Source organism: Brevundimonas sediminis (genome assembly GCF_048799765.1).
Classification (GTDB): Bacteria; Pseudomonadota; Alphaproteobacteria; order Caulobacterales; family Caulobacteraceae; genus Brevundimonas.
Genome location: NZ_JBLYQK010000004.1, coordinates 1 through 101,439, shown reverse-complemented (window position 1 = coordinate 101,439; position 101,439 = coordinate 1). Strand labels below are relative to the sequence as shown.

The following is a 101,439-nucleotide window of genomic DNA, read 5'->3' as shown; positions in this document are numbered from 1 at the left end:
GCCTCGCAGCCGCCCTGCCGGATCCGCTCCTCGTCGCCCTTCATGGCGAAGGCCGTGACGGCCACCACCGGGATATGGTTCAGCTCTTCGTCGTCCTTGAGCCACTTCGTGACTTCCAGTCCGGAGATTTCCGGCAGCTGGATGTCCATCAGGATCAGGTCCGGCCTGTGCTGGCGCGCCAGGGCGAGCGCCTGCAGCCCTTCGCGGGTCTGCAGGGTCTCGTACCCCTGGGAATCGAGCAGATCATGAAAAAGCTTCATGTTCAGCTCGTTATCCTCGACGATGAGGACCTTCTTCGACATCACCACCCGGCCTGTTCACCCCTCTCAAAACGCGTCCGCGCCGGGGGCTTGTGCTCTTCCCTGACACTCTCACCACGCTTCTCTTAAGTTGACGTGAAGCGGTGGTTTTTCGGGGGTTAACAGATGACCCGTCCCGGGATGGCGATAGCTTGCGGCCCGGCCGTCAGGCACACTCTCCCGGCATGAAGTCCATCTGCCGCGATTGCCTGGCCACCGACGAGCGCAAGCTAGAGCGTTGCGGCGCGTGCGGGTCGCGGCGGGTGGTCAGCCATGACGAGCTGGCGAACCTGACCCTCGCCCATCTGGACTGCGACGCCTTCTACGCCTCGGTGGAGAAGCGCGACCGGCCCGAGCTGAGGGATGTCCCGGTCATCGTCGGGGGCGGCAAGCGGGGCGTGGTCTCCACCTGCTGCTACATCGCGCGGATGTACGGGGTGCATTCGGCCATGCCGATGTTCAAGGCGTTGAAGGCCTGCCCCGAGGCGGTCGTGCTGAAGCCGGACTTCCGCAAATACGTCACCGAGAGCGAGCGCATCTTCGGCGCGGTGCGGGCGCTGACTCCGCTGGTGCAGACCCTGTCGCTGGACGAGGCGTGGATCGATCTGAAGGGCACCGAGCGGCTGAACGGCGGCCCGCCCGCCTTCCAGCTGATCCGGCTGCAGAAATGGATCGAGGAGGAGATCGGGCTGACCGTCTCCATTGGCCTGGCCCCCAACCGCTTCCTGGCCAAGATCGCGTCGGAGCTGGACAAGCCGCGCGGGTTCTCGGTGATCGGCGCCGAGTCCGTGGCCCTGCTGGCCCCGAAGTCGGTGCGTATCCTGCCGGGCGTGGGGCCGGTGTTCGGCAAGACGCTTCAGAGCGACGGCTATGCGACCGTGGGCGATCTGGCGCGGGCGGACCTGCGCGATCTGGTGAAGCGGTACGGCGAGACGGGGCTGCGCCTGCACGATCTGGCGCATGGTCGCGATGCGCGGGCGGTGAAGCCCGAGCATGACCGCAAGGGGATGAGCGCCGAGACGACGTTCAACGAGGACCTGACGTCGGTCGCGGACCTCGAAAACGAACTCTGGCCCCTGTGCGAGAAGCTGGCGTCCAAGGCGCGAGCGGACGGGGTGGCCAGCCGGGTGATCGTGCTGAAACTGCGCAAGACGGACTTCAAGATCGTGACCCGCCGGATCAGCCTGCCCGAACCGGTGCAGACGGCGCGGGCCTTGTTCGCCGCCGGGCGCGAGCTGCTGGCGCCCGAACTGGGCGTGCCCTACCGCCTGATCGGCATCGGCATGGGCGAGGTGGTGGATGCGGTGGAGGCGCCGGCGGCGCTGTTCGAGAGCCCCGAGGCGCGGACGCTGAAGACTGAAAAGGCGATTGATGCGCTGCGGCTGAAGTTCGGCAAGGCGGCCGTGGTGGCGGGGCGGGCGTTGAAGTGAGGGCGTGGGGCATCGGGTGTCGGGTATGACCGCTTCCGAACGTCACTTCGGCGCACAATTCCAGCCCCCATACCCCACGCCCGACACCCCACTCCCGATGCCCGACACTCTCGACCCTCGCCCCCGCTCCCGCTAAACCGCCCTCAAATCCTTTCGGAGAATCCCATGACCGTCGCCGCCCGTCTCGCCGAACTCGGCATCGAACTGCCTGAGCCGGCCAAGGCCGTCGCCAACTATGTGCCCTACGTCCAGACCGGGAACCTGCTGCACATTTCCGGCCAGCTGTCGAACGACGCCTCGGGCGGTCTGAAGGGCACCGTCGGCGCGGACGTGTCGCAGGACGACGCCGTGAAGGGCGCCCGCATGTGCGGCGTGAACCTGCTGGCCCAGATCTCGGCCGCGCTGGACGGCGATCTGGAGCGCGTGGTGCGCGTGGTGAAGCTGGGCGGGTTCGTTCAGGCCGCGGGCGACTTCGAAGCCATCCCCGCCGTGATCAACGGCTGCTCGGACCTGATGGTCGAGGTGTTCGGCGACAAGGGCCGCCACGCCCGCTCGGCCGTCGGCGTCTACAAGCTGCCGCTGGGCTTCGCGGTCGAGGTGGATGCGATCGTGGAAGTCCGCTGATCTTACAAGCGGCCCTCACACCCCGCTCATTCCGGCGAAAGCCGGGACCCAGTCCTGTCCAGCCTGACGCGGGCGCTACAGGACGGGCGATAGCGCACACCCGGCAAGGACGGATCGCCCAAAGCACTGGGTCCCGGCTTTCGCCGGGATGAGCGGAATGGGGTTTCAAATCCGGGTTCATGAGCGCGTCGCCGGGATCGGGCGTGACGCGTGGGACGCCTGCGCCGGGCCGACCGGCGACCCCTTCGTCAGCTATGACTTTCTCGACGCCTGCGAGGCCTCGGGCAGCGCCGTCCCGCAACAGGGCTGGGCGGGACGCCATCTGGCGCTGGAGGACGAGGACGGCCGGGTGATCGGCGCGATGCCCCTCTGGCTGAAGGCCCACAGCCAGGGCGAATACGTCTTCGACCACAGCTGGGCCGATGCTTATGAGCGGGCGGGCGGACGGTACTATCCCAAGCTGCTGGACGCGGTGCCGTTCACGCCGGCGACCGGGCCGCGCTTCCTGAGCCATCCGGACGCCGATGTGGCGACGGTGCGCGAGACCCTGATCCAGGGAGCGTTGACCCTGACCGAACGACTGGGCGCGTCGTCCCTGCACGTGAACTTCCCCGTCCGCGAGGAATGGGAGGCGATGGGCGAGGCCGGACTGCTGCGGCGGCAGGACATCCAGTACATCTGGCGCAACGACGGCTATGCGACCTTCGACGACTTCCTGTCGGCCCTCTCGTCCAGCCGCCGCAAGACGGTGCGGCGCGAGCGGCGCGACGCCAATGTCGGACTGGATATCCGGGTGCTGACCGAAACGGAGATAACGGAGGCGCACTGGGACGCCTTCTTCCGCTTCTACATGGACACCGGTTCGCGCAAATGGGGTCGCCCCTATCTGACGCGGGACTTCTTCAGCCGGATCGGCGCGACCATGGCCGACCGGATCGCGCTGGTGATGGCGTTCCGGGATGGGGAGCCGCTGGCGGGGGCGCTGAACTTCATCGGCCGCGACGCCCTGTATGGCCGCCAGTGGGGGGCGCTGGACGAGGTCCCCTTCCTGCATTTCGAATTGTGCTACTACCGGGCCATCGACTTCGCCATTGAACGCGGCCTGTCGCGGGTCGAGGCGGGGGCGCAGGGCGACCACAAGATCGCGCGGGGCTACCTGCCCTCGCCGGTCTATTCGGCGCACTTCATCGCCGATCCGGCCCTGCGCGGGCCGGTCGCGGACTATCTGGAGCGGGAGCGCCCGGCCGTCGAGGCCGAGATGCACGCCATGGCGGAGGAACTGTCGCCCTTCCGCAAGGACGCGGGTTAGCGCGCGGGCTCGGGCCCGATGAACCAGCCGGCGATCCAGCTGACGATGCCGGTGACGATGGCCGCGCCGATGCCGGCGCCGAGGCCCGCGACCGTGAAGCCGCCCAGCAACCAGGCGACCAGACCGATCACCGCCGCGTTCACCACCAGCAGGAACAGACCGAAGGTCACCACCGTCAGCGGGAAGGTGATCACCGTCAGGATCGGCCGCACGACAACGTTGGCGACGCCCAGCAGGACCGCGGCGAAGGCCAGGGAGCCGTTGTTGCTGAACGACACCCCCGGCACCAGCCGGGCGGCCAGCCACAGGGCCAGACAGGTGACGAGGAACTGGACGATCAGGCGGATCATGGCGAACTCCATCAGGGAACCTTGACCATAACACCTCACGGACGCGAGGGCTCCCCTCCCCGCGCGGAGATTGCTAGCCTGCCCCCTCACGGAGCCCGACATGACCCTTCACGCCGCCTACGACCCGGACAACATCTTCGCGAAGATCCTGCGGGGCGAAATCCCGTCGGTGAAGGTGTGGGAAGACGCGGACGTGCTGGTCTTCATGGACGTCTTCCCCCAATCGGAAGGCCACGCCCTGATCATCTCGAAGACCTCGACCGCGCGGAACCTGCTGGAGATCGAGCCGGAGGCGCTGGCGAAGGTGATCGCGGCGACCCGGCGCACCGCGAAAGCGATCGAAAAGGCGCTGCAGCCCGAGGGCTTCCAGATCGTCCAGTACAATGGCGAGGCGGGCGGCCAGACGGTCTTCCACCTGCATTTCCACGTCATCCCCCGGTGGGCCGACCGGCCAATGAAGGGTCATGGCCATGCGCCGATGGCGGATGCGGCGGTGTTGCGCGGACTGGCCGACAGGATCGCCGCCGCGCTGGACTAGAAGCCCGCTTGCGTCCGCCCCCGGGCGCCAGCATAAGAACGCCTCCTCAGGGCGGGCCGGCTTAGCACAGCGGTAGTGCAGCGGTTTTGTAAACCGAAGGTCGGGGGTTCGATCCCCTCAGCCGGCACCATTCCTTTCAGGCCCCACGGGCCTTTCGGGACTTTCCCGCCTTCCCGGCAATTGGGAACTAAGGGGAAACTTCGGGGGCCTCCGGTGCAGGGAGTCCCGGAGTAGTCCCGGAGCCCCGGACCGGCTTTGTTCTGCCCTCGATGGCGTTCCGGAGGTCGTCGGTCAGGACGTGGGCGTAGCGCTGGCTGCTGGTGATGCTGGCGTGGCCCAAGAGGGTCTGCACAGCCTTGATGTTCTGGGTGTCCCGGAGGATGGCCGTCGCGGCATGGTGGCGGGCGCCGTGGATGCGTCGGCCGCCAGCGATCCCCGCAAGGTCCGCCGCCTTGCTGAGCCGGTACTCCATCATCGCGTAGGTCATCGGGACCAGGCGCTCAGAGCCGTTCCTGTTCTTGCCCTGCTGGAGATACCAGACGGTGTCCAGCTTGGCCTTCCGCGCCCGGGCGGCGCGGGCCATGAGAGCGCGGCCGTGTTCCTGGGTCAGAGGCACTTCCAGCCGGACATCGCGCTTGCGCCCCTTCTGGAGCGTCAGGACGGGCCGTTCCGGATCGCCGCCGATCTGGTCCAGTTCGAACATCAGCTCGCCCAGCCGGAGCCCGTAGGCCAGCATGACCTCAAGGGCCAGGTCGACGTCCAGCTTCTCGGCATGGTCCAGCCATGCGCCCTGTTCCTGAGCGCTGTAGGTCCGGCTCAGGCCCCGCGGTTCCGACATGCGCAGCGACCGCCAGTCGATCTCCGGCAGCCCGTGGGCGCTTTCCTTGGAGGTCCAGTGGGTCCGGGCCCGGCGAAGGATCGGGCGCAGTGTCTCGATCACGTCCCGGTTCACGGTGGCGGCCGACGGATAGTAGACCTTGGCGTCCTTGGCGGCCCCGCGCTTGCAGCCGATGCCCTTGCGCTTCTGAATCGCCGCCGAGACCGTGGCCTGATTGATCCCGGCCAGGGTCTGGCCGTTGCCGATCAGCTTCAGCAGCGCGGTCAACCTGCGCTCGACGTCGGCCCGGTCGCCCCTATGGATCCCGACCTCGGCCCACCATCGCCCGGAGGCCTCGTCCAGCGTCATGGTCGCGACCGCGCCGAACTGGCCGGTCCCGGCCTCTAGGCGGCGTTGCCTCTCGACGGCTTCGGCTGCACGACGCGAAGTCTGGCCGGTCGAGCCGTAAAAGCGCTGCCCGCGAATCTGGAAGTCGAAGTGCCAGAGACGGCTGTTTTTCGGCCTGTAGACTGACACGGGGCTAGCTCCGTCTCCCGGTTGAGGTAGGCCCGCAGATCGGCCTCGGTGTAGCGCTGGCTGTTCTGTCCGGTCGGAACGGACTTGATGGCGCCGCCAGCAACGAGCGCCCGGAAGGTCTTGGCGTCAAGGCCCAGGACGGCCTGAGCCGCCGAAGCGGTGGCAAGGGCGCACTTCCCGAAGGCCTCGGCAAACCGCCCTTCCGTGACCGCGCCCAGATAGGGGAAACGGTCGTTGGCCGGCGCTCTCCCTTCACTCATGGTCTTTGTCCTGACGGCTTGCGGTCTGCGTGTTTGAGCATGGCCGCGAAGATGTTGTTACGCTGACGGGCGGACGGCTCGAGGATGTGCGAGACGATCAGGGCGTATTGGCGCACCCACCAGAAAAAGAGGCGCAGCTGGGTCACGACCGTCCCTCCTTCAGGCTGTCGAGGAAGGCGACGGTCCGGCGCTTCAGTCCGTTGGAGAGCCATGCCGCGCGGTCCACGTCGTCCGGCTCATCGGGGTAGGTTTCGAGTTCAGGCACTGCTTCCCGCAGCAGCCCGACCGCCTCATCCCTCTGCGCTTCCAGAGAGCGGATGCGGGCGGCGGCTTCGAGGCCGTCAGGGTTGCGGCGAACAAGCTTTCCGCCTCCGTGTCCGTTGTCCACCAGATCGGTCGCTTTTAGCCTCTCCACCAGATCATCAGCGGGTGCGTCGGTCACCACAGGTCCTCCGAGAAAAGTGTGTGCGGCGCGGGCGTCTTCCAGACCTTGACCTGACTGGCGGCAACTGCGACGTCGAAAGCGCGCTTCCGATCAGCGAACGATCCGTCCGACAGGATGAAGCCACTCTCGTCTGGCTTGAGGCCCTCGACCAGGGCGAACAGATTGTGGTGGCGCGCAGGCGCCGGCGCGGCGATCATCACCGGCACGGCGCGCGGGTCTTCGTGGCCTTCCAGGCGATACAGGTGCGCTACGCCGACCACGCGCAAGGGGGCGTCGGTAGGGGTGGTCATTGCGTGTTCGCCTTCATGTGCGCCGACAAGTTCGCTTGACCGGCGGGACTGATTAGGATTTGCCCGCGCGTGGTCTCGCCGTAATCAGCAAGTGTGAGCCAGACGATTTCCGCCTCTCCGACGATGGAGACGAACTCGGCCATTAGGTCCTTCGTCATGCGCGGCAGGTCTCGATAGACGTATCCATCGGCCATGTAGGTTTTGCCGCTGATCGGCTCTCCCTTCGGAAGCGGCCACGTATCGAGGGCGCGCTGTGCCGGAGACAGGTCGATGAGTTTGTTAGTCAGGTCGTCCATCATCACCCCTCCCCTTCCGCGACGATATGTTTCCGACTGTCCGACCCGGCGCGGAGGATGGCGATGCAGAGGGCGAGGGCGAACGAATGTGCCTCGCCTTCGATCTCTCCGTCTTCGGTTCGTGTCCATGCGGAAAACGGGCGGACGGTCGGATAGGCCGGGTCGATGCGGTTCTCCTGAAATCCCCACATGACCCCCGGCAGCACCCGCTCCGCCAGAGCAATGGCGGCGTCGAGAGACGTGGTGACCTTGGCGGAATTGACGTAAAGCCGAGTCTTGCCACCGTCCATCGAATACCACGATGAACCGAAGTCCATGTGCCAGATGTGACCCGTCGCCTTCAGGACAAGATCATCGAGCTGTCCAGACCCCGCCTCAGCCTCCTCAAGCCGTTCGATCAGTTCCTGGGTCACTGTTTGCCTCCTGTGCGGGCGGAAAAAGCGGATGAGGCTTTGGCCCACGAGAAGTCGGGACCGGCGTAAACGTCGAGGCCGAGTTCGCTGGCGGTGACGGAGGCGCGTGTGGTGATGGCGGAGTCAAAGGCCAAGACCCGGACCTCATCTGCCGAGAGGCGGACGCCAGCACCACGTTCGTGAGCGGCCATGATCGCAATGTGGGGGTCGCGCATCACCCTTCTCCTTCACGTTGGGCGGGGGAGATAAGGGCGAGGAGGTCGGACACAGCTTCGGAAACGGCTGCATCTCGCTCGCTAATCCGCCATTCGACATTGTATGAGCGCAACGGGTCTGTTTCCGAGCGTCGGGCTCGGGCTACGGCGATCATTACGATCTTCTTCACCGCCTCCCTCGTCACCCCTCCCCCTTGTAGGGGTTGGGTGGCGGCGTAATCGCAGCGGCACCCCATGACCTTCAGACGGTCACAGGTCTCGCACGCCTCCACCGCCCCTGATGCGGGGGTGCGGGTGTTCCAGGCGGTCGAGGCGCGCTCGTCTGCGGAGGGCTGGTCGGCGCGCCCGTGAAATGCGGCCCCAGATCGAGCGCCGCAGTCAGGGCACCCGGCTTGCCGGCCGTCCCGAACATAGATGGTGTGAGCCCGAACGCTGCCACAGAACGGGCAGGGCTTGAGCGCTACTCCTGCGGTGGGTTGGTCGGTCATTTCGGATGCCTCTTGAAGCCCGCCGGTAGCGGCCACGACGATGGCGGTCGCTGCTGACGAGCGCTGTCAGGAACCATGACGTTGAAGCCTTCAGCTGAGGCCAAGTTGTTGTTCATCCACGCCCGAAGGGGGCTAAGGTCGCAGGCGGCGCGGTAGGTGTGGGCGTACAGACCCGCTACACCCACCTCCCGTTTCAGCACACCCGCCTCTACTGCTTCGTTGAGCGCGGCGGTGGCGCGAGGCGACACATTCCACGGCGTCTGAAAGGTCAGGGTCGTCTTTGAGCCCATGCTGAAATGTGCCGCGCACATCATCTTGGCGTCGTCGCTCAGAGCGTTGAAAGCCTCCATCGCTCACGCCTCCCCAAGAGCGGCGTCGATGGCTACGATCGCGACGTTTGCCCGTGCGAGAACTTGATTACCCCCGAGTCGATAGACGATCTCGGCTCGCGCCGTTTCCAGCGCCGCCCGCATCCTCTCCGTATCGGAGGAGGCGGGGTGGGTGTAGAGGGGCACGATGGTCCTCCCCATCTGTTCGACGTATTCCCGTTCGCGCTTAGTCGGTGGCCACAGCTTCGGGTCGCCGGGGTATCTGGTGCCGTCATTCCACACTTGGAACCACGCCACCGCTTCCCCCTCTCCAACAGAGACAGGGGCGGAAAGGGCGAACCGCAGCCGAGCAATCGACGGGGCGACGTGGCCGTGCCATTCGGCAGCGCCTTCTTCGGTCAGCGCGTCGCCAGAGAGTTCGTCCAGTCGGGCAATCAGGAAGGCGGCTTCCTGCCGGACATCCCCACCCATTCCCCCGGTGTCGGGAGAGGGGGCGGCGGAACCCGTGGGGAGCCAGCCAACGAACCATTCATCAGGGAAGCCGCCGTGGCCGACCGGAGCGGATAGACTCCAGCCCGTGTCGAAGCCGTCATCAGCGATGCCGGGGTGATGTATCACGATCTCTTGCCCGTTCCACCGCGCGAGATCATCCCGCGCGGGCTTAACACGCGGATACAGGTCATGGTGGATCAGCGCCCGGATCAGGGTTCGGTCCCTCGGCGCGCTCTCCATCGAACGCCAGCCAGAGGCGGACACCTTCCGTTCAGTCTCTTTGGTCATTGGTCAGGTCCTTGGAAAAGGTCGCGCTGGGCAGGCTGGCCACGGCGCTCGGCATTCGAGGCCCAGGTTTCGAGGGTTGGTGCGAATGCGCGCTGGGCCGGGAACGGGGAGTTGGCGAAGGCCTCCGCGGCGTAGCGGTGAGCGCCGGCGGTGAACGCGGCGGTGTCGGCGGGGGACGAGGTCATGCCGCCGCCTCCCGGTCTGCCTTCATCCGATGGGTGATGGCCCACGACAGGGCATCCATCTTCCGACGGGCGGCTTGCGAGTGCAGATAGACGCTCCGCCCGGCGGCGTGGTCCGGGTTGGCGTTGGCGGGGTCGCTGGAAAGCTCCTGCAGCCATGCGGTCAGCTCCGCCGTAGTGTAGGCGTCCGACAGCCGTGCCGGGCTCCAGCCGTAGGTGCGGCGCGCGCCCATCAGCCACCCTCCCCGCGATACTCAGCGTAGAGACGGTCAGCCACGGCGAAGGGGTCGATCCCGCGCTCAGACCAGAACCTGGCCTCCGACATCGAATGCTGAAGCTCATGGCAGCGGCGGTTCAGCGGGGTGGCGTACCGATCGCTCGGCTTGACCTGCATCCCCGTCGGAAGCTTGCCGCGCTCGGGGCTGGCCATCCGGATATGCGCCGCGTCACTGGGCGCCGCGGCGCCGCATCCGCAGGCGCACGGCTGGCGGCGGAGAAACGCCAAATACCTGGTGTCCCGCTCCCGGCCGCGATCAGCCTTGCCGCCCGGCTTGCGGGCCGCTGCGATCTTCATCCGGCGCTCGCGGTTCTTCTTCCGGGTGATCTGGGCGGCGGCGCGGAGGATCGCCTTTTCCTGAGCCGTCGTCATGCGACCGCCCTCCCCTGCACCTGATCGTCGTTGGCGGGGGTCATCAGCGATCCCCCGGGAAGTCGTCGCCAGCGGTCGCGCCACCCGCTTCGGTCTGCTCCTGATCGAAGGTTTCGGCCTCTCCACCGTCGACTTCGGGCTCACCATCGCCGTTGTTCGCCGTGAACCCCTCAGCCGGATGATCGGACGCCGGTCCCTCAAGGCGCGCCGCCAAGCTGGGGGCCTCGCGCGGGGTGACGTCTCGCACGGAGCCGAAGGCCTGGCCCTCGACCTCCTCAGCGGCGTACTCGTTGCCGATCTCCTCCGGGAAGGCCCGGCGCAGGGCTGCAGCCTCGGCGCACTTCTCCAGCTGGCCGCGCGGGCGCTTCTTCCACATCGCGTTCGGCGCGGAGGTGTCGCGCTTCGCCGATGCATAGGTCTCGATCCAGTAGACCTTCGGGCCGACGAACGGCACCCGCTGGCCGGCGATCAGGCGGTAGACAGTGCACTGCGCCCATTCGGGATAGCTGATCTTCGTGCCGGACAGATCGGCGTCGATCACCGGGCCGTACTGGGTGTCATCAAACCCGGCGAAAGATCCCGTCCGCATCGCGGTCGTGCGCAGCTCAGCGATGCCAGGCCACACGGTGTCGACCATGCCGCCGCGCTTCTTGTCGTAGATCGGGACGATCTGGACAGGCTTCTTGAAGATGTCGAGGTTCCGCGCCTTGCAGTAGGCGAGCGCCATGACGACGCTGTCGGGGGACTCGGCGGCCGGAAAGACGGCCTCGCAGAGAACCTTCCACCCGCTCCGGTTGATGCCGAAGCGCTCTTCGACAACGGGGTGATACGGCAGGCGCGGGGCCTGAAACTGGACGACGGCATTCATGGCTATGCGGCCTCGTGATGTTCGGTGTTGTCGTTGGCTTCGGCGGCGCGGATTTCGAGCTCACGGTCGATCCGGTTGGCCGCGTAGGCGGGGAGTTCGAGGTATTCAGCGTCCTTGCGACCGCCGCCGGGTCCGGGCCATTCACCCGACCTGACGCAGGCGGCGAACTGGTCGATGGACCGGCGCAGTTGCATCCGGCCGCGCTCGATGTCGGCGCCGGTCAGGACCGTGATGCGGACGCAGTGGGGCGGGCTCTTCTCGACCCAGACGAAGGCGAAATCCTCCATCTCGCGTCCGAGAACAGCTTCGGAGGCCATGGCCACCAGAGCGGCCTGCATGTGGTAGCCGAAGCTGGCCAGCGACCGACCAAGGCTTTCATCCGCGACGCTGTCCGTCGTCTTGAGGTCGGCGAACAGGCCCGAGCCCTTGGGGATGTTGTCAGGCCGGCTCTTGAGCCAGACGCCCGACTTGTCCTTCCAGATCAGCGAACGCTCGACCGCGCCGTCCAGAATGCCCGCTTTCACGAGCGGGTGGGCGCCGAGCGACCGGGCCATGCCGGTGATCTTCTCCAACTCACCGTCGGTGATGATGGTCAGGCCAGCCTTGATCCTTTCGTCACGCCATTCGCGTGCGGCAGCGGTCCGCCAGTCCTTCCACTCCGAAGGGCGGACTGCGAACTCCTCATCGAAGCCCTTGCGGCCCAGGTACAGCAGATGGTGGGCCGCCCTTCCGATGGAGAAGTGCGGACGGTCCTCCGGTTCCGGGGGGAACGGGTTGTAGGGGCTGGAGTAGAAGTAATGCGCCGGGCTCTGCGCCCAGATGGTCCGCAGCCCGGACGACGAGATGGACGGCGCATCGCAGCAGTCGCCGTGATAGATCGCCATAGGCAGGTCGTAGACACCGGCCTCGGTGATCTTGCCGCTTTTCGGCGCGGCGCGCGGGTTCAGCAGACCGCTCACGACTGGATCGACCCGATGGCAGCGAAGCCGACGGCGACCACAAAGATCAGGGCCAGGGCGACCCAGAACCGGGAAGGCTCACGCTCGGAGCGGTCGTCCTCGTTGTCGTTGGCGGCGGTCACGGGGCGGCGAGGGCCGAACTGCTGGATGTGCTGGTCCCAAAAGGCCTGCCAGTCGGTCCCGTCGTCGTTGGCGTGGGTGCGTTGGGGCGTCATGCGAGAACCCTTTCCAGATCAGAGACGGCCTTCTCAGCCGCGCGCTTGGCGGCGATGGCCTGTTCAGGGGTGTCGAACTCGCCCAAGGCCTCCCAGAGGGTGCCAGGGCCGACGAGGGCGAGGCGGTAGAGGCGGTTGATGCCGGGGCAGATCAGGAGCGTGGCCATCAGTTGGCCCCTTCGCGCACGGCCCACTCGGCGGCGGATGTCAGGGCGGTAGCGATCTCGGACTTGCCCGCCGGGTCGCCAGCGATGGCAACGGCCTCGGCAGGCGCCGGGCAACCTTCCACCCAGACGACCAGCGCAAAGCGAGCGTTCGTTCCCTCGAACAGAACATCGGCGAACCCGCAGACCTGCCCCATCATCGCCGCGATGAGTTCGGACTTCTCAGCGCCGGTCATGCCGCCCTCGCAATCGCAGCGGGAGGCGTCGGGTCATTCCGTTCCGCCTGTCGAATGGCCCGGATCAGGTCCGCAGCCATGAGGATGTCGCACTCGGACAGGTCCTCATCGTTCACCGACAGGGCGGACTCGATCAGGAAGCCGAGGGCTTGGCGGGCGAGCGGAGGGGTCTGGCGGCGCTTGGTGTGCACCGAGATGATCATCCGGCCGTCGGCGATGTAGCGGGGGCAGCGGACGCCCTCCTCTCCCCGTTGCTGGATGATGCGGGACAGGACGGTTTCCACTGCTCCGCCGACCGGGCGGGGTCCTTCGACAACGGCGCCCATCACGCGGCCTCCGACGCGGCGCGCTCGGCGTCCGTCATCCACGGGTGGATGGGCTGGGCGCCGGTGGCCGCCTCAGCTTGAGAGGCAGCAGTGCGGAGGGCGGCGACGACTTCGGCCTGAGTGCGCTCAGGAGCGTCGTTCCACTTCGGGACTTCGTAGCGGTCGCCGGAGCCGATGGCGGCTGCCAGCGCCTCGCAGGCCGCAACCTTTTCCGGAGTCGAGATGGGCTGGCACCAGATCGCGCCCGCGGCGCACCAGCAGACCGGCGTCAGGTCGGCGGGGAGGTCATCGGCGTCATCATCGAAGTCGGAGATGTCTTCGCCCGCCTCATTTCGATACTCGGCGCCCTGCGTCCAAGCGCCCGGCGTCTCCAGCAGGTCGGCGGCCTTGGTCAGGATTTCGGAAACGGTGGCCATCAGGCGGCTTCCTTCATTTCAGGGGTCGGAACAGCGAAGGCTCGGGCGCGCTGGGCCTTGGCCTCGTCGGTGCGAGCCTGCATCTGCGCCGCGATCCACGACCGGGCGTCTTCAGCCTCGACCAGAACCGCGCCGTCGTGGGGACGGTTTCCGTAGGTCATCCGACCCCAGATGACCTTGTGCAGGTCTTCCGACATGACGGCGGCGATCTGGGTCTTGCCGTCCCAGCTCAGGAAGTAGCTGACGGCGTCAGCGGCGGCGGTTTTCGTGGCGGTGGGCGACATGGCGTCCCTCATCGGTTGATGAGAGGACGATAAGTCGGAGATTTCCGACTGTCAAACGGAAAGTCGGATATTTCCCACTAGTAGCCGCTCAGATACACTCCGACCATGACCTCCGCCCCTTCCCCCGCTACGCTCCCCGACTGGGGAGGGCTGTTAGATGATCGCTTCAGCGAGACGCCGGTGTTGACGCCACCGGATAGAGCGTCCGTAGTCGCGGCTGGTGACCGGCTGCGAGAGGTCATTCCCGCCGACGCCTACGACAACCACGCCGAGGCCTTCCGTATCGCCCATGACTGGCGAGAAGCCCATCTGGTCCCGATGCACCGGATGCTGGTTGGGCTGAGCGCTCGGGCCAGGTCCGTCGCTCCGGACGCCATAGTCGCCGGTCGGATCAAACGCCTGTCGTCAGTCCGCAAGAAGCTAAGGCGGTCGCGCATCAACCTCTGGGATATCCAGGACATCGCCGGGGTCCGCGCAATCGTTCCCGACATGGACGCCGTGCAGGAAATCGTTCGCCGCTACGAGAGCGGGCAGAGCCGGCACCGCTGGGCCAAGTCGGACAATCACATCGCAGAGCCCAAGGCGAGCGGGTATCGCAGCCACCACCTCATGATGCGCTTTGTCGGTGACGGAGAGCTCGCAGCGCTGAACCGGCGCTCGGTTGAAATCCAGGTCCGCACCCGACTGCAGCATAGCTGGGCGACCGCGTTGGAAGCCGTCGGACTAATGCGAGGCGAGGATCTCAAGGCCGGGGAAGGAAACGCCGATTGGCTGCGATTCTTCGCACTAATCTCCGGCCAGTTCGCGGAGGAAGAGCGCCAGCCCATGGTCCCCGGCCTTCCGGAGGAGCGTGCACACCGGCTCGAGGAAATCCGCCACATTGAGGACCAGCTCGGCGCCATCGCCACGCTCGAGAGCTACAATGCGGCAATCCGCCGGATCGGAACGGTGCATGGAGCCCGCGGCGGCCGGTTCACCATCCGGTTCGACCGGCATGCTCAGTCTGTGACCGTCACCCCGTTTTATGCGGGCCGGATGGGCGACGGAGCAGAGGCTGAGGGCCAAGATGTCGTCGTCGTTGAAGTCGACCGTATCGACGCCCTGGCAGAGGCCTATCCTAACTATTTTGCCGACGTGACGGCGCTGTCGGCGCACCTGCGAAAGATGATCCAGCCCGAGGAGGCCGCGCAGGAAGGCATTCGGGCGCCTGGCAACCACAAGCTCTCGTGGCTGCACGATTATCTGAACCGGCTTCGGAAATGATCGTCAGCTTCGGCGCCGTCCCTTCTATGGAAGAGGCGGCCTAGACTCCCGCCCCGGTTGCTGGCTAGCTGCAACCGTCTCTGGGGAGGGCACATGGCAGATCCACAAGTGATCAAAATCAGCGGCGAGGATGAGGCATTCGCCTACCTGGACCGCGCCCTGAAATCCGAGTTCTCGCCCGAGAGCTTCCCTATAGTCGTCTTTGACGGCTGGCCGGTCTTGGACGTCTATCTTCCCAAGACACCTGATGCATCCATAACGCCGACCATGATGGCGGCGTTCATTGAGATGCAGGACGCGGTGTACCGGACCCACAAGCTAATCAATGCGGACACGGGCAACCTGCGCACTTTGAGCAAGGCTGAACGCGAGGCATACGAGTTTCGAGTTCGCGTTCGCTCTGGAAGCAGCGGATATGCTATAAATCTGGGCGAAACCCTCACAAAGCTGGCTACGGAAGCCATCGGAAGAATGACACCAGAACAACTCGTGATCACCGTTCTGGGAAGCGCAGCAATCCTTGGTGCAGGCTACGCATGGGGCGCGTGGCTAAAAACTCGTGCTGAAGTTCGGAAGGCAGAAATCGAGGCCGATGCGGACACTACAAAGGCGGGTCTCGACCAAGTTGAGCGGATGAGATTCTATGAGGTGATCGAGCGCCAAACCGCAGCCGACGAACGCAAGATGACGATCTTGGCGCAAGCGTTGCAGCGGCAGCCAGTTCTTGGCGATATCGAAGTCGCGGCCGATCAAGCCAAGCAGAAGGTTGTCCGGGCCGTTGCGGAGGAAGACGGAGGCGGTTCTGTAAATGGGATCGAACTAGACGCGTCGACAGCAGGAGAACTGACGAGCACACGCCGACAGGAATCCGTCGAGGTATCAATCACCGACAATTTCCGGGTAGCCAAGGTCGATACGACTGTGCCCGACGGTTTCAGGGTTACATTGACGCGGGAGACGGGGGAGGATGTCGTCGCTTCAGTGTTGGACATCCTGAAATCAGCGAACCAGCGGGCCCTCTTGAAGGATGCTGAATGGAACAAGACGGCAGTGACCGTTGACCTCACCGCTCGCCGTCTTCGCAGCCGGATCGTTGACGCCGTGATTGTCGATGTGCGGCCTGTCCAAGATAACGACGAGTCAGCGGCTTAACGCGCCCTCCACTCCCAAGGCCTCTGCGCTACCTTGACTGAGGCACGCCCGCTCCCAAATCGATCGCCCGAAGGACGAGGGGTCCTTCGTCGATGAGAGGGAGAACCATGCAGAAGGTCATCGTTGAGCCCGTTGACGGGGGTTGGACGGTGAACGTCGAAGACGTCGACAACCCGATGATGTTTGCGAGCGGACGGGCAGCGGAGGATGCAGCCCGAGACCTGGCGCTGAAGCTGGCGGCGGGGGGAACTGACGTTGAGCTGGAGCTGCGCCTCCGCGGCGGAGAGCGAGCGGCTCGCTTCGTGGTCCTGGCGCCAGTGGAGCATGAGGACCGGCCGCTGATGCTCAACACGACCCGGGAGGTCGCATTGGTTTAGGCCAAGCCGGTGGAGTGGCCGGCTATCTGGCCCTCCACTCCCAAGGTCTGTGGAGCCCCGATGAGCCGGCTATCCGATCAGTCCCACAAACAAGGCCAGTGCATAGGCGCCGACGAGAGCGCCGAACGGAATAGAGATTAGTGACGTCCAAACCGATCCAAGGGCTTGGCGAACTAGTATCAGCAAAACGGTCACGACGCCGACCAGTGCGAAGACCGAGAAAGTGCCGAAAACTCCTGCGCCGACGGCATCAAAATGCCGCTTCAGGAAACCAGCAGTCCAGATCGCGCCTCCCAAACCGGCCACCACGCCAAGGGTGACCGCGCTGAAGAACGGCCCGAACTGCCTCCCGCGACGCCGCTTTGCCGCGTAGCGGAGCTCAGCCTCGGATGGGGCTTCCAGCTTACGAACCCATGGCGGCGTCATCTCATCGCCAAGCTTGGGCCTCGTCGCTCCTGAGCGCCCGGTCTGATCGCTCATCGCGCTCGCCACTCCCAAGGCCTCTGGAACTCGCCAGCCCGACCAAGCCGATGGGCGTGGATCACTTCTTCGGCGGCAGGCGCTCAGCCAGCATCGTCTCAATGCGAACTTGCCCCTCACGCAGCGCAGTGAGTTGGGCGTCAGCCTTGTCGGAGGCCGCGTTGACGTGGGTCAGCAGAAAGAAGAACCCGCCCGCGAGCGCCAGCAGAACAAAGCCGATCCCACCTGCAAGCCAGTTACGCAGCTCTCGCACATCGTCGCGCAAACCGCCCAAGCGGTCTTCGACAGATGCTTTCCAATCGTCCATGCCGCCAGACGTGCCCCCTCCACCCCCAGTATGCAAGGCCCCCTTCTCGGCAAACTGCCTCTCAATCTCGTCGAGCCTCTGGTTCATAGACTTGAGCGGCGGAAAATCATGTAGCTGAGCCATCATTCTGACTCCTCTAGAGCCGCGCGCATCTCGGCTTCGGCCTCCGGGTCCATGCGAGGAATGGCGTTTTGCATTCCTTGAAGTTGGGCGTAGGCATCGCGAAGAGATTCAAGAGCAGCCTGATTGTTGCCCGCAATCAGCTCCGCGATCGCGTTTCCGAAGCTGGCCTCCAGCACCACTAGCCTGGTCATGAATTGGTAGAACTCACCGCGACGCACCGGCTGGGTAAAGAACTCTACCACTTCATCGGCGTTCTTGCCCGCCAAGGGGTTCGCCAGCTTAAGGTCGTCTGCTTCATCAGACATTACAGGTACCTTCCGAGAAACTCGGCATCCGCCTTAGCGAACGCTTCGCGGCGCCATTGCTCGATAGCGCCCGCGGTCGCGGCCGCACGCTGGCTGTCTGTGGTCAGGGTGCCGACAAAGCGGGTAGAATGCCGCAGGATATAGGACCGCTCGACCCGGCCGTTCTGCTCGACTTCGAACAGGATAACGCCAGATGCGACGAAGGTGCGACCGCGAACGGTTGAGGCGACCCCGCCGACGAGCGGCAGGTAATCGACCCCGCCGCGCTCCACGGTAACGTCACCAGATTGGACGACGGCGCGCACTTTGATGTCGCCCTGGCCCGTCAGTCGGGAGGACAGATGAACGCGGAGGGCCTGTGACACGGCCTCTGTGAAGCGCGGGGCGTAGAGCTCTGAGACATCCGCCGAGATGACTGTCGAGGATCGGCGCGGCGTCAGAGCGCCTTCGTCCACCACTTCAAACCGTCCGGCGACCTTCTGCGCTGGCGGCGCGACGTACGGCGGCAGGGGAAGTTGGCGTGGTCCCGAAGCGCACGCGGACACCAGCAAGACCGACACAATGAGCGCAGCCGATCGCATCAGATCCTCCTCGCGAACCAGACGACCCGGCCGATGACCGTGACCAGCTCGGCCGGCACGCGGTACTGGTTGTGGTTCTTGTTGTCGGATATCAGCACGACTTCGACCGGGTCGGATGCGGGAACCTTCTCGATGCGCTTCACGACAGTCGCGTCGGAATCGAAGATCGCATAGACGCCGGGCTTCGCCGGATTCGTCTCTGACAGGTCCACCATCACGCGGTCGCCGGACCAGAGCGTGGGGTACATGCTGTCACCATCCACGGTCACGACACCCAGGCTCGACGGTGAAACCCTCAGCTCGCTCTCGAGATACCGGCGAGAGAACTGCCAGTAGTCGATGATCTTCTCCTGATCGACCAGCGAGCCGCCACCGGCGGACAGGCGCACGTCGTACTCTGGGATTGCGACCATCGTCCCGGCTTCGACATTCAGGTCGACGTCCGGCGTCGTCTGCTCGCCGCCGTCGCCAAACTGGCCCGAAAGCACTTCAGCCGATGTGGCGTTCAAGCCCTTGGCCAGCTTGGCGAGATTGTCACCCCGGACCGACTGCTTCTTGCCGTTGATGATGTCGTTGACGAAATTCCGCTCAAGCCCACCATCCCGGGCGGCCTCGAACGGGTTCTTGCCGATCTGCGCGAGGCGTTTTTCGACGACTGTCTTGAGCGATGCCATGTCGGATTTCTCCGACGTGCGCAGAGTCGATGCCAGACGGAAGTTTCCGATTGACGTAGTAGGAAATCTCCGACTATCTTCCTCTTCATGGAAGACACGCTCCGACACCACCTCACCACTTGCGCCGATGAGTTCGCCCGGCTGACGAAGCGGGAGCCCTCCACCGTGGCCCGCCTCGCGACGGGCGATTGGCGGTTCTATGAGCGGATCGAGGCCGGGGCGTCCTTCACGGCGCGCAAGTACGACGCCGTCATGGCGTGGTTCTCGGGGAACTGGCCCGCAGACGCTGAGTGGCCCGTCGGGGTCCCGCGTCCGACCTTCCAACCCGCCAACGACACCCTCCCTCATTCGAAGGCCGCCTGACCGATGGCGTCCCTCCCCCAGACACAGCACCGCCCTTCCCCTTGCACGGTGCTGTCGGCCCTGACCGGTCCTTCCCCCCGACCGCCGGTCAGGGCCACCCCTTCCGGAGCCCGGCAATGAAGATGCTCGCCCACGATGCCCTGACCCATGCCGTCCGGGTCTTCGAACTGGTCAAGCTGGCGGCCCTGAACAGCCGTTCCGGCAACGACGCGCAGGTCCGGGCGCTGCTTCACCGGGCGGACGCTCTGGTCGCGGCTGAACTGCCGGTCCTCCGGGGCGTCCTCGCCGCCCAGGGTCAGGCCGCAAAGGAACTGCACCTCTCGCAGCGCCCAGCCGTCGGCCTCGGGGTCGAGCCCCATGAACATCCTCACCCCGCCAACGACCACAACGCCACTCCTGAACTGCCCGCCCCGACTGTCGCCTGACCGGCCAAGCCGGTCATCCGGAAAACCTCTCGGAACGTCCGTAGAACGATGCACAAGCTCAGCCACCGGGAACACGCCCGTCTCGCCCGCGAACTCGTCGACGCCTGCGGGGGCCTTGAGGAAGCGGCGAACGCCTGTCGGGTCCGGAAGTCCGCCTTGTCGGGCTACCAGAACCCTGAAGACCCCTCGACCATGCCCGCCGACGTTATGGACGCGCTGGAGGAATACGCCGGTCAGGGGCCGACCTACTCCGGCGCCATCGCGGAACGCAGGATGTTCCCGGTGAAGGTGACGGGCTGTCTCAAGGAGCTGGCCTTCGACCTCGCTCAGGAGAGCATGGACGTCGTCACTGCCGTTCGCGAGGCGCTGGCCGACGGCAACCTCTCCGCCAATGACCTCGACCGCATCGCCTCTGCCGAACGCGAGGCTGAAGAGGCGCTGGAGCGGGTCCGCGCCGTCCGTCGATCCGCTGAAAACCAAGACCGGAGGGCTGCGTGATGTGCGAAATCCGCATTGGCGATGAAGTCGAGCGGTTCCGGATGGGCCGAGACGGACCCCATCCGGAGGCCACGACCCCGGACCCGCCGGTGGGCCATGTCGGGCGCGTCATCGACATGGGCGAAGATGAGCATGGCGGGTTCTGGATCGATCTCGACAACTGGCCGGTTGATCCGATCTGCGGGCTTCCCGCCGGACACTTCCGCAAGGTGAACCGCCACGACCTGCAATCCTGGCTCTCCACCTCAGTCCCCAACACCGACCGTTGGGACAAGCCCCTTCCGGCGAAGAAGAGGGAGCGGGCGGAATGACCCGCCTCCACTGTCCGAAGTGCGGCTCGTTCACCTCCCCCATGCCGGAGCAGCGCGCACTGTTCCAGACGCGCGGCGGCCTCCCCCTGCCCGCGAATGACAACGGCTTCCACAGCTTCCACGCCGCCTCCCAGCGCCGGGAAGACGAAGCCCGCCGCAAGGGCGTGTGCCGGGCCGTGGGCGCCGAGCGCCGCGCCCGCCGAGATTTCACCACAGCGGCGCTGATGCCGCTCCTGAAGAAGGAAGCCTGACCGTGACTGATGCCGCTTTTGACGCCTCGCCCGACGTTCTGACCTCGACCTCCGCCGGGCGCCTCCGCACCATCATCGAGCGCCTTGAGCGCTTGGACGAGGACAAGGAGGCCATCGCCGCCGACATGAAGGAGGTCTTCGCCGAGGCCAAGGGCGAGGGCTACGACGTCAAGACGCTGCGCAAGGTCCTGCGCATCCGCAAGCAGGACAAGGCCAAGCGCCAGGAAGAAGAAGCCGTCCTTGACCTGTATCTCTCCGCGCTGGGGGAGGTCTGATGTCCAGCTGGAATGAAGACCGCATCGCCACCGCGAAGAAGCGCTGGCTGGAAGGCCGTTCCGCCTCCGAGATCGCGAACGAGATCGGTGGCGGCCTGTCCCGCAATGCTGTGATCGGCAAAATCCATCGCCTCGGTCTGGCAGGCCGTCAGCCCGCGAGCAGGCCGACGAACGTGCGATTCGGCCAGCGCCCGCTGTCCGCCCCGGCCGTCAAACGCGCCCCGAACACCGGCAATGGCCACAGCTTCAGCAAGGGCCAGACCCTCAAGGCCCGGGCTGCGGATGTGGCGAACGCTCGCCCTGGCGCCGTCATCGGCTCGGTGTCGATCACCACCCCGGAGACGGCAGAGAAACGCCGGCAGGCCCGTCTGGCCGAGAGCCTGGCCGCAATCGAAGCCGTCGAGGCCGCCAACGACACCGCGATCCTTCTGGTCAATCGGGGGCGCTTCCAGTGCTCGTTCCCGGTCGGCGAACCGGCGCGGCCGTCCGAGCAGATGTGCTGCGGCAGGCCTGTGGTTTCGGACCCGAACCGGGCGGTCCCGACCTACTGCCATGGCCACGGGCTCAAGGCCATGACCAAGGCCGCCCTCACCGCTCCGCGCGACGCCAAGACCTATGAGCGCTCCCTGCGCAGGTTCGTCGCATGACCGCCGCCGCCCCCGACATCCGCACCGCCGCTCTCAAGGCCGACGTGATCACGACCGAGACGATCCGGATCGAAGGCTCCTTGCGCGCGATCCGTGACGTCGGGGGCATGAACGCGGTCGAGGCCGCCCTGAACACCGCCAAGCGTCGCGTGATCTTGGCCAGCAACGACAATGAGGACTGGGTCGCGTGAGCAAGACCTTCCATCGCCCCAAGGGCCACATCGCCTTCGTCGGCATCAAGGGCTGCGCCATCGTGGAGAGCATCGCTCGCGCGCACGGTCTGACCGCCCGAGGCCTGCAGGAGGACACCCGGCGGGCTCCTGTGGTCCGGGCCCGTCAGCATGCCATGAGCGCCCTGCGAGATGCTGGGTTCACTGCCCGAGCAGTCGGCGAGTACTTCGGCCGGGACCACAGCACGGTCAGCCATGCGGATGTCACCCATCTCCGCCGCGCCGCCCTTTCGCTGGCGGTGGCCGCATGAACAGCGCCGAGAACATCGCCATCGAACGTCTTGACCGGAAGCGCGAGGTGCCCGCCGCCAAAGCCGCTCGCACCGCCCGCCAGCGGGAACTGCAGGCCCAGGCCGATGCGCTCGTTGCTCTGGGCATGGGCAAGATCGCCAACGACGACCACGGCGACTTCACCGAATGCCTCGCCAGGGCCGTCCGTGCCGCTCTGGTCCGGGCTCATGGTGAGCCCTCCGCCGCCTCGATCCTGTCCAAGCAAGCCTATGAGGCCGGGCGAAACATCCTGCCCCGGAAGTTGGCGCTGGCTAGGGCGGAGCAGGTGTTCGCTCGGGCTGCCAACGATGGGGGCGCCTGATGATCCCCACCGACAAGCCCCAGTCCCTGCCCTGCAATACCAATCCGAACGAGACGGCCCGATGATGATTCCGATTGACCAGATCACGACCTTCGACCGCGTCCGGCAGGCATCGCGGCCCCAGGTCGAGGCCCTCGTCGCGAGCATCCGCGAAGTCGGCCTGATCAACCCGATCACGGTGACGCCGACCGACAGCGGCTTCGCCCTCGTGGCAGGCATGCACCGACTGGAGGCCTGCCGTGCGCTGGGCATGACCGCCGTCCCGGCGATCACGCTGGACCTCGACGCCAACCAGCGGATCATCGCCGAGTGCGACGAAAACCTGTGCGCGCCGTCGCTCACCGCTGCCGAAAGGGCCGAGTTCACACGGCGGCGGAAGGAGGCCTACGAGGCCCTCCACCCGGAAACTGTGCATGGGAGCAACCAGCACACCAGCAGTCGCCAAGTTGGCGACTCCTCCGAAGCCCCCCGCTTCACCGCCGACACGGCCTCTAAGACCGGCCAGTCCGAACGAGTCGTCCAGCGGGACGCCGAGCGCGGCGAAAAGGTCGCCGATGAGGCCCTAGCCCTCATCAAAGGATCCCGTCTCGACACCGGCCGATACCTCGACAGCATCAAGAACCTGACGCCGCAAGAGCAGGTCCAGAAGGTTCAGGCCGACCTCGCACCATCGCCCGCGCCCGAGGGGAAGCAGGACGTGCCCCCTGCCCTGCCTGCCGATCCTGAGCGCCGCAAGCTGGCCAAGCTGACCACTGACGCCCTCATGGACGAGGTGATCGGCCTGCGCGCCGACCTGAACGACGAGAAGGCCAAGGTCGCCAGGCTGAAGAAGGAGCGCGAAGACCTGGCCGCCAAGTTGGCGGAGGCCTTGTCCGGCGAACAGGGCAAGGTGATCGGCAACCTCCAGCGCCAGCTTCATCAACTCAAGGGGCGGATCGCAGAGCACCAGACCGCCGCCAAGCGCTGGGAGCGCAAGGCCGTGAAGGCCGAGGCTCGGGTCAAAGAGCTTGAGAACATGGAGGTCGTGATCGCATGACCTCGATCCTCTCCCGCATCCGCGCAAACGGCGGCGACGTGGGGCGTCAGGAATGGCGTTTCACCCTTCGTCGTGGCCGCCTGACCGAGGACGCGATCCGCTGGGTCCGCGCCCGTTGGCCCGAGGTCTGCCTTGAGGTCTGGCCGGCGTTCGACCTGTGGTCAGAGCGGGCCGCGATCATGGAGTTCTGTGGCGGCATGTCCCGCGTCGAGGCCGAGCGCGCCGCTTATGCGGAGGTGTCGGCATGCTGAACCTGCGAGACACCAAGGACATCGTTCTGCGCCCGTATCAGCTGGACGCCGTCGAAGGGCTGCGGGATGGCCTGAGGGAAGGCAAGAAACGCCTGATCCTGTGCGCCCCGACCGGTGCAGGTAAGACCGTGCTGGCGGCCCATCTGCTGCAGCAGGCCGACGACAAGGGGAACTACGCCCTGTTCCTCGTGGACCGCGTCGCTCTGGTGAACCAGACGAGCGAGACCCTGGACGACTACGGGGTCAACCACGGCACCGTGCAGGGCATCAACCGGCGCTGGGCGCCGCGCGAGAACGTGCAGGTCTGCTCCGTTCAGACGCTGGCTCGCCGCAAGCTGCCGCGCGCGCCCTCCCTCATCGTCTATGACGAGGCCCACTGCCAGTATGCGGCGACGCTGAAGTTCATCGCCGACCATCCCGAAGCCGTCGCCGTGGGCCTGACCGCCACCCCGTTCACCGCGGGCATGGCTGACCACTGGCAGGGGATGGTCAACGTCACGACGACCCGGAAGCTGATCGACGACGGGTTCCTGATGGAGCCGAAAATCTACATCGCCAAGTCCCCGGACGAGAGCGAGTTCGGCCGTAACAGCTTCGGTGAGTTCTCGGACGAGAGCGCAGCCTTGGCAGGCATCCAGATCGTCGGCGACGTCGTGGCGGAGTGGATCGCCAAGACGACGGAGCATTTCGGAGGTCCCGCCAAGACCATCGTGTTCAGCCCCACCGTAGAGCATGGCCGTGAGCTGTGCGCCGCCTTCTCGGCCGCAGGCTTCAACTTCCAGCAGATCAGCTACCTCGACCGCGACGACAACGAGCGCGCGGAGAAGATCGCCGAGTTCCGGCGCCCGGACAGCCTGATCCACGGCCTCGTTTCGTGCGGCGTCCTGACCAAGGGCTTCGACGTGCCGGACGTCTTGGTCGGCATCTCCTGCAAGCCGTACCGCAAGAGCCTGTCGAGCCACATCCAGGAAATCGGCCGCGTGATGCGGACGCATCCCGACAAGACGAAATGCCTGTGGCTGGATCACTGCGGGAACTTCGAGCGGTTCGCCGTCGACATGTACGACGTCTGGGATCACGGAGCCGGTGAGCTTTCGACCGCCGCCAAGCGCGACAGCGTCGCCCGCGAGCGCGAGGTCAAGACCCGCGAGCCGTTGAAGTGCGCCGAGTGCGGCGGCGGGATGCGGGGGAACACCTGCACGGCCTGCGGGTGGGAACGTCCCGCCCGATCCGACATCCAGTCCGTCGCCGGGGAGCTTCGCGAGTTCGACCCCACGGCCTTGGGAATGGAGCCTCGTGGAGGTCTTCGGGCGGACTGCCTGAAACGGCCCAAGGACATCTGGCTGGCCGCTCTCAACTACTGCGCCGCCAACTCCCGCAAGGGCGAGGACCACGCCCGGCGCTGGGCCTATGGCGTCTTCCGGGGCGTCTATCCGAACGCCAAGCTGCCGAGCGGTTGGTACAGCGCCCGCATCCCGGCCTCCGTTGATCAGGCCGCCCTCAGCCTGGTCGAGCGCGAGACGGCCCGCTTCCGCAAGAAGAACCCGATCCGCCGACCGATCGTGGCCAATGACAACGACCGGGCGAGGGCTGCATGAGCGCGAGCCTTCACGAACTGATGCGCGAGGCTTGCGCCGCCGTGGCCGTTGAGCCGCCCAAGCGCCGGCTGACGCCGGGCGTCTGGACCCGCACCGACAGCAAGGGAAAGAACGGCAAGAACGACGCCGCCGTGTTCCTAGACGACAACGGCAACAGCGGTGTCGCCCACAACTACCAGACCGGCAAGAGCCAGAGGTTCAGCTTGGAGGGTCTCCGGCAGGCCTCCAACGACAACAACCCCGAGCGGGACCGAGAGCGCGCCCGGCGCGACCGTGAGGAAGAATTGCAGAGGCAGGAGGTCGAGCGTGTCTGCGCCCGGATTGTCTCTGCCTGCCGTGAGGACCGCCACGCCTATTTCGACAAGAAGGGCTTCCCGGATGAGCTGGGGCTGGTCTGTGATGACCCGCGCCCGTTCTTCCCGGACAGCCGCCTTGGCGAGGCCCTGGCGCGCTCCCTGCCCGACGCCGAGGGGAAGCCGCTCCTGATCATCCCCGGACGCATCGGGTCCAAGTTGGTAACGGTTCAGTTCATCACCGTCAGCGGGGTCAAGAAGAACATCCTCAAAGGTCAGATGGGCGGCTCGTTCCACCGCATCGCCACCGGGCGCGATACCTGGGTCTGCGAGGGTATCGGTACGGCTCTGACCGTCCGGGCCGCCCTGCGCCTGTTGGGGGCCAATGCGACCGTCCTGAGCGCCTTCTCGGCCTCCAACGTGGGCCGCGTCGCCGAGAGCATCGCGGGCTCCCGCATCGCCGCCGATCACGACAAGCCTGTCGAGGGGCTGGAGAACCAAGGCGCCGGCGAGTTCTACGCCCGCCGCACCGGAAGGCGCTGGGTCATGCCGCCCGAGATGGGAGACTTCAACGACATGCACATGGCGCCCGGCGACCGGAAGGAAAACCTTCGCGCCGTCGCCCTCCGTCTCAGGGAGGTCATGGGATGAAATCGAGAACCCCCGCCTTCTCGAACGGCGGGGCCAGTCTGATGGACGGTTATGACGACAGACAGTGGCGTCAGACTTGGAAGGGCCAACCACGGGGCAGGAACCTGGGCCAGCGCAGTCCGAACGAGAGAAGCGCGGTTCCCGGCGCGTCGCAAAGGCGCCGACATAGTAGCTCTCAACGGTGTGGGGGAAGCGACCCGACCGCACCGGCCAAAGCGACGGCTCGGCTCCGGCCAGCAAGATCGTGGAGGCATAGGGCTAGCTCCGGCGCTGATGGCGTCGGGGCTAGTCGTCCTATGCCTTCTGCTCAGGCTCTCTCCATCCAGCAAACAGGTCTAAAAGGAGAACACTGTCGTGAATCAGCGCGAGATTTCCAGATGACCCCGGCGAACGACTGTACCCTCCGAGTTCTGGCCGATGGCCTGATCCACAGGGCCGAAACCCTGCCCCGCAAGCATCCGGCGGTTCACTGCCTGCGCGACGCCGCCGCAGCCCTGCTGGACGCCGACATGTACCTTTCCGCCGCCAACGATACCCCTCCCTCTCCCCAAGAGAACGCCGCATGAACACCCTCCGCGCCTCCGACACCGCCGCCGCCGCCCTCCGCAAGCGCAAGGTCCATGAACTCGCCGCCCTTGTCCGGGGACGGGTGGAGTGCTTCCCCGGCTCCGGCCTGCTGACCAAGGTCGCGACCGCCGAGAACCGGATCGCCCTGCTGCGCTACGATGAAGCCGAACGGATGCTCCGGGAGGTGGATGATTCACTGGCGGCCTATCAGGAGCGCCTGGACGAGGCGAACACCCGCGCCGAGGACGCCGAGCAGGACAAGCTGCTGGAGAAGCGGGGAATCGAGACCGACCGCGGGCCGGACGGCATCGGGGTTCGCCACGGCTTCATGTGGCTGGAGCGGAAGAAGCGGGTTCATGGTCACCGCCGGCAGGCCGGTCAGGCGTGGGGACGGGACTACAGCATCATCCGCACCGACGGCCTGAAGTCCTGCCTGAACGACAACGCGCCAGGCGGTGGATCGGACCCGAACGCGGATCAGGAGCGCAAGACCGAAGCCAAGGCTAATCTGGACCGGGCGTCGGCCCACATTCACTGGGCCACCGGATCCTATGAGCTGGTCGGCCTTCTGGACGCCGTCTGCGGTCGCGGGGAAACGCTGCGGGACCTCGCCGACGGGGACAAGCTGGGCGCCGCCGTCCGGGAGGCGCAGCTGATGATCGCCCTCGATCTGGCGGCCGTCGCCTACGACATTCGGGTGCCGCGCTGAAAGCTACGCACTAGGTGTTGCGTTTGGGCCCGAACCGGGGCATCAAAAGCCTATCGGCGCTTCGCGCGTCCAGCATCGGCCCCGCCTCTCTCGAGCGCGGGGCCGAATGCTTTCAGCCCTTCACCCCAACCGGATGGGCTCCAGTGATGAGCCGGGCGAGGTCCAGTGCGTCCCGACGGACGGCGGGAAGTGCGAGATTGATGTCTCCTCGCTCGACCGCCAGCTTTTCCGAGACCCGTTCCAGCGCCAGCAGGTGCCTGGGCTTGAACTTGGACTCCCCGGTTTCGATGTCCTGATAGCCAGCCCGGCCCAGGCCCATCCAACCGGCCATTTCTTCCTGCGTCAGCCCGGCGGCCTCTCGCAGCTCCTTCATGATTTTCGCGCTCATTGCGGCCTCCCACAAACCCGGGAGGGAAGCCCGGCCCCTTTCGGAACCGGACCCCCTCTGCTAGAAGCGGACCTTGATTTCCAGTCGAAGGCCGATCCAGCCGAGGACCAGTTTGAGTTTGGCTCTCATTCTGGTTCCTCCCGGTTGGCGTCAGCGGGATTGCTGACCCGCTCTTTATGCCGGTTTTCTGTGCGTAAGTAAAGCCATAAGACCGGAAAAATCGGCAAACCGGTCCATAAAGTTCCCGCTATGCCTCGGGATCGGGCTTTGTCGGCCGTACCCCGCCGGCGAGCGTGAGGACAAAAGCATCACTCGGGCAAGCCCGGGTGTCGCTACAAAACCCGCGCACCAGCTCGCATCGTCCCGAAAGGACGGCGGCCCAACCCCTCGGGGCGGTCGCTGTCGGGTAGGACAAACGCCAACCGTGTAGCCGCTGGCGACAAAGCCCCCGACGTACCAAGACACCGCGTCTCTAGCTCAATGGCAGAGCAACGGGCTTCCATCCCGTCGACGAGGGTTCGATCCTCTCGGGACGCTCCAGATCACTCCTCTGGTCCGATACCGCCGCCGACGGTTTGCTGGAAGCCGCCGCCCGGGAAGGCCGAGGAGGCGTTGACGTGCGTCGGGGTCCCCATGACCGCGGAGGCCATTTCGTCGGCGAGAGATTGAAGGGCCGGGAAGCCGCCCTCTGTCACAAGCAGGGACTTGAGCGGGTCGATAGTGACGGACAGGGCGTCTGCAACATCATCGAGCGCGCCACCGAGAGAGCCGTCGGAGCCCGGAACGAGCCAGGCGCCGTCCCAGACCTTCTGTCCGCCCAAAGGAGCGACGGCAGACTCAACGGCGGCGGAACAGGTGGCAGGCGCCACAACGAGAACGGTCATCACAGTCTCCCCATCGGTTGTGGCCGGACCTATCCCGACGCAGAAAAACAATCAAAGGAAATCAAACGATGGCCCGAGGAGGCGCACGACCCGGCGCCGGCCGTCGGAAGGGCACGCCGAACAAGGCGACGGCTGATGTGAAGGAGGCGGCGAGCGTCTACAGCGCGGACGCCGTCGAGACGCTCGCCCAGATCATGCGGTCGACCAGTCTTCCGGCGGCGGCACGCGTTGCAGCGGCCAACGCCCTGCTTGACCGGGCGCACGGCAAGCCGAAGCAGTCGGTCGATGTGGACGGCGCCATGACTGGCGCCCTCACAGTCACCTACGTCTCAGCCGCGAAAGGTCCCGCCCCCGCCCAGAGCGAGGAGGACTACGAGACGGGCGAATGATCTTCGACCCGATCCCGGCCTATCGGTTCCTGACCGAGAAGCCCTTGGGCTCCTATCGCTTCAGGGCCGCGCATGGAGGTCGGGGCGGTGCAAAGTCATGGGAGTTCGTGGACGCCGCGATCTTCCACACGGTGACCACGCCGAAGCTGCGCACGATCTTCCTTCGGGAGATCATGGCCAACCTGAAAGAGTCGTCGCTGGAGCTGGTCAGGAACCGGCTCGAGCATCACGGCCTGCTGAACACCTACTTCCGCGAGGTAGACGGGACCTTCCTCGGCCTCGGCGGGCAGAAGATCATGTTCATCGGCCTCTGGAAGGGGAACAAGCCGGACGGCATCAAGTCGCTGGAAGGCGCGGGCCTGACCATCCTTGAGGAGGCCCAGGAGGTCCGCCAGGCATCGCTGGACGTGCTGCTGCCGACGATCCTGCGGACGGCCATCTCCGAGCTTTGGGCGATCTGGAACCCCAGACTCGCCACAGACCCGATTGACGTCTTCTTCCGCGGCCCACTGAAACCCCGCCGGGCCATCGTTCGGCAGATCAACTACGACCAGAACCCGCACTTCCCGGATGCCCTACGCGAGCTGATGGCGCTCGACCGGGCGAAGGACCCGCTTCGGGCCGGATGGATCTGGGACGGGAAATACATGCCCTCGGTTCAGGGGGCGATCTGGAGCCGGGACGGGCTGGACCGGGCGTGGCAGGCCGGACGAATGGCGGGCGACGGGCCTTGGGGGCGCGTAGTTGTCGGCGTTGATCCCTCAGGCGGCGGGGACGACGTCGGGATCGTGGCGGTGGCCAAGTATGGCGACGGAGCCATTGTACTGGAAGACGCGACCTGTCCGGCGTCGTCACCGATGGCCTGGGCGACGGCTGTTGCGAAATGCGCCGAGCGATGGGGCGCGGACGCCATCGTGGCGGAAAAGAACTTCGGCGGCGACATGGTCGAAAGCACCCTGAGGGCGGCGAACGTCCCCGGGCGCGTGCTGATGGTCACCGCCAGTCGAGGAAAGTCCGTCCGGGCCGAGCCTGTGGCGGCGCTCTATGATCAGAACCGTGTCCGCCACCTCGGCCAGTTCGCAGCGATGGAGGCGGAAATGCTGATGACGACACCCGCCGGCTATCAGGGCGACGCATCCCCCAACCGCATGGACGCGCTGGTCTGGGCTCTGACCGAGCTGATGCTTGGCGAGACGTCGACGGTCGCCATGTTCCTGAAGAACCGGAAACGCTGATGAGCGCGCGGCACATGCTGGTGAACGCAGTGACGCGGACGCTGGCCGGGATGTTTCCAGGCTTCTTCACGCCGAAGCACAACCACTACGCCGACTTCGGTTATCCCGAGCAGGTCACCTTTGACCTCGCCTATCAGGCCTACACCCGTAACGGCATCGGGGCGGCGGGCGTCAACAAGACGGTCGAGAAGACTTGGCAGGACGCGCCGTGGCTTCAGGAGTTCGCCCGCGACGACGGCGACGACACGCCTGAGACCAAGCTGGAGAAGGAAATCAGGGACCGGTTCGCCGAGCTTCGGGTCTGGCAGCAGCTGGCCGAGGCAGAGCGCCGCGGGCTGGTGGGGGCCTACTCAGGGGTGATCCTGCGTCTCGCGGACGGAAAGCAGTTCCGGGAGCCGGTGAAACGCGTCCCCGGGGGGCTGAGCGGTCTCGTTGAGGTCATTCCGGCTTGGGAAGGTCAACTCAAGGTCTCGCAGTGGGACACGGACGAGCGCTCCGCCACCTACGGCCAGCCGAAGATGTTCTCGTTCAACGAGGCGGCGGTGGGCGATGCGGTCCAGCCGCGCACCCTTGAAATCCACCCCGACCGGATCGTGATCTGGTCCAAAGATGGCTCGGTCAACGGTCGGTCCCTGCTGGAGCCGGGCTACAACGACCTCCTGACCCTGGAGAAAATCAGTGGGGCCGGTGGCGAAGGCTTTTGGAAGAACGCCAAGTCCGGCCTGTCGCTGGAGATCGACAAGGACGCCAAGATTGAGGACATGGCCCGCGCCATGGGCGTCCAGCCTGAAGAAGTCGTCGATCGGATGGACGAGCAGGTCGAGAGCTTCAACAAGGGCTTCGACAAGTCGATCCTGCTGCAAGGCATCACCGCCAAGCCGATGCAGGTCACTCTGCCCTCGCCGGAGCATTTTTGGGCCGCTCCTCTCCAGTCCTTCGCCGCTTCCATCTCTATGCCGATGAAGATCCTTGTCGGATCGCAGTCGGGAGAGCGGGCCAGCACCGAGGACGCCGCGGAGTGGAACAAGACCGCCATGTCGCGGCGCACCGGGTTCACGATCCCCAACATCATGACATTCGTCCGCCGACTGGTGCGTTTCAGCATTCTGCCCGAGAGGGATTGGCACCTCGATTGGGCCGATCTGACTGAGACCTCGCAGGAGGCCAAGATCGCACTGGCCGACAAAATGGCCGACGTGAATCAGAAGATGAAGGACACCGGAGAGGTCGTCTTCACGCCCGAAGAGATGCGCGGCGTCACCGGGCGGGAGCCGTTGAGCGACGCCGAGAAGTACCGCGACGACGAGGAAGACGACGCAGACGCCCTGGGCGCCATCACCAAGCCTGAAGACGAGCCCGCCAAGGCCGCCTGACCCCCATTACAATCGGAAGGAGGCGCGCGTGCATCAGCATGACGTGAACGCCCGCACGTTCGTCGTGAACAAGGGCGTGACCCCCGGCGATCAGGTCCGGGTCAACATCCGCACCCTCGCCAACTCTGCCGCGATCCGGAAGGAAAAGCGGAACGGCCGGGACGTGATCATCGTCCCCTCGGCCACCCTGCCGGACGACGTCGTCATGAACGACATCCTCTATCCGGCCGCCGAGATCGCGAAGTCGTTCAGAACGCTGGAGCGCACCCCCGCGCCGCTGGGCCACCCGTCGGTCAACGGCAAGTTCCTGTCAGCCCGTGATCCTGAGGGCCTGAACCAAGGCTGGATCGGCGCTTGGAACGAGAACGTCCGGCAGGAGAAGGGCCGCGTCCTGCTGGACAAGGTCATCGACGTGGAGCGGGCGAACCAGTCCGATGGCGGCAAACGCGTCCTCGCGGCCATTGAGGCCGGAGACCCGGTCCACACCTCTACCGGGCTGCTGGCAATCATGGACGCTGCCAATGGCGATGTCCCCTACAAGTTCACCGCTCGCGACATCGAGTTCGACCACGACGCCATCCTGCTCGACGAGGACGGCGCTGCCACCCCCGAGCAGGGCGTCGGCATGATGGTCAACTCGGCGGGCAAAGAGATCGGCGTCATCAACAGCACCCTCACCGAGGATGCTGAGCGTGGCGTCGACTGGGCGCTGGATCACCTCGCCCAAGCTCTGGAGCGCCGCGAACGTGCGGGGATCCTTGAGCGCCTGAAGACCGCCCTCTTCGAGGTCCTTCGCGGCCAAGAGCGGGAACAACCCTCCACCAACAAACTGAAAGACGAGGACGACATGGACAAGGTCCAGTTCGACGCGCTTTCCCAGAAGGTTGACGCCCTCTCGGAGAGCACCAAGCCCGAAGCCATCGCTGCGGCGATCGGCAACGCGGTCACCGAAGCCCTGAAGCCGGTCACCGACCAGCTCACGGCCCTCCAGAACGACAGCAAGGCCAAAGACGAGGCTGAGCTGGCCGATCTGCGGGCAAAGATCGTCAAGGCTAACCTGCTCGACGAGGCCACGGCCGGCGAGCTGACCCTGAACGCCGCCCGCGCCCTGGCCCCTAAGGCTGAGCCGGGCCAGGCCGCGCCCATCGCCAACGGCGGCTTCAAGCTCCCGACCTCTGGCGGCAAGCCGGAGTTCAAACTCCCGAAGGCGGAGGCGAAGTAAGATGGCCCGCTACAACAAGATCTTCGCCGGCCCGGTCACCGAGCGCACGCCGCAGGTCCGTGAAGCCCCTGCCGCCGACGGCAACATCAAGCCCGGCAACCTGATCGTCCTGTCCTCGGGAGAGTTCACCCGCGCCGGCGCCTCGACCGTCGGCAAAGTCTGGATCGCCCAGGACAACTATCTGGCCGGCAAGGGCGTCGAAGACGCCTACGCCGCCGATGACGTCGTGATCGGCATGGAGCTGCTGGACGAGCAGTTCTTCAACGGCCGCGTGGCCACCGGCGTCAACATCTCGGCCGTCGGCACCGCCCTCACGCCGGGCGCCAATGGCACCTTGGCCATTGCTAGCACTTCGGACCTCGTCATCGGGTACGCCGAGGAAATCTACAACAACGCCTCGGGCTCTGATCAGCTCGTCCGGTTCCGCGCCGCGACGAATGGTCAGCTGACCGCCGCCTCGTAAGGGAGCACCGACGATGCGCTACTTCGACGAACAGCTCGTCGCCAACTCCCGTCCTCACCAGCAATGGTGGGGCGAGGTCAGCATGGCCCGCGAGCATTTCCACCGCACGGAAGACGCCCACGCCGAGCTTTACGGCAACGTCTCCGGCACCGCACTGAACGCCTCCATCCTGCCGCGCGACGCCTGGCTGGAAATGGACACCATCACCCGCCGCGTCATGCGTGATGACGGCGGCGAGGTGTTCATGGCCGACCTGATGCCGCTGGCCAAGGCGGTGAGCATCGGCAAGCTGGTCCACATGACCCGCGTGGCCTCGGACTCCAACAACCCGGTCGTCCGGTCGCTGTCGGGCCAAGTGCCGGTGCCGATGGACAAGGTGGTCTACGACTACCGCGGCGTGCCCGTTCCGATCTTCGCCGACGGCTACGGCCGCGAATGGCGGGAATGGAACACCCTGCAGTCGGAGAACTTCGACGCGCTGGCGGACGATCAGGAAGCCTCGCTGGACAAGCTCCGCCGTAACATGGCCGACTATGTCCTGGATGGTGACGCCTCGATCACGTTCCAAGGCTACGGCGCGAAGGGCATCCGCACCTCGACCTATTCCAAGGTCATCAACCTGGGCTCGGCCGGCGGCGGTGCCAACATCGACCTGACCTCGCCCGCGACCACCACGGACGCGATCATCTCGTTCTTCAGCAACACGTTCGGCGCCATGCTGGATGCGAACCTGATCACCGAGCGGGTCAACGTCTACGTCTCGCCGGAGATCGCTCGCAACCTCGACCGGGACCTGTCCACGTCGAGCGGCTTCAAGGACGGCTCGCTGTGGGAGCACCTGGAGAAGAACCGCCGCATCAACAAGATCGCGGTGACCTTCAAGCTGACCGGAAATGCGTTCTTCGGCTTCGTGCCGCGGCCGCAGGTCATCCGCCCGATCATCGGGATGGCCGTCAACACCACGGCGATGGCCCGCCTGAACCCGACCGACAACTATCAGTTCCTCAACATGGGGGCGATGGGTCTGGAGATCGGGGCCGACTACAACGGCAAGTCCGGCGTGTTCTACACGACTGACCTCGACTAACCCGGCTGGGCCTCGGCTTCGGTCGGGGCCCTTCCTCTTTTCAGGAAGGAGCGCGGCATGCGCATCAAAATCACCGGCTCGGGGATCTTCAACTCCGAGGGCCAGGAAATCGAGGTCGGCACCGAGCTCGATGTGAAGAATGAACCGACCGGCTGGGCGGGCCGCTACGAGATCATCTCGGGCGGCAACACCAAGGGCAAAAAGGGCGTCACCAACCCGAAGGACGGCGACACCAAGGGCCTGAAGGCCGAGCATCACGGCGGCGGGAAGTTCAAGATCACGCGGGGCGAGGAAACCCTGCTGTCGGACCTGTCGAAGGCTGATGCCGACGCCTTCAACGCCCTGTCCGAAGAGGACAAGGCCGCCTTCGTGGCCGACCAGAAGAAGTCCTGACCGATGGCCTACGGGAGCGACAGCGGGTTTTCGGACTGGATGGCCGCTCGCGGCCACACCCTGCCCGCTGGCGCTCCCACGCCTGCCGTTCTGCGGCAGCGCGCCACCGACTACATCGACGCCGTCTACGGCCCTCGCCTGATCGGGGACCAGACCGTCGATCCGCTGCTGACCGCGCTGGAAACAGCGACCTATGTCGCGGCTTGGCATGAAGCGAACAACCCGGGATCCCTGTCCTCCGCCGCCAGCGCCTCGGGCGCGGTGAAGCGTGAGAAGGTCGATGTCCTTGAGGTCGAGTATTTCGAGGGATCGGGGGACGCGGCGGCGGACGCCACGGTCCGGCTGACCCTGATCGAGGGCATCCTGGCCCCGTACCTGCGCCCGGTTTCGGTCGCGGGCTTCGGCCTTTGGGCGGTCGGATGACCTTCGACTACGCCCGGGCGGCCCAGACGGCGCAGCGCCTGCTGCAGACCTTCGGCGCCACCGGCGCGATCCGCCGCCAGTCTCCGGGCACGGGCCCGTCCTACGACCCGGGCGAGCCGACCCTGACCGACTATCCCTGCACCCTGGCCCTGACCAAGTTCTCCAACCGGGAAATCGACGGCGCGCGCATCCTCGCCACGGACCGGAAGGCGCTGGTCTCCCCGGCGGTTGAGGAGGAGCCCACGACCTCCGACTTGCTGGTGACCGCCAGTGGTGAGAAACTGACCATCGTGAACGTCATGGTGCTTCGGCCCGAGACGGCGACGGTTCTCTATCAGCTGCAGGTCAGAGCATGAGCAAGATCACCGTCCGTCGTCATTCCGATCTGGACCTTGGCCTTTCCAAGGCGCTCCGTGACGGCCACCGCGTCGTCGTGGCGGATAGCGGCGGCCCGGAACGTCTCAAGCTGACCGCGCGGCGATGGCTTCCGCAATCTAACCTGATCCGCTTCGAGGCCACCCCGTGACCGACCACAAGGCCGACATGGAGAAGGCGACCGCAACGCTCGTTGAGCTCACGGCTGTCGCTCGCTCCTATCAGGCCGCCGTCCTGCGCGGTGCGGATCAGGCTGAAACCGAGGCCGTCCGGGGCAAAGCCCACGACCTGCTGGACGCCTACCTCGACCGGCAGGCCGACGCGGCCCGCGCCGTGCTGAGCATCCTGAAGGGATAGACCCTTGGCCAGAACCCGTGCGCAACGGCAGCTCTATGCCGAGCTGCTGGAGCGCTATGGGCGACTGGTGGCGGACGCCTTCATGAAGGCCGTCGACGATCTGAAGCGGGGGGCTGAGCTCCAGCGGGTCATCGCCTACATTGAGGCCCGGGACATCGAGGCGGCGCTGGACGCGCTGCACATCGACCCGGAGGCCTTCAACGAGGTCGCGGATCGGATCAGGGAGGCCCACGCCGAGGCGGGCAAGATCACTGCCGCTGCCATGCCGCGCCGCCGCCCGGACGGGACGGCTCTGGTGATCCGGTTCGACGGCCGCCACCCGGAGGCGGAGGCCTGGCTCTCGCGCCAATCGTCCGACCTCATCACCCGGATCACGACGGAACAGCGCGATCTGGTCCGGACCAGCCTGACGGAGAGCCTGTCCCGGGGCGTGAACCCGCGTCAGGCCGCTCTGGACGTGGTCGGGCGGGTGAACCGGGCGACGGGACGACGTGAGGGCGGTGTGCTGGGCCTGTCAGGCCCGCAGGAGCAGTACGTCCGGAACGCCCGGGACCAACTGGCCTCCAGCGACCCGGCGGACCTCAGGGCCTATCTGACGCGGGCACGAAGGGACCGTCGGTTCGACCGATCGGTCACGAAGGCGATCCGCGAAGGCCGACCGGTGGACCCGGAGATCGCGGCCAAGGCCATCACCGCCTATGAGCGCCGGCTCCTGAAGCTGCGCGGCGACCTGATTGGCCTGAACGAGACCTTTTCAGCTCTGGAGGCGGCCAAGCTGCAGACCTACGAACAGGCCATCGCCTCCGGGAAGCTCCAAGAGGGCACGGTCACCAAGGTCTGGCGCCACCTCGGGGCCCTGCACCCCCGGGTCCAGCACCTCGCCATGAATGGTCGCAGCGTCGGGCTCCGGGAAGACTTCGTCATGCCGGACGGGACGCGGATGCGCCACGCCCACGACCCGGAAGCGCCGATCCGCCACAACGCGGGCTGTCACTGCCAAACTGACTACCGCGTCGACTGGTTCGCCGGGCTCCGCTGATGGCCCAAGGATCCTTCTCCGCCCAGATCAGTGCATGGGGGACGAAGGCCAAGGCCATGCTGCACGCCGTCCGAGCCGACGCCGTTCAGGACATGGTCGCCGTCATGCAGACCCCCGGGCCAAGCGTGGCCAATCCGGGCGGTGGCGCTGGCGGCAACATGCCGGTCGCGTCGGGCTTCTTGCGGGCCTCTCTGGTCGCGAGCCCGGGCTATGACGTCCCGGCGGCCACGGCCAACCCGAACCCGGACGGCAAGTTCAGCTACGACGGCGCCCAGATCAACCTTGTGATCCAGGGCGCGGATTTCGAGACCCCGATCACCTTCGCCTACACCGCCGTCTACGCCCGCAAGATGGAGGAGCGCTACGCCTTCGCCCGTCTGGCGACGCAGCGCTGGGGGCAGTTCGTGTCCGCCTCCGCCGCGAAGGCCGAGGCACTGGTGACCTCCAGCCAGCAAGGGTGAGCCCATGCCTGACCCCGCCGAGGTCGCCAAGCTGCTGCTGGCGCGCTGCGCGATCCTGTCGGTCGGATCGCCGGTTCTGCCGGTGGCCATGCCCGACGTCCCGTTCCCCCCACCGTCGGACGGCAAGTATCTCCGGGTCAGCCTGTTCAACAACGCCCCGGCTTGGGAGGGCATGAACTCCGGCCGGATGGATCAGGGCCTGCTGCAGGTCACCGTCGTCTGGCCGAAGGGCAAAGGCGTCATTAAGGCCCGGGAGGTCGCGGCCGACGTCATGGCCCACTTTCCCAAGGGCCTGAAGCTGGTCAACGCAGGCGCAAAGGTCCGGATCAACCGCGAGCCTTGGGCCGGGTCTCCGATCCTGGACGACAACGCCAGTCTGGTCGCCATCACCATCCCGTGGGTCGCCGTCTAACGGTCCCCGGTCGCCCTCAATCCGCGTGGGCTGCGGACCCCCAAAAATCACAGGAGAAACCGAATGGCCATCGGCACTTCGGAGGGTTCGGGCGTCTTCATCGGCCCCGTCACCACTGCCACCACTGAAGCGGCTCTGGCCGCGCTCACCTATGTCGAGATCGGCAGCGTCGAGAGCATCGGCGAGTTCGGGCCGCAGGCCAACGACTCCGCTTTCACCCCGCTCAAGGGGCCGAGCGTGCAACATCTGAAGGGCGCCATCGACAACGGCATGCTGCCGATCGTCTACGCGCACGACCCGCTGGACCCGGGTCAGATCGCCCTGCGCGAAGCCGCCGGAACGAAGTACCAGTACGCCGTCAAGATCGTGCTCGCCGATGAGGCCGATGAGAACGACACCCCGACCGAGTTCTACGCTCGTGGCCCGGTGTTCGGGAACCGGATGAACGTCGGCGGCGCCAACGACGTGACCAAGCGCACTTCGAATGTCGGCCTGAACATCTTCGTCGAGAAGCCCGGCGAAGCGGTCGCCTAAGCCTCCCCCTCAACTCTAACGGCAGGCGCGACCTGCCGTCCTTTTCCAGGACACGACTATGGACCTCGCTGAACTGAATACCGTCGAACTCGCCAACGAAGGCGTGGTGATGCACGTCCGCGGCCCGCTTGGCCCGGTCTATGAGACCGACGATGAAGGCAAAGAGATCGTCGACGGGGACGGCAAGCCGGTTCCGGTGACCATCACCCTTCTCGGCGACGACAGCGACCGCATGGTCCAATACGACCGCGAGCAGTTCAACGAAGGTCTGAAGGGCGGCACCGCCATCACCGCCGTGTCGGTGGAAACGAAGGCGATCAATCGCTTGGCCCACGCCACGGTCGCCTGGTCGGGGATCAAGTGGGAGAAGCAGGTGCTCTCCCTCACCCCTGAGAACGCTCGGCTTATCTATCGCAAAGTCCGCTGGCTGCGGGCGTCCGGGCAGCAGTTCGTCAGTGACCGGGCAAATTTCTCCAAGGCCTCGCCGACAGCCTAACCGCCTTCGCCGAGGCTGTTGCCAGCGGGACGCCGAACAGCCGGCTCCCGCCCTTCCCTGAGGCCCTGACCTATATCTGGCAGGACTTTTCGGAACTGAAGAAGACCAAGCTCGCCGGGTTCGCCGGACAGCAGATCACATGGGCCGAGCTGAACGCCTACGGCGCCGCCCACCCCGGCGGCCTGTCTTTCTGGGACAAGACCCTGATCCGGCGTCTCGATGACGCCGCCGAAGCGGCCAAACACGGCACCCCGAGCAAAACCAAGCCGACCGACGTGGCCGGAATGAAGGCGTCCCTGCGCGCGGTCATCAAGGCCCGCGAAGCGAAGCGGCAGAAAGAGGAGGGCTCGCCATCACCGACCTAGCCACCCTCGTTGTTCGCGTCGAAACTCTGGAGGCCCGCATAGCGACCCAGAGCCTGGACGGCCTGACGGAAGCGTCCAAGCGTACTGAGACGGCGACCGACCGGCTGGCGAACGCCTCGCGCTTTGCTACGGACGCCCAGAAGCAACACCGCATGGGCGTTCAGCAGCTCGGGTATCAGTTCAACGACTTCGGGACGCAGGTTTCTACCGGCATCAACCCCATCGTCGCCTTTAACCAGCAACTCGGCCAAGTCGGCTTCGCCATGTCCCAGATGCAGGGCAAGGCGGGCGCCGTGGGGGCGTTCCTCGCGGGGCCTTGGGGCGCGGCGATCACCATTGCGGCCGCCGTCCTCGGCGGTCTGATCGCGAAGACTATCGAGGAAAGCCGTGCGCTGGACGATGGGGTGAAAAAGCTCCGGGAGGAGGCGGAGGAGACCGATAAGGCACGCCGGGCAAAGGAGGCCTTCGCACGGTCCGCCGAAGGCGTGAGCGCTGCCATCCGGGAGATGAACGAGGAGCTCGGCAAGTCGACCCGGTCCTCGCGCGAGGCCGAACGGCAGGCGCTGTCTAGCGCCCAGACCAACCTCCGGACCGTCCTGGGTCTCCGAAACGAAATCGCCACACGCATCGAACTGCGCAGGCAACTGTATCTGGATGCCATCGCGGTCCAAGGCCTCGCCGCAGCGGGGGGCGGCGATGGTGCGGAGCCCTGGACTGTCCGCGCGGCGCGGGCTGGCCTTGCCCAGGCCGAAGCTGATGCCGCCAAGAACAGCGCTGACCGCGAGGCCGCAGCAAATGCTGTCCGTCTGGCTAGCATCCCTATCGCCCAGCGCTACGCCGACGAGATGTCCTCGGCTGCAGGTCGGATCAACCGCCAGTACGACCAGATGCGGGACTCGGCCGTCGCTGCTGCCCGAGGGAACGATCAGCTCAGCGCCAGTCTCGCAAACAGCCTGCTGGCCATCGAGAACCGCCGTCAGGCAGAGTTGGCGGCGAACAGCGAAGCCCAGCGGCAGGCCGGCCGCACCCCTCAGAGGACGGAGGCCGAACGCGAGTACGACCGCCTGATCGAGCGCTCTCGCGACTATATCGTCCAGATGCAGCACGAGCGCGAGGAGATGGGCCTTTCCGAGACCCAGCTCATCCGCCTGAACACGAGCCGCCGGGCCCGGGAGCTTATCGAGACCGGAACCGCAGACGCCGTGGCGCTCGCCGGGCAGCTGGTGGATGAGGCCGAGCGCCTGATTGCCGCGATCAACTCTGCCGAGGTGCAGGTACTCGCCCCCATCCCGAGGGTGAACCTGCGGCCCCTGACCGCTGATCAGGACCTCATTATCGCGAAGACGGAGGCTCTCGCCGACCAACTCCGCCAGATCGACATGCTGGCCCAGGACGCCGCCTACGGAATGGCCTCGGCGTTCGGTGAGGCGGGCGACGCACTCGGCCGGATGCTCACCACCATGACGGCCTATCAGTCGCGGCAGGCGGAAATCTCGCTGGACGTTCAGCAGAAGCGGATGAGCGAGGCGGCTGCTGACCGAGAACGGGCTGCAGCCCAGGTCGGCATGTACGGCGACATGCTAGGCGCCGCGCGCGGGTTCTTCGATGAGTCGTCGGACGGTTACAAAGTGCTGCTGACCGCCGAGAGGGCGTGGCGGGTCTTCCAGCTTGGCATGTCCATCGCCGCGATGGTGCAGGATGCGACCGAGACTTCTTCCTCGATCGCGAACAGTGCGGCACGAGGAACGGCCTCGGCGGCGGCCGGCGCTGCCAACATGTTTGAACAGATGGGAGCGTACGCGTTCCCTCTGGTCGCGGCGATGGTCGCCGTGCTCGCCGGGTTCGGCCTCAGCACTGGCGGAGGAAGCGGGAAGTCGAGCGGTTCAAAAGGCGCTGGATCTGGAGGTGCGGCCGAGACGACTGACGCCATTCGCCAGACCAATGCCAGGGAGAGCCAGAACCGAGAGTCCTACAACGCCTCGCTGGCCAGTACGATCGAGGTGAAGGTCACGGCCGACCGGGACGGCCTGAATGCCTATGTGGTCGGGACGGCGGAAGAGGTCGCCCGGCCCATCGCCGCACAAGCCGGGGCTATCGCGGTGGGCGCGGCCCGGTCCGCTGTCGCCGCTGACATCGAGCGCCGCGAAACCTACGGACTGAACAAGGGCCGCGGCTGATGACTCTCCCGGCAGGCCGTGACAGGGTGCCGGCGGGAGGATCGTGCATGAGATTGATGATGGTGGGGGCGCTCGCCCTGGCAGTGGCAGGGTGCTCCGATCCGGTCAAAGACGCCCAGCGCGAGCTGGAAATCATCGAGAACACGAAGGGGTCTTCAGCACAGCTTTGCGCGGCAAGGGAAAAGCTGGCCACCGCCTATCTGAAGACCCACGACGAAAAGGCGTACGAGGAGGCAAGGCTGCGTGCCAGCATCCAGTGTATGAACGCCGAGCTTGAACGGCGTTACGGGGTCGCCCCAGCCGACCCTACTTCGGGCTCAGAAGCCCCTTCTCCACCAACCGACGAATAGCCTCAGCGTGTGATGGTCGGCCCTTGGGGCGGTTCTTCGGAGCCGCCCTTTTCAATTGGAGATGCATCTTGGTCCGCATCCTTCCTGAAATGCCTCTGGTCACGGTTCAGCCGGACATCGTCTCGTCCCGGGTCAACCAGAGGAGCGCCACCGGGGGCAACGCCCAGCGCATCGGACGCAAGGGCAGCCACTTCCGCATCGACTTCGTCTCGGAGCCTCTGGACCCGGATGAGGCCCGCCAGTGGGGCGACCTGCGGGCGGAGGATGACGTGGTCCGCATCCCGGTTCCGCAACCCGGTCTGGACATCGGTGCGCCGGGCACGGACTGCACCGTCACCGGTGGCCCCCAGTCCGGCGCCAACCTGACGATCACCGGCCTGACGCCGCACTATGCGATCCGCAAGGATCAGCTGCTGAACCACTATGCTTCGGACGGCTCGGTGCGCCTGTACCGCGCCCGCTCCGAAGTGGTCGCCGACGCCTCTGGAGAGGTCACCGTCCCGCTGGAGACGATGCTGACCTGGCCCGCCTACCACAGCGACGTCATCGACTTCACCGACCCGAAGATTGAGGGCTATCCGACGGCGGACCCGTCGTCGTGGCTGATGGACGGGCACGGCTACCAGACGCTGAAGTTCTCGGTCGAAGAGCCCGGCTAAATGGACGCCACAGCCGAACTCGCAGCCCGCCAGCGCATCTGGTTCCGGGCCGTCATGGTGCGCCTGGACCTGCCCGCCGGGTCTGTCTTCCTGACCGACGGCGGCTTCGTGATCTGGGACTCGGCCGTTTACTACGGAAACCATCCCGTTCTGGGCGTGCTGGCCGGGGTTTCGGGTCTGACCAACGGCATGGTCAACCAGACCAGCCGGGTGGACATCAACATCCTGCCCCGGGACATGGACGCGGTCGCCATTCTGGCGGACGCCGCCAATCAGGGCAGCCGGATCAGGGTCTGGCGCGGGGTCATCGACTTCGAGACCGGGCTGATCGTCGGGGCCGCGACCCTGCGTTTTGACGGCGAGATCGACAAGCCCCGCTACAGCGTCGGCTCCGAGCTGATGGCGACGATTGAGTGCGGCACCCAGTCCGCCCGCCTCCTCGAACCGAACGCCGACTGGCGGCAGAACGACGCCTTCCACCGGCGGCGCTGGCCCGGCGAGGACGGCCTGATCAACGTCTCGGGCGTCGTCAAGCAAACCCGCAAGCTGGAGTGGCGCCCTTGATCGACGACCGTATCCGGCGCGCCCGGGCCGCCGAAGCCTGCTTCCGCCGGTTCAACGGCAAGCCCTTGATCATCGGCAAGAACGACTGCGTGAAGTTGGCGACCCATGCCCTGATCAAGATGGGCCACGGCTCAGGGCCGGTGAAGGGCCTGCGCTACGCCAACCTGAACCAGGGCGTCCGGGCGCTGAAGCGCGCCGGGTTCAGCACGGTGATGGAGGGTCTGGACGCCATGGGCCTGCCCCGGATCGCCCCGGCCATGGCGATGCAGGGCGACATCTTCGCCCTTGAGACCAACCCGGAGGTCGAGAACCCGTTCGGCCCGGCGCTGGCTGTCGCGATGCCGAACGGGCGCTTCCTCGGGTTCATAGACGACTCGGTCTGCCAGACCGCTATTGCGACCCGCTACATCGCAGCCTGGAGGCTCTGATGTACGTCTGGGCAGGGATCGTCGCGGTCGGCAACTACATCGCTTCAGCCTACTCCGCTGTGGCCGCCGGGACCGCCACCGCCGCGCAGCTTGCGACGGTCGCGGCAGTTTCGACGACTGTGAGCGTCGGCATCGGCGCGGCCACAGCCCCTTCCCTGCCCAGCCAAGGCGCGAACGTCGAATGGACCGCTGATCCCGACGCCCCGATGCACTTCGCCCTCGGCCGGATCGGGGTCGCGGGCAACATCATCGACGCCGGTGTCTTCGGCACGAACGACATGTACGTCAGCTTCGTCGTCGAATGTGGCTCGGCGGGTCCGATCAAAGGGTTCGAGAGCTTCAAGGCCGACGACAACGTCGTGACCATCGGGGCTGGAACGGCGGTCACGTCCGAGCCATTCGCAGGCGAGATGTGGGTCGCCCGGACCCGGGGCCTCCAGCCCGATGTCGCGATGTCGATGCCGACCGGCCTGCAGGACGGATCGACGTGGTCTCAGTGGGGATCGGGCCGCAGGCTGTCGGGAACCTACGGCTATCTCGTCACGATGGCCGAGAATTCAAAAGGGTCAGCCTACACCGGCAAGATCCCGTCGTTCATGAACGTGATCGAGGGCCTGTTCTGCTACGACCCCCGCTATGACAGCACCTATCCCGGCGGCTCCGGGACCTGCCGTCTCAACGACGCTTCGACCTGGGTCTATAGCCAGAACCCGATCATCCACGGCCTGAAGTGGGCGCTGGGCCTCTGGGAGGGGCCGACCCTGAAGGGCGCGCCGGCGCATGGCAGCACGACCGATTTTCAGGTCGGGGGCGTCGGGGCCAAGGTCGAGAACATCCTCGTCTCGACCTTCGTGGAGGCCGCGAACATCGCGGACGCCAACGGGTGGACCAGCGCGGCCTGGCCGTCGACGGATGACGACAAGATCGAGGTGCTGCGCAAGTTCCTCGAGACCGGCGGCGCCAGCTATGCCGAGATCAACGGCATGATGGCCTGCATCCACCGCGCCACCCCGCGCGCGCCGGTGTTCGCCATCACCGGAGCCGACACCGCAGGCCCGGTCGAGATCGACGCCACCTCGTCACGGCTGAACCGGATCAACACCATCCGCCCTCGCTTCCTCAGCGAGGCCAACGACTGGCGCATGACCGCCGTGACGGAGGTGACCCGCTCGACGTGGAAGCTGGAGGACGGCCAAGGCATCCCGGTCACCCGCACCCGGGGCATGGACTACGACTTCTGCGACCAGTCCGTGCAGGCCCGGACGCTGGCGGCGCTGGACATCGCGCACAGCCGCGAACCGATCCGGGGCAAGGTGCCGCTGCGCATCTACACCAACCCCCAGCCGGGCGACTGCTTCATCTTCGATGAGCCGGACTTCGAGCTCGCCGACGTCAAATGCATCGTCACCAGCGTCGAGGACGACACCGACAATGACCGCCTCGTCGTCAGCTTCGAGAGCGAGACCGACGAGTTCTATACCTGGGCCTACAGCCAGACCGGCGCGACGCCCCCGACGCCGCCTTCGATCGCCAGCGACCCCCGTCTCGTCGCGGCCCCGGCGCCCGGCGACTGGACGGTTGAGCCCCAGCCCGCGGGCCTGAACGGTCAGGTTCCCGGGTTCTTCCTTGTCGGCGAGTCATCGAACGCCACGATCACCGGCATCCGGGTCGAGATCGGCATCACCGCTCTGGGGCCTTGGCGCGAGACCTATGTCGGCCTGCCCACGGCCGAGCGCATCCCGATTACCGGCATCCAGCCCGGTCAGGACTACTATGTCGCCGTTTCCAACGTCCGGGGCAGCAACACCTCCGCCCGCCGGGTCTACGGACCGGTGACCGGTCCGGACTCGGTGTCTGGCAGCTTCATCGGACAAGGCGACCTCGCAGTCCTTGATGAGGCCGACACCCCGCAGATCACCCCGAACGCGGTCACCAATCAGCTGTCGGCCTACACCTCGGCCACCCAGACCCTGACGGGCACGACGAACAAGACGATCCAGACCCTGACCTTCACCACCACGGGCGGGCGGCTGAAGATCGGGGCGAACTTCTTCATGTCGATCTGGCACCCGACTGCCGGGGGCATCGACGCCTGGATCAGGATCGTTCGGTCCTCGCCGTTCGGCGGCAACTACTTCGACCAGACCATCTCGGCCATCGGCGGCGACTTCATCTCCGGCTGGCAGACGCCGACTGTCACGGCGAACCTCGCGGCCGGCACCTACACCTTCGACGTCGTGATCTCGCTGTCGAACAACGACGCATCGGTCCAGACCGTGCAGTCGGCCCTGCTGACCATCGAGGAGTTCAAGCGATGAGCGCCCGGGCCATTCTGGTGGACCCGACGACGGGCGTGATCCTGCGGGTGCTGTCCGGCGAGCCGACCATGTTCGCCCAGCAGGTCGCCGGGTCAGAGCTTCTGTTCGCCATCACCGATGATCCGGATGGGCTGATCGACGACCGCAACCTGATCATCTCCGAGACCGGGGAATGGGAAGTCCTGCCCGGTGCGCCGGAGGACTTCGCCGTCCCGACCTCGCTGGTCGAGTTGATCGCGCTCTAGCCCCACCGCTCACGGAGGCCCGCCCATGGCCATCCCCGCCCGCCTGGACCTGAAGGCCCGGCGCAATACCCCGTTCTCGTACGAGTTCACCTTCAGCGATGACGGGGACCCGCAGGACTTCACCGGCGCCGTGGTGGCCATGCAGGCCCGCCTCTACGGCGCCCAGCCCGGGGATCCTCTGATCGATCTGGCGGAGGTGTTCGCCCCGGTCACCGAAGGCCTGATCGTGGAACCGGGCTCGGTGCAGGTCTGGATCGACGAAGCGTCCCTGATGACCCTGCCGACCGGTCCCGCCGGGAGCGACGTCACCCTCCAGTACGATCTGAAGGTCCAGCTGCCCGGCTCCGTGGCCGAAATCTGGGCCGCCGGGACCCTGACCGTTTCGCCGGGCGTGACCGACCGGCTGACCCTTCTGACCAACGAAGGCGGCGCATTCCTCACCAATGAGGACGGCGCCTACCTGACCGGAGAATAGAGCCTTGGCACGTCAAGCCTTCAGCGATTTCGCCCCGAACCTGTCCGCCATCGAGGACCTCTCCTTCGCGGCTGGCAAGGGCCTGTACTGGACCGGGGCCGGAAGCCCCGCCCTGTACGACCTGACCTCATTCGGCCGGTCCCTTTCGGCGGCCGCCGACGATGAGGAAGCCAGAGAAGCCCTCAACCTCGTAATCGGGGTCGATGTGCAGGCCTTCTCGGACAATCTGGCGTCCTTCGGCGGGCTCACGCTGGCCGCCAACAAGATCGTTTACGCGACCGGTCCCGGTGCGGTGGCTCTGACGGATTTCACACCGGCGGCCTGGACCAACTGGACGCCGACCATCACGACGACGACCCCGGCGGGATCGGGCTTCTCCGCGACGGTCACGACCGCCAAGTACGCCAAGAACGGCCGAACCGTTCACGTCGCCCTGAATGTGACCCTGAGCAATCTCGGATCCGGTCCGGCGGCAAGCGGAAACCTCACCGTCACCCTGCCGTTCCCCGCCGCCAATGCGGCGCAGGGCTTCGGCACCGAGAACGCCCTCACGGGTCACATGGTCCAAGGCAACGTCTCGGCGGAGACCAATGTCCTGACGATCAAGAAGTATGACGCCTCGACTGTGGTCGCGACCGGCGCTCAGGTCCGCCTGACGATGACCTATGAGGCCACGGCCTGATGACGGCGACCGTCTCCCTCAACGCCTTCCGGAATGTCCCCTTCCCTCCGGAAGTTCTGACCTTCTCGGAAGGCGGAGCGCCGCGGGACTTCACGGGCAAGACCTTCGCCATGGACGTCCGGCAGGTTGCCGGGACCGGCGTCGCCCTGATCAGCCTGAACACGGCTCCGAACGGCACGGCGAACGGCGTCAGGGCCGTGGACGCGGCGGCGGGCCAGCTGCGCATCCAGATCGACCAGACCACCATCGCGTCCGTCTACGACGCCATCGCCACCCGCGCCGGTGAGGTGGTGGCTCTGGTCTATGACCTGCTGGTGATCGACAGCGCCGGGGTGCCGGAAGCGATCATCGAAGGCCCGTTCATCATCGAGCCGGGGGTGACGCTGTGACCGAAGTAAGCCGTTCCGACCGCGTGATCGAACTGAACACGCAAGGCGGACGCGGCCTGAGCGCCGCCGACATCATCCGCCGGGACCTGGCCCTGCCGCAGGAGGCGACGGACATCGAGGCGATCTACGCCCTCACCGGTCAAGGCCGTCTGATCAACCTGTTCCGGACCGGAGCGTCGACGGACAACGCCGTGGTCGCCGACCCCGAGCACTCCGTCTCCATGCCCGTCCTGTCGGCGGCCGACCTGTATCAAGTCCACATGGTCGGCTCGAACACGGTCAACAACCCGACCCTGAACGCCGGCGGGCTGGGCGCCAAGCCGATCCGCAACAGCGGCGGCGATCCGGTGGCTGTCCCGGCGTGGGTCGATAACACCCACCTGATCCTGAAGTATGACGTGGGCAACGACGAGTTCCGGATCATCGTCCGGGGCCAGTCTGCCGCCGACGTGAACGTCCGGGTGTCGGAGTATCTGACCGTCGTGCAGACCAACACGTCCGCCGAGAACAAGGGCAACCGCTGGGTCGTCGCGCCCCCGGCGGGAGTGGTCGCCAGCACGGCGGACCTGACCACCCTCGCCTTCGTGGTGGCCTATGAGCAGGGCGAAGGCGGGCTCCTGATGGACGCCTCTGCCGTCTTCGCCGGAGCCGAGCTGTGGCAGGTCCTCTGGCCGTCCGGAAATCAGGTCACGCCAGGCGAGCTTCCGGTCGGGACCCTGGTCGAGATCAAATACGCCTCCACCGGTCCGCTGATCGGTCGCGGCGTGATCACGTCCCCGCCCGAGCCGGGGTCCGGCGGAGAGGTCAGCGCCTACGACGCCCGCCGGGCCTTCTACACGGCCCGCAACATCCAACTCGCCGCCATCGGATAAGGGGTGCCCATGACCGTCTATCACACCTGCCTCATGGACACGGACGCTGAGGTCAAGAAGTTCTTCAGCACGCCCATCGGCACCCTCTCCACCCCCGCGGCGGCGGAGCGGGTGACCTTCGACGGCACGTCCTATCTGCGCATCCCGTTCGGCACCGAGACGCCGGATGCGACCTTCGCGGGCTCGGGCGGCGGCACCGCCTACGCCGACATGGTCGCGGCGGCGGGCAGCTACTCCGAGGGCGACGTCGCCTACTGCTACGACGACGATTCCAGCGAGGACGGCCGCTACGTCCTGACCAGCGGCGTCTGGGTGAAGACCGGCCAGAAGGCGCCGCTCTACGCCTACGACGACAACCACATGAGGATCGTCAACGATCTGTTCCTGCTGATGCAGTCCTGCTTCAACACCGGGCACCCCGCGCTCACCTCCGATGGGCCCGGGGCCTTCGTGGACAAGGTCGCCTACCCGAACGTGACCGACATGACCGACCACATCATGCGGATCACGATGCGGGCGGTCGATTTCAGGTTCCCGTCGGACTTCAAGATCGGGATGCACATGCAGGGCGAGTTGACCACGGCCCCGCGCATCGGGACCGGCAATGGCGGGCTGGGCGGCTTCCCGGTCGTCAACGCGATGAACCACGCCGACATCCTGGGCCAGCTGGGCGCGGGCAACGCGGGCATCTACGGCGACAACACCGTCAACTATCTGGCGGACACGGGCGACGTCGAGGTGGACATCCCCTTCAGCGCCAGTGACGCGCAGTGGACGATGATGATCGGCAACGCCGACAAGGACGGGCATCAGGGCGACGCCTACACCGGGTCGAACGTCTACATCGGGACCACGGCCAAGCGTCTGGTCAGCGCCGACGTGCACAAGATCAACGCCTACCTGTGCGGCTTCCGCTGGAACCCGACGCCGGGCGTCACGGGGACCAACACGCCGCGTCCGCGCGTGGACCCGTACTTCGAGCCGACCGGGACCCTCTACGTCTCGAAGATCGAGTTCATCTCGCCCTGACGGCCGGCCACTGACGCCCCATCGACATCTCTGCGAAGACAGGAAGCCCCATGAGCCGTTCGCCCGCCCGCCCGCGCGTCGTTCCGACGACGCGAGCGCCGCACTGTCCCGAGAACGACTGCGGCCAGCAGCAGGCGGACGCGCTGAAGCGTCTGGCGGAGCATCTGGACCATCTGTTCGGACCGCCGGGCGCGGGGCCGGAGGACCAGGGCGAGGCGATGAAGGCCCTGATCACCATCGGCGAGATCGGCGGCAAGTGGCTGCGGTTCTGCGCCTTCCTGCGCAAATGGTTCCCGCGCGTCGGGTGGTGGCTGCTGCCCATTCTGGCGACCCTGCTGACGAAGGGGTCATCGGAGGCGGTTGATGCCCTGATCGCAGCGGCGACGACGGCGCTGCAGAGCTATGCGGCTGGCGGGTGAGTCCGCCCAACGGCTCAGGTCAGCATCGGCCACAGGGTCGCGACCGTCAGCAAGCCGACGACCACGATGAGCGCGCCGACCAGAAACCGCTCGAACCAGTCCGGTCCCTTCCTTCGCATTGACCTTCCCCCGCGACGAACCCGGTTCGCCTGACCACCTGCCACGACACGCCCGGAACGGCCCGCCCCGGAGCCGGTGAAGGACCGGAGCGGACCACCCGGATGGCGACCGCCGATTACAAGGCCGCCCCCCGGACTGAGACTGAGACCGGCGGTCTCTGAAAATCAACCACAAACAAGGAGGTCCAGATGGCGGAGCCGTCATGGATGGTGCTGGCGCGCGCGCAGATCGGCGTGCGCGAGGTTGTCGGGCCGAAGCACAGCCCGATCATCATGGGGTGGATCCGGGAGCTGGGGGCCAAGGTCCTTGGCGTCCCGGTGAACGATGATGAGACGCCGTGGTGCGGGACCTTCATGGCCTGGCTGATGAAGCGGTCGAACCTGCCGGCGCCCCCGATCGCGGTGCGCGCGGCCCAGTGGGGCCGGGTCGGCGGCTGGGGCCGTGAGCTGGTCGGGCCGCGGCCGGGCTGCATCCTGGTGTTCACCCGCGACGGCGGCGGCCACGTCGGCCTGTATGTCGGCGAGGATGAGACCCACTTCCACGTCCTGGGCGGCAACCAGTCCAACAGCGTCAGCATCACCCGGATCGCCAAGAGCCGGCTGGCCGACGGCGGGATGCGCTGGCCCAAGGGTCCGTTCCTGCCGTCCGTGCAGGTGGTGCGGCTGACGCCCAAGGGCGTGCCGGTGACGACGAACGAGGCGTGACCATGGCCCGCCTGCTCTCTCCGACCGGCTGGCTGGTTGTCGCCCTGCTGGTCCTCGCGGGCCTGACGCTGGGCTACTGCGCCATCACCCGGCCCGTCCGGGACGCCGCCGCCAAGGCTGAAGCCTCCGCCACCCTATCCGACGGCCGTACCAAGGCCGGTCAGGACGCCAGCGCCGTGCGCGACGGCAACGACGCCGCCAACACCGCCACCCTCAACGATGTGAAGGACGCCCAGGATGAAGTTCGCCACGCCCCTGCTGCTGACCGCGATGCTGTTGCCCGCCGCCGGCTGTGCCAGCTCAATCCGGGTGCTTGCGCCCGCTGAGGGCTGTTCGACGCTGATCGCCTCCCGCTGGGGCGAACCGGTCCCGTCTGCGGTGCTGCAGTCGTCGGACGATCCGGCGATGGACTGGCAGCTGTTCGGGATCGCCCAGACCGGCCAGTTGAACATCGCCAACCGGGACAAGGCCGATGCGCTGGAGACGATCCGGCGGTGCGAGGCCCGGGACGCGGCGGCCATCCGACAGGTCGAGCGTCCCTGGTGGCGACGATTGCTGCCCGGGTAGGCCATCATATCGGTGAGTCCACCAACATGATCCAGACGCCCCGATGAGGCGTTCCGAGCCCCGTCGCCCCTCACCGGGCGGCGGGGCTTTCAGCTATTCGGGCCGTGGCATCGGGTCTCGGTAGGGCTGCCCCCGCCCACTTGCTTCGCCTCGCGCCAGCACTTCGGTCCGATTGTCGCTCGAAATCTGAACCACCACATCCCGGTGCCGGAGGCCATCGTTCAGGGCTTTGCAGGTGGCCTTCACTCCCGATACGCTTTTGATCCAGTCGTCAGTCTGGACGGTGATCAGACCGGGCAGCTTGTTGGGATCATCGCCAGCAGCGGCGATCATCGCGTCCAAGCGGTCATTCAGGTCATCGGGTGTCATGGGCGCGGCGTATAGGCCGAGTCGCCGTCGCTCACTCTGCCGTCTCCGGCTTTCGCTGCTCGATGATCTCCAGCGCTCCGTCTGGCAGCGGCCGTTGCAGCGCCTTCGCTTCATCCCATGGCGCGCGCATCCAGACGTCCCGCTCCTCGGCCGTCGTCAGGATTACGGGCATGGCCTTGGGGTGGACAGCGCCGACCTCGGCGTTGGGCTCGCAGGTCAGGAAGCCGAACAGGTCGATGGTCTCCCATCCCGTCTTGATCTTGCGCACGCCCGACCATTGGGGGTGGTACAACCCGGCGAAGAAGGCGACGGGCTGATCCGGCAGGGCGAACCAGACCGGGCGATAGCGGCCCTCAGCGTCGCGGCCGGGCTCGCTGAAGGCGGTGAACGGGACCAGGCAGCGGTTGGCCGGACCCAGCAGGGGCTTCCAGTGGCTGCTGGAGGTGTTGCGCACATTCGTGGTGCCGCCGTCGGGCTCCATCTTCAGCAGCTGATCGAAGTCGACGTCCTTGCCCTTGGCCCGCAGTTTGTCCGCCCGCTTGGTTGCCGCGTCCAGGATGGCCTTGCGTGACGACGTCAGACCCCACCGCGCCTTCGTCAGGATCAGGCCGTTGCCATCGTGGCGCACGATGGGCGCCGGATAGTCGGGGTAGTAGTCCGCGGGCTCGAGATTGCCGACGTCGTCGGAGATGTCGTCGAACAGGTCGCGGATCGCCGCCGGGCCCGCGCGGTGGCTGTACAGATTACACATCGCCGACCCTCCAGCTGAGTAGATGGCCGATCATCTCGATAATTCGCTGTCGGACCGGCTTGTCAGAGGTGGCCACGGCGGCGAGGGCGGCGTCGGCCCAGTGATCGAAGCCCTCGTCCTGGGCATGAAACAGCGCCAAGGCCAACTGGTCCCATTGCGCGTTCATGGCCGCCAGATCGCTCCCGTGCGGCCGCCCGGCCGCGTTGAGCATGGCGGCGACCGCCTCTCGATCGGTCGGCGTGTCCGAGAACTCAGGCTCTTGAGGGCGAGGCGTGAGCGTCATGCGCGTGAGCCTGACACGGCAGAGGGAGAATGGGGAGTCGAAGCCGGGAACCCGTCGGCGGCCTTCCGGTTCATAGGGCGAGCGCCCCTTTGCTCAACGCCCGCTGAAGCCCCGCCGCTCCGTCCTCCTGCGGCGGGGCTTCTCTGCGTCTGGAGCCAAGCCGTCCGCCGGTGCATCATCCGGTAGAGCCCCTGTTCAGTCCGCAGTGGCCAGTTCCTCATCCCGGCGCGGCCATAGAAGCCGACCCAATAGGTGCAGCCCGGAGCCCTGCACGGCGGCGTCCGATCAGTCAGGTCGAGGTCGGGCCCGCACACCGCCGCCAGCCTCTCCAGATCAACCGGCCCGGTCGCGGCGCATTCCTGGCACTTCCAGTAGACCCTCACGCCCTTGGCCATGAGGTCGGCTACAGTCGCTGGCACGTCGTCGGCTCCCGTCGAAGCCATCCGACCGGGCCGAAACCCATAGCGACCGGAACGAAAACGGAACAGATGCGCGGTGTCCCGAAATAGTCCCTGACCGGCGTTTCGCGGCCCCAGCTCAGGTCAAGCCACGGCTGCATTTGCCGCAAGACGTCGCCCGGTTTTGTAAACCGAAGGTCGGGGGTTCGATCCCCTCAGCCGGCACCAGTCCCGTCAGAAGACCAGCTTCGTCCTGGCCTCATGCAGGCGCGCGAAATGCGCGGCCGCATGTTCCCCGAACAGGACCGGCTCGGACGCATGGGCGTCCTCGATCACGGCCAGGACGGCGTCCAGCGCCTCCTCACGGGAAGGCTCAAGGCCCGCCGCCAGACGTTCGATCATGTCGAGAAGAGCCGCGCGGCGTTGTCGCGCCTGGGCCTTGAGCACCTTGTCGCTGGCAGCCGCCCGGCGCGCGGGCAAGGGCTCCACATAGACCGGCACGTTCAGGAAGGCATCGTCGACCGGCGGCCCCATCACCGGCTCGGGCGGGCGAACGGACTGTACGGCGGTGTCCGGAAACGGGATCTGCAGGGGGGCTTCCCCATCCGCACCGGCCTCAGCGGCGTCATTCAGCTTGCCGCAGCGCCGGCATCGCTCGGACCGATGTCGCTCCGACCAGAAGTAGTCGTGTCTGCAGAGCAGCGGCTTGATCGTCGAAAGCATGGCCTATCCCCCCGGATGCCGGGGGAATCGGCCCTCGGGACACCCTTGTCAACCACCGGTATCCCGAAAGGCGAACCTGTCGGCGTCAGCCGCCGCCCAGGGCGACCGCCACACGGTAGGTCACGAAGGACGCCAGATAGGCCAGACCGAACATGTAGACGATCATGATCCAGGTCCACTTCAGCGAGTTCGTCTCGCGACGGACCACGCCCAGCGTCGGCAGGCACTGGGGCGCGAAAATGTACCAGGCCAGGAAGGCCAGACCCGTCGCCAGCGACCAGTTGGCGGCCAGCACGCCGGCCATCGCACCCGTCGCATTCTCGGCGTCGGCGACCGAATAGACGGTGCCCAGGGCCGCCACGGCCACCTCGCGCGCGGCCATGCCGGGGACGAGGGCCACGACCATCTGCCAGTTGAAGCCGATCGGGGCGAACAGCGGCTCCAGGGCCTGCCCGATCATGCCGGCGAAGGAGTAGTCGATGGCCGGCCCCGTCGCGCCTTCCGGCGGATAGGGGAAGGTCGACAGGAACCACACGGCAACCATCAGCGGCAGGATGATCCGGGCGGCGCGGTTGATGAAAATCTTCGCCCGGAGCCACAGATTGAACAGAACGTTCTTCAGGTCCGGCATCTTGTAGGCCGGAAGCTCCATCATGAAGGGCTCGGTCGACCCCCGCCAGAAAATCTTGCGGATGACGAAGGACACGGTCAGGGCGCTGAAGATGCCGGCGGCGTACAGGCCGAACATGACCAGACCCTGCAGGTTGACGAAGCCCCAGACGGTCTCGTTCGGGATGAAGGCGGCGATGATCAGCACATAGACCGGAATCCGCGCCGAACAGGTCATCAGCGGCGCGACCAGGATGGTGGTCAGACGGTCGCGGCGGTTGTCGATCACCCGCGTCGCCATGATGCCCGGAATGGCGCAGGCGAAACTGCTGAGCAGGGGAATGAAGGCGCGACCGTGCAGCCCCGCCCCGCCCATGATGCGGTCCATCAGGAAGGCCGCGCGGGACATGTAGCCGAAGTCCTCCAGCGCGATGATGAAGGCGAAGATGATGAGGATCTGCGGCAGGAAGACCAGCACGCTGGCCACGCCGCCGATCAGGCCGTCGACCAGGAGGCTCTGCACCAGCCCCCACAGCCCCTCGTCCGGGATCAGGGCGGCCACGCCCTGCCCCAGCCAGCCGATGCCGGCCTCGATGCCGTCCATGGCCGGGGCGGCCCAGGCGAAGACCGCCTGGAACATCACAAACAGAATGGCCCCGAGAATGAGCAGGCCCGCCACCGGGTGCAGCAGGACGCTGTCGATCTTGCCCGTCAGGGTGTCCGGCCGCTCGGGTGGCAGGACGTAGGCCTTCATCAGGCGTTCGGCCTCGCGCGCCTTGCCGCGCAGGGCCTCGGTATCGGGCGCCACCCAGGCGCTGTCGCCCAGACCCGCATTGGCCGCCAGCACCGCCTCGACCTCGGAGACCAGGTCATCGACGCCGCGACGGCGGGTCGCCACCGTGGTGATGATCGGCACGCCCAGCTCGGCGCGCAGGCCGTCCAGGTCGATGCGCAGGCCCTGACGCTGGGCGATGTCGTACATGTTGAGCGCCAGCACCATCGGACGACCGATGGCCTTGAGCTCAAGGATCAGGCGCAGGACCAGACGCAGGTTGGTGGCGTCGGCCACGGCGACGATGACGTCCGGCGGCGTCTCGCCCGCCAGCCGACCCAGCACGGCGTCGCGGGTGACTTCCTCATCCGGGCTGCGGGCGCGCAGCGAATAGGTGCCCGGCAGGTCGAGGACCGAGATCGTGCGGCCCGCGGCGGAGCGGATGAAGCCCTCCTTCCGTTCGACGGTGACGCCGGCGTAGTTGGCCACCTTCTGATGGGCGCCGGTCAGGGCGTTGAACAGGGCGGTCTTGCCGCTGTTGGGGTTGCCGACCAGAGCGACGCGGGCGGCCTTCAGCGCAACATCCATCAGGCGGCGTCCAGTTGCACGATCAGGCTGGCGGCCTCCCGTCGGCGCAGGGCGACGCGCATGTCATCGACCTTCATGGCGATGGGATCGCGACCGAACAGCCCCTCGTGCAGCAGCTCCACCCGCGCGCCCTCGACAAAGCCCAGCTCCAGAAGGCGGCGCTCCAGCTCGAGGGCGTCATCCTGATGATGGCAATGCTCGCCGACCTTGATGATGACGCCGCGGGCGCCCCTGCGGGCCTCGCTCAGTTTGAGGGTGTCGGACATGAAACTCGTATAGGCCTCGGCGCGAGGAAGGACCGCGCCATTCCTGACAGTGATTATCAGGTGCGATCCCCTGACGTCCAGTCGGATGAAGCGTCGCAGGCCGTTGCCGATGGTCGCGGTTGCGGTATCACTGGCGGCGATCCAGGAGCCCCCCATGCGCCGCCAGTTTCTCGTCTCCACGCTCGCCGTCACGATGCTCGCGAGCCTGTCCGCCTGCGGCGACGGCGCCGCGCCTTCCGCCCCCACACCCCCGCCCCGGCCCGCGCTGACGGATGCGCAGAAGGCGGTCCTGCTGGCCGCCCTGCCCGCCCCCTATGACCAGGGCGATCTGGAGAACGGCCGCCGGGTCTTCGCCCGCTGCCGCGCCTGCCACACCGTTACGGAGGGCGGCCCCAACCTGACCGGGCCGAACCTGTACGGCGTCTTCGGGCGTCAGGCGGGCGGCCTGGAGGGCTACAACTATTCCAACGCGGTGAAGTCGGCAGGCTTCGCCTGGGACGCCGAGCATCTGGACCACTGGCTGGAGAACCCGCACACCTTCCTGAAGGGCACCAAGATGAGCTTCGCCGGCCTGTCCGATCCGACGGACCGCCGCGACGTCATCGCCTGGCTGAAGGTCGAGACGGGATATGCGCCCCCCGCCGCCGCGACCGACACCGAAGCGCCTGCGGCGGCCCCGGCGACAGCGCCATAGTCGCCTCCACGCCGCCTTCAGCTCACGCAAGGATCAGGGAGAGATGCTCCCCTCCCGTCCCCGCGCCGATCGCGCCGCGCCCCGAGGCGATGTGGGCTTGCAACGGCCCGGGGACGGGCTGCTCGCGACCCGTTGCGGATGTTGCGTTGGTGATCAGGGGCCTGCACTCTGGGGGAATGTCCACCGCCGTTCGTTCAAAGATCAGCTTCGTCAGCATCTTGATCCCGATGTGGCTGGGCTTGGCCGCCTGCGATGCATGGCCGACAACTGTCGTGGATCGTGCGAACGCCCCCATCCAATTCCGCTGGCGCCATGAGGATCACGCCGAATGGTCAGCGTGGATAGCTGTTCCGCCGGGTGAATCCGTACAGCTGGCCAGAGCTCATTACGTCGAGGATTTCGTGAGCATGGAGGTCATGGAGGCGGACAAGACGTACTCCGTGACGCCCACACAGATGGCGGAGTTCAGAAGCATATGCGCTCGCACATGGGTCGATCGCATCACGACGCTGGGTGACTGTGAGATCACCTACGGTGGCGTGGGCAGGTTCACTGTACGTCGAGTTCGGTAGTCCGCTCCCCACCCGTTGCGGACATTGCTGAAAAAGATCAACCTGACCGGATGAGGATTGGGCTCGCTTTATATGTTTCCGCATGTGGGCTGCTAACGACAGGCGCCGCGTGGGCGCAAGCGTCCGGTCCACAGCTTCCGATTGCCGCGGGTCCAGTCGAGGGTGTCACCGAGGTCATCCATCAAGCCCATACGTGTGGCTTTCGCCGACTTCGGATTGAACTGCGGCAAGAAACCTTGCCGCCTAATGCCCCAGTTGGACCAGCAAGTCTTTTCTTGGACGATGTGCCAGCTGAAGACGCAGATCGTTGTCTCGACAACTGGATCACGGCTAACGGGACGCGGCTTCGCCTCTTGCCAAGGTGGCACGGCGACACATTCGTTCAAACACACCGCGACCTCTACGCCGAAGCCCGTCGTCAAAATCCCGCGAGCCAGCCCTGATCCGCTAATGGCGGCGTCCGCTCTCGACCCGTTGCGGACGTTGCTGACCGCTGGTGCCGAGCAATGCGAGCGGCTAGGCTGAACTCGAATGAACCTGGTGATTTTTCATCGCTCCGGCAGCCATTGGGTGTTCGCCGCACTCGTCGTCGGAATAGCGGCTGCCGCTGTTGAGCTCTGCTATCTGTTCCACATACGTCCCTTCCAGGCTGATTTAGGAATCCAGTTGGGCGGCGGACTACTTTTAGGCTGGCTCATCCTCGTGCTCGTTGCGTTTGAACGGAAGGCGCACAGAGCATGGCTCACACTCCTGCCTGCCCCAGCGGCCCTCATCGGTCCGGGATTGCTGGTCCTGCTACTGGTTGGATGTAGTTGGAACACCGCTAGCTGCCCGTAGGTTTGGACCTCCGCTCGACGTCCGCCCCCCCTGGCAGACGTTCGACACGACCGGAGACAACGCCCCGACGGCCGGTCATGCATCCGGCGGCTCGAACCGGACGGGCGCGTCGCGCACATCCAGCAGGACCAGGCCGACATCGACGCCGCCGCGGAACGCCCCCGGGACCAGCCGGTCCATCGGCAGTCTCTGCGTGCCGAACGCGTCGGTCGCCACGCCGATATGGTTGCCCGCCCACCGCATCTCGCCGACCAGAACGCCCGGCGGGTGCTCCACGGAGGGGCGGACCTGCCCGTTCACCAGTGGCTTCAGGCGGTCCCAGTCGAACGCGTCGCCGCGCACCGGCGCAAGGACATGCAGCCGCCGGGCCGGTTCACCCCGGCGTTTGCAGCGGAAGATGAGCACGCGCCAGCCTTCGCCCCATCCGCCGGGCGGGACGCGCCGGTAGCGCAGGCGGCGCGAGGCCCGAACCAGCGCGCCCCTGGCCTTGTAGTAGAGCCGCGCATACCGCCAGGGCACGCGCTCCGCCATGAAGGCGTCAAGGTCGAACATCGCTTCTCCCCCGCAGTCGTCAGCCTGAGATGGCGTTCCCGGCCGACGCGGCAAGGTCGGCCTACTCCGTCGTCGCCGGTCTGGCGTTGGCGGCCAGCTCTTCGGCCTCCCATTCCTCGATCTTGCGGGCGGTGTATTCCGGCGACTTGGTGAAGCGCGCCAGCACGCCGTAAATCACCGGCACCACGAACAGGGTCAGGATGGTGGCGAACATGGCCCCCGAGAAGATGACCACGCCGATCGTCTGACGGCTGCCCGCGCCGGCCCCTTGCCACAGCATCAGCGGCAGGGCGCCGAAGGCGGTGGCGATGGAGGTCATGATGATCGGGCGCAGACGCAGGGTCGACGACTCGATGATGGCCTCGCGGATCGACCGGCCCTGATCGCGCAGCTGGTTGGCGAACTCGACGATCAGGATGCCGTTCTTGGCCGCCACCCCGATCAGGATGATCAGACCGATCTGAGAATAGATGTTCAGGCTGGAGCCCGACATCACCAGTCCGAACAGGCCGCCGGCGGCCGCCAGAGGCACCGTCAGCATGATCACCGCCGGGGTGATCCAGCTTTCGAACTGGGCCGCCAGCACCAGGAAGACCAGCAGCAGGGCCAGGCCGAAGGCGGCCAGGACCGCGCCGCCCGCCTCCTGCTGATCCCGCGCCGCGCCGCCCCACTGGGGCGTGACCACGCCCTGGGGCTGCTCGGCCGCCACGCCGTTCAGGAAGTCGACGGCGTCGGTGATGGTGTAGCCGGGGTTCAGATCGGCCGAGAGGGTGATGGCCCGCTGGCGATCGAGGCGCCGGCGATCCGGCGTGTCCCCCGAGGTCTGGGTGGTGACCACCGACGACAGCGGCACCAGCTGGCCCGAGCCCGTGTTGACGTAGAGCGCCTCCAGATCACTGACGGTGCGCCGGTTGTCGCGTTCGGTCTGCAGGATGACGTCGTATTCCTGCCCGCCCTTCAGATAGGTGGTCGCGCGCCGCGACCCGAACATCGTCTCCAGCGTCCGGCCGATGGCCTGCGAGGACACGCCCAGAACGGCCGCCTTCTCGGGATCGACATCCACCAGCAGACGCGGCGAGTTCGGCTCATAGTTCAGGCGCGGGCGCGAGAACCCCGGGTTCTGCAGCGACGCGGCCAGAACCGGCTGCAGCCAGCTGTAGATCTCGTCGTACTCGGATCCGGTGACGACCATCTCGATCGAGTTGGAGTTGCCGCCCCCGCGCTGGAAGGCGCCGGGGGTCGAGGCGTTGACCTGGGCGTCCGTCTGCCCCCGCAGCTTGCGGTTCAGGTCCTGGGCGATCTCGTCCGCCGACCGGGTCCGCTCGGACCAGTCCTTCAGCGTCAGGGTGGCGTTGCCCGAGTTGTAGCTGCCGCCGCCGAAGCCCGGGGCGGAGATCAGATAGCTTTCGACCTCCCCGCCGTCCTTGTATTCGGCGAGGATGGGCTCGAGCCCCAGCATGATGCGGCGGGTGTAGTCGAAGCCCGCGCCCTCGGGGCCCTGGACCCGCACCACGACACGGCCCCGGTCTTCCGGCGGCACCAGTTCGTTGGGCAGGCTCATGAACATGGCCGCGCCGCCCGCGGCGACCAGAATGACGACCCCGATCACCCCCAGCAGGGCGATCCGCGCGCCCAGAAGGGCCTGCAGGGAGTTGCCGTACGAGCTCTTCAGCCGATCCATCGCCCAGTCGACGCGCCGGGCCAGCCAGCCGCCGGTCTGGGCCGGACGCAGGATCTTGGAGGCCAGCATTGGCGACAGGCTGAGCGCGAGGAAGGCCGAGAAGGCCACGGCCGCGGCGATGGCCGCCGCCAGCTCGACGAACAGACGGCCGACGTAGCCCGGCAGGAACAGCAGCGGCGCAAACACCGCCAGCAGGACGACGGTCGTGGCCACGACGGCGAAGAAGACCTGACGCGCGCCGCGTTCGGCGGCGACCAGCGGCGGCTCGCCGTGGTCAAGGCGGCGCTGGATGTTCTCGGTCACCACGATGGCGTCATCGACCACCAGACCGATGGCCAGCACGAGGGCCAGCAGGGTCAGCAGGTTCAGCGAGAAGCCCAGCGGCGCCAGGACGATGAAGGTCGCCAGCAGGCAGATGGGGGCCACGATCGAGGGGATCAGGGCGGCCCGCAGGCTGCCCAGGAAGATGAAGTTGACCAAAGCGACCAGCGCCATGGAGATGCCGATGGTGATCCACACCTCGTCGATGGCGTGGCTGGTGAAGACCGAGTTGTCCGAACCGACCACCAGTTCCGTGCCCTCGGGCAGGCTGGGGCGGATCTCCTCGATCATCCGGTTCACGCCGTCCGAGATTTCCAGATCATTCGACTGGGCCTGACGGGTGACGGCCAGACCGATCTGGTCCAGTCCGTTGCCGCGGAACAGACGGCGATCCTCTTCCGGCGCTTCCTCGACCCGGGCGATGTCGCCCAGACGGGTCACATAGCCGGCCTGCCCCTGGATGGCGCCGGTCGCGCCGCTGGGCAGGGCGCCGGCGTTGGAGGCCTGGCCGCTGGTGTTATTGGACGCCGCCGCGTTCGAGGCCGATCCGCGGGTGCCGATCGGCAGCTGACGGAAGTCCTCGGCCCGGGCGTAGGTGCGGGCCACGCGGACGGTGTAGTTCTTCTCGCCCGACTCCAGCGCGCCGGCCGGCAGTTCGACGTTCTGGGACGTCAGGGCGGTCTCGACATCGGTGACCGTCAGCCCGCGCGCCGCCAGCGCCGCTGGCTCGAGCCAGATGCGCATGGAGTAGCGCTGCTCGCCGTAAATCTGGACCTGGGCCGCGCCCGGCACGGTGGCCAGCCGGTCGATCAGGTAGCGATCGGCGTAGTCGGTCAGCTCCAGACGGTTCAGGCTGCTGGAGCGCAGGAACAGGATGATGATCGGCTGGCTGTCGCTGTCCGCCTTGGCCACTTCCGGCGGATCGGCCTGATCCGGCAGGCGGCCGACCACGCGGGACACCCGGTCGCGCACGTCGTTGGCGGCGTCATCGATATTGCGGTCCAGCGAGAACTCGATGCTGACGCTGGAGCGGCCGTCACGGCTGGTCGAGTTGATCCGTTCGACGCCCTGGATGCCGGCGATCTGCTGCTCGATCGGCTCGGTGATCCGGCTTTCAATGACCTCGGCCGAGGCCCCGGCGTAGCTGGTGTTGACCGAAACGATCGGAGGATCGACGTCGGGCAGCTCGCGCACCGGCAGGAAGAGGAAGGCGGCCGCGCCGATCACGCACAGCACGATCGCCGCCACCGCCGCCATGACCGGGCGGCGGACGGACACGTCGGAGAGCATCATTGGGCGGCGCCCTGCCGGCGTTGACCGCCCTGACCGCCGCCGACCGTAACCGGGGCGTTGGGCTGGATGCGGTTCAGGCCCGACCCGACGACGCGGTCGCCGTTGTTCAGACCACTCAGAATCTCGACATAGCCGCCTTCGACGGCGCCCGCCTCGACCTCGACCCGCTGGGCGATCGAGCCGCGCTCGCCGTTGGCGATGCGGTAAACGAAAGCCCCCTCGCCTTCATACTGGATGGCCGCTTCCGGCACCGCGATGCTGCTGCGCTGGCCCTGCTGGACGGCGACGCGCACCGCCATGCCGGGCCGGATGCGACCGCCGGGATTGGGAATCTCAGCCCGAGCGGTGATCGAGCGGTTAGCCTCGTTCACCCGGGTGTCGATCAGGGCGATGCGCCCGTTGAAGACCTCGTCGCCATAGGCGTCGATGGTGGCGGCGATCGGCACGCCGGGGCGCAAGACCGAGAGGTAGCGCTCCGGGATCGGGAAATCGACGCGCACGACGTCGATGTCGTCCAGGGTGGCGATGACCGCGCCGGGGTTGACCAGGGTGCCCGCCGTAACGGTGCTCAGGCCGAGGACGCCCGCGAAGGGCGCGCGGATGATGCGGTCGCCGGCGCGGGCCTGCGAAGCCGCCAGCACGGCGCGGGCCGTCTCGAGCTCGGTTTCATACTGCTCGAGCATGGCGGCGGAGGCGAAGCCCTGCTCGTTCAGCGTCCTGTAACGCTCGTACATGGTCTGGGCGCGGGCCACCTGGGCGCGGGCCTGGGCGATGGCGGCGTCTTCCTCGCGCGCCTGCAACTGGACCAGCGGGGCCCCCGCGGCGACCCGCTGGCCGTCCGTGAACAGGACGCGGGTGACCAGTTCGCTGGTCGAGGAGGTAATGTTGACGGACCGGCGGCCGCGGGCGACGCCCAGGACCCGGATCTGGTCGCTGAACTCGCGCGGCGCGGCGACCGCCTGGGACACGGCCTGCCCCCGGCCGCCCCCGCCCGGACCGCGACCGCCGCCCTTTTCTTCCTCGGCAAAGGCCATGCGCAGCACGACGGCGACGATCATCAGGCCCAGAACGGCGCCGGCGATGATGAGGAAGAAGTGACGCTTGATCACGCGGCTGGCGCTCCGAATCCAGGGACGAGCCGACTTAGCGGCTCCCGCCGTCGACGCAACTAAAGTTCATGTAACGGGTGCGGTTTCGATTTCCGTCGCGGAAGACAGTGACCTTTTGCGGGTCTCAGAAGCGCCGCCAGAGGCCGACCACGAGACCCGAGGAATCCGGCGCCTCCCGTCCCGACAGGGTCGTGCGCCAGCCGAGCTGGGCGCTCCAGTTTCCGAAGTGGCGCACCACGGAGCTTTCCATCAGCAGCCAGCGCGGTCCGTCGTTGTCGGCCTGGCCGCCATACATCTGGGTCAGGGTGGTCCAGTCGGATCCGAAATGCGCCCCCAGCGTGGCCTCGACCCGGGTTTCGTCCGGCAGGCCGCTGCGCATCCGGCGCGCGACCTCCAGCGTCACGAAACCGGCATCGGCCGAATAGTTCAGCCATTTCAGCTTGCCGTAGGACCGGCCGAAAGCCGCGCGGACCTCGAAATCGCGGCTGCCCGCGCCGGGGGCCGCATAGCCGGCGTTTCGCCCCTCGCCGCCATGGGCGACCCCGGCGTAGAGCGACAGGGCGGTGTTCGGATCGCGCCAGGCCTGCCAGTTCACGCCGATCTCGAGAGGGCCGGTTCCCTCGTAGTCGACGAAGGCGTCCTGTCCCGACTGCCAGTCGCCCTTGAAGCGCAGGGTCCAGCGCTGCGACAGGCCGTATTCGGCGAAGACCGAGACGAAGGTCTCCCGCCGCTCGGCCGGCAGGGGCATGGACACCCCGTTGGGATCAAACCCCTCGCCCGCGCGCATGTCCTCGTATTTGACAATGACCTGCCCGTCGCCCTTGGGCAGGGTCCAGGGGCCGGCGACGACCGGGGCGGCGACCGCGAGGGCCGCCAGCGTCAGCAGCAGCCCCCCGCCCCGGGTCACACGTCGTAACCGGGTGATTTCCTGTCGAGCAAACGCAACGCGCCCGGCCAGGCGAGGGCCGATACGAAACCAATCCCCTTGCCCTGCTCCTTCGTCTCGGCCTGGGCCGCGTCAGGGGCGAACAGGACGTGCTCGCGGCCACCGGACAGGGCCGCCACCTGCTGGGCGCAGGCCCGCTCGAGGAAGAACATGCCGATCCACGCCTGGGCGGCGGTCTGGCCGGTGGCGAGCGTGCCGTGATTGCGCAGCAACATCAGCGGTTTGTCGCCCAGATCGGCGATCAGGCGCTCGCGCTCGTCATGGTTCAGGGCCAGGCCTTCATAGCCGTGGTAGGCGACCTGGTGCTGAAGCAGGCAGGCGTTCTGGCCGATCGGCAGCAGCCCCTCCTTCTGCGCGGCCACGCCGACACCGGCCACCGTGTGCAGATGGATGACGAAATGGGCGTCCTCGCGGGCGCCGTGGATCGCCGAATGGATGGTGAAGCCGGCCGGATTGATAAAATGCTCGGTCTCCTGGACGATATTGCCGTCCAGATCGACCTTCACCAGGCTCGAGGCGGTGATCTCCTCGAAATACCAGCCGTAGGGATTGATCAGGAAGTGGTGCTCGGGTCCCGGAACCCGGGCCGAGATATGGGTGAAGATCATGTCGTCCCACCCGTGCAGGGCGACGAGACGATAGAGCGCCGCCAGCTCGACGCGGACCTTCCATTCCGCTTCCGAAACCTTCGATCGGATCGATGTGATCGCGCCGTCCGCCATGGCCGTATCCTCGCCTGTACTTGTTGTCGCCTCTCGTGGGCCCGCGCACGCTCGCGCGCACGTTGAGCTGCGTCAAGATTCAGGTTCCGTTAACCGCGTCTTTAGTTTGCCAGCGCTACGGTAAATCGCCCTGAAACCATAACGGCTTTCCGGAGAGGTTTGTGACCGTCCTCGTCCAGCTCAACCCGTCTCGGGAACCGGACCGCACGCCGCGCGCCGAGGATCTTCTGGCGCTGGCCCGAAACAGCAGCCCTGACGCCCGCCAGCGCCTGCTGCTCGGCGTCATGGCCCTGTGCGACGCCAGCCCGCCCGACGGAGAGCTGTCGCCGATCCTGGGCGAGATTTTCCTGTCGCTGGCCCGTCAGGCCGAACGCGAGATCCGCAAGGTGCTCGCCACCCGTCTGGCGCACGCTGAATGGGCGCCGCCGGCGCTGGTCAATGTCCTGGCCCTGGACGAGATCGAGATCGCGGCCCCGCTGCTGGCCTCGAGTCCGGTGCTGCGGGACGACGACCTGCTTCAGGTCCTGATCCAGGCCTCGCTGGATCACCAGATCGCCGTGGCCCGCCGCCCGGGCCTCAGCGGCCGCGTCGCCGACGCCGTCATCGAACAGGCCGTTCCGGCCGTCCTCGCGGCCCTGGCGACCAATCGCACCGCCCAGATCAGCGGCGAAGGCTTCCGCCGCCTCGTCGAGCATTCCCGCCGCGTCGCCGCCCTGCGCGGCCCGCTGTCGCGTCACCCGGGCCTGGACCAGGCGCTGGCCGAACAGATGTACCAGTGGGTCGGCGCCGCCCTTCGGGAATCGATCGTCACACGCTTCCAGGTCGACGCCCGCAAGTTCGACGCCGCCGTCTACGATGCGGTCGACTGCGTGATCCGCAAGGACGCCCACGAGGTCATCCCCGTCGACACGCCCGAGCGCGAGGAGATGGAACGCCGGCTGGTCGCCAAGCTTCAGGCCGCCGGCCAGCTTAAGCCTGCCCTGCTGATCCGGGCGGCGCGCGAGCGGCGGCTGTCGCTGGTGGTGCACAGCCTGGCGGCGCTCGGCGGCTTTACGGTCCATCAGGTCCGCGAGGCCCTGCGCGCGGCCTCGCCGGAGCCGATGTACTACGCCTGCGCGGCCATCGGCATTGATCGGGCCGTCTTCCCCACCCTGCTGATCGAACTGCGCAAGCTGAACCGCGGCCTGCCCGGCGACCAGGGCAATGCGGTCTGGCAGCGCGGCGCGATCTCGGCGGCGTCCGCCGCCCGCGCCTTCCGCGCCCTGATTCCGCCCGAGACGCCCGAACAACGCATCGCCGTTTGACTTCACCGTTCGGCTCGGCTTGCGTGTCACAGTGACTCCGCCGCCCGCACCCGCTCCCCGCCTCGCCTTCGTCGCCTCGGACCGTCCCGAGGCGCAGGAGGCGCGTGATCGGCTGATCGCCCGCTACGGCGCGACGCCCGAGGACCAGGCCGAGGTCATCATCGCCCTGGGCGGGGACGGCTTCATGCTGGAGACCCTGCACACCGTGATGGACCGGCGCGTGCCGGTGTTCGGCATGAACCGGGGGTCGGTCGGCTTCCTGATGAACGACTATGAGGAGGACGGCCTGCTGGAGCGGCTGTCCGACGCCGGCCGCGCCGTCATTCACCCCTTGCAGATGGACGCCTGGACCGAGAGCGGACAGGTCCACAGCGGCCTGGCCATCAACGAGGTCTCCCTGCTGCGCCAGACCCGCCAGAGCGCCAAGCTGCGCATCAGCGTCGACGACCGGGTCCGGCTGGAGGAACTGGCCTGCGACGGATGTCTGGTGGCCACGGCGGCGGGATCGACCGCCTACAACCTCTCGGCGCACGGCCCGATCATTCCCCTGGATTCCCGGGTCCTCGCCCTGACTCCGATCAGCGCCTTCCGCCCCCGCCGGTGGCGCGGGGCCCTGCTTCCGCATCAGGCCCGGGTCTGTTTCGAGATCCTCGAGGCCGACAAGCGACCGGTCAGCGCCACCGCCGACAATTTCGAGGTCCGTCGAGTGGTGAAGGTCGAGGTGCGTGAACGCCGGGACATCGCCCTGACCATGCTGTTCGACGCCGGACGGTCGTTCGAGGAGCGGGTTCTGGCCGAGCAATTCGCCTCCTGAGCCGCTACACCCCAGCGTGCACGGCTTCTTAAGGTCGTTCCGCCATCCTGATCGCTACTCAGTTATCGGGAGCGCGCCTTGAGCAACTCGGCCCAGGTCATTCGTCCGCCCAACACGCTGCGCATGAAGGTGGGCGGCGGGTTCGGCGGCATTGACGCCAACGCCATCGCCAAGGCGGAAGAAGCGCTGAAGGCGATGTCGGCCCAATTCGGCCAGTGGCTGCAGGACGAGATCGTCAAGCTGGACAAGGCCCAGTCGGACATCCGCGCCCAGGGCTACAACGCCCAGACGGCTGAAAGCCTCTATTTCCGCGCTCACGACCTGAAGGGCCTCGGTACGACCTACCAGTACCCGCTGGTCACCCGTCTGGCGGCCTCGCTGTGCAAGATGATGGACGATCCGGCCAAGCGAATCGCCGCACCCCTGGTGCTGATCGACGCCCATATCGATGCGATCAAGGCCGTGGTCCGCGACCAGATCCAGACCGACGATCACCCCACCGGCCGGATCCTGGCCGAAACGCTGGAAGCGCGGGTGGCCGACCACTTCCGCTGATCGCCTTCAGCCTGATGAGAGTGCAGACGCCCGCCTTCCGGCGGGCGTTTTGCTGTCAGGCGGCCGCGCTGGCGGCGCCGCGCACAGGCGCCGGAGCCTGATCCAGCCGCTCCATCAGATAGGCCAGATCCTCGCGCGGCGCGTTCGGGCGCTGGGTCAGGAAGCGCTCGAGCATCTGCTGGCGGAAGGCGTCGCCAGTGGTGTCCACGCCCTCGGCCTGCAGGGTGCGCCAGGTGTCGACCCCCGCGCGGAAGGCCTGGAACAGGCGCGGCGGAAGGCCCGCCCGGTCATAGATCGCCTTCAGGCCCAGCGGCCCCGCGTCGTGGATCATCAGCCAGGCGCGCTGGTGCGGCGCCCCCGCCAATTCCGCCAGACCGTGCTCGAACAGCGCCATCTGCCCCCGCGCGAGCGCGCGCAGCAGCAACGAGCCGGTGAGGGCGCGACGGGCGTTGAGGCTGGCGACGAAGGCCGGCAGGTCGGCGTGGCTGGACGCCTGGTCGACCAGGTCGACAGTGGCCCGCTCGCGCGCGAAGGACGCCAGCCGGATCGCGGTCTCGGGCGCCACGGCGTGGCGGGTGACCAGGTGCTCGCGGACGGCGTCCGAGGCGAGTTCGACCAGCCGTTCGCTGACTGACAACGGCAGGACCTGCCGGTAGGCCAGGGCGGCCACGATCTCGGGCGCGTCGCCGAACCGGTCCACGCAGCGGCCCAGCGCAAGCTCGCTGATGTCTGCGTTGTCGTTGGCGGCGAGGGTCCGCACGGCGGTCTCACCACCGACCTCGGCCACCACCTCCGCCACGTCGCGGCTGACGCGCGGGCGGGCGGCGACGGCGGTCTGGCGAACGGCCGACCCGGCCCGGACGATCTCGATCAGGTCCTCGTCCGAAAAGGCCGGCGAGAAATTGATCAGCGGCAGGGCCACGCTGTCCACATCGGCGGCCAGGCGGCGCGCCACGTCGCGCGGGATCAGATCGGACGCCTTCAGGGTGACGGCCATGGCCCGGCGGACCAGTTCGGCGGCGTCATTGGCCAGCAGGCGCAGGATCTTCTGCGCGGCCGCGCGGTCCTCGTCGTCCAGTTCGGCCTTGTCCATATTGCGGCACAGCTTGTGGGCGGCCGCGGCGCGCTCGTCCTCGTCGGTCGACTGGATCAGGCGGCGGATGTCGATCTCGGTCAGTCGGGCGCGATAGGCGGTCATGGGACGCTCAAGGTCTGGCTTCGGGACAGGATCGTCCGACCATCGTTAACGGGCAGTTCACCATGGGTGGATTCGGCCCGGACATCGCCACTAGATCTCCGTCCGCTCTCCCGGGCCGAACGCCCCGCCGAAGCCGCCGCCCTTGCCCTCGCCGTCCTGCCCCAGCAGCAGGGCCAGCAGGCTCTGGTCCTGCTTCAGCCGGTCCAGCCGGGCCGCAAGCATCTGGTCGCGTTCCGAAAGCGGCGGCGTGACCGTACCGCCCTCGCCCGCCCCGGCCGCGGGCGCGCCGTCCCCGGCCGAGCGCTGCAGATTGGCGTGGACCTCGGCCACGGTCGCGGGACGGCCGTCGCGGTAAAAGATCGAACGGTTGGCCGCCGCCGCCTCCGGGAAGAGAGCCGCCGCGCTGGAGCCCGGACGGCGATCCATCGCCTCCATCAGCTGAGCGGCGCCGGCCGGCCCCAGGAAATGGGCGGCGTACAGGTCGCCGGCGCCCGGCTCCCGCCCCGTCCGCCCTCGCAGATAGGCAGCGTTGGACGCGGTCAGCTCCGCCGCCATGGTGGAGGCGGCCTGGGGGTCGAAGCGCAGGTCGAGCACCACGTTGCGGGCCGAGCCCTCGACCCGCCAGCGCCCGTCAGAGCCGCGGTAGATCAGGTCGGCGTACTGACCGTAGCCGTGCTTGGCGCCGTGCTGTTTCACCGTCGCCAGCCAGGTCTGCTCGATGAACTGGAACAGGCCCGCCGCCGAAGAGGTCGGCGCCCGCGCGGACGGGTTCATCGCGCTTTCCCGCCGCGCGGTGCGCACGAGGAAGTCGGCGTCCACCCCGGTCGCGCTGGACGCACGCCGAATGGCCGCCTCAACCCCGCCTGACGATGGAATCGCCCTGATGGTCATAATCGTTAACGCTGGCGAACTCTGGTTAACGAGCCCTTAACGTGACCGGAAAGCCACGTTCGGCGAAGCGCCCATTCCTGCCCGAACCTCGCCGCAAACCCGCCCCAACGGCAGCGCTCCATTTTCAACCGGGAGTGCTGTGGGGACAGCGAGACAGGGATGAAGACCATGATGATCAGAACCGCAGGCGGCCCCGGACTGGTGAGCCCCATCGACTTTCATGAACGCCAGCCCCGGCGGCTGTCCCGGGCCAGCTGGATCGCCATCGGCATCGTCGCCATGGCCCACGTCGGCGTCGGCATAGCGTTGTATTATCAGCGCTTTGAAATGCCCCAGCCGATCCCGCACAGCGAACCGCCGACGGACGGCATCTTCATGGACCTGGCCCCTCCCCCGCCGCTGGAGCCGGTCGAGGCCAAGCCCGAGCCCGTCGCCCCGAATACGGTGATCCACCGTCCGGAGCGGGCGCCGCCCTCCTCCGTCGAGACGCTGTCGGCCGCGACCAACGACACCGCCGAGGTCGCCACCGGGCCCAGCATCTCGATCTCCCATACCGCCCCCGAATCTGTGGACATCGCGCCGCCGGCCCGGGAGACCGTGGTCCAGCCGCCCGCCGTGCGGGTCATCCGTAACCCCAGCTGGATCAGCCAGCCGAACGCCGACCAGATGATGCGGGCCTATCCGGACAGCGCCCTGCGCCGCGGTCTGGCGGGGACCGCGACGCTGAACTGCATGGTCGAGGCCAACGGCCGGGTCTCGGCCTGCGAGGTGACGGGAGAGACGCCGGCCGGAAACGGCTTCGGTCGCGCCGCCCAGCAGCTGTCGCGTCACTTCCGGATCAACCCCCGCACCGTCGACGGCGCGGCGGAAGGGTCCCGGGTCGCCATCAACCTGCGGTTCGTGCCGCCGGCTGACTGATCAGGCGAACCGGAGGGGCGAGAGGGCCGCGGCGTCCGCAAGAGGCGCGCGACCCTCGATCCCGTCGGCGACGACCCGGCCGACCATCGGGCCCAGCAGCCAGCCGTTGCGACGGGGGGCCAGGGCCAGATGCAGGCCGGGCGCGCCGGACGGCCCCGCCATCGGCAGACCGTCCGGCGAGGCGCCGCGGATCCCCACGCGAGGCGGTCCGGGCTGGGCCGCGGCGCCGATCAGGGCGACGCCGTTGGCCACCTGTTTCGCCGCGATCTCCATATCCGGATCGGTGCTGCGGTCGCCGGACTGCATGGTCGCCCCGCACAGGGCGCCGTCCGTCGTCGGCGTCGCATAGCCGCCCGGGCCGCGCAGAACCCGGTCCGGCGTGGCGCAGACGATCGGGGTCAGTTGCCCCCGGATCGGCTCGATTGAGTTCACCAGCAGCGCCGCGACGTCCGGCAGTCCCGGCAGGGCCGACGCCGCACCGGTGGCCAGCACCACCGTCGGGGCGGTCCAGTGTCGTTCGTCCGCGGCGGTCGCGGTCCACAGACCGTCGGCGCGGGACAGGCGCGTGACGGTCGCCTCGACCCGGGTCACCCCGGGACGGCTCGAAAGCGCGGCCAGCGCGCCCTGCGCCTCGATGCGCCAGTCGTCCGGCGTGAACAGGCCCTCGCCCGCCCGCCCGGCGGCGAAGCCCAGCCGATGCAGGGTCGCGACGGCGGCGTCAGGGTCCGAACCGCGCCACTCGGCGCCGTCCAGATGCAGGGCCAGGCCGTGCCGGCCGGCGAAGGCCGGCCACAGATCGCGACCGCGCTTCAACAGCGCCGCATGCTCCGCCGACAGGCCGTCGATCAGGCTTTCCATGGCCGGGGCGATCATGCCCGCCGCCGCCGAGGAGGCGTTGGGGCCGCCCGGATCGAGTACAGTCACCGCATGGCCGCGCGCGGCCAGTTCAGCGGCGCTGGACAGACCCAGCACCCCCGCGCCGATGACGATTACTCTCGGGGAAGAAGACACGGCGGGTCACATCGACCCGCCGCGCCGCTTTTGCAAGGGGCGCCGACACTCGCGCCGCGGTCAGTCGCGGCTTGAGCGGTGACCGCGCCCCGGATGGCTACTCCGCCGCGATCGCCGCGGCGCGGCGGGCGTCGATGCGGGCGGTCAGGGCCGCGTGCTGGTCCCAAAGGGCGCGGGGCAGACGATCGCCGAACGTCTCATAGAAGGCGGGAATCAGGGCCGCTTCCTCGGCCCAGACCTCGGCGTCCACGTCCAGCAGGGTCGACAGGTCGGCGTCCGACAGGTCCAGATCCGACAGGTCCAGCGCCTCGGCCGACGGCACGCGGCCGACCGGGGTGTCCACGGCCGCGGCCCTGCCGTCCAGACGCTCGGCGATCCACTTCAGCACACGGGCGTTGTCGCCGAAGCCCGGCCAGATGAACTTGCCGTCCTCGTTCTTGCGGAACCAGTTGACGAAGTAGAGGCGCGGCAGCTTCGACGCCTCCGTCCGGCCGCCCATCGACAGCCAGTGGGCGAAGTAGTCGCCCATGTTGTAGCCGCAGAAGGGCAGCATCGCGAACGGGTCGCGGCGCAGTTCGCCGACCTTGTTTTCGGCCGCGGCGGTGCCTTCCGAGGCGACGGTCGAGCCCATGAAAACCCCGTGCTCCCAGTCGAAGGCCTCGGTGACCAGCGGCACGGCGCTGGCGCGGCGACCGCCGAACAGGATGGCGTCGATCGGCACGCCCTTCGGATCTTCCCACTCGGGCGCGATGGTCGGGCACTGATGCGCCGGGGCGGCGAAGCGGGCGTTCGGGTGGGCGGCGGGTTCGCCCGAGGCCGGGTCGTGGGCCGCGCCCTTCCAGTTGGTCAGGCCTTCCGGCGCGTCCTTCGACAGACCTTCCCACCAGACGTCCCCGTCATCGGTCAGGCCGGTGTTGGTGAAGACGGTGTTCTTCGCCAGGGTCGCCAGCGCGTTCTGGTTGGTGTTGCGGCTGGTGCCCGGGGCCACGCCGAAGAAGCCCGCCTCCGGGTTCACGGCATACAGACGACCGTCGTCCCCGAAGCGCATCCAGGCGATGTCGTCACCGACTGTCTCGGCGGTCCAGCCCGGGATGGCCGGCTGAAGCATGGCCAGGTTGGTCTTGCCGCAGGCCGAGGGGAAGGCGGCGGCGACGTATTTCGCCCGCCCTTCCGGACCGGTCAGCTTGAGGATCAGCATGTGCTCGGCCAGCCAGCCCTCATCGCGGGCCATGACCGAGGCGATGCGCAGGGCGTAGCATTTCTTCCCGAGCAGGGCGTTGCCGCCGTAGCCCGAGCCGTAGGACCAGATCTCGCGGGTCTCGGGATAGTGGACGATCCACTTGTCATCATTGCAGGGCCAGGGCACGTCCGCCTGCCCCTCCGCCAGCGGCGCGCCGAGGGTGTGCACGGCGGGCACGAAGACGCCGTCCTCGCCCAGCACGTCCAGCGCCGGCTGACCCATGCGGGTCATGATCCCCATGGAGACGGCGACGTAGCCGCTGTCGGTGATCTCGACGCCCAGGGCGCTGATCTTCGAGCCCAGCGGCCCCATCGAGAAAGGCACGACGTACATCGTCCGACCGGCCATGCAGCCGTCGAACAGGCCCTCCATCCGGGCGCGCATCTCGACCGGATCGGCCCAGTTGTTGGTCGGACCGGCGTCGGCCTGATCCGCCGAACAGATGAAGGTGCGGCTCTCGACCCGGGCGACATCCTTGGGGTCCGAGGCGGCGTAGTAGCTGCCCGGGCGCTTGACCGGATCCAGCGCCTTCAGCGTGCCCTTGCCGATCAGGTCGGCGACGATCGCAGCCTTTTCGGCCTCCGAGCCATCGCACCAGTGAACCCGGGCGGGCCTGGTCAGGGCCGCAATCTCCTGAACCCAGGCGATGAGCCCGGCATGACGGGTCGGGGCCGGCAGAAGGCCGGGGATCGAGTGGGGCATGGTGGTCTCCTGAACCGTCCGGTCCGGAGGTCTTCGCGCCCCCGTGACCGCTCCCTGTGCGTGTTGATCACGCAGTGTTTCAGCCGGAATGACACCGAACCCCGAGCGTCGTCAACCGGTGCAACTTTGTGCCTGCAGCGTGCATCGCCGGCCACGCGCGCCGCACTTTCCGGTCGCGAAGGACGCCGCGCCGGGGTATCCGGCGGCCATGCAGACGATGGACGCCCTGACCGCGACTCCCGAAGGCGGGCTGAACTCCGCCGCCTCGGTCCGCAACGCCGGACCGATCCTGGAGGTGCTGAAGGCGCATCTGCCCGCGCGCGGCCGGGTGCTGGAGATCGCGGGCGGCAGCGGCCAGCACGCCGTCGCCTTCGCCGGAGCCCTGCCCGGTCTGGACTGGACCCCCAGCGATCCGTCCGCCGAGGCGCGGGCCAGCATGGCCGCCTGGGCCGGACAGGCGAAGCTGCCGAACCTGAACCCGCCCATGGCGCTGGACATGCTGGACGAGGCCGGCTGGCCGACCGGCGTCTTCGAGGCGATGGTCTGCATCAATATGATCCACATCAGCCCGTGGGCGGCGACGGAAGGTCTGATGCGGCTGGCGGGCCGGTCGCTGGTGCGCCCCGGCGGCTTGCTGGCCCTGTACGGCCCCTATCGCGAGGCGGAGATCGATCTGGCCCCGTCCAACGCCGACTTCGACCTCAGCCTGCAGCGCCGCAATCCCGACTGGGGCGTGCGCGACCGGGAGGCGGTCACGGCCGAGGGGAAGACGGCCGGCCTGGCCCTCACCCGGCGGGTGGAGATGCCGGCGAACAACATCATGCTCCTGTACCGGGCGATCTGAGATGGCGTGGACGAAGACCTATGATGGCGCCGAGCCCGTCCGGATCAACAAATGGCTGGGCCAGTCGGGGGTCTGCTCGCGGCGCGAAGCCGACGCCCTGATCGCCGACGGACTGGTGTCCATCGACGGCGAGGTGGTGAAGGACGCCGGGCGCAAGCTGGAGCCCGGCCAGACCCTGACACTGAGCGACGGCGCCACCGCCGAACTGGCGCAGGGCCAGACCCTGATTCTGCACAAGCCGGTCGGCTATGTCTCGGGCCAGCCCGAGCCGGGCAAGATTCCGGCGGTGCGGCTGATGACCATCGCCAACCGCATCGGCGACGCCGAGCCGCCCGGCCGCGCCTCCCTGCCCCCCATCGGGCGGCTGGACGAGGACTCCCGCGGCCTGCTGCTGCTGTCGTCCGACGGGGTGGTGGCCAAGGCGGTGATCGGGCCGGAGTCCGATCTCGACAAGGAATATCTGGTCCGGGTGCGCGGTCAGGTGACCGAGGCGAAGCTGACCCGGCTCCGGCACGGGCTGGAGCTTGACGGGCGCAAGCTGAAGCCCGCCCGGGTCACCGTGGTCGAGCCCCAGTTGCTGCGCTTCATCCTGAAGGAAGGCCGCAACCGTCAGATCCGCCGCATGTGCGATCTGGTCGAGCTGCGCGTCATCGACCTGCACCGCATCCGCATCGGCCCCCTGCATCTGGGCGACCTCCCCGAAGGCAAGTGGCGCGCCCTGTCGGCGGCGGAGCGGGACGCCCTCATCGGCGCCTAGGCCGGCAGATAGGTCAGCAGGATCGCCTGCTCGCCGATCCGTTCATGGCTCTCCAGTCGGAGCGGCGGGCGGGGCCCGGCGAAATAGGGCGTCCCGCCGCCGGTGACATAGGGGTGGAGATAGATCCGGTAGGCGTCGATCAGGCCCATCTCGCCCAGGCTTTTCGCCAGCCGGGGGCCGCCGACCTCGATCTCGCCCTCGACCTCGGCCTTGAGCTTGCGGACCGCCGCCTCGACGTCGCCGGAGATCAGGGTCGCGTTGGGGCCCACCGACGTCAGCGACGTCGACACCACCCATTTGCGGTGCGCGCGCCAGGCTTGGGCGAACGCCCGCTCGTCCGCCGTCCATTCGGGATGGTCCTCATCCCAGTAGGCCATGATCTCGTAGAGGCGGCGGCCATACAGACTTCCCGCCTGCCCGCGCACCTGATCGATGAAGTGGCGGAACAGGACGGCGTCAGGCGCGAAGGCGTCGTGGTCGACATAGCCGTCCAGCGACTGGTTCATGCCGAAGACGAGGCGGGCCATCTCAGGCGGTCCCGCCGGTGAGGGCCGGATTCTTCGCCTCTTCCGTCCGGAACGGGGTCATCTGATCCTCCAGCGCGCGGCGGAACGCCGGCCGCGTCTGACATCGGGCGACATAGTCCGCCAGGGCGGGGAAGTCGGTCAGGATGTCGGTGTGGCGCAGGTCGCGCAGGACATGGGTCATCAGGATGTCGGCGGCGCTGAAGCGATCATTGGCGAACCAGCGGCGCGGTCCCAGCGCGGCCTGCAGGTCGGCCAGCCGCTTGCGGACGGCGGCCTCGACCTCCGGTCGGCGCGCCTTCGCCCAGTCCTTTTCCGCGTTGAACAGGTCGATGGTCGCCAGCTCGGCGACGAAGGGCTCGATGCTGTTCATGGCCGCGAACAGCCAGGTCATGACCATCGCCCGCCCTGCAGGATCAGCGGGCATCAGCTGGTCCGAGCCCTGGGCGATCCACAGGACGATGGCGCCGCTTTCGAACATCTCGACCGTATCGTCACGATAGGCCGGCACCTGTCCGAACGGCTGCACCGCCCGATAGGCGGCGGTCGTCCGGTCCTCCAGCCCGATGAGCCGGTCGTCGTAGCCCAGCCCCGCCTCCTCCAGCGCCCAGCGTACGCGAATGTCGCGCACCGAACCCTGGGCGAAAGGCGGCACCCATTTGAAGGCGGTGACCTCGATCATGGCGCGGTTCCTCGTATCGGGCTCTGGGGCCGGTCATTTCTTGACGTTTGAGTTGATATCAACTTATTTGAGCGCATGTCAAACCTGCCCGAGCCCTACGCGACCACCCTGCACATCCGGGATCACTGTCTCTGCCTGCACGCCCAGCAGGCGGCGCGGGCCCTGTCGCGGCGGTTCGACGAGGTCTTCCGCCCGCTCGGCCTGACCAGCGGACAGTTCTCCCTTCTCAACAGCCTGAACCGTCCGTCGCCGCCCACCATCAGCCAGGTGGCCGCGACCCTGGGCATGGATCGCTCGACGGTGACCGCCAATCTCAAGCCGCTGGAGCGCTCGGGGGCCGTGATCGCCACGGTGGACGCCGCGGATCGCCGCGGGCGGCGCGTCGCCCTGACGTCCGCCGGCCGGGACCTTCTGGCCCGGGCTACGCCGATCTGGATCGCGACCCATCAACAACTCGAGGCGGAACTGGATGCGGGCGAGGCGGACCGGATGCGCGGCGGCCTGCGCCGCCTGCTCGAGGCCTGAACTCAGACCACCGCCCCGTCCTCACGGTCCCGACGGCGGAACAGCCCCCCGACCCGCCGCCCGACGGACTGCAGCCGGGTCACGCATCCCTCCTTCAGGCCGCGCGCCGGAAGCGGCTCGGCGCTGCGACACAGGCACATATAGCAGATGAAGGCCCGCCCGCTGTCGAGCTCGACCCGGGTCCGCCAGTCGGCCTCGAAGCACTCCGGACAACGCACCCGGACCGCCCCCTCCAGACCCCGCATCCACATGACGTCCTCCCGTTCGGGAGCGAGAAATAGAAATTTCTCGCCATACGTGCATTCTGGATGCCGTGATTCCCGCCTCGGGGTCACGCCTGATGCGGCATCATCGCCAGCATCCAGACCGCCATGGCGATCATCATCAGGTTCTCGGTCAGGGACACGAAGCCCAGCGGGACATTGGAAGATCCCCCGACGCAGGCGCATTTCAGATGGCGCCGGTCGACATAGACGGCCTTGAACACCGACACCGCGCCGATCCCGCCGATGATCAGGGCCACCGGCGCCGACAGCCAGGTCAGCACCCCGGCCAGCATCAGCACCCCGGCGCCCAGCTCGGCGAAGGGATACACATAGCCGTAGGGCGGCCATTTCTGCGCCAGCAGGTCGTAGTTCAGAAACATGGTCGAGAATTTCTCGACATCCTGCAGCTTCAGCATGGCCAGCAGACACATGGCGATGGAGATGAAGGCGGGCGGCAGATTGACCAGGACCGGCCCGTCCATCCACCAGACCATCACCGCGGCCAGAAGCAGGGCCACGGCGAAGACGGCCAGCACGGGGACGTAGCTCGTCGCGCCGGCCTCCGGGACCTTCTGGCCGAAGAAGCGACGCAGGTCATCATAGCCGCCGATCCGCACGCCGTCGATGAAGGTCTGGGGCGTGGTCTTCACGTCATGCCCGGCCTTGAAGGCGTCGGTCTCGGCGCGGGTCGTCAGGTGACGGTCCTCGACCACATAGCCCTTGCGCTTCAGCAGCCAGAGCGCCTTTCGCCCATAGGGACAGACATGGTCAGGCATGACCATGCGATAAAGGACAGCAGTCTTTCGGGGGTCTGACATCAGGATCTCCAGCTTGCCGATAACGGCCCGCGCCCTATCTGGGGTCCGTACCACGGTACGGAGTCAAGCCATGGGCGATATGACGATCAGCGGCCTCGCCCGCGCCGGCGGCGTGGGGATTGAGACTGTTCGCTACTACCAGCGGCGCGGCCTGCTGGAGACGCCTTCCGGCGCCGGGGGCGTGCGGCGCTACGGGCCGTCGGACATCCGGCGTCTGCGCTTCATCCGGTCGGCCCAGGCGGCGGGCTTCACGCTGGAGCAGATCGGGGAGTTGCTGGCGCTGGACGCCGGTCAGGATCGGGAACGCGCACAGACGCTGGCGCGCGACCGACTGGCCGAACTGGATGCGAAGATCGCGGAACTGGAGGCGGCGCGAGGGGCGCTGCAGCGACTGGCGGACGCCTGCGGAGCAGACCACGACGGCCCCTGCCCCATCATCGCCGCCTTCGAGGGACGGGCCGACGCGCCCGCCCCCCGGAGACATTCGGTCAGCTGACCCGGCTGGCCGCGGCGGCCAGCGCCTGGGCGTCGGTCAGGGTCTGGACCTGGTCGCCCGCGACCACCACCGCTGCGGCGTCATGGAAGGCGGCCGGCGCATGACCGAGGGCGCGCAGGGCGGTCGGCACGCCGTCGCCGAAGGCGAAGACCGGCGCCCCCTTGGCGTGGGCGCGCGTGATCACATCCTCCAGCGCTGCGGCCGCATCAGCGTCCGGCGCGCCGGCCGGCACGACCAGGGCCTTCAAGGCGCCGTTGTCGATATCGGAGGCCTGGGCGGTCGGCAGGATGCTGGCGCCGCCGAGGTTCAGCCCGGCGTCGCCGACCGACATCGGGGCCAGCGACAGGCCGTGAGCGCGCAGAACGGACTCAGCGTCCGGCAGGGCGCCGAAATTCAGTCCACGCCGCATGGCGAGACCGACCCGGGCGCGGATCGGGGCCTGGCGATAACCGCCACGGCCGGATTGGGTGCGGGGGGCGTACGGGGCTTTGCGTTGGGCGTACAAGACGTCTCCTTCAGGGGTTTCAGAGCCCTGGAAGCCGTCCGCGAAATGGAATAGCGCCACCCGCGCACGGGGCGCGGGCGTCGATGCGTCCGGATTTCAGGATGAACTGAACCTAGGGTCCGACGCGCCGCGGTTCAAGCTTGGCCGTGGAAACAGACGGGTCGGCGCGCCCGCCAGACGCCGGTTCAGCGCAGGTACGGCCCCACCTTTCGCTCCAGCAACGCCACCAGCTCGGGCTGCATGAAGGCGTAGTCGTCAGGGATGTCGAGGCAGATCACCCGGGCGCGCTTCAGGTGTTTGCCGAAGCGGCGCTGCAGCTTCGACCGGTGCGCCTTCTCCATGACGAAGATGATGTCCGCCCACTCGACCAGCTCAACCGAGCACTCCTCCTCCGCATCCGGCGCCAGCCCGGCGGAGGCGGTCTCGACGCCGGGATGGCGCGCAAACACCTGCTCGGCGGTGGGCGAGCGCAGACGGTTGCGGGAGCAGAGGAAGAGGAGGTTTTTCAGGCGTGTGATCCGCGGCCTATCGGGCGGCCAGCGCCGCTTTCAGGCGCACGACAAAAGGATCATCGGGCCCCGAGATCGGCACAAGAGACTGCATGTTGATCTGGAACCGGCTGCGCTGGTTCTGTCCGTTACGGAACTCGACATCGATCCCGAGCGGGAAGGCGCCGTCGGCGGGATAGAGACGCCCGTCCGACATCCGGAGCGCCACAAGCATCTGACCGACTTCCAGAGCATAGGGTGGGTTGCATGGCCCTCCCCCCAGACCGCTGTCCTCGGACGCGCCATGAAAAGCAAAACCGTTTTGGCCGGGCCGGTCGAACAGCCATTCCGGAACGCTGTTGAAAGCCCGGCCCTCGCTGTCGTCCTCGCGGCTGCGGCCCGGAAACTCCGCCCGGTCATATCCCCCGATGCGCAGGCTGTGTTCGAAGAAGAGAAGATCGACGGGTTCGGCGCCCTTCAGCGTTTCAACAGGACGCAGTTCGAAAGCGAAGAAGTCGATGTACTCCGGATAACCGTCCGGCAACTCCATGTCCCCGAACTGCAGGTAAAATTCGCCGCGAGAGAAGGTCCGGGTGACCGTGTGCCGGGCTGCGACGGTCACGATCTGGATCATGTCCGCCCTGGCCGCGACCTGGGTCGCCAGATCACCACCGACATAACGCCCGCTGTCGCGGTATTGCGTCGGGGAGCAGGCGCCGGCGACGCCGGGGGCCGACAACGCGCCGAGCGCGCCCGCGAGCAGGAGGCAGCCTCTCAATGATCTGAACAACGGCGTCCCCCTGAGCCCCAATCCACACAGCATCGGCGTCGGATCATGCCGCGATTATGACTGAAAACACAGACCGATACGTCGCCACCCTCCCGACGCCGGTGGGAGCGAGGGCGTCCTTCGGTCACGCCCGCCCGCAGCGGCCCCGGGTCACCCCGCCGGACACGCGGCCAGCTGGGCGCGGGCGCGGGCGATCAGCGGCTCGACACCCGCCCAGTCGAACCGGACCTGTGAGGCGGTCCGGACCTCGGAACCCGAAAGGTCGAGCAGCACCACGGTGATCGAACCCGCCTCGCGGAATCGCCGGACCCCGGCCGGGCCGTCCGGGCTTCCCCGCCGGTAGTCGACCCAGGCCTGATAGAGGTCCGGCCCGTCCCCGCGTGTGAGGATTTCGGCCCGATGCGCCCGCCCCCGCGCCGGCGGAATGGTCCCGAAGCGGACCCGGGTGATCGCCCGCCCTGCCCCGGCCGGAACCGCGGGCGGCGCGACGGACATTCCGGCGTCACGGAAGCCGTCGGTCAACGCGGTCGCCGGCGCGTCCAGAATCAGTCGGGCGGCGGAGGCCGAAGCCTCTTCGTCCCCGGCTTCAGCGCGGGTCAGGGTGATGCGGACCAGATCGGCGTCCGACCACACGCTCACCGAGCCCGACGGATCACTCCAGTGGAAGGGCGTCCCGCATCGGGTCTGCGCGACCGCGGGGTCGCCGACGGCAAGAACAAGGATGAAGGCCAGGGCCGTGGTCAGGCGTGCGATCATGGAAACCTCCTTCGCCCGGACCCTGGCCCCGTTCGACCCTCACGGCCACTGCCGGAACCTGATCCGTGTCGCCCCGGAGGCAGACGGCGCACAGGTCGGTCAGGACAGCGCCCGGAACCACCGGTCGAACAGCAGGGCCTCTGCGCGGCGGGCGGCGGTGCGCTGGGCGTTTTCCTCGTCCACGCCCCAGCGGCTCTCCTGGAAGGCCTCGTCGAGGCGGGACAGGTCGAAGGCCAGTTCACCCGACAGGGCGCCGCGCTGGACCGCCAGGCCCAGCACCGCCGAGCCCAGCAGGGGCACAACGGCGGCGAGACCGGTCAGGGCGAAGTCGTCCAGTTCCAGCGCCAGTTCGCGCACACGGGCGACGGCGGCGGGATCCTGCGCCTTGTGGGTGATGCCTTCGGCCAGCTCCAGTGGCACGCCCAATTCGCGCGCCCAGTCGCGCCACGGCCCCCATTCGCGCGCCTGCTGCTCGACCAGCGAGCCCGGTGCCTCGGCGGGATAGCAGAGCAGGTCGGACCCGGCGTAGGCGGCGACCTCATCGGCCACCGCCTCGCGCACCTGGCTGACCCGGTCGATGGCGGTCGAGGCCAGACGGGTCGCGGGCATGGTGGCGGGCTCGATGAACTCGCCCTGCGCCGCCCACTCGTCGGCGACCAGACGAGCGGCCGCCTCGGTCGGCAGGGTCAGCCTGGCATGGGCCGGGGTTTTGGGCGCGCGGCCGTCCAGCAGGACGGTCCAGCCGCCCTCGCCTTCCGACACATCGACCGTCTTCCAGAAGCGCTTCAGCCGCTCCTCGGACTCGCGAAAGCCCTTCCTGGCGGCGACGTTGGGATCGAGAGGGGGGATGTGGGACATGGCGCGCATATAGTCAGGTCCCGGCGCCTTGCCCAGCCGCGCCGGTCGGGCGACACAGGGGGCAGGAGCCCTGCCATGATCCAGATCGTGTCCCTGATCGCCCTGACGCTGGCGGGCGCCCAGAACCCGCCGCCCAGGCCGGCGCCGTTCGCCCGCCCGACGCTGATGCAGCCGCTGACCGCCGCGGCGACAGGCGGCTGCGTGCTGGACGCGGGCGACGGCGCCTTGATGGCGGCCGTGGGCCAGACGGCGGCGGTCCGCATCGAGGGGCGCACGGTCGCCCTCAGCGGCCCTGACGCCGGGATCGGCGGCGGCCACTGGACCGGCGACACGGTGCGGGTTCACGTGATGCCCGCCCCGGATCGGGCCGCACCCCGGGTCAACGGGTCGACGGTGCGGGGGCCGGTGCGGGTCGGCGTCAGCGTCGGCGACCGCTTCGAGTCGTTCGAGGCGACCTGGACCTGTCCCGCCTGATCAGGCGTAGCTGCGGGCGAAGCCGTCCAGCACCACGTTCAGTTCGCCGAAGCTCTTCGCCACATGGCGGGCGCCGCCGGCGATCTGCTCCTCGGCCGTGTGGAAGCCCCAGCCGACGCCCAGCGGCAGGACGCCCGCATTGACGGCCATGGTCGCGTCGTGGGCGGTGTCGCCGATCATCACGGTCGAGGCCGCGTCCGCACCGCAGGCCGCCATGGCGGCGTGTAGCATGGCGGGATCGGGCTTGCCCGGACCGTCCTCGGCGCAGTGCGAGGACAGGAAGATCTCGGCCCAGCCCTGACGGGCCAGGTTGCGGGCCACGCCGCGGCGGTTCTGGCCCGTCGCCAGCGCCAGCCGCCAGCCGTCCCGATGCAGGCGGCGCAGGTGATCCATGGCGCCGTCGTACAGCGGCTCCTCGTGCCCGGCCTCGTACATCCGGTGGAAGCTGCGCTGGAAGCCGGCGACGAAGTCGGCCAGCTCGGCATCGGTCAACTGGGGCTCCAGCGTATGCAGGGCCTTGTGCAGGCTCAGGCCCACGATCATGCGGACCCGGTCATACGCCGGCTCGGGCAGCCCCATGTCCCGTGCGGCGTCACAGGCCGCGCGATGGATGGAGGCCCGGCTGTCCACCAGGGTGCCGTCAATGTCGAAGACCGCGAGGGGACGGGTCATCGCTGCCGCCTCACGCCCTCGAACGGGTCCTCGCCGTCAGCCTCGTGCGGATCGAAGCCGAAGTGGGCGAAGCCGGCCTTCATCTCGGGGCTCAGCGGCGCCTCGACGATCAGCTTGCCGCCCGCGGGGTGGTCCAGCTCGATGCGGCGCGCGTGCAGCTGCAGCTTCAGCGGGCCGGACAGCTCGCGGGACTTGTCGTCGCCGTACTTGGGATCGCCCAGGATCGGGTGCCCGATGGCGGCCATGTGGGCGCGCAGCTGGTGCGTCCGGCCGGTGAAGGGGCGCAGGGCCATCCAGGCGGCGCGGTGGGCGGCGCGGCTGATCGTGGTGAAGGCCGTCTCGGCCGGTTCGGCGCGCGGATCCTTGCGCTCGGCCGGGCGCATCATCTCGAAGTCGTTGATGCCGGTCTTCTTCAGCGGCATGTCGATCTGGCCCGCCGACGGCTTGGGGTTGCCGATGACGATGGCCCAGTAGGTCTTCTTGGCCTGACGGCGGGCGAAGGCCCCGGCGAGGCGCTTGGCCGCCTCCGGTCCCTTGCCGAGCAGCAGCACGCCCGAGGTGTCGCGGTCGAGGCGGTGCACCAGACGCGGACGCTCCATCCCCTCGCCCCAGGCGCCCAGCAGGCGGTCGACGTGGCGGCTGGTCTTGGTGCCGCCCTGCACGGCCAGACCGTGCGGCTTGTTCAGGGCGATGACCATGTCGTCCTCGTAAAGAACGAGGGACTTGGCGAAGGCGATGTCCTTCTCGGACAGGGTATGGGCGTCACCCGCCTGCCGCGAGGTGTCGTCCGGGATCGGGGGCACGCGCACGGCGGCGCCCGCGGTCAGGCGGCCTTCGGGCTTGATGCGGGCGCCGTCGACACGGATCTGGCCGCTGCGGGCCATCTTCTGCACCTGGATGTTCGACAGGTGCGGCCAGCGGCGGCGGAACCAGCGATCCAGCCGGATGCCGTCCTCGGCCTCGGCCACATAGATGGTCTGAACCTCGCGCTTGGGGGCATCCTTGGGCGCGTCGGCCGGGTCGCCGTCAGCGGGATTATAGGCGTCGTCAGTCAAATCGCGGCTCCGAAAGCGCGGCGGGCCAGGATCAGGCCGATAAACAGGGCGATGACCGAAGCGGCCACCGAAATCGCGACATACCCCCCGGCCATGGCGAACTGACGGCGCTCGACCATCAGGACCGTCTCCAGCGAGAAGGCGCTGAAGGTGGTGAAGCCGCCAAGCACGCCGACGGCGGCGAACAGGCGGAGGCTCTCGCCGTGCGTCCCGCCCTTGAAGGCCAGCCAGCCGGTCAGGGCGCCCATCAACAGCCCGCCGAAGATGTTCGCCGCCAGCGTCGGCCACGGCCATCCGCCGCTCACGGGCAGCAGCCGCCCCAGCCCGTAACGGGCCATGGCCCCGAGCGCGCCCCCAGCTGCAACGATGAGAAAACGTGTCATGGTGCGGCTTATAGGCCCTGCCCTCACCGAAGGAAGACCAATGAGCACCCCAGTCCCGGTGATTGCGACATGGCTGGCCCAGTCGTCCACGGTTCCGGGCCCTTTCCGCCTGTCGGACGTGACCGTGATGGAGAGGGCTCAGGTCACTGAAATCGACGATCTGATGATCGCCTCCTATCTGCAGCTTGGCGTTCGTTCAGAGGATGGAAGCCATGCGACGGTCCATGTCCCGATGCATTTGTCCGGCCAGTACGGCGTCAGGATCCGGCTGGGCGATGTCTGCACCTTTGAGGGGATAGAGCGTCCGTGGCGCGGGGACCGCCCCCTGACGGGGTCCGCACTCGCACCTGGAGAACCGGCGCTGATCGCTTCGACCTTCGAATGTCGCCCGCCGATCGGCGAGCGCGCGCCCGATCCTTTTGCTGCGGTCCAGCTCATCATGCCGATCCCGCCGGAGGTTCGGTCCGCGGATGTGACAATCGTGGAGGTGGGACAGAGCCCGGAGGTCCCCTCCGGCCACCTGCATACCGCCACGCGGGTTCTGGGGCAGACAGACGAGGGCGAGATCAGACCGTATTACATGACGTTCCGCGGCCCCCGGTATCCGGTCCCTCAGGTCGGAAGGCGCTGCGCTCTGCATCACAGCACCGCCGGCCATACCGTGCACGTCGGGCCCTCCATGGATCAGGTCAGGGATGTGGAAGTCTTCTGGGAGTTCGAGTGCGAACCGGCTCCGTCGACTGACGGCTCTGCAGGGCGCCACGAGCCCGGGCTAATTTTCAGTCTCTGACGATGGTTCGCGGGGATCGCCTGCTGGCAGACCCGTGGAAATGCTGCGGACCAGACGGAAGACGGTGACGGACTGGAAAACGTGCAATGGTGCGCGCTCTATAGCGGTTTCAGGGCTTTGTTGAGGGTCTGACGGATGATCATCGCTGCACTTCTGGCGTCGCTGGTCCTGCCGCAGGAGCCCGCAGCCCCGCCTCCGGTCGAAACCACCTTGACCATAGAGGTGGTGGGGCCCAGCCCCGAGTTTGGGTCCGGTTATCTGTTCGTGACCTTCTGGGCGACCGGGCGGGCCGACGACGGGCAGTTGACGAAGCACTATGTACTCTACATGGGCCAGCCCCTGCCGAGCGTTGGAGCCCGATGTGTTTTCAGGTCAACGCAGAACCAGATCGACTATGTAGAGGGTGAGCAGACAGCCTTCCGCGAACCGCGCCCAGCGGTCACCAGCTATGACTGCGGCAATCGTCGCTTTCCGGCTGAAACAGGCCGAGAATGACTGGACTTTTCCAGATCGCCGGCGTGATCGCCGGCCTGTGGCTCGTCGGGCTCGGCGTCTGGATGGCCCTCAGGCCGCGGCAGGCGCTGGGCGTACTCGCCGCCATGGGCGGCACGCCGGCCGTGCATTTCGGGGAGATGGCTGTCCGCGTCCTGATAGGCGCAGCGCTTATCGGCGCCGCGCCGCCCTCGCACGCCCCGGCTCTCCTGACCGTCTTCGGCGGCTTCCTGATCGTGTCGGCGCTGGCTCTGATGCTTTTGCCCCGCCGGTTGCATTCGGCCTATTCGACCTGGTGGGCGGCGCGCATTCCGGCGGCTGCGGTTCGGGTGATTGCGCCGCTTTCGGTCGCCGCCGGCGCCGCCCTGATCTGGTCGCTCAATCCGGAATGGCCGACCGTCTGACCGAAACTTCACTTGCCCCCGGGCAAGGTTAACGGCGATAGCTGAACGGCGGCGCTTCGCGTCGTGAGAGAACGTCGTCCGCCCGGCGGCGTGATCTGCCATAGTGCCCGGGCAGAGGGATTCAGGGGACCGCCGCGCCATGTCGCACGACGACCACAACCACGCCGCCGCGCACGACGACGGGCATCACGCGGCGCCGTCCGACGGCGGTCACGGCGGCCACGGTCACGACCAGCGGCTGGACAGCGCCCACTCGGCCCCGCCGCCCGGCGCCGCCGACAGCCCGGACCGCAGCGCCCCACCGCCGGTGCCGCCGCGCCGCACCGGACCGCTGCGCAATCCCGACGGCATCCTGAACCCCATCCAGGACAGCGAGTATTTCTCCGAGGACCCGGAATCGATCGACCGCGTCTCGGCCCACATCGACGAGTATTTCAACCAGCCGCTGGACATCTTCCCCTTCTGGGAAAGCGAGGGAAAGCCGGACCGCTTCCACGTCCTGTTCGCGCGCCAGATCGAGGAGCGCTTCCCGGTCGATTCCGACCTGCGCGCCGACATCTACGCCTATGGCCGCCGGGTGTTCGACGCCCTGCGCGTCCATGTGCTGATCAAGCGGATGACCCAGGCCCTCGCCATCGCCGCCTTCTGGGCCTTGGCGGCGATGGGGCCGACCTGGTTCAGCAGCTGGACCGGCACCGACCTGGCCGGCGCGGGCATCGCCGCCGCCGCCATGCTGGTCGCCCTGGGCGCCTATTGGGGCGTGCAGCAGATCCTGTTCATCCAGTATCGCTTCCGGCTGGAGAACGACTCCTACCAGCTGTCGCGCGAGATCGTTCAGCGCACCCGCGAGCTGCAGAACCTGTTCACCAGCGGCCGCGCCATGGCTGATCAGGCCGAGACCCGCTACCAGCAGGACGGCAAGGGCTGGGGCCTGCGCGCCCTCTATCTGACCCGGCTGACCATGTGGCTGGGCGCCCGCATGGAGTACCTCGAGAAATACGTGCAGATGGAGCTGTGGCGCGTCCGGCGCGAACGGTACTGGATGCGCTGGCTGGCCCGGCTTCTGACGCCTGCGGTCTTCCTCGTCGGCGCCGCCTTCATCGCGTTGCAGGCCCCGCCGCCCGGGCACGAGATCGCCTTCCGCGGCCTTCAGGCCCTGGCCCTCGTCGGCGCCGTGGTCGTGTCCCTGCTGTCCTATTTCCGCTGGCAGACGCCTGTCTCGGCCGTGCAGGACAAGCTCGGCATCGAGAATTGGGTCCGCTACGCCTCGCTCGACGTCGACAACGCCGTGGCCGATCAGGTCCGCCGTGACAAGGAGCGTCTGGTTGAATACCGCGCCCTGACCCGCGGCGGCCGCTGACAGCGAGCGATCAGGGATCCAGGGATCGAAGCCCCCCGTCCCTGATCCCTACCGTCGCAGCGCCTCCTGCACGCCGCGCGCATCATAGGCCTCAGGCCGGTCCGGCTTAGGGCCGTTGCCCATGACCACTTCCAGAGAGGTCGAGGTCGCGGACGGGCCGCTGAAGTTCAGCCCGACGCCGACGCCCACGCCGGACGAGGAATAGCTGCCGTAGCGGCCGGACGAGCGGCCCGAGCCGTAGCCGATGCCGACGCTGGGGCGCACCCCGCCCGCGCTGTCGGGACGGCCGTCGATCCAGCGCTGGGTCACCTCGAACCAGTCATAGCCCTGCGACGTGGTCAGTTCGGCCGCGCGCAGCAGGGCATAATCCGCCACCGGCCCGGGCGCGCCGACGCCGTTGTACGTGACCCGGTAGCGATTGCTCTCGATCCGTTGCTCGGAATAGCCCTGCCCGCCCGCCGACTGCTGCGCGCCGTACGGGGCCAGGCTGGCGCAGGCCGACAGCCCCAGACCGGCGGCGAGAATGACAGGCAAGACGAGGCGTTTCATAACGAGGCTCCGTATTCCGAAGGGTAACCGTAGCGGCGGACGGTGGTTCCGGCCAGCGGCTGCGCCGCTGCAGGGACTAGGGGCTAGGGATTAGGGATTAGGGATTAGGAGGTAGCCGAGCTTGTATCTCCGGTCCTAGCCACAGACTGGATTGAGCCTAATCCCTAGTCCCCAATCCCTAATCCCTCCTCACAACCCCGCCGCCGCCTTCAGCGCCTCGAAATCCTCCGGCAGCGGCGCCTCGACCACCGTCACGCCGCCGTCGGGGTGCGGGAAGCTCAGCTTCGAAGCGTGCAGCATCAGGCGCGGGGCCGCGCGGCCGGCGAAGGTCAGGGCGCCGCCGTAGCGGACGTCGCCGATCAGGGGACGGCCGATCGAGGCCATGTGAACGCGCAGCTGGTGCATGCGCCCGGTCTTCGGCTCCAGCTCGACCAGGGCTCCGTCCTCCGACTCCGACAGGGTGCGGTAGCGGCTTTCGGAATCCTGCGCGCCGGGCGTGTCCGCGGTCACGGCGCGCATGTAGCTTTCGCGGCCGACCTCCTGACGCAGCAAGGGCGTGTCGATGGTCCCGGCGCGCGGCTCGGGCGCCGAGGCGATCAGGGCCTGATAGGTCTTGCGGAATTTGCGCGCCTGCAGCGCCTTGCCCAGGAAGCCGGCGGCGGGCTTGGTCTTCGCGGCGAGGATGACGCCCGAGGTGTCGCGGTCCAGCCGGTGCACCAGCTCGGGCCGCTTGCCGTTCGAGCGCATGAAGGCCCACAGCAGGTCGTCCAGCGTATGCGCCTTGATCCGCCCGCCCTGGCTGGACAGGCCCGACGGCTTGTTGAAGGCGATGACCGACGCGTCCTCGTGGATCACCCATGACCGGACGGCGGCGATCTCCTCGGGGGTCAGCTCGATGGGCGCCCGTTTTCCGGAAGAGGGGGGGCTCACGCAGCGCCCTTGGGCGTGAAGCGGATGCGGTCCCCGCGCACCAGCACCCCCGCGATCACCCCGACGATGAGCCCGCACAGCGGCGCCGCGAACAGGGTCGCCAGCAGGATGCGGTGGGCGGCGATGACCTGTCCCCCGGCCTCGGTCTCGAGGAAGACCGACAGACGGGCGTTCAGGTGCACGGCCCAGCACATCAGGATGAAGCCCAGGCCGGCGGCCATCAGCGGCCGTCCGCGCCCCTGCGGCACGGTCATCAGCACAATGGCCGCGCCGTACAGGACCAGCGCCACGATCTCGACCATCGGCGCCGAGCCCGCATTGAGGCGATAGCCCAGCAGCCACTGGATCAGCACGCCCGCCCCGATCAGGCAGGCGGCGGCGAGGGTCAGGGTGCGGCGTGGGGCGACGATCTGCATGCGCGACCGCTTAGCACGATCCGCACCCGACCCAAGCCCTCAGCGCAGCACGCCCTTCTTCGCCATCGTCCAGGCGTACCAGAGCAGGAAGGCGGCGATCGCCAGAATGACGAACGGCATCCACACCATCATCTCCATCCCGGCCGCCGCCGGCGGCGGGGGATCAATCAGCTTGCCGTAGATCAGGCTGACCAGCGCCCCAAGGAACGACAGACCGAAGGCGTGCACCGCCCATTTGCGCCGGACCAGCAGCAGGATCGAGCCGATCACCGCCCCCCAGACGCCCAGGACCCAGGGCACGTACATCCAGTTCGGCATCGCGAGGTAGTAGTCGATCATCGCCTGATCGAAACCCGCCTCGCGCATGTAGGCCTCGCCCCGCGTGGTGGTCTGGATGAAGTCAAAGCCGCCGAAGCCGTTCCACAGCAGCGACAGCACCCCCACCACCCACAGGTGCCAGGGCGTCTTCACGGTCATCGTATTGGTATCGTTCATGGTCCCCTCCCAAGGTCATGTGACGGGCCGACCATGCTCCGGAACCGGCGTTACGGCAACGGTGGGAAACCGTCCTCTCTCCCATCGGGAGAGGGTCAGCCCCCCGACTTCCGCGCCCGCATCTCGGCCCAGCGCTCCAGCCGCTCCTTGACCTTGGCTTCGTGGCCCTCGCCCTTGGGCTTGTAGAAGGTCCGGCGCTCCATCCCCTCGGGGAAGAAGTTGGCGCCGGAGAAGCCGTCCTCGGTGTCGGGGTCGTACTGGTAGCCCTCGCCGTAGCCGAGCTGTTTCATCAGCTTGGTGGGGGCGTTGCGAATGTGGGCGGGCGGCATCAGGGAGCCGGTTTCGGCCGCCGCGCGCCTGGCCGCCTTGTAGGCTTCGTACACCCCGACCGACTTGGGCGCGGTGGCCAGATGGACCACGGCCTGCGCCAGCGCCAGTTCGCCCTCGGGACTGCCCAGGAAGTCGTAGGTGTCCTTGGCGGCATTGGCGACGAGGATGGAGAGCGGGTCCGCCTCGCCGATGTCCTCGACCGCCATCCGCACGATCCGGCGGGCCAGATACAGCGGATCCTCGCCCCCGTTCAGCATCCGCGCCAGCCAGTAGAGGGCCGCGTCAGGGTCCGATCCTCGGACGGATTTATGCAGCGCAGATATGAGGTTGTAGTGCTCTTCTCGACTCTTGTCGTAAGCGGGCGCGCGCTTCTGAAGGATTCCGGCCAGGGCCTGCACGTCCAGCGGCTCGACGCCCTGCAGATCGAACAGCACCTCGGACATGGTCAGCAGGTAGCGGCCGTCTCCGTCGGCCAGGGCCAGCAGGGCGTGGCGCGCTTCCGGCGTCAGGGGCAGGGCTTTGCCCTCCATAGCCTCGGCCCGGATCAACAGTTGATCCAGCGCCGCATCGTCCAGCCGCTTCAGCACATAGACCTGAGAGCGCGACAGCAGCGCCCCGTTCAACTCGAACGACGGGTTCTCGGTCGTGGCCCCGACCAGGGTGACGATCCCCTCCTCCACGAAGGGCAGGAAGCCGTCCTGCTGGGCGCGGTTGAAGCGGTGGATTTCGTCGACGAAAAGCAGGGTCGACTGCCCCGCGGCGCGACGCATGCGCGCGGCCTCGAACGCCTTCTTCAGATCGGCGACGCCCGAGAAGACGGCGCTGATCTGCTGGAACTGATAGCCCGCGGCCTTCGCCAGCAGGCGGGCGATGGTGGTCTTGCCGGTGCCGGGCGGCCCCCACAGGATCATGGAGCCCAGACGGCCCGCCTCGATCATGCGCCGGATCGGCCCGCCCTCGCCCAGCAGATGATCCTGCCCGACCACATCCTCAAGCGTCTGCGGCCGCAGGCGGTCGGCCAGCGGAGCGTCGGGGGGATGGATGCCGGAGGCTTCGAACAGGTCGGTCATGAACGGTCAGAGATAGGCGTTACCGGCGCGCATTTCACGCGTTACTGTGTGCAGGACCCGAGGAGAATGACATGGCCGACGACACCAAGCCGCAGGGCCCCAGCACCGGCGTCACGCCCCACCTGACCATCCCCTCGCGCGGCGGTCAGGCGGCCATCGAATTCTACCAGCGCGCCTTCGGGGCCGAGGAGCTGCGCCGCATGCCCGCCGAGGACGGCGAGCGGTTGATGCACGCCCATCTGCTGATCAACGGCGCCAGCGTGATGCTGGCTGACGAGTTTCCGGAGTTCAACGGCCAGCAGGACATCACCCCCGTCGGCGTCATCCTGCACCTGCAGGTCGACGACGCCGACGAATGGTGGAACCGCGCCATTCTGGCCGGCGGCGTGCCCCTGTTCCCGCTGGAGGACCAGTTCTGGGGCGACCGCTACGGCCAGCTCAAGGACCCGTTCGGCCACACCTGGTCGATCGGATCGCCGATCCGGAAATAGTCGATCAGCGCATCGTCCCGGTGATCGTCCGGCCGCGACGATTGATGCTGACCTCGGCCCCGCGCCCGACGTTCGTCAGTTGCCCGACCGAGGTGATCGGGCGGCCGTTGACCGCGACGACCACGTCCCCGCCCTGGAAGCCCACGCGGTTGGCGTAGCTGCCGCGCTGGACCGCGCCGATAATGACGCCGGTCGAGAAGGGATCGCCGCCCAGTGCATCCGCCAGAGCCGGGTTCAGGGCCAGAACCTGGGCGCCGGACAGGGCTCCGGTCTGGATGGTGGTCGCCTTGTCCGTGTCCGGGTCGCCGGGAAGCTGGCTGATCCGGGCGTTCACCGTCTGACGACGCCCGTCCCGCAACAGGGTCACCTCGACCGACTCGTTCGGGTCATGCAGGCCGACGCGGAAGTTCAGCCCGCCCTGGTCGTTGATCTCGGCCCCGTCGATGGCGGTGATCAGGTCGCCCTCGCGGATGCCCGCGCGATCGCCCGGACCGTTGTTCCAGACCTGGGTCACCACCACGCCCTGCGGCCGTTCCAGCCCAAGGCTGCGCGCGATGTCCGCGCTGATGGTCTCGCCCTTCACGCCCAGCCAGGGCCGGACGACGGCGGTGGCGCCGCCGACGGCGTTGTCCACCACCCGCTTCACCATGGCCGCCGGAATGGCGAAGCCGACCCCGGACGAGGTGCCCGAGCGCGAGAAGATGGCCGAGTTGATGCCGATCAGGTCGCCGTCCATATCGACCAGCGCCCCGCCCGAGTTGCCCGGATTGATGGCCGCATCGGTCTGGATGAAGGACCCGCTGTCGGAGATGTTGGTCTCGGTCCGGTTCAGGGCCGAAATGATGCCGTTGGTGACCGTCTGGCCGACGCCGAACGGATTGCCGATGGCCAGCACCAGATCGCCGATCTGCTGCTCCTCGCGGTCGTCGATGTTCAGGACCGGCAGGCGCTCGGTGACCCCGTCCAGTTGCAACACCGCCAGGTCCGACCGCTCATCGCCCAGCACCAGCCGGGCGTTGAACTCGCGCCGGTCGTTCAGGGTCACCCTGATCGAGCTCATGCCGTTGACGACGTGATAGTTGGTCACCACCACCCCGTTGTCTCGCACGATCACGCCCGAGCCGACCGAGCCGGTCTGGCGCTGGCCGGGGATGCCCCAGAAGGGATCGCGGACCTGCTGGACCCCCACCGCCGAAATGTTCACCACAGCCGGCGCCGCGGTGCGCACCACGGGCGCGAAGCTTGACTTCATCGCCATGGAGTCGCCGGGCACGACCCGGTTGTCGGAGAAAACGCCGTCCTGGGCTTTGGAACTGTCAGCCTGTCCGCAGGCGGCGAGGGTAAGGGCGAGCGCGATCGCGAGAGAGCCGGTCTTCATCATCATCCGTAAGGCAAAGGCTGGAGAGACGTTCCCATACGGCCCCGTCTTTCGGGCCGGATCAAGGCGGCAAGGCTACCCCGCCGCGACCTCGTCGCGATCCGCCCGCCGTCCGACGACCCAGCCGATGACCGCGGCCAGCAACAGGACGCCGCCCGCCACATAGAAGGCCAGACCCGGGTCATACAGGCCGCCGACCATCAGACGGGACGCCGGCCCCTGCCCCGCCCAGCCCTCGATCCAGCGGGCCAGTCCCTGGAAATGCCCTCCGGTCGAATGGGTGTACAGCCAGCCGAAGAACAGCGGCGACAGCACGCCCGCGATCGAGCCCACGCTGTTGTTCGCCCCCTGCAGCTGCCCCTGTTCGTCGTCGCCGACCCGTCGGGTCATCAGGGCCTGAAGCGTCGGCATGGCGAGGCCCCACAGGGCGTTCGGCAGCATGGCGGCGATAAAGGCCCAGCCGGTCGGCGCCCAGCCCATCAGACTGATGCCGAGCGCACCGCCGAACAGGCCGAGCACCAGCGTCCTGCGCTCGCCCAGCCGCTTCGAGACCGGCCCGACCATCAGTCCCTGCACGATCATGTCCAGCACCCCGACCAGCGCCAGCAGCAGGCCTACCTGCACCGGCCCCCAGCCGTAGCGGAGCGCCGCATACAGGACGAACACCGCCGAAAAGACGTGGTGCGCGAAGTAGAGAAGGAAGTTCACGATCGCCAGGCCGGTCAGCTCCGCGTGCCGCTTCAGCAGGATCAGGGCGCCGACCGGATTGGCCCGCCGCCAGCTGAAGGCCATGCGCTTCTCGACCGGCAGGCTCTCCGGCAGCACGAACAGGCCGTACAGGAAGGCCACCCCCGACAGGACGGCGGCGAACCAGAAGGGAACCCGCGGCCCCAGCTCCCCCAGAAATCCGCCCACCACCGGCCCCAGCACGAACCCGCCCGAGAAGGCGGCGCCGATCAGCCCGTAGGCCCTGGCCCGTTTCTCCGGCGCGGTGATGTCGGCCATATAGGCGAAGACGGTGGTGAAGCTGGACGAGGTGATCCCGGCGATGATCCGCCCCGCCGCCAGCCACCACAGGTTCGGCGCCACCGCCATCAGCACATAGTCGAGCGCCAGTCCGGCGCAGCTGATCAGGATGACCGGACGGCGGCCGTACTTGTCGGACAGGGAGCCGATGATGGGCGAGCAGAGGAACTGCATCCCCGCCCACAGGGCCACGAACACGCCGTTGATCCAGCCCGCCCGGGCGTTCGACCCGACGAACTGCTCGATCAGGTGCGGCAGCACGGGGATGATGATCCCCATGGCGATGATATCCAGCACCGCCGTCACCAGAATGAAGGCGACGGCCGCACGGCGGACTTTCAGGTCATTCAGGGCGTTCATCGGCGGGCTCTCGGGCGGTCGCGCCTTCTAGCCCGGCGCCGATCAGCGCGCCATCGCCGGCAGGGTGTCCTCGGCGCGGCCGTCGACAGCCGGGCCCTCGATGCCCAGCAGGCGCACCAGCAGGGGCTCGACGTCGACGCTGTCCATCTCCGTCAGCCGCACGCCGGACCCGAAGGCCGGGCCGTGGGCGATGAACAGGGCCCGCATTTCCGGCGCCTGGTTGTCGAAGCCGTGCGCCCCGCCCATGACCCGCGCGGGATCGGTGCGATCGCGGGTCCCGACCGTCCAGCCCGTCTCGACCAGACAGACGATGGCCGGAACGCGGGCATGGGTCCCGTAGGCCAGACGCGCCGGGATCTCGCCCTTGCGCCAGCATTCCATGTGCGGCTTCACCCCCAGCAGGGCCGCCTCGACCTCGGCCTCGCGCCCCGGAACGGGATCCAGGCTGACCACGGCCCCGGCGGCGGTCACCGTGATCGCGGTCGGGTCCACCAGATCGTCCAGGAAGGCCACGCGCTCCCCGGACAGGGCGGCCATGCCGTGGTCGGCCACGATGACCAGATCCGCGTCGAGGTGCAGCCGCTCCAGCCCCTCGACCAGCGCCTTGACCGCCATGTCCACCTCGGCGACCGCCGCCATCGTTTCGGGGGCGTCGGGGCCGTCATGGTGACCCGCGGTGTCGACGATGTCGAAATAGAGGGTGGCGATGGCCGGGCGCTCCTCCGGCGGCAGGCTCATCCAGCCCAGCAGGATGTTGACCCGCGACAGGGACGGCACCCCCTTTTCGTAGGGGACCCAGTAGTCCGGCCGCACGCCGCGCACCGGCGCCTCCGAGCCCGGCCAGAACATGGCGGCGGTGCGGAAGCCGGCGTTGTGGGCGGTCACCCAGACCGGCTCACCGTCATCGTACCAGACCCGGTCCATCACCTCGGCGCGGTTGCCCAGGGAGAACCGCCGACCGGGCAGCCGGGGGTCGGTCATGGTGTTGTAGACCAGCCCGTGGTGGTCCGGGTGCAGTCCCGTCACCAGGGTGTAGAAGTTCGGGAAGGTCACGCTGGGCCAGGACGGACGCATCCCGCCCTCGGCCTGCACCCCCTCGGCCGCCAGTCGCGACAGGGTCGGAGTGATCCCGCGCTGCAGATACTCCGCCCTGAAGCCGTCAACGCCGATCAGGATGACCGGCCGGTCGCGCATCGCCGGCGCCTCCCGGGCGTCCGCCGGCCGGGCCAGGAGCAACGACGAGACGGCGGCGGCGGTCAGCAACAGGGCGCGAACAAACATGGCGAACTCCAGACTGGGAGGGCCCCGCCTAGCCGGTCCGCGCGACAGATGCACGACGATCACTGGTCCCGGTTGCAAAAGCTTAATGCGAAGCGCCTTGCCAGCGGACGCGACACACGCTCAACCTGTGCCTTATGACCGCTGTTATCGAAACCCGTGGCCTGACCAAGACCTATGGCGACGTCCGCGCGCTCGACGGGCTGGACCTCGTCATTCCCAAGGGCGGCGTCTACGGCGTCCTCGGACCGAACGGCGCCGGCAAGTCGACCCTGTTCCGCATCCTGCTGGGCCTGATCCGGCCGACGGAGGGCACGGCCACTGTCATGGGCGGCGCCGACACGGCCGCCATGCGCCGCATGGGCTCGATGATCGAGACGCCCCGGTTCCCGCCCTATATGACCGCCCGCATGGTCCTGCGCTGGCTGGCCCTGGAGCACGGGATCGCCGGCGAGGCCGACATTCCCTACTGGCTGGAGCGCGTCGGCCTGACCCGGGCGGCGGACCGCAAGGTGCGCGGCTTCTCGGTCGGCATGATGCAGCGCCTCGGCATCGCCGCCTCCCTGATGAGCCGCCCCGACCTGGTCATCCTCGATGAACCGACCAGCGGCATGGACCCGCCCGGCATTCAGGAGATGCGCGGCCTGATCCGCTCGCTGGCCGCCGACGACGGCGTGACCGTCATCCTGGCCAGCCACCAACTCAGCGAGGTCCAGCGCATCTGCGACCGCGTGGCCATCATGAACAAGGGCAAGCTGGTGCTGGAAGGCGCCGTGTCCGAGCTGACGGCCGCCGGTGGCGAACGCCTGCGCCTGATCGGCACGCCGGTCGAGAAGGTGCTGGGCGCGCTCAGCGTCAAGGCGACCCGCGACGGCGAGGCCGTGCTGGCCGAAATCCGCCGCGAGGACGGCCCCGCCCTGATCCGCACCCTGGTCGGACAGGGCGTCGACATTCACGAAGCCAAATGGGTCGGCGCCGACCTCGAGAGCATCTTCTTCACCGAAACGGGCGCCGTGCAGGAGGCCGACGATGCTCGTTGATGCGCTGAAAGCCGAAGGCTATCGCTTTTCCCTCAACCGGGTTCTGGTTTTCATCTCGGTTCTGCTCACGCCGATCCTGTTCGCGATCGGCGGCGTGGTGTTTCACTGGGTCACCAAGACCAACGGGGACAAGGCCGCGCAGGCGGCCAATCTCCCGCTGAGCCTGCCGAGCGAGGCCGTGAACCTGGGCGACGCCTTCGGTTTCGCCGCCGCGAACTGCGCCAACGGCTTCGTTCTGATCTCCGTCCTGATCGCCGCCGCCACCCTCTATGCCGGGGATTATCGGTGGGAGACCTGGCGACTGATCAGCGCCCGCAACGACCGCGTGTCCCTGATCCTGGCCAAGGTCGGGACGGTCAAGATCATCGCCATCATCGGCAGCCTGTTCTTCCTGCTGGCCAGCTTCATCTTCATGCTGGCCCAGGCGGTGGTCTACCAGCGCGGCCTGAGCTTCTACGTCCCGCTCGGGGATCTCGGGGGCATCGCCCTCACCTGGCTGCTGTCCTACATCCGGATCGTCCAGTTCAGCCTGATCGCCCTGCTCGCGGCGGTCATGACCCGTTCGCTGCTGGCCGCCCTGATCGTCCCTTGGGCCCTGGGCTTCATCCAGAGCCTTTTCGGTCAGATCGCCCCGGCCTTGCTGGGCATGGAACCCGGCGGCTGGACGCTTCAGTTGCTGCTGCCCGGCCTCGCCTACGACACGCTCAAGGCGGCGCTCGAAGGCCCGCTTGAGCCGCCCATGACCGTCGCCGTCGTGTGGAAGGCAGGGGTCAGCCTCGCCCTCTGGACCCTCGCCCCCCTCGCGGGCGCGCTCGTCTGGTTCAAGCGGCAGGACCTGTCGAAGGAGTAGCGGTCAGAGCCGCTTCTCCATCCAGACGTCGCATCGCGCATAGGGGCTGGGGTGCGGCGGCAGGTCGGTGAACCCGAACCGCCGGTACAGGGCGATGGCGTGGGTCTGGGCCCGGTTGGTCTCCAGATACAGCCGCCGCGCCCCGGCGGCCCGCGCCGACGCCTCACAGGCGTCGAGCAGCCGATGCCCGAGGTTCAGCCCGCGCGCGCCCTCCGTGACGGCCATCTTGCCGACCTCATAGCCACCGTCGTCCATCGCCATCAGCGAGCAGCAGCCGACGGGCGCCCCGTCCCGCTCGGCGATGAAGATGTGGCCGCCCTTGCTCAGGATCGCGCCCTCGGGGTCGCCCAGCACCAACTGATCCTTGGCCTCCAGCGCATAGCCGCCCGCGACCAGCCAGTCCTCGTTCAGCGACCGCCACGCGGCGGCGTGGTCCGGGCGGTAGGCCACGATGGTGATGACGGGATCGGCCGTCGGCATGTTGTCTTCCTGTCGAACCGTCGGGATGAGGCGCCCCGGAAACGAGAAAGGGGCGACCGGTTCTGCACCGGCCGCCCCTCTTTGCCCCAACGAGCGAAGCCTATCAGGCTTCGTCGTCGCCCTCGATCTCATAGACCGGACCCGAGTCCTGGCCCTTGGCGTCGACGTCGCGGTCGACGAACTCGATCACGGCCATGGCGGCGTTGTCGCCGTGGCGGAAGCCGGCCTTCATGATGCGGATGTAGCCGCCGTTGCGTTCGGCGTAGCGCGGGCCGAGCGTTTCGAACAGCTTGCCGACCTGCGGCACGTCACGGACCTGGCTGATGGCCTGACGACGAGCGTGCAGGTCGCCCTTCTTGGCGAGGGTGACCAGCTTCTCGACGAAGGGACGCAGTTCCTTCGCCTTCGGCAGGGTGGTCGTGATCTGCTCGTGCTTGATCAGCGAGGCAGCCATGTTGGCGAACATGGCCTGGCGGTGGCTGACCGTACGGCCGAGCTTGCGATAGGCGGCGCCGTGGCGCATCGGGGTCTCTCCTACTCAACCCTGGTTTCCGCATACCTGTGCGGACCTTGGGCCATTCCTTCTAACCGCTCCGCAGCCTGTCTGGCCTTGGGCGGAGGGTTGAAACTAGATCTGGTCGTCGAACTTCTTGGCCAGGTCTTCGATGTTTTCGGGCGGCCAGTTCGGCACGTCCATGCCGAGGCTGAGGCCCATCGTCGCGAGAACTTCCTTGATCTCGTTCAGCGACTTGCGGCCGAAGTTCGGGGTGCGAAGCATTTCGCCCTCGGTCTTCTGGATCAGGTCGCCGATGTAGACGATGTTGTCGTTCTTCAGGCAGTTGGCCGAACGGACCGACAGCTCCAGCTCGTCCACCTTCTTCAGCAGGGCCGGGTTGAAGGGCAGGTCGGGCTTGCCGTCCGACTGCTCAACAGCCTTCTTCGGCTCGTCGAAGGTGATGAAGATCTGCAGCTGGTCCTGCAGGATGCGCGAGGCGAAGGCCACCGCGTCAACCGGCGAGACCGCGCCGTTGGTTTCGACTTCCAGCACCAGCTTGTCGTAGTCCAGCGACTGGCCCTGACGGGTCGGCTCGACGCGATAGGCGACGCGCTTCACCGGCGAATACAGGGCGTCGACGGCGATCAGGCCGATCGGGGCGTCTTCCGGACGGTTGAACTCCGAAGCCACATAGCCCTTGCCGTTCTGGACGGTCAGTTCCATGCGGATCGAAGCGCCGTCATCCAGGGTGCAGATGACGTGATCCGGGTTCAGCACCTCGATGTCCGCCGGGACGTCGATCTGGCCGGCCGTGACGGCGCCGGGGCCCGTGGCGCGCAGGGTCATGCGCTTCGGACCTTCGGCGTGCATGCGCAGCGCCAGTTGCTTGATGTTCAGCACGATGTCGACGACGTCTTCCCGCACGCCTTCCAGCGACGAGAATTCGTGGACGACGCCGTCGATCTGGATCGCGGTCACCGCCGCGCCTTGCAGCGACGACAGGAGAACGCGACGCAGGGCATTGCCGAGCGTCACGCCGAAGCCGCGTTCCAGGGGCTCAGCGACCAGGCGCGCCTTGCGCTGGGGGTCGGAGCTCGCCTCGATCTGCGGCTTCTCGGGACGGATCAGCTCTTGCCAGTTTCGTTCGATCATGGATGTCCCTCGAGTCGGGTTTCGCCGCTCCCCGCCTCGTCAGGCGTTTCGGGAGCGACGGAGAATGGTGTCGGCGGCGGTACGCTTAGACGCGGCGGCGCTTCGGCGGACGGCAACCGTTGTGCGGCATCGGGGTGACGTCGCGGATGGTCGTGATGGTCATGCCGACGGCCTGCAGGGCGCGCAGGGCCGACTCACGGCCGGAACCCGGACCCGACACGTTGACCTCGAGGGTCTTGACGCCGTGCTCGGCGGCCTTCTTGCCCGCGTCTTCGGCAGCCATCTGGGCGGCGTACGGGGTCGACTTGCGCGAACCCTTGAAGCCCATGTGACCGGCCGACGACCAGGAAATCGCGTTCCCTTGCGCGTCGGTGATGGTCACCATCGTGTTGTTGAACGACGCATTCACGTGGGCGACGCCCGAGGTGATGTTCTTGCGCTCGCGCTTCTTAACGCGACCCGGTTCCTTGGCCATGTGTCAGCTCTTACTTCTTCTTGCCGGCGATCGGCTTGGCGGGACCCTTGCGGGTGCGGGCGTTGGTGTGGGTGCGCTGACCGCGGACCGGCAGGCCCTTGCGGTGACGCAGGCCGCGATAGCAGGCCAGGTCCATCAGACGCTTGATGTTCATCGAGGTCTCACGACGCAGGTCGCCCTCGACGGTGTGGTCGCGATCGATCGTTTCGCGGATCGACAGGACTTCAGCGTCGGTCAGCTGGTTCACGCGCCGGGCCGGCTCGATGCCCACCTTGGCGGCGATGTCCTTGGCGGCCGCGGGGCCGATGCCATGGATGTACTGAAGCGCGATTTCAACGCGCTTGTTGGTCGGGATGTTGACGCCAGCGATACGGGCCACGAAGCTCTCCAGATACGCGTGTGCGGACGCAATAAACGCTCCGGTCAACAGACCAGGAGCGTGCGCGCCCTTCGCGGAAGCGGGCCTTATACAGGGGATTCAGCTTCCGTCAACAGGTGTCGCGCGCTCAGGGCCAGATGACCCCGATGGTGATCCGCCCCCCCGGGATCGGTCGACCGGCGGCGGTCATCGGCGGACGCACGCGGAAGCGGCCCTCGGCCACACGCACGGCCACGGGCCCGAACCCCTGCCCCGCCGGCCGCTCTCCCACCACCCGACAGCCCGTCAGCCGCTCGTCCAGGCTGATCTCGCAGTTCACGGTGACGTCGACGTTGCGGGCCCGACGCCGCAGCTCCCGCGGCGTGTCCTCATAGATCTCCCGCCCGTTCGCGCCGCGCAGGATCAGGGCGCCGGAGCCGGAGCCCGGGCCGTCTCCCTCGCCCACGCCGCTGCCGGTCCCCGTCCCCTCCCCGCCCTGACCGAATCCGGGCTCCGGCGAGGCGGTGGGCGCGACGCCGACCGTGATGGCCGGTTCGGGCGCCTGGACCGGCGGCGCGGGCGGACGGTCCGGGGGCGGATTGGGGCGCGGCGGCGGAGTATGGATGCGCGAGGGC

142 protein-coding genes, 2 tRNA genes and 2 pseudogenes (1 of these 146 only partly in view) are annotated in these 101,439 nt (G+C 67.6%); 75 read left to right on the top strand and 71 right to left on the bottom strand.

The features are described 5' to 3' along the window. On the bottom strand, positions 1 to 302 hold the 5' portion of the coding sequence (locus tag ACLQ7T_RS04260) for a response regulator (protein WP_141626327.1). Its footprint begins 64 nt before the window's first position; only the first 302 of its 366 coding nucleotides appear in the window; it begins with the start codon at positions 300 to 302; the stop codon falls past the left edge of the window. Between the two features lie 182 nt (positions 303 to 484). On the opposite strand from ACLQ7T_RS04260, the gene ACLQ7T_RS04255 reads away from it, so the two are divergent. From ACLQ7T_RS04255 to ACLQ7T_RS04245, 3 genes are all read left to right on the top strand, one after another. Next, a complete protein-coding gene (locus tag ACLQ7T_RS04255) occupies positions 485 to 1,729 on the top strand; it encodes a DNA polymerase IV (protein WP_420478298.1) in 1,245 nt (414 codons plus the stop codon). Between the two features lie 165 nt (positions 1,730 to 1,894). Further along, positions 1,895 to 2,353: a RidA family protein gene (locus ACLQ7T_RS04250; protein WP_420478297.1), complete on the top strand. Its 459-nt coding sequence runs from the start codon at positions 1,895 to 1,897 to the stop codon at positions 2,351 to 2,353. 157 nt (positions 2,354 to 2,510) lie between these two features. Next, complete coding sequence (locus ACLQ7T_RS04245; RefSeq protein WP_420478296.1) at positions 2,511 to 3,662, top strand: GNAT family N-acetyltransferase; 1,152 nt, start codon at positions 2,511 to 2,513, stop codon at positions 3,660 to 3,662. On the opposite strand, the gene ACLQ7T_RS04240 is transcribed toward ACLQ7T_RS04245, so the two are convergent. Then, on the bottom strand, positions 3,659 to 4,012 hold the full coding sequence (locus ACLQ7T_RS04240) for a phage holin family protein (RefSeq protein WP_420478295.1): 354 nt from the start codon (positions 4,010 to 4,012) through the stop codon (positions 3,659 to 3,661). The genes ACLQ7T_RS04245 and ACLQ7T_RS04240 overlap by 4 nt on opposite strands. A 100-nt stretch (positions 4,013 to 4,112) precedes the next feature. Here ACLQ7T_RS04240 and ACLQ7T_RS04235 point away from each other — a divergent pair, with 100 nt between their 5' ends. Beyond that, positions 4,113 to 4,550: an HIT family protein gene (locus tag ACLQ7T_RS04235; RefSeq protein ID WP_420478294.1), complete on the top strand. Its 438-nt coding sequence runs from the start codon at positions 4,113 to 4,115 to the stop codon at positions 4,548 to 4,550. 55 nt (positions 4,551 to 4,605) lie between these two features. Then, positions 4,606 to 4,680 (top strand) — tRNA-Thr (locus ACLQ7T_RS04230). A gap of 57 nt (positions 4,681 to 4,737) precedes the next feature. On the opposite strand, the gene ACLQ7T_RS04225 is transcribed toward ACLQ7T_RS04230, so the two are convergent. The 21 genes from ACLQ7T_RS04225 to ACLQ7T_RS04125 form a co-directional block, all read right to left on the bottom strand. Then, the gene (locus tag ACLQ7T_RS04225) at positions 4,738 to 5,904 is read right to left on the bottom strand and encodes a tyrosine-type recombinase/integrase (protein WP_420478293.1); all 1,167 of its coding nucleotides are present in this window, start codon (positions 5,902 to 5,904) and stop codon (positions 4,738 to 4,740) included. Positions 5,905 to 6,160: 256 nt separating this feature from the next. Beyond that, complete coding sequence (locus ACLQ7T_RS04220) at positions 6,161 to 6,310, bottom strand: hypothetical protein (protein WP_420478292.1); 150 nt, start codon at positions 6,308 to 6,310, stop codon at positions 6,161 to 6,163. Next, the gene (locus tag ACLQ7T_RS04215; RefSeq protein WP_420478291.1) at positions 6,307 to 6,606 is read right to left on the bottom strand and encodes a hypothetical protein; all 300 of its coding nucleotides are present in this window, start codon (positions 6,604 to 6,606) and stop codon (positions 6,307 to 6,309) included. Before ACLQ7T_RS04215 ends, ACLQ7T_RS04220 begins: the two co-directional genes overlap by 4 nt. Continuing rightward, on the bottom strand, positions 6,603 to 6,899 hold the full coding sequence (locus ACLQ7T_RS04210) for a Y16D family protein (protein ID WP_420478290.1): 297 nt from the start codon (positions 6,897 to 6,899) through the stop codon (positions 6,603 to 6,605). The genes ACLQ7T_RS04215 and ACLQ7T_RS04210 overlap by 4 nt, the downstream gene beginning before the upstream one ends. Further along, on the bottom strand, positions 6,896 to 7,195 hold the full coding sequence (locus tag ACLQ7T_RS04205; RefSeq protein ID WP_420478289.1) for a hypothetical protein: 300 nt from the start codon (positions 7,193 to 7,195) through the stop codon (positions 6,896 to 6,898). Before ACLQ7T_RS04205 ends, ACLQ7T_RS04210 begins: the two co-directional genes overlap by 4 nt. 2 nt (positions 7,196 to 7,197) lie before the next feature. Next, a complete protein-coding gene (locus tag ACLQ7T_RS04200; protein WP_420478288.1) occupies positions 7,198 to 7,608 on the bottom strand; it encodes a hypothetical protein in 411 nt (136 codons plus the stop codon). Beyond that, the gene (locus tag ACLQ7T_RS04195) at positions 7,605 to 7,823 is read right to left on the bottom strand and encodes a hypothetical protein (RefSeq protein WP_420478287.1); all 219 of its coding nucleotides are present in this window, start codon (positions 7,821 to 7,823) and stop codon (positions 7,605 to 7,607) included. Before ACLQ7T_RS04195 ends, ACLQ7T_RS04200 begins: the two co-directional genes overlap by 4 nt. Beyond that, the gene (locus ACLQ7T_RS04190; RefSeq protein ID WP_420478286.1) at positions 7,823 to 8,311 is read right to left on the bottom strand and encodes a Lar family restriction alleviation protein; all 489 of its coding nucleotides are present in this window, start codon (positions 8,309 to 8,311) and stop codon (positions 7,823 to 7,825) included. The genes ACLQ7T_RS04195 and ACLQ7T_RS04190 overlap by 1 nt, the downstream gene beginning before the upstream one ends. Further along, positions 8,308 to 8,661, bottom strand: coding sequence for a hypothetical protein (locus ACLQ7T_RS04185; RefSeq protein ID WP_420478285.1), 354 nt, complete (start codon positions 8,659 to 8,661; stop codon positions 8,308 to 8,310). The genes ACLQ7T_RS04190 and ACLQ7T_RS04185 overlap by 4 nt, the downstream gene beginning before the upstream one ends. Before the next feature lie 3 nt (positions 8,662 to 8,664). Next, positions 8,665 to 9,420 (bottom strand): hypothetical protein, encoded by a 756-nt coding sequence (locus tag ACLQ7T_RS04180; RefSeq protein ID WP_420478284.1) that lies wholly within the window; start codon positions 9,418 to 9,420, stop codon positions 8,665 to 8,667. After that, positions 9,417 to 9,605 carry a hypothetical protein gene (locus ACLQ7T_RS04175; RefSeq protein ID WP_420478283.1) on the bottom strand — a complete coding sequence of 63 codons (189 nt, stop codon included), beginning with the start codon at positions 9,603 to 9,605 and terminating at the stop codon, positions 9,417 to 9,419. The genes ACLQ7T_RS04180 and ACLQ7T_RS04175 overlap by 4 nt, the downstream gene beginning before the upstream one ends. Next, positions 9,602 to 9,835 carry a hypothetical protein gene (locus ACLQ7T_RS04170; RefSeq protein WP_420478282.1) on the bottom strand — a complete coding sequence of 78 codons (234 nt, stop codon included), beginning with the start codon at positions 9,833 to 9,835 and terminating at the stop codon, positions 9,602 to 9,604. Before ACLQ7T_RS04170 ends, ACLQ7T_RS04175 begins: the two co-directional genes overlap by 4 nt. Beyond that, a complete protein-coding gene (locus ACLQ7T_RS04165; RefSeq protein WP_420478281.1) occupies positions 9,835 to 10,251 on the bottom strand; it encodes a hypothetical protein in 417 nt (138 codons plus the stop codon). The genes ACLQ7T_RS04170 and ACLQ7T_RS04165 overlap by 1 nt, the downstream gene beginning before the upstream one ends. 43 nt (positions 10,252 to 10,294) lie before the next feature. Continuing rightward, complete coding sequence (gene bet, locus ACLQ7T_RS04160; RefSeq protein ID WP_420478280.1) at positions 10,295 to 11,119, bottom strand: phage recombination protein Bet; 825 nt, start codon at positions 11,117 to 11,119, stop codon at positions 10,295 to 10,297. Between the two features lie 2 nt (positions 11,120 to 11,121). Continuing rightward, positions 11,122 to 12,078, bottom strand: a complete 957-nt coding sequence (locus ACLQ7T_RS04155) for a PD-(D/E)XK nuclease-like domain-containing protein (protein WP_420478279.1) — start codon at positions 12,076 to 12,078, stop codon at positions 11,122 to 11,124. Further along, positions 12,075 to 12,293, bottom strand: a complete 219-nt coding sequence (locus tag ACLQ7T_RS04150; protein ID WP_420478278.1) for a hypothetical protein — start codon at positions 12,291 to 12,293, stop codon at positions 12,075 to 12,077. The genes ACLQ7T_RS04155 and ACLQ7T_RS04150 overlap by 4 nt, the downstream gene beginning before the upstream one ends. After that, positions 12,290 to 12,460, bottom strand: coding sequence for a hypothetical protein (locus ACLQ7T_RS04145; protein ID WP_420478277.1), 171 nt, complete (start codon positions 12,458 to 12,460; stop codon positions 12,290 to 12,292). Before ACLQ7T_RS04145 ends, ACLQ7T_RS04150 begins: the two co-directional genes overlap by 4 nt. After that, entirely contained in the window at positions 12,460 to 12,693 is a 234-nt protein-coding gene (locus ACLQ7T_RS04140; protein ID WP_420478276.1) for a hypothetical protein, read from the bottom strand. The genes ACLQ7T_RS04145 and ACLQ7T_RS04140 overlap by 1 nt, the downstream gene beginning before the upstream one ends. Continuing rightward, a complete protein-coding gene (locus ACLQ7T_RS04135; RefSeq protein ID WP_420478275.1) occupies positions 12,690 to 13,019 on the bottom strand; it encodes a hypothetical protein in 330 nt (109 codons plus the stop codon). Before ACLQ7T_RS04135 ends, ACLQ7T_RS04140 begins: the two co-directional genes overlap by 4 nt. Further along, positions 13,019 to 13,435, bottom strand: a complete 417-nt coding sequence (locus ACLQ7T_RS04130) for a DUF6197 family protein (protein ID WP_420478274.1) — start codon at positions 13,433 to 13,435, stop codon at positions 13,019 to 13,021. Before ACLQ7T_RS04130 ends, ACLQ7T_RS04135 begins: the two co-directional genes overlap by 1 nt. After that, entirely contained in the window at positions 13,435 to 13,719 is a 285-nt protein-coding gene (locus ACLQ7T_RS04125; protein WP_420478273.1) for a hypothetical protein, read from the bottom strand. The genes ACLQ7T_RS04130 and ACLQ7T_RS04125 overlap by 1 nt, the downstream gene beginning before the upstream one ends. A gap of 105 nt (positions 13,720 to 13,824) precedes the next feature. Here ACLQ7T_RS04125 and ACLQ7T_RS04120 point away from each other — a divergent pair, with 105 nt between their 5' ends. The 3 genes from ACLQ7T_RS04120 (at position 13,825) to ACLQ7T_RS04110 (ending at position 16,511) form a co-directional block, all read left to right on the top strand. Next, positions 13,825 to 14,982, top strand: coding sequence for a RelA/SpoT domain-containing protein (locus ACLQ7T_RS04120; RefSeq protein ID WP_420478272.1), 1,158 nt, complete (start codon positions 13,825 to 13,827; stop codon positions 14,980 to 14,982). A gap of 93 nt (positions 14,983 to 15,075) precedes the next feature. Next, the gene (locus ACLQ7T_RS04115; protein ID WP_420478271.1) at positions 15,076 to 16,134 is read left to right on the top strand and encodes a hypothetical protein; all 1,059 of its coding nucleotides are present in this window, start codon (positions 15,076 to 15,078) and stop codon (positions 16,132 to 16,134) included. 107 nt (positions 16,135 to 16,241) lie between these two features. After that, complete coding sequence (locus tag ACLQ7T_RS04110) at positions 16,242 to 16,511, top strand: hypothetical protein (RefSeq protein WP_420478270.1); 270 nt, start codon at positions 16,242 to 16,244, stop codon at positions 16,509 to 16,511. Positions 16,512 to 16,580: 69 nt separating this feature from the next. On the opposite strand, the gene ACLQ7T_RS04105 is transcribed toward ACLQ7T_RS04110, so the two are convergent. The 5 genes from ACLQ7T_RS04105 to ACLQ7T_RS04085 all read right to left on the bottom strand — a co-directional run bounded on the left by ACLQ7T_RS04105 (position 16,581) and on the right by ACLQ7T_RS04085 (position 18,981). Beyond that, positions 16,581 to 16,991: a hypothetical protein gene (locus ACLQ7T_RS04105; protein ID WP_420478269.1), complete on the bottom strand. Its 411-nt coding sequence runs from the start codon at positions 16,989 to 16,991 to the stop codon at positions 16,581 to 16,583. A gap of 61 nt (positions 16,992 to 17,052) precedes the next feature. Continuing rightward, positions 17,053 to 17,424 (bottom strand): hypothetical protein, encoded by a 372-nt coding sequence (locus tag ACLQ7T_RS04100; RefSeq protein ID WP_420478268.1) that lies wholly within the window; start codon positions 17,422 to 17,424, stop codon positions 17,053 to 17,055. Further along, positions 17,421 to 17,726, bottom strand: a complete 306-nt coding sequence (locus ACLQ7T_RS04095; RefSeq protein ID WP_420478267.1) for a hypothetical protein — start codon at positions 17,724 to 17,726, stop codon at positions 17,421 to 17,423. Before ACLQ7T_RS04095 ends, ACLQ7T_RS04100 begins: the two co-directional genes overlap by 4 nt. Beyond that, complete coding sequence (locus tag ACLQ7T_RS04090; RefSeq protein WP_420478266.1) at positions 17,726 to 18,307, bottom strand: hypothetical protein; 582 nt, start codon at positions 18,305 to 18,307, stop codon at positions 17,726 to 17,728. Before ACLQ7T_RS04090 ends, ACLQ7T_RS04095 begins: the two co-directional genes overlap by 1 nt. Continuing rightward, entirely contained in the window at positions 18,307 to 18,981 is a 675-nt protein-coding gene (locus ACLQ7T_RS04085) for a S24 family peptidase (protein ID WP_420478265.1), read from the bottom strand. The genes ACLQ7T_RS04090 and ACLQ7T_RS04085 overlap by 1 nt, the downstream gene beginning before the upstream one ends. An 87-nt stretch (positions 18,982 to 19,068) precedes the next feature. On the opposite strand from ACLQ7T_RS04085, the gene ACLQ7T_RS04080 reads away from it, so the two are divergent. The 16 genes from ACLQ7T_RS04080 (at position 19,069) to ACLQ7T_RS04005 (ending at position 27,678) form a co-directional block, all read left to right on the top strand. Continuing rightward, positions 19,069 to 19,344 carry a hypothetical protein gene (locus tag ACLQ7T_RS04080; protein WP_420478264.1) on the top strand — a complete coding sequence of 92 codons (276 nt, stop codon included), beginning with the start codon at positions 19,069 to 19,071 and terminating at the stop codon, positions 19,342 to 19,344. A 116-nt stretch (positions 19,345 to 19,460) separates the two neighbouring features. Further along, positions 19,461 to 19,769, top strand: a complete 309-nt coding sequence (locus ACLQ7T_RS04075) for a hypothetical protein (protein WP_420478263.1) — start codon at positions 19,461 to 19,463, stop codon at positions 19,767 to 19,769. Between the two features lie 48 nt (positions 19,770 to 19,817). Beyond that, positions 19,818 to 20,267, top strand: coding sequence for a hypothetical protein (locus tag ACLQ7T_RS04070; protein ID WP_420478262.1), 450 nt, complete (start codon positions 19,818 to 19,820; stop codon positions 20,265 to 20,267). Then, positions 20,264 to 20,578 (top strand): hypothetical protein, encoded by a 315-nt coding sequence (locus ACLQ7T_RS04065; RefSeq protein WP_420478261.1) that lies wholly within the window; start codon positions 20,264 to 20,266, stop codon positions 20,576 to 20,578. Before ACLQ7T_RS04070 ends, ACLQ7T_RS04065 begins: the two co-directional genes overlap by 4 nt. Further along, entirely contained in the window at positions 20,575 to 20,829 is a 255-nt protein-coding gene (locus ACLQ7T_RS04060; RefSeq protein ID WP_420478260.1) for a hypothetical protein, read from the top strand. The genes ACLQ7T_RS04065 and ACLQ7T_RS04060 overlap by 4 nt, the downstream gene beginning before the upstream one ends. A gap of 2 nt (positions 20,830 to 20,831) precedes the next feature. After that, a complete protein-coding gene (gapR, locus tag ACLQ7T_RS04055) occupies positions 20,832 to 21,104 on the top strand; it encodes a nucleoid-associated protein GapR (protein WP_420478259.1) in 273 nt (90 codons plus the stop codon). Then, positions 21,104 to 21,751 (top strand): GcrA family cell cycle regulator, encoded by a 648-nt coding sequence (locus tag ACLQ7T_RS04050; protein ID WP_420478258.1) that lies wholly within the window; start codon positions 21,104 to 21,106, stop codon positions 21,749 to 21,751. The genes gapR and ACLQ7T_RS04050 overlap by 1 nt, the downstream gene beginning before the upstream one ends. Next, positions 21,748 to 21,942: a hypothetical protein gene (locus ACLQ7T_RS04045; protein WP_420478257.1), complete on the top strand. Its 195-nt coding sequence runs from the start codon at positions 21,748 to 21,750 to the stop codon at positions 21,940 to 21,942. The genes ACLQ7T_RS04050 and ACLQ7T_RS04045 overlap by 4 nt, the downstream gene beginning before the upstream one ends. Further along, positions 21,939 to 22,232 (top strand): helix-turn-helix domain-containing protein, encoded by a 294-nt coding sequence (locus ACLQ7T_RS04040; RefSeq protein ID WP_420478256.1) that lies wholly within the window; start codon positions 21,939 to 21,941, stop codon positions 22,230 to 22,232. Before ACLQ7T_RS04045 ends, ACLQ7T_RS04040 begins: the two co-directional genes overlap by 4 nt. Next, entirely contained in the window at positions 22,229 to 22,573 is a 345-nt protein-coding gene (locus ACLQ7T_RS04035; RefSeq protein WP_420478255.1) for a hypothetical protein, read from the top strand. The genes ACLQ7T_RS04040 and ACLQ7T_RS04035 overlap by 4 nt, the downstream gene beginning before the upstream one ends. A gap of 64 nt (positions 22,574 to 22,637) precedes the next feature. Continuing rightward, positions 22,638 to 23,609 (top strand): ParB N-terminal domain-containing protein, encoded by a 972-nt coding sequence (locus tag ACLQ7T_RS04030; protein WP_420478254.1) that lies wholly within the window; start codon positions 22,638 to 22,640, stop codon positions 23,607 to 23,609. Beyond that, positions 23,606 to 23,860, top strand: coding sequence for a hypothetical protein (locus ACLQ7T_RS04025; protein ID WP_420478253.1), 255 nt, complete (start codon positions 23,606 to 23,608; stop codon positions 23,858 to 23,860). Before ACLQ7T_RS04030 ends, ACLQ7T_RS04025 begins: the two co-directional genes overlap by 4 nt. Beyond that, a complete protein-coding gene (locus tag ACLQ7T_RS04020) occupies positions 23,854 to 25,458 on the top strand; it encodes a DEAD/DEAH box helicase (RefSeq protein ID WP_420478252.1) in 1,605 nt (534 codons plus the stop codon). The genes ACLQ7T_RS04025 and ACLQ7T_RS04020 overlap by 7 nt, the downstream gene beginning before the upstream one ends. Beyond that, a complete protein-coding gene (locus ACLQ7T_RS04015) occupies positions 25,455 to 26,402 on the top strand; it encodes a primase/helicase family protein (protein ID WP_420478251.1) in 948 nt (315 codons plus the stop codon). Before ACLQ7T_RS04020 ends, ACLQ7T_RS04015 begins: the two co-directional genes overlap by 4 nt. A 377-nt stretch (positions 26,403 to 26,779) precedes the next feature. Further along, the gene (locus ACLQ7T_RS04010; protein ID WP_420478250.1) at positions 26,780 to 26,968 is read left to right on the top strand and encodes a hypothetical protein; all 189 of its coding nucleotides are present in this window, start codon (positions 26,780 to 26,782) and stop codon (positions 26,966 to 26,968) included. Beyond that, entirely contained in the window at positions 26,965 to 27,678 is a 714-nt protein-coding gene (locus ACLQ7T_RS04005) for a hypothetical protein (protein ID WP_420478249.1), read from the top strand. The genes ACLQ7T_RS04010 and ACLQ7T_RS04005 overlap by 4 nt, the downstream gene beginning before the upstream one ends. A 112-nt stretch (positions 27,679 to 27,790) precedes the next feature. Here ACLQ7T_RS04005 and ACLQ7T_RS04000 read toward each other — a convergent pair whose 3' ends face one another. Beyond that, positions 27,791 to 28,066, bottom strand: coding sequence for a helix-turn-helix domain-containing protein (locus tag ACLQ7T_RS04000; protein ID WP_420478248.1), 276 nt, complete (start codon positions 28,064 to 28,066; stop codon positions 27,791 to 27,793). 466 nt (positions 28,067 to 28,532) lie between these two features. Here ACLQ7T_RS04000 and ACLQ7T_RS03995 point away from each other — a divergent pair. Continuing rightward, a tRNA-Gly gene (locus ACLQ7T_RS03995) sits at positions 28,533 to 28,606 on the top strand. A 2-nt stretch (positions 28,607 to 28,608) separates the two neighbouring features. Here the strand turns inward: ACLQ7T_RS03995 and ACLQ7T_RS03990 are convergent. After that, a complete protein-coding gene (locus ACLQ7T_RS03990) occupies positions 28,609 to 28,950 on the bottom strand; it encodes a hypothetical protein (RefSeq protein WP_420478247.1) in 342 nt (113 codons plus the stop codon). 68 nt (positions 28,951 to 29,018) lie between these two features. On the opposite strand from ACLQ7T_RS03990, the gene ACLQ7T_RS03985 reads away from it, so the two are divergent. The 33 genes and pseudogenes from ACLQ7T_RS03985 to ACLQ7T_RS03825 all read left to right on the top strand — a co-directional run bounded on the left by ACLQ7T_RS03985 (position 29,019) and on the right by ACLQ7T_RS03825 (position 51,572). Beyond that, on the top strand, positions 29,019 to 29,339 hold the full coding sequence (locus ACLQ7T_RS03985) for a hypothetical protein (protein WP_420478246.1): 321 nt from the start codon (positions 29,019 to 29,021) through the stop codon (positions 29,337 to 29,339). Next, positions 29,336 to 30,574 (top strand): phage terminase large subunit, encoded by a 1,239-nt coding sequence (locus tag ACLQ7T_RS03980; protein WP_420478245.1) that lies wholly within the window; start codon positions 29,336 to 29,338, stop codon positions 30,572 to 30,574. The genes ACLQ7T_RS03985 and ACLQ7T_RS03980 overlap by 4 nt, the downstream gene beginning before the upstream one ends. After that, a complete protein-coding gene (locus ACLQ7T_RS03975; protein ID WP_420478244.1) occupies positions 30,574 to 31,947 on the top strand; it encodes an anti-CBASS protein Acb1 family protein in 1,374 nt (457 codons plus the stop codon). Before ACLQ7T_RS03980 ends, ACLQ7T_RS03975 begins: the two co-directional genes overlap by 1 nt. Positions 31,948 to 32,011: 64 nt before the next feature. Beyond that, a complete protein-coding gene (locus tag ACLQ7T_RS03970) occupies positions 32,012 to 33,169 on the top strand; it encodes a hypothetical protein (protein ID WP_420478243.1) in 1,158 nt (385 codons plus the stop codon). Position 33,170: 1 nt separating this feature from the next. Further along, positions 33,171 to 33,632 (top strand): hypothetical protein, encoded by a 462-nt coding sequence (locus ACLQ7T_RS03965; protein WP_420478242.1) that lies wholly within the window; start codon positions 33,171 to 33,173, stop codon positions 33,630 to 33,632. Between the two features lie 13 nt (positions 33,633 to 33,645). Next, positions 33,646 to 34,719, top strand: a complete 1,074-nt coding sequence (locus tag ACLQ7T_RS03960; protein WP_420478241.1) for a major capsid protein — start codon at positions 33,646 to 33,648, stop codon at positions 34,717 to 34,719. A 57-nt stretch (positions 34,720 to 34,776) separates the two neighbouring features. Next, positions 34,777 to 35,112, top strand: a complete 336-nt coding sequence (locus ACLQ7T_RS03955; RefSeq protein WP_420478240.1) for a hypothetical protein — start codon at positions 34,777 to 34,779, stop codon at positions 35,110 to 35,112. Between the two features lie 3 nt (positions 35,113 to 35,115). Further along, complete coding sequence (locus tag ACLQ7T_RS03950; protein ID WP_420478239.1) at positions 35,116 to 35,535, top strand: DnaT-like ssDNA-binding protein; 420 nt, start codon at positions 35,116 to 35,118, stop codon at positions 35,533 to 35,535. Further along, positions 35,532 to 35,891: a hypothetical protein gene (locus tag ACLQ7T_RS03945; RefSeq protein ID WP_420478238.1), complete on the top strand. Its 360-nt coding sequence runs from the start codon at positions 35,532 to 35,534 to the stop codon at positions 35,889 to 35,891. Before ACLQ7T_RS03950 ends, ACLQ7T_RS03945 begins: the two co-directional genes overlap by 4 nt. After that, a complete protein-coding gene (locus tag ACLQ7T_RS03940; protein ID WP_420478237.1) occupies positions 35,888 to 36,061 on the top strand; it encodes a hypothetical protein in 174 nt (57 codons plus the stop codon). The genes ACLQ7T_RS03945 and ACLQ7T_RS03940 overlap by 4 nt, the downstream gene beginning before the upstream one ends. Continuing rightward, positions 36,058 to 36,267, top strand: coding sequence for a hypothetical protein (locus tag ACLQ7T_RS03935; protein ID WP_420478236.1), 210 nt, complete (start codon positions 36,058 to 36,060; stop codon positions 36,265 to 36,267). The genes ACLQ7T_RS03940 and ACLQ7T_RS03935 overlap by 4 nt, the downstream gene beginning before the upstream one ends. A gap of 4 nt (positions 36,268 to 36,271) precedes the next feature. Next, positions 36,272 to 37,306 carry a hypothetical protein gene (locus ACLQ7T_RS03930; protein ID WP_420478235.1) on the top strand — a complete coding sequence of 345 codons (1,035 nt, stop codon included), beginning with the start codon at positions 36,272 to 36,274 and terminating at the stop codon, positions 37,304 to 37,306. Then, the gene (locus tag ACLQ7T_RS03925) at positions 37,306 to 37,767 is read left to right on the top strand and encodes a hypothetical protein (RefSeq protein ID WP_420478234.1); all 462 of its coding nucleotides are present in this window, start codon (positions 37,306 to 37,308) and stop codon (positions 37,765 to 37,767) included. The genes ACLQ7T_RS03930 and ACLQ7T_RS03925 overlap by 1 nt, the downstream gene beginning before the upstream one ends. Positions 37,768 to 37,771: 4 nt before the next feature. Continuing rightward, a complete protein-coding gene (locus tag ACLQ7T_RS03920; RefSeq protein ID WP_420478233.1) occupies positions 37,772 to 38,179 on the top strand; it encodes a phage tail terminator-like protein in 408 nt (135 codons plus the stop codon). A gap of 63 nt (positions 38,180 to 38,242) precedes the next feature. After that, positions 38,243 to 38,713 carry a hypothetical protein gene (locus tag ACLQ7T_RS03915; RefSeq protein ID WP_420478232.1) on the top strand — a complete coding sequence of 157 codons (471 nt, stop codon included), beginning with the start codon at positions 38,243 to 38,245 and terminating at the stop codon, positions 38,711 to 38,713. 58 nt (positions 38,714 to 38,771) lie between these two features. Continuing rightward, positions 38,772 to 39,209: a hypothetical protein gene (locus ACLQ7T_RS03910; protein WP_420478231.1), complete on the top strand. Its 438-nt coding sequence runs from the start codon at positions 38,772 to 38,774 to the stop codon at positions 39,207 to 39,209. A gap of 56 nt (positions 39,210 to 39,265) precedes the next feature. Continuing rightward, positions 39,266 to 39,574, top strand: a pseudogene (locus tag ACLQ7T_RS03905) (phage tail assembly chaperone); the annotation flags it as partial. 152 nt (positions 39,575 to 39,726) lie between these two features. Next, complete coding sequence (locus ACLQ7T_RS03900; protein ID WP_420478230.1) at positions 39,727 to 41,751, top strand: coiled-coil domain-containing protein; 2,025 nt, start codon at positions 39,727 to 39,729, stop codon at positions 41,749 to 41,751. A gap of 47 nt (positions 41,752 to 41,798) precedes the next feature. Beyond that, positions 41,799 to 42,101 carry a hypothetical protein gene (locus tag ACLQ7T_RS03895; RefSeq protein ID WP_420478229.1) on the top strand — a complete coding sequence of 101 codons (303 nt, stop codon included), beginning with the start codon at positions 41,799 to 41,801 and terminating at the stop codon, positions 42,099 to 42,101. Positions 42,102 to 42,169: 68 nt separating this feature from the next. Next, positions 42,170 to 42,760, top strand: coding sequence for a hypothetical protein (locus ACLQ7T_RS03890; protein WP_420478228.1), 591 nt, complete (start codon positions 42,170 to 42,172; stop codon positions 42,758 to 42,760). Continuing rightward, positions 42,761 to 43,324, top strand: coding sequence for a hypothetical protein (locus tag ACLQ7T_RS03885; protein WP_420478227.1), 564 nt, complete (start codon positions 42,761 to 42,763; stop codon positions 43,322 to 43,324). Further along, positions 43,321 to 43,752 (top strand): DUF6950 family protein, encoded by a 432-nt coding sequence (locus tag ACLQ7T_RS03880; RefSeq protein ID WP_420478226.1) that lies wholly within the window; start codon positions 43,321 to 43,323, stop codon positions 43,750 to 43,752. Before ACLQ7T_RS03885 ends, ACLQ7T_RS03880 begins: the two co-directional genes overlap by 4 nt. Beyond that, the gene (locus tag ACLQ7T_RS03875; RefSeq protein ID WP_420478225.1) at positions 43,752 to 46,070 is read left to right on the top strand and encodes a hypothetical protein; all 2,319 of its coding nucleotides are present in this window, start codon (positions 43,752 to 43,754) and stop codon (positions 46,068 to 46,070) included. Before ACLQ7T_RS03880 ends, ACLQ7T_RS03875 begins: the two co-directional genes overlap by 1 nt. Then, on the top strand, positions 46,067 to 46,315 hold the full coding sequence (locus ACLQ7T_RS03870) for a hypothetical protein (protein ID WP_420478224.1): 249 nt from the start codon (positions 46,067 to 46,069) through the stop codon (positions 46,313 to 46,315). Before ACLQ7T_RS03875 ends, ACLQ7T_RS03870 begins: the two co-directional genes overlap by 4 nt. Positions 46,316 to 46,340: 25 nt before the next feature. Continuing rightward, positions 46,341 to 46,790: a hypothetical protein gene (locus ACLQ7T_RS03865; protein WP_420478223.1), complete on the top strand. Its 450-nt coding sequence runs from the start codon at positions 46,341 to 46,343 to the stop codon at positions 46,788 to 46,790. Between the two features lie 4 nt (positions 46,791 to 46,794). Beyond that, positions 46,795 to 47,472, top strand: a complete 678-nt coding sequence (locus ACLQ7T_RS03860) for a hypothetical protein (protein WP_420478222.1) — start codon at positions 46,795 to 46,797, stop codon at positions 47,470 to 47,472. Then, positions 47,472 to 47,861 (top strand): hypothetical protein, encoded by a 390-nt coding sequence (locus ACLQ7T_RS03855; RefSeq protein ID WP_420478221.1) that lies wholly within the window; start codon positions 47,472 to 47,474, stop codon positions 47,859 to 47,861. The genes ACLQ7T_RS03860 and ACLQ7T_RS03855 overlap by 1 nt, the downstream gene beginning before the upstream one ends. Positions 47,862 to 47,884: 23 nt before the next feature. Further along, complete coding sequence (locus ACLQ7T_RS03850) at positions 47,885 to 48,733, top strand: hypothetical protein (protein WP_420478220.1); 849 nt, start codon at positions 47,885 to 47,887, stop codon at positions 48,731 to 48,733. Between the two features lie 9 nt (positions 48,734 to 48,742). Continuing rightward, positions 48,743 to 49,762 carry a hypothetical protein gene (locus tag ACLQ7T_RS03845; protein ID WP_420478219.1) on the top strand — a complete coding sequence of 340 codons (1,020 nt, stop codon included), beginning with the start codon at positions 48,743 to 48,745 and terminating at the stop codon, positions 49,760 to 49,762. A 50-nt stretch (positions 49,763 to 49,812) separates the two neighbouring features. Next, positions 49,813 to 50,181, top strand: a complete 369-nt coding sequence (locus ACLQ7T_RS03840; protein ID WP_420478218.1) for a hypothetical protein — start codon at positions 49,813 to 49,815, stop codon at positions 50,179 to 50,181. A 308-nt stretch (positions 50,182 to 50,489) separates the two neighbouring features. Further along, positions 50,490 to 51,005, top strand: a complete 516-nt coding sequence (locus ACLQ7T_RS03835; RefSeq protein WP_420478217.1) for a TIGR02594 family protein — start codon at positions 50,490 to 50,492, stop codon at positions 51,003 to 51,005. A 2-nt stretch (positions 51,006 to 51,007) separates the two neighbouring features. Further along, positions 51,008 to 51,331, top strand: a complete 324-nt coding sequence (locus ACLQ7T_RS03830) for a hypothetical protein (RefSeq protein WP_420478216.1) — start codon at positions 51,008 to 51,010, stop codon at positions 51,329 to 51,331. Continuing rightward, entirely contained in the window at positions 51,315 to 51,572 is a 258-nt protein-coding gene (locus tag ACLQ7T_RS03825; RefSeq protein WP_420478215.1) for a hypothetical protein, read from the top strand. Before ACLQ7T_RS03830 ends, ACLQ7T_RS03825 begins: the two co-directional genes overlap by 17 nt. Positions 51,573 to 51,665: 93 nt before the next feature. Here the strand turns inward: ACLQ7T_RS03825 and ACLQ7T_RS03820 are convergent, their stop codons facing one another. The 6 genes from ACLQ7T_RS03820 to ACLQ7T_RS03795 all read right to left on the bottom strand — a co-directional run bounded on the left by ACLQ7T_RS03820 (position 51,666) and on the right by ACLQ7T_RS03795 (position 56,331). Continuing rightward, positions 51,666 to 51,914 (bottom strand): hypothetical protein, encoded by a 249-nt coding sequence (locus ACLQ7T_RS03820; RefSeq protein WP_420478214.1) that lies wholly within the window; start codon positions 51,912 to 51,914, stop codon positions 51,666 to 51,668. Between the two features lie 58 nt (positions 51,915 to 51,972). Continuing rightward, on the bottom strand, positions 51,973 to 52,692 hold the full coding sequence (locus ACLQ7T_RS03815; protein WP_420478213.1) for an SOS response-associated peptidase: 720 nt from the start codon (positions 52,690 to 52,692) through the stop codon (positions 51,973 to 51,975). After that, the gene (locus ACLQ7T_RS03810; protein ID WP_420478212.1) at positions 52,685 to 52,975 is read right to left on the bottom strand and encodes a hypothetical protein; all 291 of its coding nucleotides are present in this window, start codon (positions 52,973 to 52,975) and stop codon (positions 52,685 to 52,687) included. The genes ACLQ7T_RS03815 and ACLQ7T_RS03810 overlap by 8 nt, the downstream gene beginning before the upstream one ends. A gap of 632 nt (positions 52,976 to 53,607) precedes the next feature. Beyond that, the gene (locus ACLQ7T_RS03805; protein WP_420478211.1) at positions 53,608 to 54,096 is read right to left on the bottom strand and encodes a hypothetical protein; all 489 of its coding nucleotides are present in this window, start codon (positions 54,094 to 54,096) and stop codon (positions 53,608 to 53,610) included. A gap of 85 nt (positions 54,097 to 54,181) precedes the next feature. Further along, positions 54,182 to 56,065 carry a ferrous iron transporter B gene (gene feoB / locus ACLQ7T_RS03800; RefSeq protein WP_420478210.1) on the bottom strand — a complete coding sequence of 628 codons (1,884 nt, stop codon included), beginning with the start codon at positions 56,063 to 56,065 and terminating at the stop codon, positions 54,182 to 54,184. Then, positions 56,065 to 56,331, bottom strand: a complete 267-nt coding sequence (locus ACLQ7T_RS03795; protein ID WP_420471724.1) for a FeoA family protein — start codon at positions 56,329 to 56,331, stop codon at positions 56,065 to 56,067. Before ACLQ7T_RS03795 ends, feoB begins: the two co-directional genes overlap by 1 nt. A 154-nt stretch (positions 56,332 to 56,485) precedes the next feature. Between ACLQ7T_RS03795 and ACLQ7T_RS03790 the strand changes: the two genes are divergently transcribed. Continuing rightward, the gene (locus ACLQ7T_RS03790; RefSeq protein WP_420478209.1) at positions 56,486 to 57,025 is read left to right on the top strand and encodes a c-type cytochrome; all 540 of its coding nucleotides are present in this window, start codon (positions 56,486 to 56,488) and stop codon (positions 57,023 to 57,025) included. 1,484 nt (positions 57,026 to 58,509) lie between these two features. Here ACLQ7T_RS03790 and ACLQ7T_RS03785 read toward each other — a convergent pair. The 5 genes from ACLQ7T_RS03785 to ACLQ7T_RS03765 form a co-directional block, all read right to left on the bottom strand. After that, on the bottom strand, positions 58,510 to 58,986 hold the full coding sequence (locus ACLQ7T_RS03785) for a hypothetical protein (protein ID WP_420478208.1): 477 nt from the start codon (positions 58,984 to 58,986) through the stop codon (positions 58,510 to 58,512). A 61-nt stretch (positions 58,987 to 59,047) separates the two neighbouring features. After that, positions 59,048 to 62,278 (bottom strand): efflux RND transporter permease subunit, encoded by a 3,231-nt coding sequence (locus tag ACLQ7T_RS03780; RefSeq protein ID WP_420478339.1) that lies wholly within the window; start codon positions 62,276 to 62,278, stop codon positions 59,048 to 59,050. Next, entirely contained in the window at positions 62,278 to 63,390 is a 1,113-nt protein-coding gene (locus ACLQ7T_RS03775; RefSeq protein WP_420478207.1) for an efflux RND transporter periplasmic adaptor subunit, read from the bottom strand. Before ACLQ7T_RS03775 ends, ACLQ7T_RS03780 begins: the two co-directional genes overlap by 1 nt. A 124-nt stretch (positions 63,391 to 63,514) precedes the next feature. Continuing rightward, the gene (locus tag ACLQ7T_RS03770; protein WP_420478206.1) at positions 63,515 to 64,297 is read right to left on the bottom strand and encodes a hypothetical protein; all 783 of its coding nucleotides are present in this window, start codon (positions 64,295 to 64,297) and stop codon (positions 63,515 to 63,517) included. Further along, the gene (locus tag ACLQ7T_RS03765) at positions 64,294 to 65,058 is read right to left on the bottom strand and encodes a class II aldolase/adducin family protein (protein WP_420471730.1); all 765 of its coding nucleotides are present in this window, start codon (positions 65,056 to 65,058) and stop codon (positions 64,294 to 64,296) included. Before ACLQ7T_RS03765 ends, ACLQ7T_RS03770 begins: the two co-directional genes overlap by 4 nt. Before the next feature lie 161 nt (positions 65,059 to 65,219). On the opposite strand from ACLQ7T_RS03765, the gene ACLQ7T_RS03760 reads away from it, so the two are divergent. The 3 genes from ACLQ7T_RS03760 to ACLQ7T_RS03750 all read left to right on the top strand — a co-directional run bounded on the left by ACLQ7T_RS03760 (position 65,220) and on the right by ACLQ7T_RS03750 (position 67,731). Beyond that, entirely contained in the window at positions 65,220 to 66,362 is a 1,143-nt protein-coding gene (locus ACLQ7T_RS03760; protein ID WP_420478205.1) for a DUF2336 domain-containing protein, read from the top strand. A 31-nt stretch (positions 66,363 to 66,393) separates the two neighbouring features. After that, the gene (locus tag ACLQ7T_RS03755) at positions 66,394 to 67,176 is read left to right on the top strand and encodes an NAD kinase (protein ID WP_420478204.1); all 783 of its coding nucleotides are present in this window, start codon (positions 66,394 to 66,396) and stop codon (positions 67,174 to 67,176) included. 78 nt (positions 67,177 to 67,254) lie between these two features. Then, the gene (locus ACLQ7T_RS03750) at positions 67,255 to 67,731 is read left to right on the top strand and encodes an Hpt domain-containing protein (protein ID WP_420478203.1); all 477 of its coding nucleotides are present in this window, start codon (positions 67,255 to 67,257) and stop codon (positions 67,729 to 67,731) included. 55 nt (positions 67,732 to 67,786) lie between these two features. Here the strand turns inward: ACLQ7T_RS03750 and spbR are convergent, their stop codons facing one another. Then, a complete protein-coding gene (spbR, locus tag ACLQ7T_RS03745; protein WP_420478202.1) occupies positions 67,787 to 68,929 on the bottom strand; it encodes a SpbR family protein in 1,143 nt (380 codons plus the stop codon). Between the two features lie 90 nt (positions 68,930 to 69,019). Then, positions 69,020 to 69,820: a transglycosylase SLT domain-containing protein gene (locus tag ACLQ7T_RS03740; RefSeq protein ID WP_420478201.1), complete on the bottom strand. Its 801-nt coding sequence runs from the start codon at positions 69,818 to 69,820 to the stop codon at positions 69,020 to 69,022. Between the two features lie 171 nt (positions 69,821 to 69,991). On the opposite strand from ACLQ7T_RS03740, the gene ACLQ7T_RS03735 reads away from it, so the two are divergent. Next, a complete protein-coding gene (locus tag ACLQ7T_RS03735) occupies positions 69,992 to 70,738 on the top strand; it encodes a TonB family protein (protein WP_420478200.1) in 747 nt (248 codons plus the stop codon). Here the strand turns inward: ACLQ7T_RS03735 and ACLQ7T_RS03730 are convergent, their stop codons facing one another. Next, entirely contained in the window at positions 70,739 to 71,749 is a 1,011-nt protein-coding gene (locus ACLQ7T_RS03730; protein WP_420478199.1) for an NAD(P)/FAD-dependent oxidoreductase, read from the bottom strand. It abuts the gene before it with no gap. A gap of 97 nt (positions 71,750 to 71,846) precedes the next feature. Then, entirely contained in the window at positions 71,847 to 73,691 is a 1,845-nt protein-coding gene (locus ACLQ7T_RS03725) for a phosphoenolpyruvate carboxykinase (GTP) (protein WP_420478198.1), read from the bottom strand. A gap of 208 nt (positions 73,692 to 73,899) precedes the next feature. On the opposite strand from ACLQ7T_RS03725, the gene ACLQ7T_RS03720 reads away from it, so the two are divergent. Next, positions 73,900 to 74,535 carry a DUF938 domain-containing protein gene (locus tag ACLQ7T_RS03720; protein WP_420478197.1) on the top strand — a complete coding sequence of 212 codons (636 nt, stop codon included), beginning with the start codon at positions 73,900 to 73,902 and terminating at the stop codon, positions 74,533 to 74,535. Position 74,536: 1 nt separating this feature from the next. Continuing rightward, positions 74,537 to 75,292, top strand: a complete 756-nt coding sequence (locus tag ACLQ7T_RS03715; protein ID WP_420478196.1) for a pseudouridine synthase — start codon at positions 74,537 to 74,539, stop codon at positions 75,290 to 75,292. Here ACLQ7T_RS03715 and ACLQ7T_RS03710 read toward each other — a convergent pair. Together ACLQ7T_RS03710 and ACLQ7T_RS03705 are read right to left on the bottom strand one after the other, a co-directional pair. Beyond that, positions 75,289 to 75,819, bottom strand: coding sequence for a dihydrofolate reductase family protein (locus ACLQ7T_RS03710; RefSeq protein ID WP_420478195.1), 531 nt, complete (start codon positions 75,817 to 75,819; stop codon positions 75,289 to 75,291). The two genes, ACLQ7T_RS03715 and ACLQ7T_RS03710, sit on opposite strands and share 4 nt — an antisense overlap. Before the next feature lies 1 nt (position 75,820). After that, positions 75,821 to 76,498: a glutathione S-transferase family protein gene (locus ACLQ7T_RS03705; protein WP_420478194.1), complete on the bottom strand. Its 678-nt coding sequence runs from the start codon at positions 76,496 to 76,498 to the stop codon at positions 75,821 to 75,823. Between the two features lie 75 nt (positions 76,499 to 76,573). Here ACLQ7T_RS03705 and ACLQ7T_RS03700 point away from each other — a divergent pair, with 75 nt between their 5' ends. After that, a complete protein-coding gene (locus ACLQ7T_RS03700) occupies positions 76,574 to 77,023 on the top strand; it encodes a MarR family winged helix-turn-helix transcriptional regulator (RefSeq protein ID WP_420478193.1) in 450 nt (149 codons plus the stop codon). A gap of 2 nt (positions 77,024 to 77,025) precedes the next feature. On the opposite strand, the gene ACLQ7T_RS03695 is transcribed toward ACLQ7T_RS03700, so the two are convergent. Both ACLQ7T_RS03695 and ACLQ7T_RS03690 read right to left on the bottom strand, forming a co-directional pair. Next, the gene (locus ACLQ7T_RS03695; RefSeq protein WP_420471744.1) at positions 77,026 to 77,274 is read right to left on the bottom strand and encodes a hypothetical protein; all 249 of its coding nucleotides are present in this window, start codon (positions 77,272 to 77,274) and stop codon (positions 77,026 to 77,028) included. Positions 77,275 to 77,354: 80 nt separating this feature from the next. Further along, positions 77,355 to 78,107, bottom strand: coding sequence for a MauE/DoxX family redox-associated membrane protein (locus tag ACLQ7T_RS03690; RefSeq protein ID WP_420478192.1), 753 nt, complete (start codon positions 78,105 to 78,107; stop codon positions 77,355 to 77,357). A gap of 70 nt (positions 78,108 to 78,177) precedes the next feature. Here ACLQ7T_RS03690 and ACLQ7T_RS03685 point away from each other — a divergent pair, with 70 nt between their 5' ends. Continuing rightward, positions 78,178 to 78,603, top strand: coding sequence for a MerR family transcriptional regulator (locus tag ACLQ7T_RS03685; protein ID WP_420478191.1), 426 nt, complete (start codon positions 78,178 to 78,180; stop codon positions 78,601 to 78,603). Here the strand turns inward: ACLQ7T_RS03685 and ACLQ7T_RS03680 are convergent. The 5 genes from ACLQ7T_RS03680 to ACLQ7T_RS03660 all read right to left on the bottom strand — a co-directional run bounded on the left by ACLQ7T_RS03680 (position 78,596) and on the right by ACLQ7T_RS03660 (position 82,000). Then, positions 78,596 to 79,108 carry a hypothetical protein gene (locus ACLQ7T_RS03680; protein ID WP_420478190.1) on the bottom strand — a complete coding sequence of 171 codons (513 nt, stop codon included), beginning with the start codon at positions 79,106 to 79,108 and terminating at the stop codon, positions 78,596 to 78,598. The genes ACLQ7T_RS03685 and ACLQ7T_RS03680 overlap by 8 nt on opposite strands. Positions 79,109 to 79,293: 185 nt before the next feature. Further along, on the bottom strand, positions 79,294 to 79,557 hold the full coding sequence (locus tag ACLQ7T_RS03675) for a low molecular weight protein tyrosine phosphatase family protein (RefSeq protein WP_420478189.1): 264 nt from the start codon (positions 79,555 to 79,557) through the stop codon (positions 79,294 to 79,296). A gap of 76 nt (positions 79,558 to 79,633) precedes the next feature. Next, complete coding sequence (locus ACLQ7T_RS03670; protein ID WP_420478188.1) at positions 79,634 to 80,386, bottom strand: hypothetical protein; 753 nt, start codon at positions 80,384 to 80,386, stop codon at positions 79,634 to 79,636. 150 nt (positions 80,387 to 80,536) lie between these two features. After that, positions 80,537 to 81,142 (bottom strand): hypothetical protein, encoded by a 606-nt coding sequence (locus ACLQ7T_RS03665; RefSeq protein ID WP_420478187.1) that lies wholly within the window; start codon positions 81,140 to 81,142, stop codon positions 80,537 to 80,539. A 99-nt stretch (positions 81,143 to 81,241) separates the two neighbouring features. Beyond that, positions 81,242 to 82,000 (bottom strand): ATP12 family chaperone protein, encoded by a 759-nt coding sequence (locus ACLQ7T_RS03660; protein ID WP_420478186.1) that lies wholly within the window; start codon positions 81,998 to 82,000, stop codon positions 81,242 to 81,244. Positions 82,001 to 82,075: 75 nt separating this feature from the next. Here ACLQ7T_RS03660 and ACLQ7T_RS03655 point away from each other — a divergent pair, with 75 nt between their 5' ends. Beyond that, complete coding sequence (locus ACLQ7T_RS03655) at positions 82,076 to 82,474, top strand: hypothetical protein (protein ID WP_420478185.1); 399 nt, start codon at positions 82,076 to 82,078, stop codon at positions 82,472 to 82,474. Here ACLQ7T_RS03655 and ACLQ7T_RS03650 read toward each other — a convergent pair whose 3' ends face one another. From ACLQ7T_RS03650 to ACLQ7T_RS03640, 3 genes are all read right to left on the bottom strand, one after another. Further along, positions 82,475 to 83,146 (bottom strand): HAD-IA family hydrolase, encoded by a 672-nt coding sequence (locus tag ACLQ7T_RS03650; RefSeq protein ID WP_420478184.1) that lies wholly within the window; start codon positions 83,144 to 83,146, stop codon positions 82,475 to 82,477. Further along, entirely contained in the window at positions 83,143 to 84,120 is a 978-nt protein-coding gene (locus ACLQ7T_RS03645) for an RluA family pseudouridine synthase (protein WP_376863964.1), read from the bottom strand. Before ACLQ7T_RS03645 ends, ACLQ7T_RS03650 begins: the two co-directional genes overlap by 4 nt. A 77-nt stretch (positions 84,121 to 84,197) precedes the next feature. Next, positions 84,198 to 84,584, bottom strand: coding sequence for a CrcB family protein (locus ACLQ7T_RS03640; protein WP_420478183.1), 387 nt, complete (start codon positions 84,582 to 84,584; stop codon positions 84,198 to 84,200). A 40-nt stretch (positions 84,585 to 84,624) separates the two neighbouring features. On the opposite strand from ACLQ7T_RS03640, the gene ACLQ7T_RS03635 reads away from it, so the two are divergent. From ACLQ7T_RS03635 to ACLQ7T_RS03620, 4 genes are all read left to right on the top strand, one after another. Then, positions 84,625 to 85,374 carry a hypothetical protein gene (locus ACLQ7T_RS03635; protein ID WP_420478182.1) on the top strand — a complete coding sequence of 250 codons (750 nt, stop codon included), beginning with the start codon at positions 84,625 to 84,627 and terminating at the stop codon, positions 85,372 to 85,374. Between the two features lie 135 nt (positions 85,375 to 85,509). After that, positions 85,510 to 85,869, top strand: a complete 360-nt coding sequence (locus ACLQ7T_RS03630) for a hypothetical protein (protein WP_420478181.1) — start codon at positions 85,510 to 85,512, stop codon at positions 85,867 to 85,869. Then, complete coding sequence (locus ACLQ7T_RS03625; RefSeq protein ID WP_420478180.1) at positions 85,866 to 86,270, top strand: hypothetical protein; 405 nt, start codon at positions 85,866 to 85,868, stop codon at positions 86,268 to 86,270. The genes ACLQ7T_RS03630 and ACLQ7T_RS03625 overlap by 4 nt, the downstream gene beginning before the upstream one ends. Before the next feature lie 139 nt (positions 86,271 to 86,409). Next, positions 86,410 to 87,630, top strand: a complete 1,221-nt coding sequence (locus ACLQ7T_RS03620; RefSeq protein WP_420478178.1) for a hypothetical protein — start codon at positions 86,410 to 86,412, stop codon at positions 87,628 to 87,630. 48 nt (positions 87,631 to 87,678) lie between these two features. On the opposite strand, the gene ACLQ7T_RS03615 is transcribed toward ACLQ7T_RS03620, so the two are convergent. The 5 genes from ACLQ7T_RS03615 to ACLQ7T_RS03595 all read right to left on the bottom strand — a co-directional run bounded on the left by ACLQ7T_RS03615 (position 87,679) and on the right by ACLQ7T_RS03595 (position 91,420). Continuing rightward, positions 87,679 to 88,179 (bottom strand): CC0125/CC1285 family lipoprotein, encoded by a 501-nt coding sequence (locus ACLQ7T_RS03615; protein ID WP_420478177.1) that lies wholly within the window; start codon positions 88,177 to 88,179, stop codon positions 87,679 to 87,681. Positions 88,180 to 88,368: 189 nt separating this feature from the next. Continuing rightward, on the bottom strand, positions 88,369 to 89,109 hold the full coding sequence (locus ACLQ7T_RS03610) for an RluA family pseudouridine synthase (protein WP_420478176.1): 741 nt from the start codon (positions 89,107 to 89,109) through the stop codon (positions 88,369 to 88,371). Beyond that, entirely contained in the window at positions 89,106 to 89,525 is a 420-nt protein-coding gene (locus ACLQ7T_RS03605) for a hypothetical protein (protein ID WP_420478175.1), read from the bottom strand. The genes ACLQ7T_RS03610 and ACLQ7T_RS03605 overlap by 4 nt, the downstream gene beginning before the upstream one ends. A gap of 39 nt (positions 89,526 to 89,564) precedes the next feature. Further along, positions 89,565 to 90,020, bottom strand: a complete 456-nt coding sequence (locus tag ACLQ7T_RS03600) for a hypothetical protein (RefSeq protein WP_420471758.1) — start codon at positions 90,018 to 90,020, stop codon at positions 89,565 to 89,567. Positions 90,021 to 90,115: 95 nt separating this feature from the next. Then, a complete protein-coding gene (locus tag ACLQ7T_RS03595) occupies positions 90,116 to 91,420 on the bottom strand; it encodes a replication-associated recombination protein A (RefSeq protein WP_420478174.1) in 1,305 nt (434 codons plus the stop codon). A 71-nt stretch (positions 91,421 to 91,491) separates the two neighbouring features. On the opposite strand from ACLQ7T_RS03595, the gene ACLQ7T_RS03590 reads away from it, so the two are divergent. Continuing rightward, positions 91,492 to 91,911: a VOC family protein gene (locus ACLQ7T_RS03590; protein WP_420478173.1), complete on the top strand. Its 420-nt coding sequence runs from the start codon at positions 91,492 to 91,494 to the stop codon at positions 91,909 to 91,911. A 4-nt stretch (positions 91,912 to 91,915) separates the two neighbouring features. Here ACLQ7T_RS03590 and ACLQ7T_RS03585 read toward each other — a convergent pair whose 3' ends face one another. The 3 genes from ACLQ7T_RS03585 to ACLQ7T_RS03575 form a co-directional block, all read right to left on the bottom strand. After that, a complete protein-coding gene (locus ACLQ7T_RS03585) occupies positions 91,916 to 93,289 on the bottom strand; it encodes a trypsin-like peptidase domain-containing protein (protein ID WP_420478338.1) in 1,374 nt (457 codons plus the stop codon). Positions 93,290 to 93,364: 75 nt separating this feature from the next. After that, positions 93,365 to 94,675, bottom strand: a complete 1,311-nt coding sequence (locus tag ACLQ7T_RS03580) for a TCR/Tet family MFS transporter (protein WP_420478172.1) — start codon at positions 94,673 to 94,675, stop codon at positions 93,365 to 93,367. A 42-nt stretch (positions 94,676 to 94,717) separates the two neighbouring features. Then, the gene (locus tag ACLQ7T_RS03575; protein WP_420478171.1) at positions 94,718 to 95,956 is read right to left on the bottom strand and encodes an alkaline phosphatase family protein; all 1,239 of its coding nucleotides are present in this window, start codon (positions 95,954 to 95,956) and stop codon (positions 94,718 to 94,720) included. 134 nt (positions 95,957 to 96,090) lie between these two features. On the opposite strand from ACLQ7T_RS03575, the gene ACLQ7T_RS03570 reads away from it, so the two are divergent. Both ACLQ7T_RS03570 and ACLQ7T_RS03565 read left to right on the top strand, forming a co-directional pair. Next, positions 96,091 to 96,993 carry an ABC transporter ATP-binding protein gene (locus tag ACLQ7T_RS03570; protein WP_420478170.1) on the top strand — a complete coding sequence of 301 codons (903 nt, stop codon included), beginning with the start codon at positions 96,091 to 96,093 and terminating at the stop codon, positions 96,991 to 96,993. Further along, positions 96,983 to 97,843 (top strand): hypothetical protein, encoded by an 861-nt coding sequence (locus tag ACLQ7T_RS03565; protein ID WP_420478169.1) that lies wholly within the window; start codon positions 96,983 to 96,985, stop codon positions 97,841 to 97,843. Before ACLQ7T_RS03570 ends, ACLQ7T_RS03565 begins: the two co-directional genes overlap by 11 nt. Positions 97,844 to 97,846: 3 nt before the next feature. Here ACLQ7T_RS03565 and ACLQ7T_RS03560 read toward each other — a convergent pair whose 3' ends face one another. The 6 genes and pseudogenes from ACLQ7T_RS03560 to ACLQ7T_RS03535 form a co-directional block, all read right to left on the bottom strand. After that, positions 97,847 to 98,323, bottom strand: a complete 477-nt coding sequence (locus tag ACLQ7T_RS03560) for a GNAT family N-acetyltransferase (protein ID WP_420478168.1) — start codon at positions 98,321 to 98,323, stop codon at positions 97,847 to 97,849. Between the two features lie 103 nt (positions 98,324 to 98,426). Continuing rightward, on the bottom strand, positions 98,427 to 98,846 hold the full coding sequence (gene rplQ, locus ACLQ7T_RS03555) for a 50S ribosomal protein L17 (RefSeq protein ID WP_420471766.1): 420 nt from the start codon (positions 98,844 to 98,846) through the stop codon (positions 98,427 to 98,429). 105 nt (positions 98,847 to 98,951) lie between these two features. Next, the gene (locus tag ACLQ7T_RS03550) at positions 98,952 to 99,971 is read right to left on the bottom strand and encodes a DNA-directed RNA polymerase subunit alpha (RefSeq protein WP_420471767.1); all 1,020 of its coding nucleotides are present in this window, start codon (positions 99,969 to 99,971) and stop codon (positions 98,952 to 98,954) included. Between the two features lie 85 nt (positions 99,972 to 100,056). Beyond that, a complete protein-coding gene (rpsK, locus tag ACLQ7T_RS03545) occupies positions 100,057 to 100,446 on the bottom strand; it encodes a 30S ribosomal protein S11 (RefSeq protein WP_141626275.1) in 390 nt (129 codons plus the stop codon). 10 nt (positions 100,447 to 100,456) lie between these two features. Further along, positions 100,457 to 100,825: a 30S ribosomal protein S13 gene (rpsM, locus tag ACLQ7T_RS03540; protein WP_141626274.1), complete on the bottom strand. Its 369-nt coding sequence runs from the start codon at positions 100,823 to 100,825 to the stop codon at positions 100,457 to 100,459. 127 nt (positions 100,826 to 100,952) lie between these two features. After that, positions 100,953 to 101,439 (bottom strand): annotated as a pseudogene (locus ACLQ7T_RS03535) (energy transducer TonB); the annotation flags it as partial.

Bases quoted from the DNA above. Each gene is read 5' to 3' on its own strand.
- bet (WP_420478280.1), bottom strand. From the start codon at position 11,119: ATGAATGCCGTCGTCCAGTTTCAGGCCCCGCGCCTGCCGTATCACCCC.
- ACLQ7T_RS04070 (WP_420478262.1), top strand. From the start codon at position 19,818: ATGCACAAGCTCAGCCACCGGGAACACGCCCGTCTCGCCCGCGAACTC.
- ACLQ7T_RS03720 (WP_420478197.1), top strand. From the start codon at position 73,900: ATGCAGACGATGGACGCCCTGACCGCGACTCCCGAAGGCGGGCTGAAC.
- ACLQ7T_RS03565 (WP_420478169.1), top strand. From the start codon at position 96,983: ATGCTCGTTGATGCGCTGAAAGCCGAAGGCTATCGCTTTTCCCTCAAC.
- ACLQ7T_RS04240 (WP_420478295.1), bottom strand. From the start codon at position 4,012: ATGATCCGCCTGATCGTCCAGTTCCTCGTCACCTGTCTGGCCCTGTGG.
- ACLQ7T_RS03795 (WP_420471724.1), bottom strand. From the start codon at position 56,331: ATGTCCGACACCCTCAAACTGAGCGAGGCCCGCAGGGGCGCCCGCGGC.
- ACLQ7T_RS03975 (WP_420478244.1), top strand. From the start codon at position 30,574: ATGAGCGCGCGGCACATGCTGGTGAACGCAGTGACGCGGACGCTGGCC.
- ACLQ7T_RS03915 (WP_420478232.1), top strand. From the start codon at position 38,243: ATGGCCATCGGCACTTCGGAGGGTTCGGGCGTCTTCATCGGCCCCGTC.
- ACLQ7T_RS03580 (WP_420478172.1), bottom strand. From the start codon at position 94,675: ATGAACGCCCTGAATGACCTGAAAGTCCGCCGTGCGGCCGTCGCCTTC.
- ACLQ7T_RS03695 (WP_420471744.1), bottom strand. From the start codon at position 77,274: ATGTGGATGCGGGGTCTGGAGGGGGCGGTCCGGGTGCGTTGTCCGGAG.
- ACLQ7T_RS04110 (WP_420478270.1), top strand. From the start codon at position 16,242: ATGCAGAAGGTCATCGTTGAGCCCGTTGACGGGGGTTGGACGGTGAAC.
- ACLQ7T_RS03655 (WP_420478185.1), top strand. From the start codon at position 82,076: ATGATCCAGATCGTGTCCCTGATCGCCCTGACGCTGGCGGGCGCCCAG.
- ACLQ7T_RS03910 (WP_420478231.1), top strand. From the start codon at position 38,772: ATGGACCTCGCTGAACTGAATACCGTCGAACTCGCCAACGAAGGCGTG.
- ACLQ7T_RS04005 (WP_420478249.1), top strand. From the start codon at position 26,965: ATGAACACCCTCCGCGCCTCCGACACCGCCGCCGCCGCCCTCCGCAAG.
- ACLQ7T_RS03660 (WP_420478186.1), bottom strand. From the start codon at position 82,000: ATGTCCCACATCCCCCCTCTCGATCCCAACGTCGCCGCCAGGAAGGGC.
- ACLQ7T_RS03595 (WP_420478174.1), bottom strand. From the start codon at position 91,420: ATGACCGACCTGTTCGAAGCCTCCGGCATCCATCCCCCCGACGCTCCG.
- ACLQ7T_RS03600 (WP_420471758.1), bottom strand. From the start codon at position 90,020: ATGAACGATACCAATACGATGACCGTGAAGACGCCCTGGCACCTGTGG.
- ACLQ7T_RS03605 (WP_420478175.1), bottom strand. From the start codon at position 89,525: ATGCAGATCGTCGCCCCACGCCGCACCCTGACCCTCGCCGCCGCCTGC.
- ACLQ7T_RS04175 (WP_420478283.1), bottom strand. From the start codon at position 9,605: ATGACCTCGTCCCCCGCCGACACCGCCGCGTTCACCGCCGGCGCTCAC.
- ACLQ7T_RS03650 (WP_420478184.1), bottom strand. From the start codon at position 83,146: ATGACCCGTCCCCTCGCGGTCTTCGACATTGACGGCACCCTGGTGGAC.
- ACLQ7T_RS03570 (WP_420478170.1), top strand. From the start codon at position 96,091: ATGACCGCTGTTATCGAAACCCGTGGCCTGACCAAGACCTATGGCGAC.
- ACLQ7T_RS03740 (WP_420478201.1), bottom strand. From the start codon at position 69,820: ATGACCATCAGGGCGATTCCATCGTCAGGCGGGGTTGAGGCGGCCATT.
- ACLQ7T_RS03985 (WP_420478246.1), top strand. From the start codon at position 29,019: ATGGCCCGAGGAGGCGCACGACCCGGCGCCGGCCGTCGGAAGGGCACG.
- ACLQ7T_RS04085 (WP_420478265.1), bottom strand. From the start codon at position 18,981: ATGGCATCGCTCAAGACAGTCGTCGAAAAACGCCTCGCGCAGATCGGC.
- ACLQ7T_RS03700 (WP_420478193.1), top strand. From the start codon at position 76,574: ATGTCAAACCTGCCCGAGCCCTACGCGACCACCCTGCACATCCGGGAT.
- ACLQ7T_RS03855 (WP_420478221.1), top strand. From the start codon at position 47,472: ATGACGGCGACCGTCTCCCTCAACGCCTTCCGGAATGTCCCCTTCCCT.
- ACLQ7T_RS04140 (WP_420478276.1), bottom strand. From the start codon at position 12,693: ATGACCGGCGCTGAGAAGTCCGAACTCATCGCGGCGATGATGGGGCAG.
- ACLQ7T_RS04080 (WP_420478264.1), top strand. From the start codon at position 19,069: ATGGAAGACACGCTCCGACACCACCTCACCACTTGCGCCGATGAGTTC.
- ACLQ7T_RS03950 (WP_420478239.1), top strand. From the start codon at position 35,116: ATGGCCTACGGGAGCGACAGCGGGTTTTCGGACTGGATGGCCGCTCGC.
- ACLQ7T_RS04190 (WP_420478286.1), bottom strand. From the start codon at position 8,311: ATGACCGACCAACCCACCGCAGGAGTAGCGCTCAAGCCCTGCCCGTTC.
- feoB (WP_420478210.1), bottom strand. From the start codon at position 56,065: ATGGATGTTGCGCTGAAGGCCGCCCGCGTCGCTCTGGTCGGCAACCCC.
- ACLQ7T_RS03955 (WP_420478240.1), top strand. From the start codon at position 34,777: ATGCGCATCAAAATCACCGGCTCGGGGATCTTCAACTCCGAGGGCCAG.
- ACLQ7T_RS04100 (WP_420478268.1), bottom strand. From the start codon at position 17,424: ATGATGGCTCAGCTACATGATTTTCCGCCGCTCAAGTCTATGAACCAG.
- ACLQ7T_RS04060 (WP_420478260.1), top strand. From the start codon at position 20,575: ATGACCCGCCTCCACTGTCCGAAGTGCGGCTCGTTCACCTCCCCCATG.
- ACLQ7T_RS04115 (WP_420478271.1), top strand. From the start codon at position 15,076: ATGGCAGATCCACAAGTGATCAAAATCAGCGGCGAGGATGAGGCATTC.
- ACLQ7T_RS03895 (WP_420478229.1), top strand. From the start codon at position 41,799: ATGAGATTGATGATGGTGGGGGCGCTCGCCCTGGCAGTGGCAGGGTGC.
- ACLQ7T_RS03920 (WP_420478233.1), top strand. From the start codon at position 37,772: ATGCCTGACCCCGCCGAGGTCGCCAAGCTGCTGCTGGCGCGCTGCGCG.
- ACLQ7T_RS04185 (WP_420478285.1), bottom strand. From the start codon at position 8,661: ATGGAGGCTTTCAACGCTCTGAGCGACGACGCCAAGATGATGTGCGCG.
- ACLQ7T_RS03635 (WP_420478182.1), top strand. From the start codon at position 84,625: ATGAGCACCCCAGTCCCGGTGATTGCGACATGGCTGGCCCAGTCGTCC.
- ACLQ7T_RS04135 (WP_420478275.1), bottom strand. From the start codon at position 13,019: ATGGGCGCCGTTGTCGAAGGACCCCGCCCGGTCGGCGGAGCAGTGGAA.
- ACLQ7T_RS03990 (WP_420478247.1), bottom strand. From the start codon at position 28,950: ATGACCGTTCTCGTTGTGGCGCCTGCCACCTGTTCCGCCGCCGTTGAG.
- ACLQ7T_RS04095 (WP_420478267.1), bottom strand. From the start codon at position 17,726: ATGTCTGATGAAGCAGACGACCTTAAGCTGGCGAACCCCTTGGCGGGC.
- ACLQ7T_RS03765 (WP_420471730.1), bottom strand. From the start codon at position 65,058: ATGGCGGACGGCGCGATCACATCGATCCGATCGAAGGTTTCGGAAGCG.
- ACLQ7T_RS03845 (WP_420478219.1), top strand. From the start codon at position 48,743: ATGACCGTCTATCACACCTGCCTCATGGACACGGACGCTGAGGTCAAG.
- ACLQ7T_RS03980 (WP_420478245.1), top strand. From the start codon at position 29,336: ATGATCTTCGACCCGATCCCGGCCTATCGGTTCCTGACCGAGAAGCCC.
- ACLQ7T_RS04195 (WP_420478287.1), bottom strand. From the start codon at position 7,823: ATGCGCGACCCCCACATTGCGATCATGGCCGCTCACGAACGTGGTGCT.
- ACLQ7T_RS03875 (WP_420478225.1), top strand. From the start codon at position 43,752: ATGTACGTCTGGGCAGGGATCGTCGCGGTCGGCAACTACATCGCTTCA.
- ACLQ7T_RS03715 (WP_420478196.1), top strand. From the start codon at position 74,537: ATGGCGTGGACGAAGACCTATGATGGCGCCGAGCCCGTCCGGATCAAC.
- ACLQ7T_RS04000 (WP_420478248.1), bottom strand. From the start codon at position 28,066: ATGAGCGCGAAAATCATGAAGGAGCTGCGAGAGGCCGCCGGGCTGACG.
- ACLQ7T_RS03615 (WP_420478177.1), bottom strand. From the start codon at position 88,179: ATGAAACGCCTCGTCTTGCCTGTCATTCTCGCCGCCGGTCTGGGGCTG.
- ACLQ7T_RS04120 (WP_420478272.1), top strand. From the start codon at position 13,825: ATGACCTCCGCCCCTTCCCCCGCTACGCTCCCCGACTGGGGAGGGCTG.
- ACLQ7T_RS04210 (WP_420478290.1), bottom strand. From the start codon at position 6,899: ATGACCACCCCTACCGACGCCCCCTTGCGCGTGGTCGGCGTAGCGCAC.
- ACLQ7T_RS04255 (WP_420478298.1), top strand. From the start codon at position 485: ATGAAGTCCATCTGCCGCGATTGCCTGGCCACCGACGAGCGCAAGCTA.
- ACLQ7T_RS03960 (WP_420478241.1), top strand. From the start codon at position 33,646: ATGCGCTACTTCGACGAACAGCTCGTCGCCAACTCCCGTCCTCACCAG.
- ACLQ7T_RS04105 (WP_420478269.1), bottom strand. From the start codon at position 16,991: ATGAGCGATCAGACCGGGCGCTCAGGAGCGACGAGGCCCAAGCTTGGC.
- ACLQ7T_RS03900 (WP_420478230.1), top strand. From the start codon at position 39,727: ATGGGCGTTCAGCAGCTCGGGTATCAGTTCAACGACTTCGGGACGCAG.
- ACLQ7T_RS03735 (WP_420478200.1), top strand. From the start codon at position 69,992: ATGATCAGAACCGCAGGCGGCCCCGGACTGGTGAGCCCCATCGACTTT.
- ACLQ7T_RS04090 (WP_420478266.1), bottom strand. From the start codon at position 18,307: ATGCGATCGGCTGCGCTCATTGTGTCGGTCTTGCTGGTGTCCGCGTGC.
- ACLQ7T_RS04015 (WP_420478251.1), top strand. From the start codon at position 25,455: ATGAGCGCGAGCCTTCACGAACTGATGCGCGAGGCTTGCGCCGCCGTG.
- ACLQ7T_RS04075 (WP_420478263.1), top strand. From the start codon at position 19,461: ATGAAGATGCTCGCCCACGATGCCCTGACCCATGCCGTCCGGGTCTTC.
- rpsK (WP_141626275.1), bottom strand. From the start codon at position 100,446: ATGGCCAAGGAACCGGGTCGCGTTAAGAAGCGCGAGCGCAAGAACATC.
- ACLQ7T_RS04045 (WP_420478257.1), top strand. From the start codon at position 21,748: ATGACCGCCGCCGCCCCCGACATCCGCACCGCCGCTCTCAAGGCCGAC.
- ACLQ7T_RS04125 (WP_420478273.1), bottom strand. From the start codon at position 13,719: ATGTCGCCCACCGCCACGAAAACCGCCGCCGCTGACGCCGTCAGCTAC.
- ACLQ7T_RS04145 (WP_420478277.1), bottom strand. From the start codon at position 12,460: ATGGCCACGCTCCTGATCTGCCCCGGCATCAACCGCCTCTACCGCCTC.
- ACLQ7T_RS03710 (WP_420478195.1), bottom strand. From the start codon at position 75,819: ATGGCCCGCCTCGTCTTCGGCATGAACCAGTCGCTGGACGGCTATGTC.
- ACLQ7T_RS03940 (WP_420478237.1), top strand. From the start codon at position 35,888: ATGAGCAAGATCACCGTCCGTCGTCATTCCGATCTGGACCTTGGCCTT.
- ACLQ7T_RS04130 (WP_420478274.1), bottom strand. From the start codon at position 13,435: ATGGCCACCGTTTCCGAAATCCTGACCAAGGCCGCCGACCTGCTGGAG.
- ACLQ7T_RS03925 (WP_420478234.1), top strand. From the start codon at position 37,306: ATGGCCCAAGGATCCTTCTCCGCCCAGATCAGTGCATGGGGGACGAAG.
- ACLQ7T_RS03620 (WP_420478178.1), top strand. From the start codon at position 86,410: ATGTCGCACGACGACCACAACCACGCCGCCGCGCACGACGACGGGCAT.
- ACLQ7T_RS04050 (WP_420478258.1), top strand. From the start codon at position 21,104: ATGTCCAGCTGGAATGAAGACCGCATCGCCACCGCGAAGAAGCGCTGG.
- ACLQ7T_RS04170 (WP_420478282.1), bottom strand. From the start codon at position 9,835: ATGGGCGCGCGCCGCACCTACGGCTGGAGCCCGGCACGGCTGTCGGAC.
- ACLQ7T_RS03945 (WP_420478238.1), top strand. From the start codon at position 35,532: ATGACCTTCGACTACGCCCGGGCGGCCCAGACGGCGCAGCGCCTGCTG.
- ACLQ7T_RS03790 (WP_420478209.1), top strand. From the start codon at position 56,486: ATGCGCCGCCAGTTTCTCGTCTCCACGCTCGCCGTCACGATGCTCGCG.
- ACLQ7T_RS04035 (WP_420478255.1), top strand. From the start codon at position 22,229: ATGAACAGCGCCGAGAACATCGCCATCGAACGTCTTGACCGGAAGCGC.
- ACLQ7T_RS03725 (WP_420478198.1), bottom strand. From the start codon at position 73,691: ATGCCCCACTCGATCCCCGGCCTTCTGCCGGCCCCGACCCGTCATGCC.
- ACLQ7T_RS04010 (WP_420478250.1), top strand. From the start codon at position 26,780: ATGACCCCGGCGAACGACTGTACCCTCCGAGTTCTGGCCGATGGCCTG.
- ACLQ7T_RS04150 (WP_420478278.1), bottom strand. From the start codon at position 12,293: ATGACGCCCCAACGCACCCACGCCAACGACGACGGGACCGACTGGCAG.
- ACLQ7T_RS04235 (WP_420478294.1), top strand. From the start codon at position 4,113: ATGACCCTTCACGCCGCCTACGACCCGGACAACATCTTCGCGAAGATC.
- ACLQ7T_RS03665 (WP_420478187.1), bottom strand. From the start codon at position 81,142: ATGATCGCACGCCTGACCACGGCCCTGGCCTTCATCCTTGTTCTTGCC.
- ACLQ7T_RS03780 (WP_420478339.1), bottom strand. From the start codon at position 62,278: ATGCTCTCCGACGTGTCCGTCCGCCGCCCGGTCATGGCGGCGGTGGCG.
- ACLQ7T_RS04020 (WP_420478252.1), top strand. From the start codon at position 23,854: ATGCTGAACCTGCGAGACACCAAGGACATCGTTCTGCGCCCGTATCAG.
- ACLQ7T_RS03840 (WP_420478218.1), top strand. From the start codon at position 49,813: ATGAGCCGTTCGCCCGCCCGCCCGCGCGTCGTTCCGACGACGCGAGCG.
- ACLQ7T_RS03685 (WP_420478191.1), top strand. From the start codon at position 78,178: ATGGGCGATATGACGATCAGCGGCCTCGCCCGCGCCGGCGGCGTGGGG.
- ACLQ7T_RS03585 (WP_420478338.1), bottom strand. From the start codon at position 93,289: ATGAAGACCGGCTCTCTCGCGATCGCGCTCGCCCTTACCCTCGCCGCC.
- rplQ (WP_420471766.1), bottom strand. From the start codon at position 98,846: ATGCGCCACGGCGCCGCCTATCGCAAGCTCGGCCGTACGGTCAGCCAC.
- ACLQ7T_RS03830 (WP_420478216.1), top strand. From the start codon at position 51,008: ATGGCCCGCCTGCTCTCTCCGACCGGCTGGCTGGTTGTCGCCCTGCTG.
- ACLQ7T_RS03630 (WP_420478181.1), top strand. From the start codon at position 85,510: ATGATCATCGCTGCACTTCTGGCGTCGCTGGTCCTGCCGCAGGAGCCC.
- ACLQ7T_RS03690 (WP_420478192.1), bottom strand. From the start codon at position 78,107: ATGTCAGACCCCCGAAAGACTGCTGTCCTTTATCGCATGGTCATGCCT.
- ACLQ7T_RS04030 (WP_420478254.1), top strand. From the start codon at position 22,638: ATGATTCCGATTGACCAGATCACGACCTTCGACCGCGTCCGGCAGGCA.
- ACLQ7T_RS03560 (WP_420478168.1), bottom strand. From the start codon at position 98,323: ATGCCGACGGCCGATCCCGTCATCACCATCGTGGCCTACCGCCCGGAC.
- ACLQ7T_RS04025 (WP_420478253.1), top strand. From the start codon at position 23,606: ATGACCTCGATCCTCTCCCGCATCCGCGCAAACGGCGGCGACGTGGGG.
- ACLQ7T_RS03805 (WP_420478211.1), bottom strand. From the start codon at position 54,096: ATGCTTTCGACGATCAAGCCGCTGCTCTGCAGACACGACTACTTCTGG.
- ACLQ7T_RS03870 (WP_420478224.1), top strand. From the start codon at position 46,067: ATGAGCGCCCGGGCCATTCTGGTGGACCCGACGACGGGCGTGATCCTG.
- ACLQ7T_RS03785 (WP_420478208.1), bottom strand. From the start codon at position 58,986: ATGTTCGACCTTGACGCCTTCATGGCGGAGCGCGTGCCCTGGCGGTAT.
- ACLQ7T_RS03810 (WP_420478212.1), bottom strand. From the start codon at position 52,975: ATGACGCTCACGCCTCGCCCTCAAGAGCCTGAGTTCTCGGACACGCCG.
- ACLQ7T_RS04245 (WP_420478296.1), top strand. From the start codon at position 2,511: ATGGGGTTTCAAATCCGGGTTCATGAGCGCGTCGCCGGGATCGGGCGT.
- ACLQ7T_RS03640 (WP_420478183.1), bottom strand. From the start codon at position 84,584: ATGACACGTTTTCTCATCGTTGCAGCTGGGGGCGCGCTCGGGGCCATG.
- ACLQ7T_RS04205 (WP_420478289.1), bottom strand. From the start codon at position 7,195: ATGGACGACCTGACTAACAAACTCATCGACCTGTCTCCGGCACAGCGC.
- ACLQ7T_RS04250 (WP_420478297.1), top strand. From the start codon at position 1,895: ATGACCGTCGCCGCCCGTCTCGCCGAACTCGGCATCGAACTGCCTGAG.
- ACLQ7T_RS03575 (WP_420478171.1), bottom strand. From the start codon at position 95,956: ATGTTTGTTCGCGCCCTGTTGCTGACCGCCGCCGCCGTCTCGTCGTTG.
- ACLQ7T_RS03550 (WP_420471767.1), bottom strand. From the start codon at position 99,971: ATGATCGAACGAAACTGGCAAGAGCTGATCCGTCCCGAGAAGCCGCAG.
- ACLQ7T_RS03815 (WP_420478213.1), bottom strand. From the start codon at position 52,692: ATGTGTAATCTGTACAGCCACCGCGCGGGCCCGGCGGCGATCCGCGAC.
- ACLQ7T_RS03590 (WP_420478173.1), top strand. From the start codon at position 91,492: ATGGCCGACGACACCAAGCCGCAGGGCCCCAGCACCGGCGTCACGCCC.
- ACLQ7T_RS03835 (WP_420478217.1), top strand. From the start codon at position 50,490: ATGGCGGAGCCGTCATGGATGGTGCTGGCGCGCGCGCAGATCGGCGTG.
- ACLQ7T_RS03705 (WP_420478194.1), bottom strand. From the start codon at position 76,498: ATGATCGAGGTCACCGCCTTCAAATGGGTGCCGCCTTTCGCCCAGGGT.
- ACLQ7T_RS03865 (WP_420478223.1), top strand. From the start codon at position 46,341: ATGGCCATCCCCGCCCGCCTGGACCTGAAGGCCCGGCGCAATACCCCG.
- ACLQ7T_RS03885 (WP_420478227.1), top strand. From the start codon at position 42,761: ATGGACGCCACAGCCGAACTCGCAGCCCGCCAGCGCATCTGGTTCCGG.
- spbR (WP_420478202.1), bottom strand. From the start codon at position 68,929: ATGACCGCCTATCGCGCCCGACTGACCGAGATCGACATCCGCCGCCTG.
- ACLQ7T_RS04165 (WP_420478281.1), bottom strand. From the start codon at position 10,251: ATGACGACGGCTCAGGAAAAGGCGATCCTCCGCGCCGCCGCCCAGATC.
- ACLQ7T_RS03625 (WP_420478180.1), top strand. From the start codon at position 85,866: ATGACTGGACTTTTCCAGATCGCCGGCGTGATCGCCGGCCTGTGGCTC.
- ACLQ7T_RS03965 (WP_420478242.1), top strand. From the start codon at position 33,171: ATGGCCCGCTACAACAAGATCTTCGCCGGCCCGGTCACCGAGCGCACG.
- ACLQ7T_RS04180 (WP_420478284.1), bottom strand. From the start codon at position 9,420: ATGACCAAAGAGACTGAACGGAAGGTGTCCGCCTCTGGCTGGCGTTCG.